A 107,628-nucleotide genomic window follows, 5' to 3' on the forward strand; every position below is an offset into this window, starting at 1 on the left:
TAAGCTGGAAATTAATTTAATACAATTTTTGTCGTGTACTTAAAAAAGATTTATAATATTCATACAGCCTGGGGGTATCATCCAGGACGTCAATCTTCTTATCCCCTGCTTTGTAGTCTTTTATAAATAAATCTATATGCGGTATGACATGGAGAAAGCCGGGATTGCCCGGTTCTATCTTTACAGCTTTGGCATTTTTGAGCGCCCACCGGTATATGTATTTACCTTTTTTTTCGGTTTTTGTAAACTCTATGGTATTGCCCGCATCATTAAAAACCTTGTAGCCTATGCTTATATCTTTATCTGCACGTACTTCAAGTACAGAATTCAGCATGGGGAAGCTGTTGCCAAAAACGTGGGTTTGCAGGAGAAAGGGGTCAAGAAATTCTGTTTGTACGCTGTAAACCTTTCGTGCGCCGGCTTCAAGATTGGTAAAAATAAGCTGCTTTTCCCTTACATCATCATAAAATATACCCCTTCTATTCATTTGCCGGTCATTAACCTGGGTTACCTTAATTTTTTTTTCCTTTCCTTTATCATTTACTATAGAAAAAGCCTCGTACTCATTTAGTTTAACAAGGCCTGAATAGGAGAAGTTTTCTTCATTGTTATGAATACCGTTTTCAGACATAATCATGGACTCATAGTAATTATGCTGTAGCACCCTGATTTTCTTGTTATCCAAAAAAATATCATAGGTAATATTGTTGCTGATACCAGTTCGTTCACATCGCCATATAAGTTTTTATAATCCCGGTATGACGCTGCTTTCTCTTGTGCCGCCGAGTACATACCCAACAGGGGGATTAATACCGCAAACAGCTTTTTATTTAATCTCGATAAGCACATTTGAATCATATCGTTTAGTTTGTGACACAACACCGGCTTTATAAATATTGCAGATTCCATGTAATTCATCATTTTTATATTCTGCGTTTATGAGAGGCTTGCCGTCTTCGCCAAAATATTCCTGCAGGCCTTCGTAAGATGAATCTTTAAAGTTTTCTTTTTTAAATACTTTGCCATTAGAATGGTATTCTTTCCGCACCCCCTGTAAAAGCCCCATATCATAATTAGCTTCATACTCAGGTTTGCCTTCGGCGCTGTATATGGCAAACTTACCGTTTAAATTACCTTTCACAAAGTTCATTTCGATAGCTGTCCTGCCGCCTGGGTATATTGACTTTATTTCGGCTGTTTGTGCTTTTACCGGAACCTTATCTGTAAGTTTGCCGGTTTTATCCATTATCCTATAATAGATAAGCTCGTCCCGCTCATATCCTAATGTGAGAATGTGCTGGCCTTCTTTATTGTAGTAATTCATGTCGCCTTCTTTGTTTTCATTAAACTGTTTGACCTCACTCATCTTTGATTTCTGGGCATAATAACGCACTGTTGTACCAGTATTTTCACCAAAAAGATATGTGTCGGTCATCCTGAGGTTACCGGCAAGGTCATAAAACTTACTCTCACCGTTGAGTTGGCCGGCATAATAATCATGCTCTATCAAAGGGCCACCCGCAGGATTAGCTTTAAGGTACTTGCCATGCCTTTTACCGTTGATATAGTACGCTTCAACACTTATTTTACCTGTTTTTTCTTTGACAATATATTTGCCGTTATATACCCCGTTTTTAAGTTCGAACTCGTGGATTTCTGCACCTCCGTTATAATGGTTAGTTATTTTCCCGGTCTTGTTTGTAAAATCAAGTTCATTAGATTTTGTGCCATCAGTGTTAAAAGTCTGGAGTTTTGTCATAATGTTTTGAACATAATCGGCAATCTGGCTGACAGTACCATTTTGCCGGTAATTTACCTGCTTTGAGTATAAATCATCATTTATATAAAAACTCTCTGCATAAAGTTTACCATCTTCATGATAAGACCTTGAGGGGCCGTTTGCCTGACCCCCGCGATAGTGGAAAACACTAGTAAGGTGTCCGCTGCTATAGTTTTCATATATGCCCTGCAAAGTATCATTTACATAGTGTGCCACAACATTTATGCGGCCATCCCGGCCATAATTATATGATTTGCCATTTTGCAAGCCTTTTTCAAAATTTTCTTTGCTTCTGGGTACGCCGCTACGGTAAAAGTAGTTCCACTCACCCATTTTTTGGCCTTTATTAAACTTGCCCGATGTAATTATATCGCCTTCCAGGGTTTTGACGGTATATGTGCCTTTATTTACAGGAACTTCTACAGGCTGAGGATTATTAGCCGTAAACTGCTCTCCAGCTTTTATTTCGCCTTTTTTGTAATTTTCTATAAAATACTTGTTCCCTTTAGCATCATAATAAATGTATGAAACAGGAGCGCCTTCTTTATCAAGCACAACCTCGTATGATTTTTTGCCTCCATAATAATACACTACATGTTGTAAAACCCTGTTGGCATAGTTACTTTCTTCTTTGAGGGAGCCATCGGGGTAAAAAGCCCTGTACACATTTTTAATAACGCCTTTATCATATTCGGCTTCACTTTTTACGATTTTGCCATCATAGTATTCCACGAGTTTACCCTGGCGTTCATCATTGACAAAATTTTGCTCGTTGGATACATTCCCGGTAATATCGTAATATACATATTTACCGTTTAACTTGCCTTTGAGGTAATTGGCTTCTGTTTTTTTGGAGCCGTTTTCATAATATTCTGTATGCAGGCCTTCACGCAAATCAGCGGAAAAATTTCCCTCTGCACTTTTACCCCCGTTAATATAGTAACCTGTACACAGCCCATCAAGCTTATCGTCTTTGTAAAATTCTATCAGCCTGAAGTTGCCGTTTTCGAAGTAAACGATACGCTTCCCATTAAGCTTACCTTTAGAAAATGTTTTCTCTTCAAGAAGCTTACCCTTCAAACCATAATATTTCTGTACGCCTTCAAGTTCATTATCAGCAAAATTAAGCTCAGCTGCTATGTTGCCATACTTATTCAGCACCTTATACCTGCCCATTTTTTTGCCATTAACTTCTTTGCCAAAATAATCGGGCCTGCCATCCTGCAGGTAAATAACAACTTCTTCCTGGCTGCCATAAAGGTCTACCCTCCGTTTTGCAAATACATCCCAAAAGCCTTTCTGCAAATAATTTTCGGTATAGTCTTTAATCTTGCTATTGTGTGCAGTAAGCTTTTTACCAAGTCTTTCCCTGACACCCAATAGTATGTGATAAGAAAAGCCTTCAAACTGTTTTTTACTTGCAATATCTGCCAGCCACGGCACATATATTCTTTCAAAAAATCCTTGCCTTTCTTTGTGTTCTGCTGAGTACTCAACCACGGCCTGAACCTGGCGGATTATAGGGTCATCAAAAGCTGATTTAACTTTATAGGCACTTTTTAAGGGGAGGCCATTTTTTAAAATCTCTTCGATTTCGGCGAAATCATCTCCTTTGGGCGAGAAAACGAGTTTACCTTTTTCAAGATAATTTTCGGAATATTTGAGATTCAGCTTTTGTATCACGTTTTCATTAGCGGTGCCATCAGGCATTAGTGTTAGGTACGCCAGCAGGGCCATAGTACCTTCCGTTATATTACCGTTTTCAAGGGCAATGAAACCTAACAGGTAATGTGAGCCAACGTGATTTGGGTTGTTTTGTATAGCCCTTTCCAAAAGCTCAACACTTTTCTGCCGTTTGTCCATACGGACATATAATAATGCCATGTTATAAAGCAATACACTATATTCAGGGAAATAATTTCCGGCCTCTTTAAATAAAGTTTCAGCTTTTTCATATTGTTTCTGGTCGCTTAGAAATGAGCCGTATGCTATATAAAAATCCGGTAATTCTGCCATCATGCCTGTACTGTAAGCATTCTCAAAAAACTTTGCGGCAGCATCTTTATCATCACCTGCCGCAAGTACCAGCGCCTTTTCATACTGCGCATTATAATATTTTGGGTCATTCTTATCAACTTTATCAAATTCTTTTATCGCTGCACTATAGTTTTTTTCCTGATAGAGTTGTATTCCTTTAGCTATAAAGGCATTACTGTCATAAACATAGCTGTAGTCTGTTTGAGAGTAACCTGCTATACAAATACAAAATAATAAGATTGATAAGAAATTTTTCATCAGAAGTAATATTTTATCAAATATACTTTTTTTAAAATTGTTGCCAATTAAATTTTAAAATTTTGTTAAAGTTATAAGTTTTGATTTATATCGGTAGTTAAAGTCATGATATTTAAATTATTATTCAATATTACCTCCTGCTATCGATAATAATTATTTTTAGCGGACACAGTATGAGCCGCAAGCTAAATGAACAAATATACAAACCATGCGACAGGGCAAATAGTATCTGCCTACAGTTAACTAATTGCATTATAAGTTTGTATTTTTTACATAGCATACTAAAATTATTCACTACAAGACATGATACATTAAATTAAATTGTATATTTGCAACCTCTAAATTATACGGGGTGTAGCGTAGCCCGGTTATCGCGCCTGGTTTGGGACCAGGAGGTCGCAGGTTCGAATCCTGCCACNTGTTTAAATTACAGTTTTTTAACATAAAAAATAAGAGAAAAACTTTAAATTTTTATTGAAATCATACAAAAAAAATTATACATTTGTCAATAAAAATTTAACTATTAATTGTGACTAATATCTAACTATTAATTCCTATAATTTTTTTTCTGACTTAACTAATATGGATTAGTATTACAATTGTGTTATTAACCCCATAATAAATCCACTACAAAATAAACATTCAACAAAAAATTAGTACCCATGAAAAAAACTTTACTTTTAACCTTGTTTTTACTTTTCCTGAATAATGCAGTGAATGCTACTATCAGGACAGTTAGTAACGTGCCCGGAGGTGTGGCGCAGTTTAATAATCTTAATGCTGCCGTCAACGCTTCCGCTGCAAACGACACGCTGTTATTGGCTCCCAGCGCCACACCGTACACTTTGGGCTATAATGAGTCAGCAAAGAAGCTTTATTTTTTCGGGGCCGGATTCGCGCCGGTGCAATCTCCAAATGGGACTAGTATTTCTACAAATTATGTGCGGGCAGCATCTACTTTTGAAGGCATTTGGTTCCGAAACATAACTAATATCTATATGGAGTCATCCGGTATAAGTTTCATTAGGTGTTATTTTAGTGATATTTTACATGTAAACGCAAGTATTTCAAATCTGCTAATATCAGGATGTTTTTTTGCGAGGCCTTTAAACGGGGCTGGCCAGAGATTAACCAATTCGATAATCAGGAATACGATTTTTTATGGTACTTCCGAAAATTGCCTTACAAATTTTAATAATGGTAGTAGTAATAACATATTGTTTGACCAAAATTTATTCTACGGTACTAATGGAAGCTTAAATGCTTTTTTTAGTTGTAATAACCTTCTGTTTACAAATAATGTTTTCCTGAAGATGAATTTTAGTAATTCTATTACTAACTCTAACTTCACCAGGAACTTAACTTTCAATACCGCGGGTGGCACCCCACCTGTATGGACAACCAATGGCAATAGTAGTAATAATAATCTATTTGATGCCAGCCCAATGTATGCTGCCATGACAGATATTAATAACGGAGCGACAAGTTGGAGCGTGGATTATTACAGGTTAGGGGCATCCAGCTCAGGAAAGAACTACAGTATTGGCGGAAGGGATGTAGGGTTATTATTTGAAAATGGTTCTGATAATTATAATTTCGTACGAAACAGTAGATTACCCTATATATCTTCAATGTTAATTGATTCGTCCAGTTTACCTCTCGGATCAAATTTAGGTGTTACCGTGCAGGCTGTAAAAGCTAATTAATGTTATCACAACAATAGTTAAGTTATGCTTTTGGAAATTGTATTTCTGTAAAGCATATTATTCCAAATCTTTTGTTGGAATTGTATTTATAATGATGAAGTGGTTTAAACTTTTATTTTATTAAATTTCTTTAGTGCGATGATTGTAAAAGCCAGGTAATTAAAGCCTAACCAGCTTGCGGTTGTTGTGTCAAATCGATTTAACAACGACCTAAAGCTATCCATCCAGGCGTTTGCCCTTTCGATTTTATACCGTTCCTTATAAAGTAATGGGTCAAAATATTCATCCCTGTTAGCTTTTGCGTTTCGTTTATTAAAACAAACATTGGCATTAATTTCTTTTTTCTTACAACACAACCTAAATTCTNTTTTAATTATGAATTTTTAAATGTTGAATGACCTTCGGGCTAATTTAAAATTTCTCCATTTAAAATTTAAAATGAAGGATAAGTTGCCGGTGTAGCTCAGGGGTAGAGTGCTTCCTTGGTAAGGAAGAGGTCACGGGTTCAAATCCCGTCATTGGCTCAAAGTATAAATTTTGAACACTAATTATATAACTAAGATTAAATTATTAAATCATGGCAAAGGAAACTTTTGATCGTTCCAAACCCCACCTTAATATAGGTACTATTGGACACGTTGACCACGGTAAAACAACTTTGACTGCTGCTATTACTAAAGTATTGGCTGATGCAGGTCTTTCTGAAGCTAAATCATTTGACCAAATTGATAACGCTCCTGAAGAAAAAGAAAGGGGTATTACAATTAATACATCTCACGTAGAGTATGCTACTGCTAACCGTCACTACGCTCACGTTGACTGTCCTGGTCACGCTGACTACGTTAAAAACATGGTTACAGGTGCTGCCCAGATGGACGGTGCTATCCTTGTAGTTGCTGCTACTGACGGACCGATGCCACAAACACGTGAGCACATCCTTCTTGGCCGCCAGGTAGGTGTGCCTAGAATGGTTGTTTTTATGAACAAAGTGGACATGGTGGACGATGCTGAGCTTCTTGAGCTTGTTGAAATGGAAATCCGTGACCTTCTTAACTTCTACCAGTATGATGGCGATAACGGGCCTGTAATTAAAGGTTCTGCTCTTGGTGCACTTAACGGTGAGCCAAAATGGGTTGCTACTGTAATGGAACTTATGGATGCGGTTGACAACTGGATTGAACTTCCTGTTCGTGACGTTGAAAAACCTTTCCTTATGCCTGTTGAAGACGTATTCACTATCACTGGTCGTGGTACTGTTGCTACCGGCCGTATTGAAACAGGTGTTGCTAACACTGGTGACGCTGTTGAGATTATCGGTATGGGTGCTGACAAACTTACTTCAACAATCACTGGTGTTGAGATGTTCCGTAAGATCCTTGACAGGGGTGAAGCTGGTGACAACGTAGGTCTTCTTCTTCGTGGTATTGATAAAGCTGATATCCGTCGTGGTATGGTAATCATCAAGCCAGGATCTGTTAAGCCACACGCTAAATTTAAGGCTGAGGTTTATATCCTTAAGAAAGAAGAAGGTGGACGCCACACTCCATTCCACAACAACTACCGCCCTCAGTTCTACGTTCGTACAACTGACGTAACAGGAACAATTTCTCTTCCTGCAGGTGTTGAGATGGTAATGCCTGGTGATAACCTTACTATCGAGGTGCAGCTGCTTAGCCCAATCGCTCTAAGCGTAGGTCTTCGTTTCGCTATCCGCGAAGGTGGCCGTACGGTAGGTGCAGGTCAGGTAACTGAAATCCTTGACTAATTTTTAATTAGGTAAATATACAAAGCCAGCACGGCGCCTGTGCGCCGGCTGGCTTTTAACAAACGGGTGTAGTTCAAGGGTAGAATAGCGGTCTCCAAAACCGTTGATGGGAGTTCGAATCTCTCCACCCGTGCAAAAACAAAATACAATGTCAAAGGTTACAAATTATATATCAGAAGCATTTGCTGAGCTTAAAACAAATGTTACCTGGCCAGAGTGGGCAGAGATACAACGCCTTACTATTATTGTTGCTGTTTTTTCGGTAATATTTGCTTTGCTTACTTTCGGTATAGACCGTGGTTTTGAAGTGCTTGTGGCAAATATATATAGTTTCTTAAAAAATTAATTTACTTGCAATGACTGATAACAATGTCAAAAAATGGTATGTGGTTAGGGCGGTAAGCGGTCAGGAAAACAAAGTAAAGAACTACATCGAAACTGAAATAAACAGGCTTGGCATGAGTGATTATATTTCGCAGGTGCTTGTTCCTACTGAAAAGGTTGTGCAGGTGCGTGACGGGAAAAAGATCAGCAAAGACAGGGTGTACTTCCCCGGATATGTAATGATTGAGGCCAACCTTACAGGTGAGATTCCGCATATTATCAAATCCATTACCGGTGTTATCGGGTTTTTGGGTGAAACCAAAGGTGGTGATGCGGTACCGCTTCGTATGTCTGAAGTAAACAGGATGCTTGGCAAGGTTGATGAGCTTTCGGTTAAGACTGATAATGTTTCGATACCTTTTACAGTGGGTGAAACCATTAAGGTTATTGATGGTCCTTTCAACGGGTTTAACGGCACTGTTGAAAAGGTGAATGAAGAAAAGCGTAAGCTGGAGGTGATGGTGAAGATCTTCGGAAGGAAGACCCCGCTGGAACTCAGCTTTATGCAGGTTGAAAAAGTATAATTTTTGTTACACTTATTATAAAAATCACATCCTCGCTTCCAATTGAAGATGTGCTAATCTTTAAAAGAAATGGCTAAAGAAATTAGTAAAGTAGTTAAACTACAAGTTAAGGGAGGTGCTGCGAATCCGTCGCCACCGGTTGGACCTGCTTTGGGAGCTGCGGGCGTTAACATCATGGAGTTCTGTAAGCAATTTAATGCCAGGACCCAGGATAAGCCCGGTAAAGTTTTACCAGTACAAATTACTGTGTACAAAGACAAATCTTTCGATTTTGTTGTTAAAACGCCACCGGCTGCTATACAGCTGCTGGAAGCTGCCAAGCTTAAAGGCGGTTCAGGTGAGCCTAACCGTAAAAAAGTAGCAAGTGTTACCTGGGATCAGATCAGGACTATTGCAGAAGACAAAATGCCGGACCTTAATGCTTTCACTATCGAGAAAGCTATGAGCATGGTTGCAGGTACAGCAAGGTCTATGGGTATAACAGTAACAGGAGCAGCTCCTTTTTAATCTTAAAAAGAAAAAGAAGACATGGCAAAATTGACAAAAAAACAGAAAGAGGCTGCTGCAAAGATTGAGAAGAACAAACTGTATTCGCTGAAAGATGCTTCTGCATTGATCAAAACAGTTGCTTCAGCAAAATTTGACGAGTCAGTTGACATCGCAGTACGTTTGGGCGTAGATCCAAGGAAAGCGAACCAGATGGTAAGGGGCGTGGTAACACTTCCACACGGTACAGGTAAAGATGTAAGGGTGCTTGCGCTTGTTACTCCTGATAAAGAAGCTGAAGCTAAAGCTGCAGGCGCTGACCACGTAGGTTTAGATGATTACCTTCAGAAAATAAAAGACGGCTGGACTGATGTTGATGTTATCATCACTATGCCTGCCGTAATGGGTAAACTTGGTCCTCTTGGTAGGATTCTTGGTCCACGCGGACTTATGCCAAACCCTAAAACGGGTACTGTAACCATGGAGGTTGGCAAAGCCGTTCAGGAAGTAAAATCAGGTAAAATCGACTTTAAAGTTGATAAGACGGGTATCGTTCATGCAGGTATCGGGAAAGTATCTTTTGATGCTGACAAGATATCGGAGAACGCTCACGAAATTATACAAACATTAATAAAATTAAAACCAACTGCAGCAAAAGGTACATATATCAAGAGTATCCACATCTCTTCTACTATGAGCCCTGCTATTGCTTTAGACCCTAAAGCGGTATAATTGGTAGTTAAAAATATTTATTATGACCAGAGAAGAAAAATCAAGAGTTATTGAAGATTTAACTGCACAGTTATCCGGTTCAAACGTGGTTTATGTTGCAGATATTTCAGGACTTGATGCTGAAACTACTTCAAACCTTAGGAGGGCTTGCTTTAAAGCGGGCATAAAGCTTGAGGTAGTTAAAAACACCCTGCTTGAAAAAGCAATGGAAAGTGTTGAAAATAATTACGGCGAACTTCCGTCAGTACTTAAAGGCAACACTGCCATCATGATTGCAGAGAATGGCAACGCTCCTGCTAAAGTTATCAAGGAATTTCGCAAAAAAGCTGATAAGCCTATCCTTAAGGGTGCTTATATACACGAAGCTGTATTTACAGGCGACAACCAGCTTGATGCCCTTGTAGCACTTAAATCTAAAGACGAAGTTATCGGTGAAATCATCGGCCTTCTTCAGTCTCCTGCTAAAAATGTTGTTTCTGCCCTTAAATCAGGCGGCAGCACTATTGCAGGCCTTGTTAAAACGTTATCAGAAAGATAACAAATCCGCGAGTACGCACTTAATAAATTATATATTACAAACTATTTAAAACGATAGAAAAATGGCAGATTTGAAACAATTCGCAGAACAATTAGTTAACCTTACAGTTAAAGAAGTTAACGAACTTGCTACAATACTAAAAGAGGAGTATGGCATTGAGCCTGCAGCTGCTGCTGTAGCTGTAGCCGGCCCTGTTGCAGGTGGTGGTGACACTGCTGCTGCTGCTGAGCAAACTGAGTTTACTGTAGTTCTTAAAGATGCTGGCGCTTCTAAGCTTGCTGTAGTTAAAGCTGTAAAAGAGCTTACAGGCCTAGGTCTTAAAGAAGCTAAAGACCTTGTAGACGGTGCTCCTGCAAACGTAAAAGAAGGCGTTTCTAAAGATGAGGCCGAAGGCCTTAAAAAGTCTCTGGAAGAAGCCGGAGCTGTTGTTGAGCTTAAATAAGCTTACTACGGTTAAAAACCCAGGTTTAGGCCTTGAGAAGCACTCTCAAAGGCCTAAACCATTTTTCGTATAATAACATTTTATACGTTCTTTTCTCAATTATTTTAATCAAAATTTTGTCCATTGATGATAACAAATCAGACTGAAAGATTAAATTTTGCCTCGACCAAGAACATTCCTGCTTACCCGGATTTCCTGGATATTCAGGTAAAATCGTTTAAAGATTTTTTTCAGCTTGAAACTAAATCTGATGAGCGAGGCAACGAAGGTCTATATAACACCTTCATGGAAAACTTTCCGATTACTGATACAAGAAATCAGTTTGTGTTGGAGTTCCTTGATTACTTTGTTGATCCGCCAAGATATACAATTGAAGAGTGTATTGACAGAGGGCTTACCTATAGCGTTCCCCTTAAAGCAAGGTTAAAGCTGTATTGTACTGACCCTGAGCATGAAGATTTTGAAACTATTGTACAGGACGTTTACCTGGGTACCATCCCTTACATGACGCCAAGCGGTACTTTTGTTATCAACGGTGCTGAGCGTGTTGTAGTATCGCAGCTGCACAGGTCTCCGGGAGTTTTCTTCGGTCAGTCATTCCATGCAAACGGTACAAAATTATATTCGGCAAGGGTAATTCCTTTTAAAGGTTCGTGGATTGAATTTGCTACTGACATCAACAATGTGATGTATGCGTATATCGACAGGAAGAAAAAACTTCCTGTAACCACGCTTTTCCGCGCCATAGGCTTTGAAAGGGATAAAGATATCCTTGAAATTTTTGACCTTGCTGAAGAGATCAAGGTTTCAAAAACAGGCCTTAAAAAATATGTAGGCAGAAGGCTTGCCGCGCGTGTATTGAATACATGGCATGAGGATTTTGTGGATGAGGATACAGGCGAGGTGGTTTCTATTGAGCGTAACGAGATCATATTAGACCGTGATACTATTATCGATAAAGATAATGTTGAGGAGATCATAGAGTCTAACGTGAAATCAATCCTGCTACACAAGGAGGATAATAACCAGGCTGATTATGCCATTATCCATAACACGCTTCAAAAAGACCCTACCAACTCAGAAAAAGAGGCCGTAGAGCACATTTACCGTCAGCTGCGTAACGCAGAACCACCTGATGAGGAAACGGCTCGTGGCATTATAGATAAACTGTTCTTCTCTGACCAGCGTTACAACCTGGGTGAAGTAGGCCGCTACAGGATGAACAAAAAGCTTGGCCTTGATATCCCGATGGAAAAGCAGGTGCTTACCAAAGAAGATATCATTACCATAGTTAAATACCTTATCGAGCTTATCAACTCTAAAGCAGAGATTGACGATATCGACCACTTGTCAAACCGCCGCGTAAGGACGGTTGGCGAGCAGCTGTCAGCACAGTTCGGTGTAGGCCTTGCCCGTATGGCAAGGACTATAAGGGAGCGTATGAACGTGAGGGATAACGAGGTGTTTACACCAATCGACCTTATCAATGCCAAAACATTGTCGTCGGTTATAAACTCTTTCTTTGGTACCAACCAGCTGTCGCAGTTCATGGACCAGACAAACCCGTTGGCAGAGATAACCCACAAGCGCAGGCTTTCTGCACTTGGTCCGGGTGGTCTTTCGCGTGAAAGGGCAGGTTTCGAGGTACGTGACGTTCACTATACACACTATGGACGTTTATGTCCTATTGAAACGCCTGAAGGTCCGAACATCGGTCTGATATCTTCGCTTGGTGTTTATGCCAAGGTGAACGGAATGGGCTTTATTGAAACCCCGTACCGCAAGGTTGAGAACGGAAAGGTGGATTTAGAGTCTGAACCTATCTACTTAAGCGCTGAAGAGGAAGAAGGCAAACTTATAGCCCAGGCTAATACTGAAATGGGTAATGATGGTACTATTACTGCCGAAAGGGTAATTGCCCGTGAGGAAGGCGACTTCCCGGTAGTGGAGCCAACAGCAGTACATTATACTGATGTGGCACCTAACCAGATTGCTTCCATATCAGCATCGCTTATCCCGTTCCTTGAGCATGATGACGCTAACCGTGCGCTGATGGGCTCGAACATGATGCGCCAGGCCGTACCATTGCTGCGTCCTGAGTCGCCAATTGTAGGAACAGGCCTTGAACGTCAGGTAGCTTCAGATTCAAGGGTACTTATAAATGCTGAAGGGCATGGTACTGTTGAGTATGTAGATGCTAACCAAATTACTATTAAATATGACAGGACTGACCGTGAAAGGATGGTTAGTTTTGACCCGGATGAGAAAACGTACCAGCTTATAAAATTCAGGAAGACCAACCAGAGCACGAGCATAAACCTTAAGCCTATTGTACGCAAAGGTGACAGGGTAGTGCCGGGCCAGGTGCTTTGCGAAGGCTATGCCACGCAAAATGGTGAGCTTGCCCTTGGGCGTAACCTGCAGGTGGCATTTATGCCATGGAAAGGCTACAACTTTGAGGATGCTATCGTGATTTCTGAAAAAGTGGTTCGCGATGATATCTTTACCTCAATACACGTAGATGATTATTCACTGGAGGTAAGGGATACCAAGCTGGGTAACGAGGAGCTTACCAATGATATACCTAACGTATCGGAAGAGGCTACTAAAGACCTTGATGAGAACGGTATGATAAGGATTGGTGCCGAAGTTAAGCCAGGCGACATCCTTATAGGTAAGATTACCCCTAAAGGAGAATCAGACCCAACTCCGGAAGAGAAGCTGCTACGCGCCATATTTGGTGACAAGGCAGGTGACGTAAAAGATGCTTCACTAAAAGCCTCTCCGTCTCTTCATGGCGTGGTTCTTGATAAAAAACTTTTTGCACGCGCCGTTAAAGATAAGCGTAAGCGTACAAAAGATAAAGATGATTTAGGAAAGCTTGAAATGGAGTTTGAGGTTAAGTTCAACGAGCTTAAAGACAGGCTGATTGACAAGCTGTTTAATATAGTTAACGGTAAAACTTCGCAGGGAGTTATGAACGACCTGGGTGAGGAAGTACTGCCAAAAGGCAAGAAATTTACCCAGAAGATGCTTTACGCGGTTGAGGATTTTGCACACCTTACCAAAGGCCAGTGGACTACGGATGATGAAACCAATGCAATGGTTAACGACCTTATCCACAACTACAAGATAAAGCTTAACGACCTTCAGGGTGCGCTCAGGAGGGAGAAATTTACCATTACTGTGGGAGATGAGCTTCCGTCAGGAATTTTGAAACTTGCCAAGGTTTACATTGCTAAAAAACGTAAGCTGAAAGTGGGTGATAAGATGGCGGGCCGCCACGGTAACAAAGGTATTGTAGCCAAAATTGTACGTGAGGAAGACATGCCGTTCCTTGAAGATGGAACGCCGGTTGACATTGTGCTTAACCCGCTTGGGGTACCTTCGCGTATGAACATCGGGCAGATATATGAAACTGTTTTAGGATGGGCCGGTTTAAAATTAGGCAAAAAGTTCGCTACTCCTATTTTTGATGGTGCTACCCTTGATGAAATCAATAAACTGACTGATGAGGCAGGTATACCGCGCTTTGGCCATACATATCTTTATGATGGGGGTACAGGTGAGCGTTTCCACCAGCCGGCAACTGTAGGTGTTATCTACATGCTTAAGCTGGGCCACATGGTTGATGATAAGATGCACGCACGTTCAATCGGTCCGTACTCGCTTATTACGCAGCAGCCTCTTGGAGGTAAGGCACAGTTTGGTGGCCAGCGTTTTGGTGAGATGGAGGTTTGGGCCCTTGAGGCATACGGTGCATCAAGCACACTTAGGGAAATCCTTACTGTTAAATCAGATGACGTTATCGGAAGGGCTAAAACTTACGAGGCTATCGTTAAGGGTGAAACCATGCCGGAACCTGGTCTGCCTGAATCTTTCAACGTGTTGATGCACGAACTGAAAGGCCTTGGGCTTGACATCAGGTTAGAAGAATAATTACACGGGAACGGGGCCCTGGCTCCGTTCCCATTCTATACGTTTTTAATATAATTGATATTTCGTTATCATGACAAGATTAAAAGATAAAAATACGGTTAAGAGATTTAACCAGATTTCGATAGGCCTTGCTTCACCGGAGTCAATCCTGGCAGAATCAAGGGGTGAGGTTTTAAAGCCGGAAACCATTAACTATCGTACACACAAGCCTGAAAGGGACGGTCTTTTCTGCGAGCGTATCTTCGGTCCGGTAAAGGATTTTGAATGTGCCTGCGGCAAGTACAAAAGGATACGTTATAAAGGTATCGTTTGTGACCGTTGCGGGGTAGAAGTTACCGAAAAGAAAGTACGTCGTGACAGGGTAGGGCATATCAATCTTATAGTGCCTATTGCACACATATGGTATTTCCGCTCACTGCCTAACAAAATAGGCTACCTTCTTGGCCTTCCGTCTAAAAAGCTTGACATGATCATATACTATGAAAGGTATGTGGTTATACAGCCCGGTATTGCCAAAGGCCCTGACGGGGAAACACTTAACACACTTGACTTTTTAACAGAGGAAGAGTACCTGAATATACTGGACTCTCTTCCTATGGAAAACCAATATTTAGACGACAGCGACCCTAACAAGTTTATTGCTAAAATGGGTGCGGAGTGTATTATGGACCTGCTGGCAAGGATTGACCTTGACGCACTTTCGTATGAGCTTCGCCACAGCGCTAACAACGAAACATCAAAGCAGCGTAAAACTGAAGCGCTTAAAAGGCTGCAGGTAGTTGAATCATTCCGCGAAAGCAACATGAACAGGGAAAACCGCCCTGAATGGATGATCCTTAAAGTTATACCTGTTATCCCGCCAGAGCTTCGACCGCTTGTACCGCTTGACGGCGGACGTTTCGCTACGTCTGACCTTAATGACCTTTACCGTAGGGTAATTATCCGTAACAACCGTCTGAAAAGGCTGATGGAAATAAAAGCCCCTGAAGTAATTCTTCGTAACGAAAAGCGTATGCTACAGGAATCTGTTGACTCGCTGTTCGACAATACAAGGAAAGCATCGGCGGTGAAAACAGAATCAAACAGGCCGCTAAAATCACTTTCAGATTCACTTAAAGGTAAGCAGGGACGTTTCCGTCAAAACCTGCTTGGTAAGCGTGTTGACTATTCAGCGCGTTCGGTAATTGTTGTTGGCCCTGAAATGAAACTGTTTGAGTGTGGCCTTCCAAAAGATATGGCTGCTGAGCTTTACAAGCCGTTTGTTATCAGGAAACTGATAGAGCGTGGTATTGTTAAGACAGTGAAGTCGGCTAAAAAGATCATTGATAAAAAAGAGCCGGTAGTATGGGATATCCTTGAAAACGTAATTAAAGGCCACCCGGTACTGCTAAACAGGGCTCCTACGCTTCACCGTTTAGGTATCCAGGCATTCCAGCCGAAACTTATTGAAGGTAAGGCTATCCAGCTGCACCCGTTAGTATGTACGGCGTTTAATGCTGACTTTGACGGTGACCAGATGGCGGTTCACCTGCCGCTTGGCCCTGAGGCTATACTTGAGGCACAGCTGTTAATGCTTGCTTCACACAATATCCTTAACCCGGCTAACGGTGCGCCTATCACTGTACCGTCTCAGGACATGGTACTTGGTCTTTATTACATGACCAAAGAGCGCCTTTCTACACCTGATTATGTTGTTAAGGGAGAAGGCCTTACATTCTACTCGGCTGAAGAGGTGAACATTGCCCTAAACGAAGGCAGGCTTGACCTTAACGCCCGTGTGAAAATACGTGCCAAGGACTTTAATGAGAATGGCGAGCTTGTATGGAAAATAATCCAGACAACAGCCGGAAGGGTACTGTTTAATGAAGTAGTGCCTGAAGCTGCAGGATATATTAATGAGGTATTGACCAAAAAATCATTAAGGGATATTATCGGTAAGATTTTAAGTGTTACCGATGTGCCTACTACTGCCGCGTTCCTTGATAACATGAAAGATATGGGTTACAAATTCGCTTTCAAAGGCGGTTTGTCATTCAGCTTAGGTGATATTATTATCCCGGACAGGAAAGAGGAGCTTATTGCTGATGCTAACGAGCAGGTTGAGGCTATCACCATGAACTATAACATGGGGCTTATTACTAACAACGAGCGTTACAACCAGGTTATTGACGTGTGGACTTCTACCAACGCATTGCTTACTGAGCTTGCCATGAAGAACATCCGCGAAGACCAGCAAGGATTTAACTCGGTGTACATGATGCTTGACTCTGGTGCGAGGGGTTCTAAAGAACAGATACGCCAGCTTACAGGTATGCGTGGTTTGATGGCCAAGCCTAAAAAATCAACTGCCGGTGGTGGTGAAATTATCGAGAACCCTATCCTTTCTAACTTTAAGGAAGGCCTTTCGATCCTTGAGTACTTTATCTCTACCCACGGTGCACGTAAAGGTCTTGCGGATACCGCTCTTAAAACGGCTGACGCGGGTTACCTTACCCGTAGGCTTCATGACGTATCGCAGGATGTTATTGTTAACTCGGTTGACTGCGGCACGCTAAGGGGTATTGAGGTTACTGCGCTTAAAAAGAACGAAGAGGTTGTTGAAACCCTTGGAGAAAGGATACTTGGCCGCGTGGCGCTGCATGATGTAGTGAACCCGCTTACCAGCGATATACTGGTACATGCCGGCGAGCAGATAACCGAAGCTGAAGTAAGGGCTATAACTGCTGCCCCTATTGAGGCTGTTGAGGTGCGTTCACCGCTTACCTGCGAGGCTACAAAAGGTATCTGTGCCAAGTGTTACGGCCGTAACCTTGCTACTGGTAAAATGACACAGAAAGGTGAGGCAGTAGGTGTTATTGCGGCACAGTCTATCGGTGAGCCGGGTACACAGCTTACGCTCCGTACCTTCCACGTGGGTGGTACTGCGGGTAACATTTCTGAGGAATCAAGCATTGTAACCAAGTTCCGCGGAAGGCTGGAGATTGAAGACCTTAAAACGGTTAAAGGCGAAGACAATGAGGGCAATGAAGTAGACATCGTGGTATCACGTTCTACCGAACTTAAGCTTGTTGACGAAAATACAGGAATTGTTTTAAATACACACAACATACCTTACGGTTCAAGCATTTACGTGAAAGACGGCGATGTGGTTGATAAAGGGACTGTAATATGTAAGTGGGATCCATATAACGGGGTTATTATCTCTGAATTTACCGGTAAGGTAGCTTATGAAGATATCGAGCAGGGACAATCGTTCATGGTTGAGATTGATGAGCAGACCGGATTCCAGGAGAAAGTAATCTCTGAAGCAAGGAATAAAAAGCTTATCCCTACGCTATTGATCTACGGAAAAGACAATGAGCTTATCCGTTCGTACAACCTTCCGGTGGGTGCCCACCTTATGGTTGACAATGGCGAGAAGATTAAGGCCGGTAAGATCCTTGTGAAGATACCAAGGCGTTCTTCTAAAGCGGGCGATATTACGGGTGGTTTACCAAGGATTACCGAGCTTCTTGAAGCGCGTAACCCAAGTAACCCGGCTGTGGTATCAGAAATTGACGGTGTGGTTTCATTCGGTAAGATCAAGAGGGGTAACCGCGAGATCATTATTGAATCTAAGTTTGGAGAGATCAAGAAATATCTTGTGAAGCTTTCGAACCAGATCCTTGTACAGGAGAATGACTACGTTAAAGCCGGTATGCCGCTATCTGACGGTGCCATTACACCGGATGATATCCTTCGTATTCAGGGGCCGTCTGCCGTACAGCAGTACCTTGTAAACGAGATACAGGAGGTTTACCGCCTTCAGGGTGTGAAGATCAACGACAAGCACTTTGAAGTGGTAATCCGCCAGATGATGCGTAAAGTACAGGTTCAGGATCCGGGAGATACATTGTTCCTTGAAGACCAGCTCATCCATACATCAGACTTTATCGAAGAAAATGATAAGCTATATGGCATGAAGGTGGTTGAGGACGCAGGTGACTCGGAGAACCTGAAACCGGGCCAGATCGTTTCTCCTCGTGAGCTAAGGGATGAGAACTCTATCCTTAAGCGTAACGACAAGAGGCAGGTTGTGGCGCGCGATGTAGTTCCGGCAACGGCTACACCGGTACTTCAGGGTATTACAAGGGCATCACTACAAACCAAGTCGTTCATCTCTGCGGCGTCGTTCCAGGAAACTACCAAAGTACTGAACGAAGCAGCCGTAGCAGGTAAAATAGATGCGCTTGAAGGCCTTAAAGAGAACGTTATTGTAGGGCACAGGATACCTGCAGGTACAGGTATGAGGGACTATGATAACACTATTGTAGGGTCTAAAGAAGAATACAATGAGCTTTTAACTCCGAAAGAGGAATATAACTATTAATTATGAGCGAACAGAAGCAACAGCCCGGACAAATAAACATTGAGCTGGACGAGAAAACGGCCGAAGGGACTTACAGTAACCTTGCCATCATCAACCATTCGGCATCAGAGTTTGTTGTGGATTTTGTGAGTATTATGCCCGGTACTCCAAAGGCGAAAGTAAAATCGCGCATAGTATTAACGCCCCAGCATGCCAAGCGCCTGCTGAAGGCTTTAGGCGAGAACATCCACCGCTTTGAGAGCGCCCACGGCGTAATCAGCGATACGGAACAGCCGCCGCTTCCTTTGAGTTTCGGTCCTGCGGGACAGGCTTAAATAAATAAAGAAACCCTTCAGCAATGGAGGGTTTTTTTATTTATCTAAAGCCTCAGCTACGCATACTTATAAGATTAGTTATGATTATCTATCCTGAACTTTTTTTGAAGTAATGGAAATATATTTCATTATCCTGTAGCATCGCCCTGCATAAATAAATTATGATTAATCGTAACGAAATATACGTTTATACAGAATATAATCATCCTGCCATCCCTGTAGGCATAGCAAAAAAAGCCGCGCAAGGCGGCTTCTCATAAGTATCAGGATTTTTAAAAACTATACCCTACACCCACACCCAGCAGCAGCGGGTTAATATCTACCTCGGCAGGTATTTTCAGCCCTGGTGCCAGGTTAGTGGCATCAACGGTTACGTCAGTATTCAGGAACAATTGCTTCACATCGGCATTAATATAAAATTTATCGCTCACCTTCACATCAAAGCCCAGTTGCAGGGCAAAGCCTACATTGTTGTCATAGTCAACATCTTTTACCGTATTTCCGGCTTTAACATCATAAAAAATAGTATAGTTTATCCCCGCGCCCACATAGGGTTTAAACACGCCGTCAAAGGTATAAAAGTGGTATTGCACCGTCAGGGTAGGTGGCAGCAGGCGTACACTGCCCAGGTCAATGTCTGCCCTGGCAGGCCCGCCTATGGCAGTGATGTTAGAGCCTTCGGTGTTAACATCATGCTTCGATGTGCCCAGTATAAGCTCAGCCGCAATATTTTTAGTAAAAAAGTAAGTAAAGTCAAGTTCCGGTATAAAAGTAGACGAAATAGCGGCATCACCTCCTATAATCCCTATGGTTGCGCTTTCGTTAGGTATAACCCCTACGCCGCGGGCGCGTATCATCCAGCGGTTAAAGCCATCATTTTTTTGTTCTTCCTGGGCAAACATTACAGATGTGCTTAAAAAGGCTAAGGCAGCATAAAAGAATAACTTTCTCATGGTATTTGTGTTTAGAATTACAGGTCAAAAGTAAGGCGGACAAATGCCGTAAAAGCTGACAATAATCATGGTTTACAATGTATTTTATCTTCATAATAAGGGTGGTGGGCATTAGCTTATTGGGCAGCTCCTCCCTCTCATTTTCACAGGGCCGGGGTGAGGAAAAAAATAAACCCTTTTATTCCGCCCATATAAATCATAATCCCTAAATTTGCCTTACAAAATCAAAACACACAAAAAAGATATAGCATGAGTTCATTTGACGTAGTCGTTATAGGTTCAGGCCCGGGCGGTTATGTGGCAGCCATCCGCTGTGCACAGCTGGGTTTCAATACAGCAATTATCGAAAAATACCCAACCCTTGGCGGCACCTGCCTCAACGTGGGCTGCATCCCGTCTAAAGCGCTGCTGGATTCATCGCACCATTACCATGATGCCATCACGCACTTTAAAGAGCACGGTATCGACATCCCGGGTGAGATAAAAGTGAACTTTCAGCAGATGATAGCGCGCAAGCAGGGCGTGGTAGACCAGAATGTAAGTGGCGTAAAATACCTCATGGACAAGAACAAGATAACCGTTTTTGAAGGCCTTGGGTCATTTGAAGACGCCACGCATATAAAAGTAACAAAGAACAATGGCTCATCAGAAACTATCGAAGCTAAAAATACCATTATCGCTACAGGCTCCAAGCCTTCAACGCTTCCGTTCATAAAGATTGACAAAGAGCGTATCATAACATCAACCGAAGCCCTTAAGCTGAAGGAAGTGCCTAAGCACCTTATAATTATCGGCGGGGGCGTTATAGGCCTTGAGCTGGGCCAGGTGTACCTGCGCCTGGGCGCTGAAGTATCAGTGGTGGAGTACCTCGACAGGATTATTCCGGGTATGGACAGTGCGCTTTCTAAAGAGCTTACCAAAGTGCTTAAAAAGCAGGGCATGAAGTTCTACACCAGCCACAAAGTGAAGTCGGTGGAGCGCAACGGCGAAGGTGTGCAGGTGCAGGCCGAGAATGCCAAAGGCGAAACGATTACGCTTGACGGTGATTATTCACTGGTATCAGTTGGCCGCCGTCCTTATACTGACGGGCTTAATGCTGAAGCTGCCGGAGTAAAAATTACAGAGCGCGGACAAATCGAGGTGAACGACCACCTGCAGACAAGCGTACCAAACATTTACGCTATAGGCGATGTGGTTAAAGGTGCCATGCTTGCCCACAAAGCAGAGGAAGAAGGTGTATTTGTTGCCGAAACCCTTGCAGGCCAGAAGCCGCATATCGACTATAATCTTATCCCTGGTGTGGTGTACACCTGGCCGGAAGTTGCCGCAGTTGGCAAAACCGAAGAGCAGCTGAAAGAGGCAGGGGTGGAGTACAAAGCAGGTACCTTCCCGTTCAAGGCATTGGGACGCAGCCGCGCCAGTATGGACACCGACGGTTTTGTTAAAATACTGGCCGATGCCAAGACCGATGAGGTTTTGGGCATACACATGATAGGCGCCCGTACTGCCGACCTTATTGCCGAGGCAGTAACGGCAATGGAGTTCAAGGCTTCGGCTGAAGATATCTCCCGCATGAGCCACGCGCACCCAACCTACGCCGAGGCTATGAAGGAAGCCGCGCTTGCCGCTACCGATAACAGGGCACTGCACATTTAAAAAATCATATAGTTATTATAATCAACCCACTTGAAAGAGTGGGTTTTTTATTGCTGAATAACAAACGTTGTTTGCAGCGTTTTTAGCTTAAATGGATTTTTATTACTTTTGTATAAATGTTTTTGCTATGAGTACCTTAGAGATAAAGAAAGAGCTTCATGAAATTATAGAGAAAGGGGATGCTGCTACTGTTAAGGGCTTTTACAATATGCTTAAAAGTTACCTGGCTAAGTCCGAAAATGACAAAATGATAGCCGAATCAGAGGCGGATATCAAGGCCGGAAGGGTTTTAACGCATCAGCAGGTTAAGGACATTGTGGCTTCCTGGAGAAAATAATGAAGCAATTATACTGGACTGAAAGGGCGCTAAAAGATTTACAGAAAATAGACCTATTCAATAGTGAATTACTTGGCGATAATAAAGCTTCTGAAATTACTTTAAAGATAATTGCTAAAGCTGATTTTCTTGAAAATCCGTCTTTTGATTTTACAGAAATTGGTGCTCCTGATGATGATTTTTCACATCTTAAAAGAAAGTATCGGAAACTAATTGAAGGACATTATAAAATTACATATAGATCCGGTAAATCAAAGATCTATATAAACAGGATTTTTGATACAAGGCAGAACCCGAAGAAAAATAAATAATCTTTTTTATTGTTGCAGTAACTCTTCAACTTCTGTTTTTAACAGGGGTAGGTCACGTATTACTATTGCCCAAATTATATCTTCTGAAACTGTATCGTAGCCATGTATGATCCTGTTGCGGGTGTCAACAATCTTCCTCGCATTGGCAATAGGGTAGGTTGGGTCAGTTTTTAAAATTCGGTTTATTGCTTCCCCAATAATTTCTACATTTCGCTCAATGGCACGCTTTGTTTTCAGATCATGCTGAAAATCAAGGAAATTTCTTTTTTCAGGAAGGAACGAATTAATCTCTTCAATAGCCTGAAGTACATCAGAAAGCCACGTTTTGATTTGGTTATCCATAAATCAAAACCTTTGTTTCATCAATTTGTTTTCTCAGATACGGGTTTTTAAGAGATTTGTTCTCAAGCAGGTCAATTCTCCGGTGAAGCAGTTTTTGGAGTTGTTCTTTAAGATTGAAGTATCTGTCAGAGTACTCCAGCGGATCTTCAGAATCAATATCAACAATCATGTCAATATCGCTTTCAGGATTAAATTTATCAGTAGTTACAGAACCAAAAGCAAATAAAGACCTTACTTTGTTATCAGCACAAAGCTTTTTAATTTGATTGATATGTGATGCCAGTTCTGATCTCATATTTCAAAAGTAGTAAAAATACTGTAATTTTGAAATAGAATTAGTAATCTTGAGAACCACCGCTACATTCGCCGTTCAGAAACCAGAACATTTCAAACAACAGTTGCTGCAATGGGCGCAGCAGTTCAGGGAAGTAGTATTCCTGGATAGTAACGATTATAAGCAGCAGTATTCGTCGTATGATGCCGTGCTGGCTGTTGATGCCTTTACTTCCGTTAAAACGGATTATGAAAATGCTTTTGATGAGCTGGACACCTACCGGCAAATTACAGGCGACTGGCTTTTTGGGTACCTTTCGTATGATCTTAAGAATGATGTTGAGGGCCTGGCCTCAGATAATTTTGACGGCCTACAGTTCCCAGACCTTTTTTTCTTCCAGCCGAAAAAACTTTTCCTGCTAAAAGGCCGGCAGCTTGAAGTGCACTACCTGAAGCTGTGTGATGATGAAATTGAAGCTGATTTTGAACAAATTACAAAGGCAGGGTTGCAGGTACCGGATTCACAGCCGCTGACCAATATCAGGCAGCGTATCTCTAAACAACAATATTTAGAGAAAGTGGGGCAAATGCTGGCGCACATACACAGGGGCGATATTTATGAAGCCAATTTTTGCATGGAGTTTTACGCTGAAGATGCCAGCATAGCGCCTGTTTCTGTTTATCAAAAACTAAATAAAATTTCAGGGCCGCCGTTTGCAGTGTTCTTAAAGCATCATAAGCAATACCTCCTGTCAGCTTCGCCGGAGCGTTACCTGCGGAAAGAAGGGAACAAGGTTATCTCTCAGCCAATTAAAGGTACTTCAAAAAGAACTTCAGATATGGCGGAAGATGATGCTATAAAACAGCAGCTTGCAATAAATGAAAAGGAACGCAGCGAGAACATAATGATTGTTGACCTGGTGCGGAACGACCTGTCAAGAACGGCAGCCAGGGGTACGGTAGCAGTGGAAGAACTGTGCGGTGCCTACACGTTCAAACAGGTGCACCACCTGATATCTACAGTTGTTTCACAGGTTGCTGAAGGCGTTACACCTGTTGAGGTTATCCGGCATTCTTTCCCGATGGGCAGCATGACGGGAGCGCCAAAAATTTCGGCAATGCAGATCATCGAAAAGCTGGAAGAAACCCGCCGCGGGCTGTATAGTGGTGCGGTTGGGTACTTTACGCCTGAGGGTGATTTTGATTTTAATGTAGTTATCCGCAGTATTTTATATAACGAGGAACGGCAGTATGTCTCCTTTTCTGTAGGCAGCGCCATTACGGCCAAAGCCGACCCGGCACAGGAATATGAGGAGTGCCTGCTGAAAGCGGGGGCGATGCGGCGTGTGCTGGAACGGGAATAAAATTGTAACTTTGTACATGCTTTCCAGGTTTGAAGATCATCTAAAAGTTAATCTCCCGTTTTTAAAGGACAAAAAACTCCTGCTGGCCTGTAGCGGCGGTATCGACAGTATGGTACTGGCGCATCTTTTAAAACAGCTTGATTATCCATTTTCTATTGCACATTGCAATTTCATGTTGCGGGGTGAAGAAAGCGACGCTGATGAAGATTTTGTGCGCAACTATGCATCTTGTAACAATATTCCCGTCTATATAACCCACTTTGATACGATGCTTTTTGCTACTGATAATAAACTATCGCTCCAGGTGGCGGCAAGGCAGTTGCGTTACGGCTGGTTTAATGAGCTATTACGGGAAAACGGGCTTGACTACCTGCTCACGGCACATCACCTGGATGATTCTGCTGAAACGTTTTTAATAAATTTTACCCGAGGGACCGGGCTGGAAGGCTTAACAGGCATCCCGCAGCAAAATGAAGCCATTGTGCGCCCGCTATTGCCTTTTACTCGGGAAGAGGTTGAGGCTTATGCCCGGGAAAATAGTATTATATGGCGCGAGGACAGCAGCAATGCTACCGATAAATACCTGCGCAACCGGGTGAGGCATGATGTAGTCCCGGTACTGAAGTCCTTAAACCCGTTGTTTGGACAATCGTTTCAGCAGACACTTAAGAACCTGCAACAGGCAAAATCACTTGCGGATGATGCTGCAATTTTGGTTTACAGGCAGGTTGTAACAGAACATAAAGGCAGGAAACACATTGATATACGGGAGCTGGCGCGGCTTACTAATTACCGGGCATACCTGTACCGGTGGCTTAGCCCATTTGGTTTTACGGCGTGGGAAGACATTTATGCACTGGCAGATGCGCAGCCGGGCAAATATGTCCTTGCCGGGCCCTACCGCTTGCTTAAAGACCGCAAAATCCTTATCCTGGAGCGTATTGTTGAAGATGAAGTCGCCGTACACGAGATATATGAGGGGATGAACACCATCAGTACTGCCTTCCGGTTATCTGTTTCAGATGTTACGGGTGTTTCTGAAGATTCGCTTAAAAATACCCTTTATGCCGATAAGGAAAAACTTAAATTCCCGTTATTTGTAAGAAAATGGCAGGCAGGCGATTATTTTTATCCTGTCGGTATGAACGGGCAGAAAAAGAAGGTTTCCAAGTATTTTAAAGATGAAAAAATGTCTTTAAGCGAAAAGGAGGGTGCCTGGCTCTTATGCTCCGGCAGCCAGGTTGTATGGATAATAAACAAACGCGCAGATGAGCGCTTTAAACCCGATAATAACACAACACAAATAATAAAAATAGAAGTTCTTTAAAATGAAGAAGATTATTTATTGTATAGCATTTTTGTTCGTATTTATAGGTGGCCATGCACAGGTGCTTGACCCGGTAAAGTGGACTTCAAAACTTGAGAAAACATCAGATACAGAATATGTTTTAGTGTTTGATGCTGTAATAGAGCCTAAGTGGCACATGTATTCTCAGTACACACCCGAAGGTGGGGTTAACCCTCTGGAAGTGCTTTTTAATAACAACAAAAATAACTATGAAGCGGTTGGTAAAGCCGAAGAAAGTAAAACACGCACAGCTTTTAATGATGTTTTTGGGGTAGATGAAACCTTTTGGGAAAATACCGCGCAGCTAAGGCAAAAAATAAAGGTTACCAATACTGCTAATACCTTAGTTCAGGTTGAACTGGCTTACCAGGTCTGTAAAGATGTATGCATTCAGCAGAACAAGCTCTTTGAGTTCGACCTTAAAGCGTTAACTGCCAAAGAAGTGATTTCTTTTGATGAGCCGGCCCCGGCGGCAGTTAAGGATACTGTGGCTGGTCAAGATGCAAAAGCTGGTGCAAATATTTCACTTACTTCTGGTAATGAAGCTGAAAAAGGGCTGCTTTCAATCTTTCTAATAGCCTTTATATCAGGTTTTGCGGCGTTACTCACACCGTGTGTTTTCCCTATGATACCGATGACGGTGAGCTTTTTCACTAAGCAAAGCAAATCAAGGGCCGCAGGCATCAGGAACGCTGTTTTCTATGGAATTTCCATAATCATCATTTATGTGGTGCTGGGTTCCATAGTAACGGCTATTTTTGGTGCTGACGCATTAAATGCTTTATCTACAAATGTTTGGTTCAACGTTATTTTCTTTGTTTTACTTATAGTTTTTGCATTTTCTTTCCTTGGGGCTTTCGAAATAATGCTCCCCAACTCATGGGCCAACAAAGTTGACAGGCAGGCCGACAGGGGTGGTTTTGTAGGTATATTGTTTATGGCCCTTGCCCTCGCTATTGTTTCATTTTCATGCACAGGCCCCATAGTGGGCACATTGCTTGTTGATGCTGCTTCAAAAGGCGGTATTGCCCCTGTAATTGGGATGCTGGGCTTTTCACTTGCGCTGGCACTTCCATTCATGTTGTTTGCCATGTTCCCCGGGTGGCTGAATAGTTTACCAAAATCAGGGGGATGGTTAAATACAGTAAAGGTTTTTCTTGGATTTCTTGAACTGGCGCTGGCATTTAAATTTTTATCTAATGCAGACTTGGTATTACAGCTTCATATTTTGGAAAGGGAAACTTTCCTTGCTATTTGGATAGCTATATTTGGGGCGCTGGCACTATATCTTTTTGGCAAAATTTCCCTTCCTCATGATACTCCCCTGAGCTATATTTCAGTAAGCAGGTTGTCTTTGGGCTTGCTTGTATTGGCGTTTACCGTCTACCTGATACCTGGTTTGTGGGGTGCGCCTCTCAAGCTTATCAGCGGCTTCCCGCCGCCATCAAATTACAGCGAATCGCCATTTGGTTTTGGTACGCCTGCAAGCGGCGCAACAGATGGAGCACTCCCGGAAGGGGCTAAAGCTTCGGTGCATGGCATCATAGCTTTTGAAGATTATGATAAAGGGTTGGCTTATGCAAAAAAAGTCAATAAGCCTGTCCTTCTTGATTTTACGGGTTACGCCTGTGTAAACTGCCGCAAAATGGAAGATTATGTATGGTCTGATGAGCGGGTTCTGTCTGTTTTGAACAAAGATGTCGTGCTTATTTCTTTGTATGTTGACTATAAGAAAGAATTACCTGAAAATGAACACTATATTTCCAAAACTACAGGTAAAAAAGTTAAGACTATTGGTAATAAATGGAGTGATTTCCAGATAACAAAATACAGCATCAATGCCCAGCCTTACTATGTACTCATGGGCCATGATGGGCAAAACCTTAACGAGCCTGTAGCTTACACACCCGATATAGCCACATACGAGGCCTGGCTGAAAGACGGAATTTCCAAGTTTAAAAATAATAATTGAATGATATAGAAATAGAAATGCTTACATAGGTAACTGTAAGATTTTTTAATTAATAAGTAATATTTTATTATACTGAATCCTTATGTTTGTATAGATTTTGCAGTCAGTTTCAATGGATACAGCTAGCCGGGTAATGTAATATAAGTTTTTTCTTAATCTGGTTCAATGCGCAGGATGTAAACATGGCAGAAATTTGTGATGTTATTAAACGAGTAATAGTAAAATAACTAAAAAATAACTAAATCACTTTTCTATGAAAAACACAGTTTTAACTATCGCTGCAGCATTGCTAACCACAGTGGCTTTCGCACAAAAGCCTTCTCCAAAATTATTAAGCCCGTCAAACCACACTCTTGTGCTTATTGACCACCAGCCCCAAATGGCCTTTGCAACCCAGTCACACAGTATTGAAAGTATAAGGAACAATGCTGCACTGGTTTCAAAAGCAGCCAAAACATTTAATGTTTCGGTTGTGCTTACCTCTGTGGCAGCCAAAACATTCAGTGGGCCATTATTCTCTGAAATTACGGATACTTTCCCTAATGAAAAGATAATTGACAGGACTACCATGAACACATGGGAAGACCCCGCAGCTTACAAAGCTATTACCGGCAAGGGCAAAAAGAAAATTGTTTTTGCGGGCCTTTGGACAGAAGTATGTATAGTAGGCCCGGTATTAAGTGCGCTTAATGAGGGATATGAAGTTTACTTTATTTCTGATGCCTGCGGAGGCGTATCAAAAGAAGCGCACGATATGGCAGTACAAAGGATGATACAGGCAGGCGCACAACCGATGACAAGCCTTCAGTACATGCTTGAGCTGCAGAGAGACTGGGCAAGGCAGGAAACCTACAATCCTGTAAATGATATTGCCAAAGAACACGGTGGCGGTTACGGCCTTGGTATTAAGTATGCCAAAGAGATGTTCAACGCGCAGGAGGGTAAGAAAAAGTAATGCTTAACCTGATACCCCTGCCGCAAGGCGGGGGTATTTTAATTATGGTACTATGAAAAAGTTATTTTTCTTCCTTATCGCTGCACTGCCTGTTATGGCACAAAAAGCAGCGCCTGACCTTATTGTGCATAATGCTTCGGTGCATACGCTTGATGATGCCCTCCCTGTGGCACAGGCAGTAGCGGTATCAGGCGGCAGGATTATTAAAGTGGGTACTACTGCAGAAGTATTTACATTAAAAAATAAGAAGACCAAAGTGATTGACGCACAGGGAAAAACACTGGTGCCCGGAATTTTTGACAGCCACCTCCATGTAATCAGGGGCGGGCGCTTTTATAATGCTGAACTGCGTTGGGATGGGGTTAGGTCGCTAAAAAGGGCGCTGCAAATGCTCCGCGAGCAGGCACAGCGCACTCCCGCGGGGCAGTGGGTACGTGTTGTTGGCGGCTGGAATGCCTACCAGTTTGAAGAAAAGCGGTTGCCAACCCTGCAGGAAATAAATGAAGCTACCGGGCAGGTGCCGGCTTTTGTACTGCACCTGTACGGACATGCCTACCTCAACAGGGCGGGGCTGAAAGCACTTAATATTACTGCTGATACTCCAAGCCCCAAAGGCGCACTGATACAAAAAGATGAAAATGGTGAGCCTACAGGGCTGCTGGTGGCAGAACCGAACGCTTTCCTGCTGTATTCAACGCTGGCAAAGCTGCCAGAACTTTCGCAGGAAGAAAAGCTGAATTCCACCAGATTATATATGGCAGAACTTAACCGACTGGGCATAACCTCAATAATGGATGCCGGCGGGGGGTTCCAGAACTACCCTGATGATTATGGCATAACCGATTTGCTCAATAAGCGTAATGAGCTTACCGTAAGGCTGCCTTTTTATCTTTTTGCACAAAAAGCAGGTACAGAACTGTCAGATTATACCAAATGGATAACCGAAGTGGAAATAGGAGGATATTGTGAGGCTTCAGCTGAAAGAAAGGCTGTGAAGAACTTTGGTAAATGGGGCAGTGTGGAATATTTTGTGCAGGGTGGAGGTGAAAACCTTGTTGCCACAGCTGCCGATTTTGAGAATTTTGACCAGCCCAGGCCCGACCTGCCGCCTGCAATGGAAGCACAGCTGAAAGCAGTTATAAGCACATTGGTTAAAAACCGCTGGCCTTTCAGGCTGCATGCCACTTATGATGAAAGCATAACCCGTTTCCTTAACGTTATTGAGGAGGTAAATGTCGAAACACCTTTAAACGGGCTGCTCTGGTTTTTCGACCATGCTGAAACAATTTCGGCAGCAAACCTGCAACGGGTAAAAAAGCTGGGCGGGAGCATTGCTATACAGCACAGGATGGCTTACCAGGGCGAAAGCTTTATAAAACGCTACGGAAAGAAAGCAGCAGAATTTACCCCGCCGGTAAAACAGATGATCGATATGGGAATTACGGTAGGTATGGGGTCAGACGGCACAAGGGTTAGCTCATACAACCCGTGGATAGGGTTGTACTGGCTTACTACGGGCAAAACGGTGGGAGGCCTTAAACACATGGCCGATGCCAACCTGCTTGACAGGGAAACCGCATTAGCCCTGTTTACGAAAGGCAGCGCCAAACTGGTAAACCTTCATCATGACAGGGGTATGATAAAGGAAGGCCACCTGGCGGATTTTATACTTCTTTCCGAAGATTATTTTACGGTTGATGCTGAAAAGATACCCGGTATTACCTCGTTACTTACGGTATTGGGAGGTAAAATAGTTTATGGCGACGGGGGCTTTAAGGCACATGCACCTGCGCTGCCACGCGCCCTGCCCGGGTGGAGCCCGGTTAATTTTTATGGTGGTTACCAAAACAGATAAGTTATGGCACGTTTATTTTTCAATATAAAGAAACTCAATTTTGATGTAGCTATGCTCCTGTTCCGCGTGGCAGTATCAGTGCAGCTTATTGTGGTACACGGACTCAAGAAAATCGGTGTCGGTACAGGTATAGCCGAAACAGTTCCTAATCCTTTCGGCTTGCCTGAAGCGCTTAATCAATATTTTGCCATTGCCTCAAACCTTGTGTTTCCGCTATTCGTTATTATCGGGCTATTCACAAGGCTGGCCTGCCTCCCTGTGCTTGCCGTAACATTGTCAGGCTACTTTGTAGTACACTGGAACGATCCGTTGCTGGTTAAAGATGTACCTTTTATGTACAGCCTATGCTTTTTGTTTATAGCAGCTGTTGGCGGCGGCAGGTATTCCGTTGATGCATATTTTGAGGGCAGGAGAAAGTAGTATTATGAAAGCGGCACTATTAACAGCCCTGCTTGCACTTTATTGCCCCTACCTGCGGGGGCAGGAAATCAGCTTCCGGCCATTGCGTTATGAAGAGGATCATGCCCTGTATGCTGATGATACTGTTAAAAGTTTTTACAAAAAACTGAAATACACACAGCTTAGTGCTGAGCCCGCCATTGCACTTTCGGTGGGAGGTGAGTTGCGGCTGCAATACCAGTTTTATGATAATGAGAACTGGGGCGATGCACCGGATGATCATGACGGTTACCTGCTCACACGCTCACTGCTTCATGCAGATGTAAGGTTTAGCAAAGCATTCAGGGTATTTACGCAGTTGCAGAGCAGCTTGGCATCGGGCCGTATAGACCCGAACCCGCTGGAGCACAACCCGCTGGAACTGCACCAGTTTTTTGCCGATGCTGTAGCAGGCAGGTTTACGCTAAGGGCCGGCAGGCAGGAATTCCTTTACGGGTCGCAACGCCTTATTGCGGTGCGGGAAGGCCCCAACAGCCGGCAGTCTTTTGATGCGGTAAAGGTTATATATAATACCAAGGATTGGCAGGCCGATGCGTTCTACAGCCAGTTTGTACGCAACTTTAAGGGCAATTTTAACGACAGGATGAACCCTGACACCAAACTATGGGGTTTTTATAATATTATCAGGCTACATCAGGGCTTTATTATCGACCTGTACTATCTGGGGCTTTATCGTAAACGTGGTATTTTTGATGATGCAGCAGGAACTGAAACAAGACATTCGGCAGGTATGAGGTTCTCGGGTAAGAAAGCTGGCTGGAAGCATGACGCTGAAGCACTGTACCAGTTCGGTTCTTCGGAAGATAAGGCAATCAGTGCCTGGACCGTATCACTTAACAGTTCCTACCAGTTTAATGATACGCCCCTGAAGCCTGTGCTGGGAATAAAGACTGAATATATATCCGGCGACAGGGAGTATGATGATAACAGCCTGAACACCTTTAACCCGCTGTTTCCGCGTGGTGCTTATTTTGGCCTGGCGGCGCTTATAGGGCCTGCCAACCTGTTTGATGTGCATCCGTTTGCCGAATTGCAGGTTACGGAGAAGATAGCTATAGGGCTGGATTATGACTTTTTCTGGAGGGCCAGCCTTAATGACGGTATCTACTCGCCCAATACAGCGCTGATTTATACGGGGCGTAACTCCCGTAGGAGCCATATTGGCAACCAGCTTGGTTTTGAGGCAGGTTATGCGGTAAACGGATTTATAGAGTTGAAGGCAGAGGGTACGTGGTTTGATGCCGGCAGGTATTTGAAAGAATCCGGTGCCGGTAAAGATGTGTTGTTCTTTGCGGCTACGGCCACCCTTAAGTTATAACAACATGCCGTATTGCCCAAAAAAATTAAAATGACGGCCGGAAAGCCTTTGTGTGTGTATTAGCCGCGATGGCAGCGGCATCCTCCCCGCCGCCCGCTTTTGCGGCGGGGATATATAGCGGACAGCGCGACCAAGCCTTTTAAAAAGTGCACTTTGCCTGCCTCTCCAGAAAAACATATTGCATAATTGAATCCAGATGCGATAGGTTTGACTACTTAAGTTTTATTGTTGATTCAGGGAGTGGCTTAAGGGAGCACCCCTTGTTTTCTATGTCCTTTAAGGCCTTTTACATATTTTTTGAGTGTCTTCTCAAATACGGGTTAAGCAATATTTTGCCTGCTTTTCGGGCAGCATCCGGGGGCATGGTATATAATGGAATGTCTATACATCTCCTGCAGCGCCTTCAAACAAGGCATAAGCGGGGCAGTAGCCGGTGACACCCCTGAACAGCATGGCTCCTGCCGTAATACCTTCAATAGCTTTTTTACCGGTGCTGTGGTCTTTGATAAATGCCCTGTATAACAGGTAGCTGCCTGCCGCAATCATAAATATGCGTTCCGGGGTACCCACGTTTATCCTGAGGCCGGGGATAATATTTTTTTTGTTCTCGTGCAGGTAAGGTTCGGCTTCTTTGATGTTTGATATTGATGCGTACCGGTTCGGGTCCGTACCGGACATGTCATACTTAGAGAAATTCCTTTTTGCTGATGACTGGTTTTTAGGAAGTGCCATAATTCTGTATTTTTAGTTATTGTATAAAAATACTTATTAAAACACGGATTATGTTGTAATTAAATTATAAAAAAACCTTAATTAAAGTTAATGAATTCTGTGACACAATATGTGCGGGCCTGATAAAAATTGAGGGCTGCCGCAGCAGCCCTGAATTAATTTATCCTTTCAATTTTTGCTCCGAGCGCCCTGAGCCGTTCGTCTATGCGTTCATATCCACGGTCAATCTGGTCACTGTTCTGGATGATGCTGGTACCTTTTGCGGAAAGTGCCGCGATAAGGAGTGATATGCCCGCACGTATATCGGGTGATGACATCATGATGCCTTTGAGTTGTGATTTAAAGTCGTGCCCGATTACGGTGGCCCTGTGCGGGTCGCAAAGGATGATTTTGGCGCCCATATCAATAAGCCTGTCCACAAAGAACAGGCGGCTTTCAAACATTTTCTGGTGAATCAGTACGCTTCCGCGTGCCTGTGTGGCGACTACCAGGACAATGCTCAGCAGGTCCGGCGTGAAGCCCGGCCATGGGGCATCGGCAATGGTGAGTATGGAGCCGTCAATATAGTTCTGTATTTCGTAACCTTCGGTATGTGCCGGTATGTGTATGTCATCGCCTATGCGTTCTATAGTAATGCCCAGTTTCCTGAACGTATTGGGGATAATGCCCAGGTTGTCCCAGCTTACGTTTTTAATGGTTATTTCGCTGCGCGTCATGGCGGCCAGCCCTATCCAGCTGCCTATTTCAATCATGTCGGGCAGTATCCTGTGTTCACACCCGCCAAGGCTTTCCACGCCTTCAATTTCAAGCAGGTTGGAGCCTATGCCAGTTATTTTTGCGCCCATGCTGTTGAGCATTTTGCAAAGCTGCTGGAGGTAAGGTTCGCAGGCGGCGTTATATATTGTTGTTTTGCCTTGGGCCAGTACTGCGGCCATCACTATGTTAGCCGTGCCTGTCACTGATGCTTCGTCGAGCAGCATGTAGGTGCCCCGGAGCCTGCCATCGGTTTCTACACCATAAAAGTAGTCTTCTTTATTATAACGGAACTTGGCCCCAAGATTTATAAATCCTTCAAAGTGGGTATCCAGCCTGCGGCGTCCAATCTTGTCGCCCCCAGGCTTAGGAATGTAGCCTTTGCCGAAACGTGCCAGCAGCGGGCCAACAATCATAATGGAGCCGCGCAGAGATTTTCCTTCTTCTTTGAAAGCTTCTGACTCGAGGTAGCTTAGGTTTACCTCATCTGCCTGGAAAGTATATGCGCCGTGGCCCAGTTTTTCGGTTTTCACGCCAAGGTTCTGCAACAGCTTTATGAGCTTGTTTACATCAATAATATCGGGTATATTGGTTATGGTTACTTTCTGTGGGGTGAGCAATACGGTGCACAGTACCTGTAGTGCTTCGTTTTTTGCGCCCTGGGGCGTAATTTCACCTTTTAATTGTGTTCCTCCTTCAATTTTAAATGTTCCCATGTAAGCGTAAAAGAATTAGTTTTTCCTGTTTTTGTTATTCTGGTTATTTTTCCCGTTACTGTTGCGCTGCATTTTCTGTTTGGGGTTGTTGAACTGCATTTTGTTCGACATTTTTTTGTTTACCCGCATCAGTTCGTTTGTGTTAGAAAGCTCCTCATTAGTCTTAAGCAGGTTTATGCTGCCTCCGGAGAGTTCCAGCAGGTGCTCAAATATTACCTCATCGGTTACGGTATCTTTATTCCAGCTTAGGTATGATTTTTTCATGTGGTTGGCAATCACGATGATGAGGGCGTTCTTCATTTCGCCATCTTCCCATTTATTGGCTACATCAATCATGTATTTAATATTGTTGCCATAAAAGCGGTACTTGGGGAAGTTTTGCGGGTAGCCGAGCCTGTCGGGCTTTTGTGCCAGCATTTCGCGTGACGGTATTGGGTAGGGCGAGTCAACATCCAGCCTGAAGTCAGACATTATGAATATCTGATCCCATAATTTATGCTGAAAATCGGGTACATCCCGCAAATGGGGATTAAGGCTTCCCATAACTGATATGATATATTTTGCGGCCTTATTTCGCTCTTCACGGTCTTCCAGTGCTACAGCCTGTTCTATAAGCTTTTGCAGGTGCCGCCCGTATTCGGGTATCCTAAGGCCTGGCCTTTCTGAATTATATTCAAGAAAAGTAACTGCTTCTTTTGTGTTTTGCATATTCCGTAATATTTAAAGGGAGATTATGCCTTCAATACCTGAAAGCTCTATGTATTTGTCAATAACACTTTGCGCACTTGCCATGCGTACATTTACAGATACGCTCGTGTACTTGCCGGTTTTAGACTGCGTAGTGTCTATTACGGCGCCCATCTGGTCAAAGGAGTTTTCTATTTTTAGTATTTTTTCCTCGTCTGAAGGTACTATAAATTTAAACAGGTATTCGGCAGGCCAGGTAGCTGAATCCATAAGTTCCTGCTTCAGCCTCTGGTAAAATTCTTCAGTTTTTTTGTCCATCATCATTAAAATAAACGCAAATATACAATTATCCTGTCGCAATACCCTATAATAAATTTTAACCCAAAATTTAAATTTGTTTTTTGCTTCACTAAAGCAACCTTTCACTGATATTTTCATCTACAAAGAACAATCAGTCAGTAAATCAAAAAATGGACAGTAACAGCTTTTACATACCAGGAGTATGAAATTGGGTTGTTTATTTGGTTGCCGCATTGGCCGTAAGGCTGATGCGGCTATTTATAATACATTTTTATTACGGTTAAAATAACCACAGTGGCAGCGCCCATAAAGCAATAAGAATAAAGGACGAGCCTGTTAAGCACCGTTTTGTTGCGGTAAAGCCTTATGACTATAAACAATATGCTGCCCATAAGCAGATTGAAGAAAACCCAGAGCATAAGCGCCCTGTTCAGGGAGGGGTTGCCATTGCCGGAAGCATTATGAAGCGTAATATATAATAAGATGCCATACACTACCAGCCATAGCATATACAGCGCTATCAGTATATGAAAAATGATATGACGGGTATCCAGATTCTTCATCGTATTACTATAAAAAACGTTTTCACGGGTTTCTTCATATCCAGCCATGACAATTTAACATTTAAAGTTTTAAATGCCGATGCATTACTGTAATTTTAAGCACTGAATACAAAGATATGGATCTATTTACCACTCCGGGAATTATGCCTAACCTTCTCCCTTATGATGGGGAAGCCATCTTTTGCGGGGCGGTACTTTCCCAACCGGAGGCGCAACAGTATTTTGACCTCCTGATGGCAACCATACCGTGGAAGAACGATGAAGTGGTTATTTATGGAAAAAAAATTATTACCAAAAGAAAAGTTGCCTGGTTTGGCGATTCTGATTTCTCTTATACTTATTCAAACGTGACCCGCACCGCATTGCCATGGACGGCAGGACTGCTGGAGCTGAAAATGCTTGCAGAGGCACATTCGGGCACTGTTTTTAATTCATGCCTGCTTAACCTGTATCATTCGGGAGAAGAAGGGATGTCATGGCATAGTGATGACGAAAAAGAACTTGGCGAGAATACCGTAATTACTTCATTAAGCCTCGGGGCTGCCCGAAGATTTGCATTCAGGCATAAAATAACTAAGGAAAAGGCTGAACTAGTTCTGGGTAATGGCGACCTGATGATAATGCAGGGAAGTACACAAAAACACTGGCAGCACAGCCTCCTTAAATCTGTAAAGGTAAAACATCCCCGCATAAACCTTACATTTAGGACATTTACATTTTAATTAAAACATAAACAAAGTATGTTTTGTAAAAAAACTGTCAAAATATATAATAGTTATTAGCATATATTTAATAATTTTAACACCATATTTTACGCTTTTAAAATGCGCTCCCCAAGGTATTTTAATTAAAACTATTATGCAGATGAAGTTACGTGATTTCAAAGACTGGATCAATAAACTTTCGGAAGATGAACTGGATAAAGACCTTATGTATAATTCCATTGATTACGGTATTTCGGGTAATGTTAATGAAATTATAAAGTCTGAGCATAACCTTTACTATGTAGGCGACGAGCCTGTCCTGCTGCACACCCGTGAAGAATTACTGAAAAGGGGGTTTACAGAGCCTGATATTGCACAGTTTGAAATAGAAATCCCCGAAGGCTGTTACTATATCGAGATCAGTAATGAGTACAGTATACTTGAAAGATTCCTCCAGTAGTTTAACAGTGTGTTAAGTGCTTTATGCCCCACTGTTTGGTAATTTTACAACCAGAAATAAGCCATGTCTAAAACTGTCCTTACCATTACCCTTAATCCGGCTATTGATAAAAGCACTATTGTTGAAGGCATCAAGCCTGAAAAGAAACTGCGCTGCTTGCAGCCGGTTTATGAGCCGGGAGGTGGCGGTATCAACGTTTCCCGTGGGCTCATAAGGCTGGGCATAACTTCCTCCGCCTTATTTACCTCCGGTGGAAGGGCAGGGGCATTGCTTGAATCACTTGTGGATAGTGAAGGTATCTGTGCCATACCATTCCGTATAGAGGGAGAAACCCGTGAAAATTTTACAGTAGTTGATTCGGCTACCAATGAACAGTACCGGTTTGGCATGCCGGGCGCAGGTATAACCGATGGTGAAGCCGGCCAGCTTTCCAGGAAAATACTGGCGCAAAAACCTACGCCCGATATCGCAGTTATCAGCGGCAGCCTGCCACCCGGTATCAGTAAAGGTTTTTTAAGTAATCTTATTAATAGCCTAAAGCAGCAGCACTCAAAAGTCATATTGGATACTTCGGGTGACGCGCTTAAAGAATCGCTTGATGCGGGAGTTTACCTGATAAAGCCAAACCTCGGTGAACTGAGCAGGCTGTCGGGTAGGGGAGAACTTGATAATGATTCTGCTGACGAAGCAGCAAAAGAGCTTATCGAAGCGGGAAAAGCTGAAGTAGTCGTGGTGTCAATGGGGCCACAGGGCGCCTATGTGGTTACAGCCGCACAAAGTATACATGTACCCGCGCCTTCAGTAAAAAAACGTAGTTCGGTAGGCGCAGGCGACAGTATGGTTGCGGGTATGGTATCCATAATGGCTCAAGGCGGCAGCCTGGCCGACATGGCGCGTATGGGTGTGGCCTGCGGTACAGCAGCTACCATGAACCCAGGCACCACATTGTTTAAAAAAGAAGATGCCGAAAGGCTGTATAACTGGCTTGTGAGGTATGTGAAATAATGCTTATTAAAAATATGGCTATGGATTACCAGGAAGCGAAAGATTTGTATGACGAGCTGAAAAACTTTGAAGGTAAAGCCAGTTTCAAAGGTGAGGACACAGTGATAGACCTTTTTGTGCTACTGCCCGAAGAAGATGCCGCAGCACTTGATATGGCACTTTTTCTCAGGCAACACCAGTCAACAGGTAGTTTTGAGATTAGCGGGCCACATAATGCCGCATATACGGTAATCGGTATCAATATTGCAAAGCAGGATTACAGTAATGATACCGATTATTTTGCGGCTATGATAGTATGGTAAATGATTCCCGGCCAGGCGTTTTTAAATTTAAATTTTTATTGGCTTTTTCTTACCAAAACTTTAAAGGTTTGTGCAGCATCTTTGTATTGCTATCAACCACAACATATTTTAGTATGAAAAAGAATATTGACCTTGCCACAATTAAAAATTTTATCCTTGCCAATGCACTTAACGGGAATGTAATGCTTATGCTCCACCCTAAAAATTTTGAAAGCCTTTTTGCTAAAGGAACTAAAAGAGTCAGATCGCTCTGTATTGCCGGTGTTAATGTTATCCCTGACAATAATAATGAAATTGCTGAGGATGAAATTGATATCCTTGAAATCAAGTTTGGTTAACAGGGGCCATTGCTATCAGTTACCGCACCATACAGGAGGATTTGCAGGAGAACGGCCCACCGGCGATAATATCATACTTTTAGGGGTGTTTGAAAAAAAAGTTATTAAAGATACCGCCGGCAGCTGAAAATAAATCATATCGGTATAGTACCGCTTGATGCTTCTTTAGCCTGTTCATTTTAAACTTTATTTTAGTTCAAAACCCTTAGGGTTTGGTATTTGGAACAATTTGTTTTCAAGGCCTGTCAGGGTTTCCTCCCTACTGTTATATTTGAGGCAATTATTATATTTACATGCAATTAAAAAACTGGATGTAAATGAAAGGTATCATCTCTATTGTGCTTCTTTTGTTAGGGCCTATAACCATGTATGCGCAGCAGGTTGCGGGATTGGTATATGATAATAAAAACCTGCCCCTTCCGGGTGCATTTGTATACCTCGACGGTACAACATTTTCTACTGATACTGATGCCAATGGCCACTTTGTCCTGAATACGGGCGACCGCAATGCGGGGATACTGGTGGTAAGTTTTATAGGGTATAAAACCGCACGTATTCAAAATCCATTTGGAGATAAAAGTCCTCTAAAAATCTATTTAGAAGAAGATATATTAGACATTAAGGAATTAGTAATCAACGCAAAGGCGACTTTTACCCGGAAGCAGATGCTAGCGGCTTTTCGTGAACTTTTTTTAGGAAAATCTTCTGTTGCATTGTCCTGTGATATTGAAAATGAAGATGATATCCTACTGTACTATGATAACAATACCTACACCCTTACCGCCGAAGCCAAAAAGCCACTGCGTATAAAGAATAAAAAACTGGAATATGATGTACAGTTTGATTTAGCCACTTTCGGGGTAAAATACCGAAAGAAAACCCTCGATAATGACGATGTGGAAAGAAGTGTTTTTGCGGGCACCACCTTTTTTAAAGACCTCTCCGAAAATGGTTCAGCAGACAAAAAAAGGAAAAAATCGTATCTGGGTTCTGCCACACACCTCATGAAGACAATTGCTTCGCAAGACTGGTATAACCAGGGTTTTGAACTTTATGTTGACGGCTTTAGGGCTAATCCTAAGGAGTATTTTCAAGTGAAAGATACACTCAATGTGAAAAAGATAACCGGCAAAGTCTATAAACCCTCAACTATTTTTGTAAGGGATACACTTAACTTAGCTGCAGAGCCAAAAAAGCAGACTCTAATGTCGACAGTACGTTATAACCTACTTTACAGGGGCAGCAAGCGATCAGTTTTTATACTCAGGGATGGTGTGTTTTATGTAGACAGGTTCGGGTTGTATTCACCAATAAGCGAAGTAATGTTTGGCGGTTATATTTCAGAACTAAAGGCGGGGGACATGCTGCCTGCGAATTATGAATACAAAGAGTAAATGTTAGCAATACACTAAAAATATAGCTTGTTATTTCTGCACTGGCTAACTTTATAAAAAAAATCCATTCGTATGGCTACACACAAAAAAACACTGGTAATGGGCGCCTCAACAGAGCCCTCAAGATATGCTTACAAGGCCATCAACATGCTGCGGAGGTACGGACACCCTGTAGTAGCTATAGGTAAAAAAGCTGATGAGCTTGACGGCATAAAAATAGAGAAAGGCCAGGTCCAGTATGACGGTGTTGATACTGTAACACTTTACCTTAATCCCATGAACCAGCGCCAGTATTATGATTATATTATTGGCTTGAAGCCCAGGAGGGTTATTTTCAACCCTGGCACTGAAAACCCTGAGTTTTATTCCCTGCTTAAGGAAAACGGCATAGCTGTTGAAACCGGCTGTACGCTGGTTATGCTTTCGATAAACCAGTATTAGCGTTATGCTTCCTGCTTATAAACAGCAAGAGTATAAAAGTGACCATGCCGTTTATAATGATTAGCTCATTGTCAAAAGTGTAACCACCCAGCAGTGTTGAAGAATAAGCGCTGATAAAGTAGGTTACAGCCGGAGATATGAGGCATACAAGCGGAACCAGCCTGTCGCGCACTTCAAAATTCTTCATGAAAAGCCCAAAACTATACAGGCCAAGTAACGGCCCGTAAGTATACCCGGCAATGCGGAAAATCATGCTCACTACAGAATCATCATTCACATAATTGAACAGGATGATTACCAGGAACATTGCCAGTGAAAATAATAAGTGTACCATGTGACGGGTCCTTATATTGTTTTCTTTTTTAAGGTTTTCTTCCTTATCCATTCCTAAAAAATCAACACAAAATGATGTGGTTAATGCCGTAAGTGCCGAATCAGTAGTGGCAAATGTGGCTGCGGTTAGCCCTAAAAGGAAAATAATTGATGGTATGAGTGCCAGGTGGTTAAATGCAATTTCCGGGAAAAGAAGGTCAGTGCGCGGTGTGCCATTCACCTCGGGAACAGCAATACCATTATTTTCGGCAAATATATACAGCAGCGCCCCTACACCCAGGAAAAAAAGATTAATTATTACAAAAATCCCTGTAAAGGTGAACATGTTTTTTTGTGCTTCACCAATATTTTTGCAGCTGAGGTTCTTCTGCATCAGGTCCTGGTCAAGCCCCACCATAGCGATAGTTACAAAAATTCCGCCCAGTACCTGTTTTATAAAGTGAAAGCGGTTGGTTATAAAATCTTCAAAGAAAAAAATTTTGGAATAGTTACTTTTCTTAACGGTTTCAAAAGCCTCGGGCAAACTAAGGTTAAGGCTGTCGCAGATAAAGTAAATAGTAAAAAATACCGATGAAACCAGGAAAAGTGTTTGCAGTGTGTCGGTAATTATAATAGTTTTTAGTCCCCCTTTGTAAGTATAGGCAAAAATAAGCAATAGCGATATAAGTACGGTAACGGCAAAGGGTACCCCAAAATCATCGAATACATATCGCTGGAGCACGAGTACCACCAGGTATAGCCTGAATGCTGAGCCAATAGTACGGCTGATAAGGAAAATGGTTGCCGAAGTTTTGTAGCTGAAATATCCCATCCTGCCCTCAATGTAGGTGTATATTGATGTGAGGTTCAGGCGATAATATAGCGGCAGCAGCACCTTTGCAATGATGATAAAACCAATGGCATTCCCAATTATAAACTGGAAATATTTGAACTGCGCGCCACTGGGTGCGCCAACCTCTCCCGGAACTGAAATGAACGTAACACCTGAAAGGGCGGTGCCTATCATCCCGAAGGCTACCAGGTACCATTTTGAATTTTTATTAGCCTTAAAAAAAGTGTCGTTACTGCTGTCTTTACGGCTTACCAGCCTTGAGATGAGGATTAGTATACCGAAATAAAGGATAATTATAGATAATATGGTTGCAGAATTCATGTAAAATATATTGTATGTTGCAAAACAACTAAAAAAAACTGAAACCACAGCATCTTAAACGTTTCCAAAAACCGCCAGTTAACTGCCAGTTTAGTACATTTGCATTATTATGGAGATGTCGTCAAAATTACTGGAAAAAGCGGTTGCTGAAATTTCACAGCTTCCGGGTATTGGGAAAAGGACTGCCCTAAGGCTTGCACTGCACCTGCTGAAGCAGCCCACAGAGCAGACGCAGATGCTGGCAAAAGCGCTGCAAAGCATGCGTGAAGATATAAAATTTTGTACCCAATGCCATAATATTGCGGACACCGATACCTGTGAAATATGCGCTAATCCGCTACGCGACAGGTCGGTGATATGTGTGGTGGAGGATATAAGGGATGTCATGGCTATAGAAAATACAAACTTGTTCAGGGGCATATATCATGTTTTGGGAGGCAAAATATCGCCTATTGACGGAGTAGGCCCGGGCCAGCTAACCATAGCATCACTTGTGGACAAGGTAAAAACCGGCACGGTAAAGGAGCTAATATTCGCCCTGAGCCCAACTATGGAAGGCGATACCACCAACTTTTATATTTACAGGCAAATAAAAGATACAGGTATAATAACATCGGCTATTGCGCGTGGTATTGCAGTTGGGGATGAGCTGGAATTTGCCGATGAGGTTACCCTTGGCAGGAGCATACTCCACCGTGTTCCATTTGAAAATTCGCTGGCAAAATAATTTCTTAACAAACGCAAAATAATATATTCGTAATTATCTTTACTTAAAAAGGTTAGTAAAATAACAATTCCAATTAATAAATTATAAAGCCGGTCTCAATTTCATAAGAATAAGACCTTATTATTGAATTAATAAGAAAAGTGTGGTGAAGCCTTTAAAAAGCACTGATTTATGAGATAAGTATTTATATTTGCAAAACTGACAAACAGAGGCTTAATTTAAAAATACTTCTTTATTGATGCAGGATAATTCCAATACAAAAATCCTTATTACGGGCGGCGCAGGATTTATTGGCTCAAATTTGTGCGATTATTTTTTAGGCAAAGGTTATAAAGTGACATGCCTTGATAATTTTGCCACGGGACACAGAAAGAATATTGAACATCATTTGTCTGACAGCAATTTCACGCTAATTGAGGGCGACATTCGCAGCCTTGCCGATTGTGAAAAAGCCGTGGAGGGCGCGCAGTATGTACTTCACCAGGCAGCCTTAGGCTCGGTGCCCCGCTCTATAAAAGACCCTGCAACCAGCAATGATGTTAATGTGGGCGGATTTCTTAACATGCTCATCGCCTCAAGAAATGCCGGCATAAAACGGTTTGTTTACGCGGCAAGCTCATCAACCTATGGTGACTCTGAATCGCTTCCAAAAGTAGAGGATACAATCGGCAGGCCCCTTTCTCCTTACGCCATTACCAAATATGTAAATGAACTTTATGCCGATGTCTTCAGCAAAACATACGGTATTGAAACTATAGGGCTCCGCTATTTCAACGTTTTTGGAAGGCGCCAGGATCCAAACGGCGCCTACGCTGCCGTTATACCAAAATTTGTAATGCAGTTCATGAAGTATGAGAGCCCGGTTATCAATGGTGACGGCAATTATTCACGTGATTTTACCTACATTGACAATGTGATACAAATGAATGAGCTTGCTATGGTTACTGATAACCCACAGGCAGTTAATACCGTGTACAATACGGCATTTGGCGACCGCACCACACTCAATGATTTAATAAAGTATCTAAAACAATATTTAACCCGTTTCGACCCTGCTATTGCAAAGGTTGAGGTTATGTATGGCCCTGTAAGAACTGGCGATATACCACATTCCCTTGCGAGTATTGATAAGGCCAAGAATCTATTAGGCTATAGTCCGCAATACTCACTCTCGGCAGGTCTTGAACAGGCTGTTAAGTGGTATTGGGAAAATTTAAAATAAAATTTTGAACACCTTATTATAGTATATGAAAATAGCATTAATAGGATTAGGATATGTAGGGCTGCCTTTAGCGAGGTTATTTGCTACCAAATATCCTGTTATAGGGTTTGATATCAACCAGGCAAGAGTTGATGAACTCAATGCCGGGAAAGACAGTACGCTTGAGGTTGAAGATAGCCTGCTAAAGTCTGTGCTTGTTGATGCCCCTTCAAAGGAAAAAGGCCTTTTCTGCTCTACTGATATTGATGATATTAGGGACTGCAATTACTATGTGGTGACGGTTCCAACACCTGTAGACAAAAATAACAGGCCCGACCTTACACCGCTTTACAAATCAAGTGAAACGGTGGGTAAAGTACTTAAGAAAGGTGATATTGTAATTTATGAATCTACCGTATATCCCGGTGTCACAGAGGAAGAGTGTGTACCGGTACTCGAGCGTGTGAGTGGCCTGAAATTTAATATAGATTTTTTTGCAGGGTATTCGCCTGAAAGGATTAACCCCGGCGATAAAGAACATACCGTGGAAAAGATACTTAAAGTTACTGCAGGATCTACACCGGAAATAGGGCAGAAAGTGGATGCCCTGTATAAATCGGTAATTACCGCGGGTACCCACCTGGCCCCAACCATAAAAGTAGCCGAGGCAGCAAAGGTTATTGAAAATTCACAGCGCGATATTAATATTGCTTTTGTAAATGAACTTTCAAAAATATTCAACTGTATGGGTATCGATACACATGCCGTCCTGGAAGCCGCAGGCACAAAATGGAATTTCCTTCCGTTTAGGCCGGGCCTTGTAGGAGGGCATTGCATAGGTGTAGATCCGTATTATCTGGCCCAGAAAGCACAGGAAGTGGGTTATCACCCGGAAATTATCCTTGCTGGCAGGCGGCTTAATGACAGTATGGGCGAATATGTCGCATCCCAGGTTGTCAAACTAATGATAAGGAAAGGGATTATTGTAAACGGGTCTAAAATATTGATGCTCGGCATTACATTCAAAGAAAATTGTCCTGATGTGCGCAATACTAAAATTGTTGATGTAATTAAATCGCTCAAAGAATACGGAATCACAGTATCCGTTTACGATCCTTGGGCAAACCCGGCTGAGGTCATGCATGAATATGCCCTTGAAACTTTTAATAATCTTCCTTTTGATACTTTTGATGCTATTGTACTTGGAGTGGCACATAAAGAATTTGCCACACTTGATTTTGCGGCCTTAAAAAAAGCCAACAGTGTTGTTTATGATGTCAAAGGAATACTGGGAGCTAAAGCGGATGGCAGGCTGTAAAACTGCCAAAAACATAATTATTTAAACATAGTAATTTTAAATGAAGATAAAAAATATATGCTGCATAGGTGCGGGGTATGTGGGAGGGCCTACCATGGCAGTCATTGCCCATAAATGCCCGGATGTTAAGGTTACAATTGTTGACCTGAACAAAGAACGTATTGCCGCGTGGAATGATAAGGATGTGGCTAATATACCGGTATATGAGCCGGGGCTTTCGGAAATTGTGGCATCGGCAAGGGGCAAAAACCTTTTCTTTTCTACTGATGTAGAAAAAGCCATAGACGAAGCAGAAATGATATTCATCTCTGTTAATACACCTACCAAAACCTATGGACTGGGCAAGGGTATGGCAGCTGACCTTAAAAATATTGAGCTTTGTGCCCGGCAGATTGCGGCCGTTGCCAAGACAGACAAAATAGTCGTAGAGAAATCAACCCTGCCGGTACGTACTGCAGAAGCCTTAAGAAGCATACTCGACAATACGGGTAATGGAGTAAAGTTCCAGATATTGTCAAACCCGGAATTTTTGGCTGAAGGGACAGCCGTAACCGACCTCCTGGATCCGGACCGGGTACTGATTGGTGGCGATACCGACACTGAGGGACAGGAAGCCATTGAAGCATTGGTGCAGATATATGCCAACTGGATACCCCGCGAGCGGATACTGACTACTAATGTATGGTCATCAGAACTTTCAAAGCTCACCGCAAACGCGTTTCTTGCCCAAAGGGTGTCATCCATCAATGCTATTTCAGAATTATGCGAAAAAACAGGCGCTGATGTAAATGAAGTAGCGCGCGCTATAGGGATGGACAGCCGCATAGGGCCAAAATTTCTCAAAGCATCGGTAGGCTTCGGCGGGTCATGCTTCCAGAAAGATATCCTTAACCTGGTTTACATTGCCAAAAATTATGGCTTACATGAAGTAGCGGATTACTGGGAGCAGGTCATCATCATGAACGACCACCAAAAAAGGCGTTTTGCAGCCAATATTGTAAGGACACTTTACAATACTGTTTCAGGTAAAAAAATAGCTTTTTTAGGGTGGGCATTTAAAAAAGATACCAATGACACCAGGGAATCAGCCGCAATATACGTAGCCGATGACTTGCTTAAAGAGCAGGCAAATATTGCTGTTTATGACCCTAAGGTCGAAGAGGGTGCTGTGCTTTATGACCTTAATTATTTGCACACGCGCAGTGCTGAAGACAACCGAAAAGGTGTTAAAGCCTATGCGGACCCTTATGAAGCCTGTCATGATGCCCATGCTATTGCAGTACTGACGGAATGGGACGAGTTCAGGGAATATGACTGGCAGAGGATATATAATAATATGAAAAAGCCGGCCTTTGTTTTTGACGGAAGGAACGTGCTTGATGCTGAACGGATGATGAAAATAGGATTTGTTTTTTGCGGGGTGGGCAAAGCCTACTAAGCGGCTATTTTCATACTGATAAATGGAATGACGTGGGTTAGTACATTGTAAAAAATGTGACTGACCGGGCGAAGCCATGAGTATAGCAGAAATAAAAAATAAAATAAGTATGCCCTGGTATGTGCTATATACAAACCCAAGAGCTGAAAAAAAAGTAGCAGCACAACTTACAGCATTAGGCATGGACGTTTATTGCCCGTTAGTCACTAAAGTCCAGCAATGGTCTGACAGGAAGAAGAAAATAAAAACACCCCTTTTTACCTCATATGTATTTATAAATATTGATGAGCAGCATCGGGATAAGGTTTTTTCTATAAAGGGCGTAGCCAGGTACCTTTACTGGCTGGGCAAGCCTGCGGTGGTACGCGATGAAGAAATTGCGGAGATTAAGAAATGGCTGGCAACGGATTATCTTGATGTTAAAATGGACAATTACAGCAAAGGAGATGAAGTGGAAATCAAGGAAGGGCCGTTTAAGAATTTTAAAGGTATAGTACAGGAAATTGGCAATACTACAATTCGGCTTGCATTGCCTTCTATTGGTATAATTTTAACGTTGAAGTATAGCAAATTACCCTCCTGAAGGGGTAAATCCTAAATTATCATGAGCAATATTTTGCATGTTATCCTGACTGGGGGGGTAGGAAGCAGGTTATGGCCACTGTCCCGGAAGAGTAAGCCAAAACAATATCTTAACCTCTTTCAGGGAAAATCACTTTTTGAAATGACCCTTGAGAGGAATTTCGGTATTGCTTCGGATGTGGTTGTGGTAGGGAATACAGATAACCGCATACTTTCAGAAGAGGCGCTGGAGAAAGCCGGTGTAAGCCATTACCATGAAATTGTAGAATCTACACCCCGAAATACAGCCGCAGCTATTGCGTTCGCTGCATTTGAAGCAGAAAGTAATGACATACTTGTGGTGACACCTTCTGACCATATTATAAACGGTATCGACGGGTACAGGAAAACAATACTGGAGGCTATAGGCCTTGCCAGCGAAGGCTATCTTGTTACTTTTGGTATCAACCCCTTACGGCCTGAAACAGGGTATGGCTATATTGAATATTCCGGTAACGATGTAGTGGCTTTTCATGAGAAGCCTGACCTTGACAGGGCGAAGCAGTTTTTAACTACAGGAAGGTTTTTATGGAACAGCGGTATGTTCTGCTTCAAGGCAGGAATATTCCTTGAAGAACTTAAGCAATTTGAGCCGGAGATATACGAAGCTTCAAAGAAAGCATGGGAAAATATGAATGATGGCGTTCTGGACCTTGAACTGTCTCTAAAAATACCATCACAAAGCGTGGATTATGCGGTAATGGAACGCAGCAAGCGTATTAAGGTCATTCCGGCATCATTTGACTGGAGCGACCTGGGCTCATTTGAAGCCATATACGATTACCTTAAGGATATGGGCCATACGGTTGATGAGCATGGCAATATGATTATTGGTACCGATAAATATACAGTGTTTCTGGGGCTTAAGAATACCATATTCATCAGCACGGACGATGCCAACCTCATCCTTAACAAAGAAAATGCCCAGGATGTAAAGAAAATATACGCACTGCTTGAGCAGGCAAATTCTCATCTTTTAAATTAAAAATAACTTTAATATTAAACTTTGGCATTAATCATTTTAACAAAATGAAAAATTTGCAGTTTATCATTATACTATGAATATGGAGCTACAAGGTAAAAAAGTATTGCTTACCGGTGCCGATGGTTTTATCGGAAGCCATCTTGCTGAAAGGCTTTTAGCAGAAGGATGCCAGGTGAGGGCTTTTGTATATTATAATTCTTTTAACTCATGGGGATGGTTGGACACCCTGCCAAAAGAAACCCGCGACAGATTTGAAATATTTGCAGGTGATATCCGTGACCCTAACGGTGTAAGGACAGCCATCAAGGATATTGATGTAGTTTTTCACCTGGCTGCGTTAATAGCTATCCCTTTTAGTTACCATTCGCCTGATTCTTATATTGATACAAATGTAAAAGGTACGCTAAATATTATACAGGCTGCAAAAGACCTTAACGTTTCACGTGTACTGGTTACATCTACATCAGAAGTATATGGTACGGCACAGTTTGTACCTATCACGGAGGAGCATCCCAAGCAGCCGCAATCTCCTTATTCAGCATCTAAAATCGGGGCCGACTGTATTGCAGACTCTTTCTACAGGAGCTTCGACCTGCCGCTTACCATTGTGAGGCCATTTAATACCTACGGGCCCAGGCAGTCGGCAAGGGCGGTAATACCTACAATAATTACCCAGCTTTTGAGCGGGATGGAAGAAATAAAGCTGGGCGATATAACTCCAACCCGCGATCTCCTGTTTGTAAAAGATACTGCCAATGGCTTTGTTGAAATTGCTAAATGCGGTGCACTTATTGGACATGAAGTAAACATTGCCACGCAAAGTGAAATTTCGGTGGGCGACCTTGCCCTGGAAATGATCAGCCAAATCAACCCAAATGCAAGGATAGTTTCAGATGAGCAAAGGCTAAGGCCGGCAAAAAGCGAAGTATTCAGGTTATTCGGATCAAACGAAAAGCTTAAGCAATTTACGCCATGGCAGCAAAACTATACTTTGCAGCAGGGTATAGCCGAAACCATTGAATGGTTTAAAAAAGAAGAAAACTTAAGTAGGTATAAAGCTGATATATACAATGTCTAAGTATCCTGAAGTAATACAATTTATACAGGAAGCCTATGGCACTAAAGAATTTATACCGCTTCATGCCCCACATTTCGGAGGCAACGAAAAAAAATACCTTAACGATACTATTGATACAACATTTGTATCATCAGTTGGGGCCTATGTAGACCGTTTTGAGGTTATGATGGCCGAAATAAGCCAGGCACGGAAAGCAGTTGCCTTGGTAAATGGTACTGCCGGTATACAGGTAGCTTTGAGGCTTGCGGGGGTAAAGCAGGGCGATGAGGTGCTTACACAGGCGCTCACTTTTGTTGCCACTGCAAATGCTATAGCATATAATGGCGCTACACCTGTTTTTATAGATGTTGACCACGATACTATGGGCCTGTCGCCCAAGGCTGTCGAAGAATTCCTGGAAGAATTTGGTGAGCTGAGGGAGGATGGCTGTTATAATAAAAGTACAGGTAAAAAAATAGCCGCCTGTGTACCCATGCACACCTTCGGTTTTCCTGTACATATGGATGGACTGCTTGCCGTGTGTAGCAAATGGCGCATACCGGTAGTGGAAGATGCCGCCGAATCTCTGGGCAGTGAATACAAAGGAAAGCCTACAGGCAGCCTGGGTAAACTTGGCGTGTTTTCCTTTAACGGTAATAAAATTGTTACCTGTGGCGGTGGCGGGGCAATAGTTACTAATGATGTAAAACTTGGAGAAAAGGCCAAATACCTTACCACCACAGCCAAAATCCCCCACCCGTATGAATACGTGCACGATGAGCTGGGCTATAATTTCAGGATGCCCAATCTGAATGCGGCGCTTGCCTGTGCACAGCTGGAGCAGCTGCGGCGGTTCCTCGACAACAAAAGGTCGCTCGCCAAGGAATATGCCTCTTATTTTAGTTCAAACGGGATCAAATTCAGGACAGAGACTGAAGATACAAAAGCTAATTACTGGCTTATGTGCGTGGAGCTGGAAAATAAGCAGGAACGCGACCTCTTCCTCAAGATGACAAATGAAGCTAAAGTAATGACCCGCCCTATATGGCAGCTGATGTTCAGGCTTCCCATGTATCAAAATTGCCGGAAAGACAGCCAGCAAAACGCTCTTTTTCTGGAGGAAAGGATTGTAAACATCCCCAGCAGTGTCAGATAAAGAAGTAATACTTGCAGGATATTCAGGTCATGGCTTTGTCGTTGCGGAAACAGCACTGGCTGCCGCAATGAATGTAAAATATTATGCCGAATTTAATGCCTTGCCTGTAAATCCTTTTGAACTTGCATACCTTGGTTTTGAAGGCGATGCACTTTTTTCGGGGTGGCAAATGGACTGTGATTATATACTTGGCATAGGCGACAATTGTATAAGATATAAAGTAGCCAGATTAATAGAAGATAAAGGCAAATTATTGGTAAATGTTATACATCCTTCTGCTTCCCTGGCCGCCAAAATTTCTTTGGGAAAAGGAAATTTTATTGCACGGAATGTTGCCATAAACCCACTCGCTTTGCTGGGTAACTATTGTATATTTAATACAGGGTGTATAATAGAGCACGAATGTATAGTGCAGGATGGTGCGCACATAGCTCCAGGCGCGGTCCTGGCAGGAAATGTATCAATAGGAGAACGCACTTTTATTGGAGCAAACGCAGTAGTAAAACAGGGGGTCAAAATAGGAAAAGACGTTATCGTAGGAGCCGGGTCGGTGGTAGTAAAAGATGTTCCGGACAACGTAACCCTCTTCGGTAATCCCGCCAAAATAAAGTAAGTAATGGAAAAAGTTTTAATAATTGCTGAAGCAGGAGTCAACCATAATGGTGATCTTGAGCTTGCAAAACAATTAGTAGACGCCGCGGCTGAGGCAAAAGCTGATTATGTGAAATTCCAGACATTTAAAGCTGATAAAATTGTTAGCAAGAATGCACAAAAGGCAGATTACCAAATTAAAAACATAAACGACAACGATAATTCGCAATATGCAATGCTCAAAAAATTGGAAATGCCCGATGATTGGCATTATCAGCTATTAGAGTATGCACAATCAAAAAATATAAAATTTCTTTCTACAGGCTTTGATCAAGAAAGCATTGACTTTCTTGACAAGCTTGGTGTTGATTTGTATAAAATACCTTCAGGGGAAATTACAAATAAGCGGTACCTGCAACATATTGCCCGCAAGAATAAAGAAATTATCATTTCTACCGGGATGGCTACGCTTGATGAAATAAAACAGGCTGTGAATATAATTGCTGAAGCCGGGACTCCTAAAGAAAAAATATCCGTTTTACACTGCAATACAGAGTACCCAACCCCTATGAAGGATGTTAACCTTAAAGCAATGAACCGGATAGGTAAAGAACTGGGGGTTACCATAGGATATTCTGACCATACACTTGGTATAGAAGTGCCCATAGCTGCTGTGGCATTGGGGGCAAAAATCATCGAGAAGCATTTTACTATTGACAGGAATCTTCCCGGGCCTGACCATCTGGCCTCACTGGAACCTGCTGAATTAAAGCAAATGGTAACCTCAATACGCAATATTGAGCAGGCCATATCCGGAAATGGCAGTAAGGAACCAAGTGAATCTGAAAAAAAGAACATAGCCATAGTAAGGAAAAGCCTTCACTTTAATAAAAATCTCGATGCCGGCCATGTATTGAGAGAGGAAGATCTTATAGCCATTCGTCCCGGTACAGGCGTGAGTCCTTTGAGTATTGACGATTTCATAGGGAAAAAATTAAATACCGCGGTTACAGCAAATACGCCTGTGTTTGAAAATTATTTTCTATGAGAAAAGTTTGTGTAGTAACGGGTACAAGGGCAGAGTACGGCCTGCTATACTGGACGATGAAGGCGCTTCAGGATGATCCTGAAGTACAATTAGATGTTTGTGTTACAGGAATGCATTTATCGCCGGAATTTGGATTGACATACAGGAAAATTATTGAAGACGGTTTTACTATAAATGAGAAAGTCGAAATTTTGCTGTCTTCTGACACATCAATAGGTGTTTCAAAAAGCATAGGTTTAGGCGTAATTAGTTTTGCTGAAGTTTTTGACAGGATTAAGCCGGATATAATACTTGTATTAGGCGACCGTTTTGAAATATTTGCAGCATGTACTGCTGCCATGATAGCTAAAATTCCCATAGCACACTGTCATGGAGGCGAAGCAACCGAAGGTTTGATAGATGAGGCTATAAGGCATTCGGTAACTAAAATGTCCCACATACACTTTACGAGTACACAAGAATACAGGAACAGGGTAATACAACTGGGTGAGCAGCCCGGTAATGTACATAATGTAGGTGCGCTAGGAATTGAAAACATTAACAGGCTCAAGCTTTTAAATAAGGAGGCTTTTGAAGAATCGATTAGTTTTAAGCTCAATAAAAAGAACTTTTTAATTACCTATCATCCTGTTACATTAGATCATTCATCTGCCGGACAACAATTTAATGAACTGCTCAAAGCATTGGATAAAATTGAAAATGCCACTTTAATATTCACTAAACCCAATGCAGATACCGATGGCCGGATAATCATTGAAATGATTGATGAATATGTTTCTAAAAACAGCGATAAAGCCGTGGCATTTACATCACTGGGGCAGTTACGTTACCTATCGGCAATACAGTACATGGATGCCGTTATAGGCAATTCATCAAGCGGCCTTATTGAGGTGCCATCCTTTAAAGTGCCTACCATCAACATTGGCGACAGGCAGCAGGGCAGGGTTAAGGCAGCATCAGTTATAGATTGTGATGCCGATGAGTCATCAATATCAGGGAGCATTAATAAAGCATTATCAAATGGCTTTAAAGAAGAAATTAAGGCATCGGAAAATCCATACGGGACAAGAAATTCTTCTGAAGATATAGTACAAGTGTTGAAAACCTGTAGTTTAGACAATATAGTTAAAAAGAAATTTTATAACATAGTTAAATGAGAATAATATTTATAGGGTCGGTGATTTTTTCAGCAAAGGCACTTGAAAAATTACTTTCTGTGAATGCCAATATCGTGGGTATAGTAACTAAGGAGGAATCCGCTTTTAACAGCGATTTCTTTGACCTTGCCACAATAGCAAAAAAGCATGGCATACCTTATAACTATGTAAACAATATAAACAGTGCAGAAAGTATTGAATGGATGGGTGCATTACAGCCCGATGTTATATTCTGCTTTGGCTGGTCTAACCTCATTAAAAAGCAGGTTTTGGAAATGTCGCGACTGGGGGTAATAGGTTTTCATCCGTCTCTTCTTCCTGATAATAAAGGCAGGCATCCGCTTATATGGGCAAAAGTACTGGGCTTGCCAAAAACGGGTTCTACTTTTTTCTTTATGGATGAGGGTGCTGATACAGGCGATATATTGTCCCAGCGTGAATTTGTAATTGACTTTAATGATGATGCGGGTTCACTTTATGATAAAATGACAGCTACCGCGCTTGAGCAAATAGTTGATTTTCATGAAACGCTTAAGAATAATACATACAAAAGGACAAAACAGGATCCTTTAGCCGGAAATAACTGGAGAAAGAGAGGCATGAAAGACGGCCTTATTGATTTCAGGATGACGACCGAGACTATCTGTAACCTTGTACGCGGTCTTACAAGGCCATATGCCGGTGCCCACGCTGATTATAAGACAGAAGCCATTAAGGTGTGGAAAGCAGAGCCGGGAAATTTTACAAACGATAATATAGAACCTGGCAAAGTCTTGCAAACACAAGAGGCCAGTATTGAAGTAAAAACAGGAAATGGCTCCATATGGCTTATAGAACATGAATTTACAGAACTGCCCGAAGCAGGCACATATATAATTTAAAGCACAGCTATACTGCATGAAAAATGTGATAGTAATTTCTGCTCATCCTGATGACGAAACACTTGGCGTGGGTGGTACAATGTTAAAGCATATTGCTAATGGTGATAAGGTTTACTGGCTTATTATAACAAATGTTTTTGAGGAGCAGGGCTTTACAAAAGAAAGGGTTGAAAGCAGGCAGGAGGAGATAAGAAAAGTGGAAAGAATGTTTGGCATTACAAAAACATTTATGCTGAACTATCCTACCATGACATTATCTTCATCGAGTGTAATAAAAATGGTGCCCCAAATTTCCAAAGTTTTTATGGAGGTGAAGCCTGAAATTATTTACAGCCTGAACAGGTCTGACGCCCACTCTGACCACCGGGTAATTTTTGATGCAACAATTGCGTGTACTAAATCATTCCGCTATCCTTTCATCAAACAAATTTTAATGTATGAATGCATTAGCGAAACTGAGTTTGCACCTGCCCTCCACGAAAAAGCATTTATACCAAATTACTACGTGGATATTACGGATTATCTGGACAAAAAGCTTGAGATAATGAAAGTATTTGAATCAGAAATTGCCCCCGCTCCTTTCCCCCGTTCGCTGGAAAACATAAGAGCCTTGGCGCATTTTAGGGGAGCAAGCGCAGGGGTACATTATGCCGAAGCATTTCAATTACTTAAATTTATAGATAAATAATATTAACACTATGAGAAATTACCGGGAGCATCTTCTCCAGTCCGGCAGTACTATTAAGCAAGCCTTGCACCAGCTCGATATTCTTGCTAAAGATGCTATTCTGTTCATAGTAGACGATGCTGATGTCCTGATAGGCTCCCTGACCGATGGCGATGTAAGGCGCGGACTTTTAAAAGGGATTACTATCGATCATACAGTTAATGAAATCATACAGCCGCACCCGAAATTTATCAGAAAAGGGGAACAAAATATTCAACAAATAATTGAGTACCGGGAAGGTAATTTCAGGATTTTACCCGTTTTAGACAAGGAGAACCGTGTGGTAAATGTTATTAACTTCAGGGAAATCCGCTCCTATCTGCCTGTAGATGCTGTTATTATGGCAGGAGGCAGGGGACAAAGGCTCCGGCCGCTTACCGATAGCGTGCCAAAACCATTATTGAAGGTTGGTCACAAAGCAATTATGGAACATAATGTAGACCGGCTTGCTTTATATGGGATTGATGATTTTTGGTTTTCCGTAAAATATCTTGGGGAGCAGATAGAAGCATATTTTGGCAACGGTAAAGAAAGAAACATTACCATCCAGTATATATGGGAAGATTCGCCTCTGGGAACAATTGGGGCAGTATCTAAAGTACAAAATTTCGAACATGATTATATCCTGGTTACCAACTCAGACCTTTTGACCAATCTGGATTATGAAAACTTTTTTGTTGATTTCATAAATAATGATGCTGATTTTGCAGTTGTAACCATCCCCTATCAGGTTAAGGTGCCTTATGCCGTACTTGAAACAGATTCGGGAAGTATAAAAAGCTTCAAGGAGAAACCTACTTATACCTATTACTCCAACGGTGGCATTTACCTGATGAAGAAGTCAGTACTTGATTACCTTCCTAAAAACAGTTTCTTTAATGCAACTGATCTCATGGAAAAATTGATTGCCGAACAGAAAAAAGTTATTTCCTACCCGCTTATAGGATACTGGCTGGATGTAGGCAAGCATGAAGACTTTGAAAAAGCACAGCAAGACATTAAGCAAATTAAATTTTAATTGTGGAAAAACTGGTTGTAATTCCTGCGCGGGGCGGTTCCAAGGGAGTACCCCAAAAAAATATTAAATTGCTGCATGGTATTCCCCTAATCCATTATACTGTAAATGAGGCCAGGAAGGTTTTTGATGACAGCCGGATTATTGTTTCTACAGATGACGAAGTAATAAAAGATACTACGGAAAGAACAGGCTTAAAAGTCCCTTTTCTGCGGCCTCAAGAACTTGCCACAGACACGGCAGGTACCTATGAAGTGTTGCTGCATGCCCTAAACTATTTTGAAAGTACCGGGAAACGCGCGGATGTGCTTATACTCCTTCAGCCCACTTCGCCTTTCAGGAAAGCCAGGCATATCGAAGAGGCCTTACAATTATATACTGCTGAAACAGATATGGTGGTTTCAGTTAAGGAAACAAAAGCAAATCCTTATTACCTGCTTTTTGAAGAAAATAAAGAGGGCTATCTGCAAAAGAGCAAGCCGGGGCATTATATACGCCGACAGGACTGCCCTCAGGTCTGGGAATATAATGGCGCTGTATATATTATCAATGTTGAAAGCCTTAAAAGTAAACCTATTGCAGATTTTACCCGTGTAAGAAAATATGTTATGGATGAATTTTCATCACATGATATTGATACACCGTATGATTGGCTTGTTGCAGAGTCTATAGCACAGTTACAGAATATTAATGGATAGTTTAAGGAAAAAAACAATATCCGGCCTTTTGTGGACATTTAGCCAGCAGTTTGGCGTTCAGTTTATTAATTTCTTTGTATCGGTTGTTCTTGCGCGGTTGTTACTGCCACAGGAGTTCGGGTTAATAGGCATGATAGCTATATTTGTTGCTATTGGTAATTCTTTGGTAGACAGTGGAATGACTTCAAGCCTTATACGTACTGAAAATCCTGATGATATTGATTATTCTACTGTGTTTTATACTAATTTCAGTATAAGCTTACTGTCTTACTTCATCGTTTATTCTCTTGCCCCTTATATTTCATCTTTTTTTTCACAAGATATACTCATAGGCATTATAAGGGTTTACTGCCTTACATTCATCATAAGGGCTTTTTCTACTGTCCAGAGCACGCGTCTAAACAAGGAAATGAATTTCAAAACACAAATGCTTATCAATATTCCTTCTTTGGTTCTTGGGGGTGTGTGTGGTATAATATTAGCATATAATGGCTATGGAGTATGGAGCCTTGTATATATGAATCTTATTCAAACATGTATAGGTACAATACAGCTCTGGATATATTCAAAATGGAAACCAAAATTGGTTTTCAGTCGGGAGCGGCTGAAATTTCACTTAGGTTTTGGTTATAAACTAACACTGGCAGGGCTTACAGATACTTTTGTAAAGAATTTTTATAATATAATCATTGGCAGGGTTTTTCCTGCGGCCCAGTTAGGTTTCTTTACTAGGGCAAAAACGCTTCAGGAGTTACCTATAACCAATATTTCTGCAGCGCTGAACAAAGTAACGTACCCGGTTTTTTCTTCAATTGTAAATGATAATACAAAACTTAATTCCGTTTATAAACGCCTTTCCCAGCAGGTTTTTTTTTGGGTTTGCCCTATACTTACGGCATCGGTTATTGTAGCAGAGCCCTTGATAAAATTTTTACTTACTGAAAAGTGGCTCCCGGCCGTCCCGTACTTCCAGCTGCTTTGTATTGCAGGCATTGTTACTCCGCTTAACTCCTATAATTTGAACATTCTCCTGATCAAAGGCCGCAGCGATATTTATCTCAGGCTTGGGATTGTACGGAACATTATAGCTGTAGCAGGGGCCCTGCTCATATTACCTTTTGGCATGTATGGGCTATTGTATGGTATTATTCTCTCTACGTACCTAACTTTTTTCATCAATGCCTATTTTTGCGGGAAGTATATTGATATGTCAGTAGTTAACCAGCTTAAAGATACTTTACCTGTTTTTCTTATAAGTATCCTTGCAGGCCTCACAGGCTATTTCATAGAGTTTTTGTTAATTTCCTGCTTTAATAGTGACTTACTTGTGCTTATCGCCTCTGTATCCTGTATTTTTCTTTTTTATTTTGGTATATCTTACGCGGTAAAACTACCTGCTGCCATCGAAATTAAAACCATGCTGCTCAAGCGATGACTCTTAGCAAAGAAAAAATTTTATTTTTAGTACATACTGAATACCATATGATGGTAGCATTAACCATCATTGCAGATAATTTTGCTGATGCTACAAAGTATGACATTATAATATATCAAACGGAAGATTATTCCAAAAGGAGGTTCCAGTTCCAAAAAGATATACACCTCTTGCCAAACCTTAATTATATTGTAATCCGGTACGATGAAAACAGTAATACGTTTAATGAAGAGCTGTTCAAAGCCGTACATACAATTTCGAGAACCGGTTTCAGCAGGTTTGTCATGTTTAACCATCATTCTTTCCTGGCAATATATCTTTCTAGAAAACTTGCCCTGAAGAATACTCGGATAGTATTAGCTCCGGATGGCCTTAAGCCTTATTCAAATACCAGAAGGATGACTCCCCGCTGGAGCTTAAAAACCGCAATTAAGTTTTATAAATTTATAAAAGGTAACAGGCTTTCTTATTTTTTTCATTATCCAAGCCTTGAATATGCTAACCTAAAAGAAATAAGCCTTATATATATACATTTTCCAAAGGCTTTTTTAAATTTTAGGAATATTGTTACTAAAGAAGTAAAAGTTCTTGAATCTGAAAATTCAAAACATTTGGTGAGCCGGTATTTTAAATTCTCAACAAGCAATGAGGAAATTTTTAATAATGTTATTTTTTTTATAAACCAGCCACTAAACAATCAGGATATTTATAACTTTGAAATTGATTTATTAGAACAAATCAAACTAAAATTTCCGCATTATAAACTGGTCATAAAACTACATCCGCTGACTGATTATGATCATGTGGAAAAATTTAAGGCATTAAATGCAACTATAATATCAGAAACCTATCCTGCAGAATTATATATTGCGCAGCTTAAACATTCTATCGTACTGAGTTTCTGGTCAACAGCATCATTAATAGACAATCCTTCATGCAGGTTTTACTGGCTATACCCCATGCTCCAGAATCGGGGAATTATGTTGAGCTATATTAATATACAGAACCCTACCGAACATATACTGGAGGTCTCTTCAATTGAACAACTACAATGAGGGTAAATTACAATTCCATAGAAAAACAAAATACTGCCTGGGCCTATATCCTGTTTTTTATATGGCCACTTCTTGCCTTGATTGTCTCATTTAAAAACTTGGGGTATAAATATTCCAGGGTAATAATTATCCTCTTCTTCGGATTATTTGGCTACACCTTTATATTTAACGAGATGTCAGACTCTTATCGGCATGCGGAGTCCTTTAAATTAACAGCGACCAAGCCGTTTGGCGATTTTTTTAATATTGTAAGCGGGCTTTATTCTGAAGAAGGTACTAAGCCCGATTTTGTAATGGACCTCATAAGTTTTATTGTAACAAGGTTTACAGATAATACCAAGATTTATTTCATGGTGCTTTCCCTGATTTTAGGGTGGATGCTCATGGTAAATATCAAACTGTTATTAAGCCTCTACGAGAAAAACAAAACAGCGGCAGGGATTATTTTTATTGCTTTCCTGATTATTATAATGCCTCCATCCCGCATACTGTCCTTCCGCCATTATTTGGGGCTTTTGGTTTTTGTTTATTCTTTATATAAATATTTTACCGAAAAAAAACTCATATATCTACTGTTATTAACTTTTTCGATTTTTATACATTTTGGGTTTTTAATGCTGGTTGGCCTCTTTTATATCTATAAATTGTGTGGGCGCCAAAACAGGGTTTATTATATTTTGATTATTCTGTCTTTTATTTTTTACGAACAGTCTGCTACATTGCTTAAAAGCTATGGTGTAGGCTTAGGCGGTCTGGATAAGACCGTGCGGGGCTATACACATGAAAAGTACCTCGAAAGGGTTGCAGGATATCAGAATAACAGGAATATCATTATTAATTCTTATGCAAGATGGACTACTTTGTTTATGATATTGTCACTTATTTATCACAAACTCAGGATAAAGAATTTCGATAAAGTATCTGAATACCTGTACTCCTTTCTTCTGCTTTTTTTTGCCTTCGTAAATTTTATGCAGGGCCTTGAGGCAATAGCCAACCGGTTTAGCGTGGTATTCCAGGTTCTAAGTTGTGTATTTTATGTGCATTTATATTCTCAGAACAATGTAAAAATCCCCACTGTTTTCAGGCAGGTATCGCTCATTTTCTTGTTACTTAACGCTGTAGTGCTTATAAGGGTTACATTTGAATATACCAACATGCTCGTGCTTGTTCCTTTCGTTCCTGTTTCCCTCCTTGTTGATTCAGACAGTACAATATTAAACCTTATCAAATAGTGGCAAAAACTATAGGTATAGCAGCAAGTTTATTTAATAAACTATATAACTTGGCCGGCTGGAAAACTAAACGCCAACTGGTTATTTTTACCTCAGATGACTGGGGCAGTGTAAGGGTACCCTCAGCAGAGGCAAGGGAGAATCTATCTAAAAACGGTATTTCTATGGACTCAAACCGTTTTAACAGGTTTGATACCCTGGAGTCGAATAAAGACATGGAATGCCTTTTTGAAATCCTCACAAAGCATAAAGACAGGAAGGGCTGCCATCCTGTATTCACAGCCCTTACCAATGTGGCAAACCCTGATTTTGAAACAATAGAAAAAAGCGCATTTACAGAATATGCGTATGAGCCTTTTACTACTACATTAAGTAAATATGAGGGGCGCGATAAAGTATATGAAATGTATAAGCAGGGTATTGCACAGCATATATTTGTGCCGGAATTTCATGGGCGTGAACACGTAAACATAAACAGGTGGATGAAAGCTTTACATGCGGGGCATGAAGTCAGTATTAAAGCATTCAGGGAACATTTTTATTTTATTGATGATGCAGATTTGCTTCCTGAAATAAAAAAAGGCTTTGACTGTGCTTTTGATATTGACAGCCCTACCGAAGTACAGGGCCATAAGGCTATCATTAAAGATGGATTAGATTTATTTGAAAACTTATTTAATTACAGGGCTTCTTTCTTTACGGCTCCTTCTATGATTTTTAGCCCCGCTATTGAGATAGAATTAAAAGATTCCGGTATTGAAGTGATAGATGTTCCCAGGCTGCAAAAAATCCCTTTGGGCAATAACAGATATAAAAAGAAATTAAATTTCATGGGCAGCAAGAACACACATAAGCAATTTTATGTAACACGTAATGCTGTTTTTGAGCCCAATATACAAGATGATTCTGATAGTATAGGCAGTTGTCTTAAAAATATAGCCGAAGCTTTTAAAAATAACAGCCCGGCCATAATAAGCAATCACCGTGCGGCTTTTACAGGAGGTCTTAATCCAGAAAATCGTGAAAAAGGTATTAAAGCACTGGATTGCCTGCTGGGAAAAATTGTTGATACATGGCCTAATGTAGAGTTTATAACTATGAAGCAGTTGCACTATATAATGAATAACAGTGATTAGAAATAGTATCGCTTCCGTAAGGAACCACTTATACAATATTTCCGGGAAACCGGTATCAAAAAAAGTCATTCTTTTTGAATCGGACGATTGGGGCAGCATCCGCATGCCTTCAAAGGCCGTTTATGAGAAGCTCGAAGCCAAAGGCGTTTTATTACACAAAAATCCTTATAACAGGTATGACTCTCTTGAAACTGCTGAAGATTTAGAGGCATTATATACAACACTAATTCAGTTTCAGGATAGCAGCGGGAATCATCCGGTTATAACTACTAATTTTGTTACGGCTAACCCCGATTTTATCAAAATTAAGGACTCCGGTTTTGCATCTTATTCATATGAGCCTTTTACTGAAACATATAAATCGTATCCGGGCACTGAAAGTTCCTGGAAAATGGTGCAGGAGGGAATGGCCAACAATTTTATAAAACCTCAATTCCATGGGCGTGAACACTTGAATGTAAAACATTGGCTTATGCTTCTTGAGGAACCCGATACGGATGTGCTAAACGCTTTTAATGAAAAGGTCTTTTGCATGGATATACAGGGTAAAGAAAATGACAGGAGCAATTTGATGGCTTCTTTTGATTTTAAGAATACAGAAGAGCAAAAGTATGTTGTGGAAAGCTTAAAAGACGGCCTGCAATTATTTGAGTCAATTTTTGGTTACAGGTCTTCTTCTATGATTGCGCCCTGCAATGTATGGGATGATTCGGCTGAAAAAGTAGCTAAAGATTATGAGGTAAAATATATACAGAGCCTCCGTGGCAGGTTTGTGCCACAAATGTCTGCCGGTTATAAACGGGAATATCCCGCTATGGGTGAAAAGAATCAATTTGGGCAGTATTATTTTATCAGGAATGCTTATTTTGAGCCCTCTACAAATAAAAGCTATGATTGGGTAGGAAATTGTATAAAGAAAATTGATGCGGCATTTTTCTGGAATAAACCGGCAATAATTTCGACACACCGCCTGAATTTTATCGGGGCAATAGAACCTGAAAACAGGAAGAGGAATTTAGAAATGTTTTCGGTACTATTACGTAAAATCCAAAAAAAATGGCCTGAAGCTGAGTTTATAAGTACGGATGCTTTAGGGGAGCTTTATGAAAAACAAAAGTAGTTTATGTGTGGGATTACAGGATTTATAGATTTTAAAGGAAGCAGTAGCGAGAAAGTGCTAAAAGATATGGTGGCAACACTCCATCATAGGGGGCCTGATGGTAATGGGGCTGAAGTTTACACAACAGGCAATAATGTACAGGTAGGTTTTGGGCACACCCGCCTCAGTATTATTGACCTTAGCAATAATGGCCACCAGCCAATGCATTTTGAAGATTATTCAATTTTGCTAAACGGAGAGGTCTACAACTACAAGGAAATAAAAGCCGCACTCCTAAAGGAAGGATTTTTATTTAATTCAGATTCTGACACAGAAGTTGTATTGAAGGCTTTTATCAAATGGGGGCGGGAGTGTGTGCACAGGTTCATAGGAATGTTCGTTTTCATTATCTACAGCAGGAAAGAACAAAAGCTATATTTTTGCAGGGACCGTGCAGGGATTAAACCCCTGTATATTTATGAAGAAGGCGGGCTGCTGCTTTTCGCATCGGAATTAAAATCATTCCACAAGCATCCCGGATTTAGAAAAATCCTCAATAAATATGCGGTCTATGATTTCGTACAATATGGTTATATCACAGGTAACCAGTCAATCTTTGAAAACTGCCGGAAATTAGCGCCATCAAGTTGGGAAGTCCATGATCTCAAAACAGGCACAAAGCAGGAACAACGCTATTGGGACCTTTTGGAACATTTTAAAAAACCACTTATAAAGGCGGATACACAGGAAATTACAACACTTACAGAATCCCTTATACAATCATCGTGTGATTATAGAATGGTAGCTGATGTGCCTGTAGGTGTCTTTTTGAGCGGCGGGTATGACAGTTCCCTTGTAACCGCTTTGCTGCAAAAAGATAAAACCGAAAAAATAAAAACATTTACTATAGGCTTCCCCGATGGTATAGATGAATCAAAATATGCCAGACAAGTGGCAGATCATTTAGGGACAGACCACACCAGTTATAACTCTACACATAAAGATGCACAGCATATTATCCCAAAACTTCCGTATTATTATGATGAACCTTTTGCAGATATTTCTGCAATACCCAGCATATTAGTTAGTGAACTGGCCCGGGAAAAAGTTACTGTAGCACTCTCAGCAGACGGAGGGGATGAGTTATTTGCCGGATATACCTGGTATAATAAATTCTACAAGAGGTTAGCTGAAATAAATGCAATGCCGGAGGTTATTAAGCCACTGTCATCAGCGATAGCCCGAAATATAAATGTGCTGATACCCCGGCAAAAGCATCACCTCAAGCACAGGCTCAAAGGCCTTAGCAAGGTGTGGGCGGCCACGCCCGAAAACCGTCTTTCGGAGCTTATGTATCAAAGCAGGAGGCTTCCCGACAATCTCAATAACCTGCTGTTTCAAGAGCGTTTTGCTTCAAAGCCTAAAATATTTTCTAAAGATTATAAAGGGCTTAATTCTGAATATGCATCTATGCTGGCCATTGACTACCAGATGAACCTTACAGACTGCCTTTTGGTAAAAGTTGACAGGGCTTCAATGTCTGCATCTCTTGAGGGCAGGGAACCACTAATGGATCACCGCCTTGCCGAATGGGCGGCACAGTTGCCTATGGAATATAAATTTGATGGCTTGACACACAAAAAACTATTGCGGGATATCACTCATAAATACATCCCAAAAGAAATAATGGAAAGGCCTAAAGTAGGTTTTGACCTGCCTGTTTTTGATTATTTAAAAAGGGAACTGGCTTACCTGATAGATGAAAATTTAAATGAGGCAGCAATTAAAGAGTCAGGAATTTTTAATCCGGGCTTTGTAACTTTGATAGTCAAACAGTTCAGGGAAGACAAGCTCCTTCACAAGCCACTTATATGGAGGTTGTTAATGTTCCAGTTGTGGTATAAAAAATGGATGAAGTAATCAGCTTTGTATATATATGAATATCAGGTACAATAAAGCATTAAAGATACCAAGAAAATTTGTCAAGCTGCTGCTTGCCTCTTCTTACCCGCTGGTAACAAAAATTTTTCCTTTGCCCCAGGTAAAATCCATAGAAGAAACACTGGATAAAATCAACGAAACAAAATGCTCCATCTCCCGTTTTGGCGATGGTGAATTCTTATATATAATTGACAGGCTTAATCTTCCGTTCCAAAAATATGAACCACGCCTGGCAGAGAAGATGAAAAAGATTTTAATTTCTGATGATTCAGCAATATTAGTGGGGCTGCCTATTGGCTATCATTCGCTCAATAATCTTAAAAAAGAAAGCAGGCTCACATGGAGAAGCCAGATTTCCTGGATATATCCAAGGCTTCGGAAATACCTTGATTTAAATAAAGTATATTATAATGCCAGTATGACCCGCGTATATTCCGGTTACGAAGACAAATCATGCAGCAAAGGCTATTTTGAAAAACTTATGAAAATATGGGAGGGAAGGGAAGTACTGCTTATAGAAGGCGAAAAAAGCCGCCTGGGAGCCGGTAACAATCTTTTCAGCAATGCCACAAAGGTAGAGAGGATCCTGGCCCCGATGCATCATGCTTTTTCAAAATATGATGAATTGTGTAATGAAGCCACCAAACATGATAAAACAAAGCTGATACTCATAGCCCTTGGCCCCACCGCTACGGCATTATCATATGATTTGGCCAAAGAAGGCTACCAGGCCATAGATATTGGTAATGTGGATATTGAATATGAATGGTATTTAAGGGGCGCAACATCAAAAACTAAAATCCAGGGCAAATATACAAGCGAAGCAAAAGGCGGCAGGGATGTGCAGGACATTAATGATCCTGAATACGATTCGCAGATAATTAAAAAAATTATTTAAGTGTACAAAAAGCGTATTGCGGTTGTAGGGCCCTGCATCAACATGGGCGGTATAGAAAGGGCATCGGCTACTATGGCTAACTTCATCAGTACACAGGGACATACTACATTGTACCTGGCTATATTCCGGCATCCCCGTTTTTTTAAACTAAATCCGGATATTGAATATGACGAACCACTCGACGGGAGTAATGTAACAAAACTTAGCCTCATAAAAACAATCATCAGGATTCGAAAAAAAATCATCGCCTTCAATCCTGATGCTGTATTGGCCTACAATAAGTTCTATGCTTCTTTAACCTTGATTGCCCTGGTGGGATTGCGCAAAAAAATTATAATTTCTGAACGTTCGAGCCCGCTCTTCCGCTGGAAAAAAAATGCGGCATTTATCAATAAACTGGCAACATTATTAAACCCGCCTGCAGGTGTTATTGCACAAACATCCGTTGCTTTTGAGCATCAATACAAATATTACGGCCCAAAGGTGAAATATAAAATTATACCCAACGCGTTGCGGGAAGTGACGCTTTACCCCCATGTAGGGCGAAATAAATGGATTTTGGCAGTTGGCCGTTTTGCAGATCCTCTTAAAGGTTTTGACTTGCTTATTGAAGCTTTCGCAAAAATCAAAGCACAGGACTGGAAGCTTGTTTTTGCCGGAGGCGACGAAGACGGGGAATATCTAAAAGAACTATCCCGGGAACTTGGGGTACACGAAAAGATTATCTATCTTGGAAAAGTAAAAGAGATTGACAAAGTGTATGCGCAGGCAGGTATATTTGTCATTCCGTCACGCAGTGAAGGTTTTCCTAATGCCTTATGTGAAGCCATGGCTGCAGGATTACCATGCATAAGTTTTGATTTTGTAGCCGGCCCAAGGGATATTATTACCGACGGTGTAGACGGGATAATTGTAGAAAATGGTAATACGGATAAATTAGCGGCAGCTATTGACGACATCATAACAGATGAACCAAAACGATTGCTGTTGATGAAAAACGCACCTCAAATTTCAGACAGGTTAAAGACGGAAAATACCGCTCGTGAAGTGCTTGACTTCATACTCTCATAAATGATTAATTCTAATACAGATACCTTGTGAAAATATTAGTAACAGGCGCCGCAGGCTTTATTGGCTACCACCTCTCCAGGCGGCTTTTAGAAGAAAATAATACCGTTGTAGGCATTGATTCTATTAACGGTTATTATGATATAAGCCTTAAATACGGACGGCTGCAGGAACTCGGTATAGTACCCGGCCAGGATACCAGTATAAAATACCCTGGCTTTAGTTTTTATAAAATAGATATAAGCCATCTCAGCCAGCTAAGTAATGTCTTCAAAGAACATAATTTTGATTATATAATACATTTGGCCGCCCAGGCAGGTGTGCGGTATTCGCTTGATAATCCGCAGGCTTATATTGAGAGCAATATCCAGGGATTCATAAATATACTTGAGCTAACCAGGGTACATAAGCCTAAACACCTTATATATGCATCTTCCAGTTCTGTTTATGGCCTGAATCGCGAAATGCCCTTTTCTACGTCACATCATACAGATCATCCGGTGAGTCTGTATGCCGCCACAAAAAAATCCAATGAGATGATGGCGCATTCTTATGCCCATCTTTTTAACATACCCACTACAGGCCTAAGGTTTTTTACCGTTTACGGTCCCTGGGGCAGGCCGGATATGGCATATTTCAGTTTTACAAAAAAGATTTTTGAAGGTCAGCCTATAGATGTTTTTAATAATGGTGATTTAATGCGTGATTTCACATATATAGACGATATTGTTGACGGAATAGTAAAACTTTTAGATGTTATCCCCCAGCCGGTAAACAATCATAACAGCACAGAACCTGATCCTGCTTTTTCAGTAGCGGCCCCCTACAGGCTTTACAATATTGGCAATAATAAACCTGTGAGGCTGATAAATTTCATCGAAGCACTTGAAGAAGCCATAGGTAAAAAAGCTGTAAAGAATTTTAAGCCAATGCAGCCAGGTGATGTATATGCCACCTTTGCTGATATATCAGACCTCACCACCGCATGTGGATTTATGCCTGCTACGGATATCCGTTCTGGCCTTGCTAAATTTGTAGCCTGGTACAAACAATTTTACAAGCTATAGCCCTTTCTTAGTTATACACCGCTTTTCGTTTATGATTAATTCATTAGATAAAAAACAATTAAAAGTAGCCGTACTGCTTGATAAGGACATACCTACTGACCATTCTTTTGTTCAGGGAACGCTCGAAAATTCGTTAAGTAAAAGAAATTGTCATATTACCTTTATAGGCTATAAAAGCAATATAGAAAGTAGTAAAAAAGACAATGTATCTTTTATATATGTTCAAAAAGGCTCTGCCAATTTCTTTATAAATAAGTTTCATAAACTGATTACATTTACAAAAAAGGTAAAAGAATCCGGGCCGTATGATGTACTGTATACCCGGAACGATCCAGTTTACCTTATCCTGGCATGGTATCTGAAAACAAAAAATATTATACGGCTGCATTTTCATCAAATATCGCATCTTCATGCTTTTGCGAGTTCTAAAAAGAACATGATTTATAAGATAAAGACGGTGGGTGATTTGATTTTAAGGAAGAAGTTTCTCAAATATGCCGACAGGGCCTTGCTAATAAGTGACGAGATGAAAGTTTTTTTAGACCAGAAATGGCCTGCTTTTTCAGATAAATATATTGTTTTTCCAATGGGGATTGAAGTTTCTGAATTTGAAGATATTATCCCGTATAATCAGAAACAGCTTGATGTAACTTACATTGGGACACTGGCCAAAAGCCGCAGGGTTGATATTATTATTGATGCTGTAAAATTATATAATGATACCTACGGCCCACTGAAGCTCCACATTTGGGGGCAGTCCCATGATAAGCAGGATGATATTGACCTTAAAGCGCATACTAAAAAAATCGGGGCGGAGAACCTGGTTACCTTTTACGGTAAAGTCGCCAGGAAAGAAGTTATTGAAAATATAAAAAATACCAAAATAGGTATGGCTGCCATACCTAACACAGGGCTGCTGAAACAGATTTCGCCAACAAAACTCATGGAGTATCTTGCCGCAGGTTGCTGCGTGGTCGCTACAAAAGGAATAAGAGATCAGGAAGATATAGTAAACGAAGCTTACGGTAATGGGCACCTTATAGATTTTACAGCTGAAGATATAGCAAAAGCAGTGCATAGCATATTATCTGACCCGGCTAATGCTGATGCCCTTTCTCAAAAAGGCCGGGAATATATATTTAAGAAAAGGTCCTATACGGAAATGGCCTCAAGGATATGGTCAGAATTTGATGTACTCCTGAAGTAAAGACGCAATTACTTTTACTATGAAGAAAAAGCTTATAAGGATTACCACAGTACCTATTTCCATGAATATTTTACTGAAAGGGCAGCTTAAATTTATGAATGAGCATTTTGATGTAATTGGTGTAACAGGGCGTGATGAAAAACACTTTGATGAAGTTACCCTGCGCGAGGGTGTCCGTATGCATGCCATAGACATGAAACGTACAATAAGCCCTCTCAATGATTTGCTTACATTATTTAAACTATACAGATTTATAAAAAATGAGAAGCCTTACATTGTCCATACCCACACCCCAAAAGCCGGCCTTTTGGGTATGCTTGCGGCTAAATTTGCCGGTGTACCGGTAAAGATGCATACCGTAGCGGGAATGCCGCTGCTTGGTACAAAAGGCTTAAAAAGGATATTGCTAAACAATATTGAAAAAATCACGTATTTATGCGCCGATAAAATTTACCCCAACTCTAAAGGGTTAAAAGATATAATTATAAAACATAAATTTTGCCGCCCTGATAAACTGAAAATTATTGCAAATGGCAGTTCAAACGGGATAAATACCGAATTTTTTTCCACAGATTATACCGGCGATAAAATACAGCTAAAGCAAGATTTAAAACATGAATTAGGTATTAAACCTGCCGATATTGTTTATACCTTTGTGGGCAGGCTCTGCACGGAAAAAGGTATAAACGAATTAATTGGCGCTTTTACAAAACTCTTGTGTAGTTATAACAATGTAAAGCTTCTGCTAGTAGGGCCTTTTGAAAAAGAAAATGGTGTACTGGGTCAGGAAACAATTAAGCAGATACAAAATGTTCCCGGGATATTGGCTGTAGGGAGGCATGATGATATAAGGCCTTATCTGTTATGCAGCGATATATTTGTCTTTCCCAGCTACAGGGAAGGTTTTCCTAATGTAGTCCTGCAGGCAGGCGCCATGGGATTGCCATGTATAGTAACAGATATTAACGGATGTAATGAAATAATTACAGATGGGCATAATGGCCTTATTATTCCCGTTAAAGATTCTGGGGCGTTGTACATGGCGCTGGAAAAATTATATACAGATTCTGCCCTAAGGGAAAAACTTTCAGTAAACGCAAGGCAATCTGTTAAATCAAAATTCAGTCAGGAAAATGTATGGCAGGAACTCCTTAAAGAATACAAGGGTTATTAATAAAGATGTATAAAAATTTTATAAAAAGGCTTATCGATATTATTACCTCGTTTACAGGATTGGTGCTGTTGTCTCCGGTACTTATTATTACGGCTATATTAATTGCCTTTGCCAATAAAGGCACCCCGTTTTTTTACCAGACACGGCCCGGTAAGCATCAAAAAGCATTTAAGATTATAAAATTCAAGTCGATGACAGACGCCAAGGATGCCCGGGGAAATCTTTTGCCTGATAATGAAAGGATAACAAGAGTGGGTAAATTTATCAGGAAAACATCGGTTGATGAGTTGCCGCAGCTTATCAATGTCCTGAGTGGCGATATGAGCCTTGTAGGGCCAAGGCCGCTGCTGTTTAAATACATACCACTTTATAACGAACAGCAGCTGCGCAGGCACGAAATGAGGCCGGGCATTACCGGCTGGGCGCAGGTAAACGGCCGCAACAGCATAAGCTGGACCGATAAGTTTAAGCTTGATGTGTATTATGTAGACAACGTAAGCCTTTGGCTTGATATAAAAATATTGTGGATGACAGCCATAAAGGTTATCCAGCGAAAAGATATAAACCAGAGTGATAACAGGCCTATACAGCCATTTAACGGAACGAACTGATGATTAAAAGATTGTTGTACCTGGGATATTATTACAAAGAGCTTGATAAAGCCAAGTTCAGCAGGTTTGTAGATTATGTGCACAGGCAGCACGGTATATCAAAACCCAAAATATACGCTGACATGATAGCAGCCTCGCTAAAGTACAATGTATCATTTATAGATTATTTTCTTTTCCGTTTTTACCAGAATACCCCGCAGGTAAGGGATACCTATGCCGGGACTGGCTTTATGTATGAATACCAGCTGCAGATGAACCCTAAAAAATACAGGGACGTGCTGGAAGACAAACTTCGTTTTCTGGAAGTTTATAAAGAGTTTGTACTTCATGATTACGCTTCTCTCACGCAGATGCAGGCAGATAAAAATATTGCGGAAAGGCTGCTGGCAAACATGTCAGGCAAAGTGGTGCTCAAGGGCTCAACCGGCCAATGCGGCAGGGGGATTGAGGTACGTAGTGCAAAAGATTTTACACCTGATACCCTGATTGCAAGGCTTAAGGAGATGAATAATGATTATGTGGAAGAGTTTGTGATGCAGCATCCTGAGCTTAATAATTTATCACCTTCGGGGCTTAATACAGTGAGGATTTTTACCCAGCTTGATGGCGAAGATAACGTGGTTATACTTGGCTGCAGGCTTCGCATAACGATTAATTCTGCAGTTGATAACCTGGCAGCCGGTAATGTAGCAGCTCCTGTCAATACAGAAACAGGTATTGTGGAAGGGCCGGGAGTTTATAGTGATATTACTAAAGAAGATATAGATGTGCATCCCGTAACAGGTGTAAGCATAACCGGGTTTAAGGTCCCCTATTGGCAGGAAACCATAGCCATGGTTAAAAAAGCATCACTGCTTGATAAACGCAACAGGTCGGTAGGATGGGACGTTGCCATTACAGAAAAGGGCCCTGAGCTTATAGAAGGCAACCATAACTGGTGTAAGCTGCTGTATCAGTTGCCCGTAAAAAAGGGACTAAAGCTGGTACTCACTTCGTATCAGCATAAAAAGTAGGCTGCTTTTTCTGGGGAGAAAATATTCAGAAAAATTAACAGGTGCACTACAACAAATAGTATTTGCAGTAAATGAAAGATCTTATAATAATAGGCGCCGGCAATGTAGGCGGATATATTTCCTATAACATTGCTGATTTTCAAGGCTATAGGGTGCTCGGCTTCCTTGATGATAATATTGAAAAACAGGGGAAAATGATGTATGGCAGGACAGTGCTGGGGCCCTGCAGTAGTATTGATAATTATATTGGGGATACACCTTTGCACGTTGTTATTGGTATTGCCAATCCTGTTGCTAAAAAAAAGATTGCCCTTTTACTCAAAGATAAAAATGTCTTTTTCCCAAACCTTATTGCCAGGAACGTCTGGTTATCAGCCCAGGTACAGAAAGGAAAGGGTATCATAATATATCCTGGGGTTTCGGTAAATTATGAAACACAGCTCGGTGATTTTGTAATCATCAACATGAATTGTGCCATTGGCCATAACTGCAAAATTGCTTCCTATGCTACACTGGCTCCCGGCGTTAACTTAGCTGGCTTTACACAGATTGGAGAAACAGCCGAAATAGGCATAGGCGTGTCCACAAGGCAGGGTGTTATCATTGGCGAAAATGCTGTTGTAGGAGGACAGTCAATGATACTAAATGACGTTCCTCCCGGTACACGTGTTATGGGGGTACCGGCTAAAGCAGGATAAAAATATAATCTTACATAAGTATATGAATACAAAAATATGGCTTTCGTCACCGCATATGGGTGGCAATGAGCAGAAATACGTACGTGAAGCATTTGATACTAACTGGGTGGCGCCGCTTGGCCCAAATGTTACCGGTTTTGAGCAGGATATTGAAAACTATATTGGTGAGGGTGCTTTTGTAGGCGCGCTTAGCTCAGGTACCGCTGCCATACACTTAGGGCTGGTACTGCTGGGCATACAGCCCGGAGACGAAGTTATCTGCCAGAGCATGACGTTTTCCGCTTCGGCTAACCCTATTATGTACCTGGGCGCTACCCCTGTATTTATCGACAGTGAAAAAGACACCTGGAATATATGCCCGGCTGCCCTTGAAGAAGCCATAAAAGACAGGACTGCTAAAGGCAAAAAACCTAAAGCAATTATTGCCGTACATTTATACGGAATGCCTTTTAAAGCAGATGAAATAAAAAAAACAGCTGCAAAATATGGTATCCCGGTACTTGAAGACAGCGCCGAAGCATTAGGCAGCAGCTATAAAGGGCAAAAATGTGGCACATTTGGCGATATAGGCATATTATCATTCAATGGAAATAAGATTATTACTACTTCTGGTGGGGGTGCTATAGTAACTAAGACTAAAGAAACTAAAGATAAGGCAGTTTTCCTGGCAACCCAGGCCAGGGATAATGCGCCTCATTACCAGCACAGTGAAGTTGGGTATAACTACAGGATGAGTAATATATGCGCGGGGATAGGCAGGGGCCAGATGGAAGTGCTTGATGCGCATATCAGCCTGCGTAGGGAGATGCATGGTTTTTATAGCAGTATATTTGCATCTAATCCTGCTGTAACGCTACATAAAGAGCCGGATCCCAATTACTATTCCAATTACTGGCTTACATCGATTGTCATTGACCCTGAAAAAAGCAACGGCAAAACACGCGAAGGACTACGGCTTGCCATGGAAAGAGATAACATAGAATCACGGCCACTGTGGAAACCTATGCACCTGCAGCCTGTTTTTGAAAAATATCCTTACTATGGTGGTAAAGTATCGGAAACGTTGTTTGAAAACGGGCTCTGCCTGCCATCAGGTTCTAACCTTACCAATGATGACAGGCACCGTATAAAAAGGGTCTTAGAAAATTATTTTTTGTGATTTTTTTTCTTATACATACCTTAAATGTTAAATTTTGTATATTTACAAATAAGGTTTTGACGTAAAATTTAACAGTGAATAGAAAAGTAAAAGGCAATATAGTCAATGCTATTGAGCATACGCTTAATAATACCAAGTTGTGGCAAACCATACATAATCTTGGTTACCTGCCACGCTGGATTATTTTGCTGCTCGACCTCCTTGTAATTACTGTTACCGGTATACTTTCCTATGTAATTATATACCGCACCGGTATACTATATGTAAAACCAAAGCTTTATGTTGTAAGCATCCCGGTATACCTGTTTGTAAGCCTGTTTACCTTCAGGGTTTTCAGGACATATTCAGGCATAATCCGCCATTCATCTTATATAGACGCAGTAAAAATATTTTTCTCACAGTTTACCGCAGCGTTCCTTTTACTTACTTTCAATACGATTTACAAATATTTTACAGGCCACCTCGTATATTTGAGTATTGGCATCCTGATTAATGCTATTTTCTCCTTTAGCTGCCTCTTTCTCTACAGGGTGCTTGTAAAGCAATTTTTTGAAAATTACCTTTACAGTTCCCGCAACAACCAGCTTGTAAAAGCAATAATCTATGGTACTGATGCTAATGCCATTGCCGTCGCAAATGCACTGAAGTCAGAAATGCCGGGCAGGTTCAAGCTGGTAGGCTTTATAGATAAGTTTAGCCAGAACAAGTCAAAAATGATATTGGGGCTTCCCATTTTGCAGCATAAAAAAAGGACATCAACCCTAATGAGGGTTTTTGGGGCGCACGCACTGATCCTGGCGGATAAAAGCCTTACCAAAGAGGAAAAACTAAATATAGTTGATGAATGCCTCGAGTTCAGCTACAAAGTTTATACAGTCCCGCTTGTTTCGGACTGGGAAGACCAAAAAGAAATCTCAAAAAAAATTAAAAATTTCCAGATACAGGACCTTCTGGAACGGAAACCTATCGTACTTGATAACAATAGCATATCACACCAGTTAAAAGGCAAAAAAGTACTGATAACCGGGGCTGCCGGCTCTATAGGGAGTGAAATTGTTAGGCAGGTAATACAGTTCAATCCCAAAAAAGTGATTATGCTGGACCAGGCCGAAACGCCACTCCACCACCTTAGGCTTGAAGTAGAAAAAATCCGTACTGATGCACAATTGTTTTCGGTCATCTCTGATGTAAGAAACAAAGGTATGATGGAGAGCGTTTTTGAGAGGTTCAAGCCAGACGTGGTTTATCATGCGGCGGCTTATAAGCATGTACCACTTATGGAGGAAAACCCCTCACAAGCTATTTTTGTTAATGTTCTGGGGACCAAGACCATCGCTGACCTGGCGTGTAAGTATAATACAGGGAGTTTTGTTATGGTATCAACGGATAAAGCAGTAAATCCAAGCAATGTAATGGGGGCCAGCAAACGCATAGCCGAAAAATACGTGCAATCCCTTCAGAACCATCTTCGGGCTACCGGGAGCGAGTGCGGGACAAAATTTATTACAACCAGATTCGGTAATGTGCTGGGCTCTAATGGTTCTGTAGTGCCACTTTTTACAAAGCAGATAGAGGAGGGAGGCCCTATTACACTAACACATCCGGACATCATCAGGTATTTTATGACCATACCTGAGGCCTGCCAGCTTGTACTTGAAGCAGGATCTATGGGTAAAGGTGGTGAAATTTATATTTTTGATATGGGTAAGCCGGTAAAGATTATTGACCTTGCCAAAAAAATGATACGCCTGGCAGGTTTTGTGCCCGATAAAGATATTGAAATAAAAATTGTAGGTTTGCGCCCCGGCGAAAAACTATATGAAGAACTTCTTAATGATACATCCAAAACATTGCCCACACATAATGAGAAAATAATGATAGCCCGCGAAATTTATGAGGAATTCAATGAGTTGCAGGCAAATATTGATGAACTTATTGTGTTGGCCAATACTTATTCACCACATGAAATAGTACTACTCATGAAAAGAATAGTCCCTGAATTTATCAGTATGAACTCCATTTACAATGATTATAATTCAAATATAGCTGTTAAAGAATAAAGCCGGTTTGTATCAAAAAAAATATATATTTGTACACATGAGTTTACACACTAAAATTTATGCTTTTCTGCTGCTTCTGGCAGCACTTTTCTTTAATTCATGCGCATCTAACAAAGCTATACATTATCTTCAGAATACAAAGGGAATTGCTGCAGAGGGTACACTCTATGAAAATACGCTGCAGCCCGATGATAATTTACTTATTACAGTGACAGCTGAAGAACCTGAACTGGCAAAGGATTTTAATCTCATTTACCTTAACATGCAGAGTAGTGAAAACCGAAATATTGTAGATCCTACTCTTTACAGTTATATCCTTGACCAAAGGGGAGAAATAGATTTTCCTGTATTAGGTAAAATAAAACTGTCTGGTTTGACAAGGATACAGGCAGAAGAAAAAATAAAACAGCTCCTGAAAAACTATATTGTAAATCCCGGGGTTAATCTCAGGATACTAAATTTTAAAGTGTCTGTAGTAGGGGAGGTTTCACGTCCCGGGGCAGTACGGGTGACCGGTGACCGGATAACCATACTCGAGGCTTTGAGCGAATGTGGCGATATGACCATTTATGGTAAAAGAAAGGAAGTACTTGTAATCAGGGACAAAGATGGCGCTACAACCGTAGCAAGTGTCGATATTACAGATCCCAAACTAATTACTTCACCCTATTATTATCTTGCCCACAATGACGTTGTGTATGTTAAACAAAACAGGACAAGGGTAAACTCATCAGTTATAGGGCCCAACCTTACAGTAGGAATCTCAGCACTTTCATTAATAGTTACTATAATTGCTTTAAGTACCAGGTAGTATTATGCAGCAACAAAAGGATCTTGTAGGATTATCCCGTTATAATTTAAAAGAAAATATATATAAATATTTATCGCAATGGTATTGGTTTGCTTTAGGTACTATAGCTTGTTTTGTAATTGCCTATACCTACCTTAGATATTCTGTCCCCTTATATAGTGCTACAGCAACAATATTAGTTAAAGATGATAAAAAGGGGGGGGTAGTGTCAGACCTTGCCATGTTAGGGGATATGGATATGCTCGGGAAAATAAAAAATACCGTTGATAACGAGATAGAAATAATCAAATCCCGCACGATAGTTAACTCAGCAATCAAAGAACTTAATCTTCATATAAATTATATTAGCGAAGGCGTTGTTAAGAAATCTGATTTATATAAAGACAGCCCCATTGAAATTATCTTTGAAGACGAGAAGAATTTCCCCGAGTCTTTACTCCTGAAAGTAGAATATAATAGTGGAAACCAGTTTATCTTATATAATAACAATGAGCAACTGATTGGACAATATAATTTCGGGCAACAAATTAAATACCAAAAATATTCTTTTACAATTGTAAATAACCTGAAAAATGATAATCCGTTCAATATCATAATACACATAAAACCTTTAAGCAGGGTAACCAGTAACTTTATGGGCCGGCTTGGAGTAAAACTTGTTGAAGACCGCACCAGTGTGGTACAATTGTCTTTTATAGATGATAACCGAAAAAGAGCCGAAGATTTCCTCAATAGTGTGATTAATTGTTATAATAATGACGCTGTAAAAGACAAGAACTTAATTTTCAGGAATACCAAGAAATTTATTGATGGGAGGCTGGATTCTATTGGTATTGAACTTGACTCTGTTGAAAGGATTGCCGAAATATATAAAAAACGAAATGATCTTACCGATCTTGTTGCCCAGGGAGGCCTCTTCCTTCAGAATGCGGCTGATTTCGAAAAATCATTAATAGAAACCGAAACCCAGATAAGGATTGTAGATTCACTACGCCAATATGTAGTCAATAACAAAGAAGACCTTATACCTGCAAATGTACTCACAGTATCCTCTGAAGACGCCAACAATGCGCCACTACTCATAGAACAGTATAATGCACTCTTGGCAGAAAAGAAAAAATTGCAGTCAACTGCCGGGCCGGAAAACAAAAGAATCATAAAAATCAACTCGCAGTTAAGTGCACTTAAACAAAATATAATTTCCAGTATCGACAGGATAAGATCAGGGCTTGAAATTAAGAAAAAGGACCTGGCCGCCCAGCAAAACCGTATTGCAGGCCGTATCAGTGATTTGCCAAGGCAGGAAAGAGAGTCAAAAGGGATATCGCGCCAACAGGAAATAAAGGAAGCATTGTTTGTATTCCTGCTTACCAAGAGAGAGGAAACAGCTATATCACTGGCCTCGACATCGCCTAATGCTAAAATTATAGATTCCGCTATGGCTTCTGATACTCCGGTATCGCCCAGGCGCAATGTCATTTACCTGGTCGCCTTATTTATGGGGTGCTTAATCCCGTTTGGCATTATTTATATAATAGACCTTCTGGATACTAAAATTCATGCGGCATCTGACCTTTTAGCTTTAGATATACCTTATTTAGGTGATGTACCCCGTGCCGAAGAAAATAACCAGATCATTACCCTTAACAGCCGTTCCAGTACGGCAGAATCATTACGTATTATACGCACTAACCTGGAATTTATGCTCAACCAGGTGCCGGCAGGCGTGGCTAAAACTATTTTTGTAACATCTACAATTCCCAAAGAAGGCAAAACCTTTATTTCTGTTAACCTTGCCTCTACAATAGCATTATCGGGCAAGCGGGTATTGCTAATGGCAATGGATATCAGGAACCCAAAGCTTGATGAATATATCAATATTCCTTCAAAAGGTTTGAGTAATTATCTTTCATCTACTGATATCAACTATAAAGACCTGATCATAAAACAGGAGGGCTTTAAAAATATGTATGTAATGCCTCCGGGAATCATACCGCCCAATCCGGCAGAACTTCTCATGCATCCTAAAGTGGAAGCGCTTTTTGAAGAGCTTAAAACTCAATACGACTATATTGTTGTTGATACCGCACCCGTAAGCCTGGTGACCGACACTGTTATTATTGCAAAGTTTGCTCACTGCTTCCTTTATGTAGTGCGTGCCAACCACCTTGATAAACGTATGCTCGCAATTCCTGAAGGATTATATAAAGACAAAAAACTTCCAAATATGTCTGTCATATTAAATGACTGTGGCATGAAGAAGGGATATGGCTACGGCTACGGCTACGGTTACGGCTACGGCCCTGAAACCGACAAGAAGAAAACACTTTGGCAACGTATCCTAAAACGATAGACTTCATATAAAAAAAAAATCAACTAACAATTCCGTTTTTACCAGCTAAAAACGGAATTGTTGCTTATGGCCCTCTCAAGCGCATCTGTTTTTTTCAGTACTACTTTATTTTTAAAGGATGCTGCGTGCCTGTTGTGGTGCACATCTGAACCTGTAAAATCTATCATCCCCGCTTCAAGAAGCGCTGTGGCAGCCTCGGCCACCCCTTTGCCATAATACCCTGTGACAGAGAGCAGGTTAAGCTGTAACAGGCATCCGGCTTTTTTAAGCTTTTTATAATACTCCATATTCCCGTGGTAAAACACGTAACGTTCAGGATGGGCCAGCACAGGCACATAATCCCTCAGCCTCAATTCATACAGTATGTCATACAACGGCAATGGAGGGTTCAGGTAAGACATTTCAACCAGGACATAATTATCTTTTAGCGTCAAAAGCGGTTCCTCTTTAATAAGGTTAAAGAAAGTATCGTCCATAAAGTATTCCGCAGCAGCTTTAAAAGTAGCACCTGAAACTCCCTCCCCAAACGATAGCAAAATGTCCTGTTCCAGGGCAGTAATCCCTTCACGGGTATTGTTCCAGACGCCCGTTAGTATATGCGGTGTCGTGATAAACCGGCTGAAGCCGAGCTCCCTGAGGCTGCCTAACAGCGACCGGGTATCGTCAATATCCTTTGCCCCGTCATCAATACCTGGCAAAAGGTGCGAGTGGATATCGGTATAGTTATCCGGTATAAGGTCGGCCAGTACCGGCTTCGGCTTGCTGAAAAACAACACAGTATAATAATTATAGTTTGCACAAAGATAATTGTTATTCCAAGTAATTCAGGTTTGGAGCGGGGATTTAAGCGCATTTTTGTAGCCGTATTTCCTGCTGTCAGCTATATCTCCCCGCTGCCATAAACGCGGCAGCGGGGAGGATGCCGCTTCCATCAGGGCTAGGCCTATCAACCTGTATGTATCTGCATTCGCCCCTCCCTCTCTGTAAGAGTTGCTTCAATTTCTAGAAAAACGCTTATGTTTCAGTTGCCGAAGGAGCACAACCAGGCTCGTAATCATTACCGGCAGCATCATCACCAGGTGGGGCTTATCCAGCATAAAGCCGGTATAAACGCCAAGGCAGCAAAGGCAGGCATAAACCAGTAAACGTATCCCTTTTTGGTTGTTTTTTATCATAAAATACAACAACACCAGGAACAAGGGGTTAAACAGCAGGGCGTTATAGTTTAGCCGTACTTCTTCATGCAGGGAATAAAACCCAACAGTGCTCAAAAAAACGCCCAAAATACCTGTAACGGCAAGGTAGGCAATCGCGGCCTTTTTCCTGCGGGTCACAAGGAGTACCACCAGCATCACAAGGCTAAAAGTGTAGATGTTATTCCACCAGGGTGTTGTGTGCTTTGCTGTAGATGTATAAATCCGTAGCGCAGGCGCTGCAAGCGCACCCCGGGTTGTTACAGTATTATCAACTCCCTGTAACAGCTGCATAGGCAGGAAAAGGTTATATTGCTCTTTATCGGTCTTGTAACCAAACATGAGGTTAATACCAAGGCTTTCATAGAACTTACCCTGTAGTTTTTCCAGAATTATAGCCCTGTTGGTTTTGCCTTTGTCTTTATTTATATCAGATATACCTCCCGGGACATGGGCCCTGAGTATATCAGCGGCCTTAGTGGTACAGTTGCGGTCAATGAATTTATAAGTATAAAAGCGCTCCTTTAACGTAAGGCTTTGGTTAAGTGCAACAGCAATACTCTGCTTTTGCGCATAGGTAAGGTTAAGCACCTGCTCATATACATCCCGGTTATAGTAGCGGTATGTATCCAAAAAATCTTCATAATAATCAGCAGCAACAAAATATTGCAGGTCCCCTTTTACAAACTTTAGGTAAAAATTAGCAGTAGTAAAGTCAAACATGCCATAGTTGTAAACCACATCAGTACCGGTTACAGGGTCGGCCACACGTATAGCCGTATGCCCAAAAACTGAATACAATTCATTACCCGGGCCGCAGGTAAGCAGGCTTATCCGGGCTTTATCTGACAGCGCAGGTTGTGCGGATACAGTAAAATAAAAAAGTATAATCAGAAGAAAAGACAGGTTTTTCAGGCTGCGCATAGTACAAATTTTAGCGCCTAAAGATACCTAAATCTACTTTAAGGGAAAAGATGTTGGAATACAAAGCCGCACTCTGGTCGCCAAGGTCAGTAAGGGCATAATCCACCTGTATGCCTTTGTATTTAAAGCCGAGCCCTATGTTCGGCTGGAAACTTAATTTCTGTGTATTGTCAATTTGGGTGATATTCTGGAAATTACCTACCCCGGCGCGGACAAAAACAAGGTCAATGTAGCCGGCCTCAAACCCTAAGGCAGGGTCAATACTTACAATTTCACTCGAAATAATATCATTGGTCTGTGCGAACTGCATGTTCAGGTTCATGGCGGCTACAAGGCTGTAATCGTATCTTATGATAAACTTTTTTGAAATGCCAAATTGAGCCTTTGGTGCCGTAATTTCAGTAGTTTCTGGCAGTTCCTGGTTTTCGCCCGGCACGGCATCCTTTATGGTATTATACTCCTCCTCATCAATTGTCCAGGTATTGTACGTTGTGGTAATATCACGCAGCATAAGGCCAAACTTCCATTCATTTTTAGTTTCATACTGCAGGCCTACATCAAATCCGAAACCCCATGATGTCGCAAATTTCCCAATGATACGGCGTATTACTTTAGCATTGATTCCATAATTAAACCCATCCAGCGGTAACGAACGGGCATAAGACACTGTAAAAGCATAATCGGCAGCAGAGAACAGGCTGATGCGGTTATAGTCAATATTGCCTTCGCTGTCAATAAGTTGTGTGGTATTTAAAATATCGTCAACACCAAAGCGTATGGCCGATATGGCTATGGCGCTGCGTTCATCTATCGGCATGGCAAAAGCGGCATAGTCATATTGTGCAATATTGGCAAAGTAGCTTGCGTGCATCAGGGCTACCTGCTTATCTTTAACCTGTAGCAGGCCTGCCGGATTCCAGTAACCGGAATTTACATCCCCGGTTTGGGCTGTTACAGCATTGCTCATACCCAAAGCGGCAGCATCCACACCGATGTTCAGGAACTCATTGGAGTATTTCCGTACGGACTGGGCATGGGTGCAGAGTGCCAGCATAAACAGTAAAGCCGCATGTACTTTTTTCAAGGCAATTATTTTGTACAAATATGATATAAAATTCTCAATTACTAAACTCCAATTCTATTAACTTATTGTGTTAACTTTGCGGTAATAAACAAAAGTATATATGGCTCTAAAAAAACATATCCCTAACCTTATTACCCTGCTTAATCTGGCGTCTGGGCTTATCGCCCTTGTATATGCGTTTGAAACCAACCTCCAGATGGCATTTTTTTGGGTGTGTATGGGTATATTTTTTGATTTTTGGGACGGATTTTTTGCCCGTATTTTTAAAGCCCAAAGCCCCATTGGCCTTCAGCTTGATTCCCTTGCCGATATGGTTACCAGCGGTGTAGTGCCTGGTGTAGCCATGTTCCAGCTACTGGTCAATATCAACGATATGCACGAAGAATATAATCTTGCTGCCGAAAATAATTACATGGGCATCTTGCCGTATTTTGGTTTTATCATCACACTCGCATCATGCTACAGGCTTGCCAAGTTCAATGTTGATTCAAGGCAGACAGACTCATTCATCGGGTTGCCAACTCCTGCCAATGCCCTCTTCATAATGAGCCTGCCTATAATACTGCATCACACCGGAGGTGAAGGATGGATTTTTGAATCGCTTAGCAATCCATATGTACTGGTAGGTATAAGCCTCCTTAGCGCTTATATGCTCAATGCCGAAATACCGCTCTTTTCGCTAAAGGTAAAATACTTTAATTGGGAACATAACAAAACGCAGTTTATATTCCTCATTGTTTCGGTGTTGTTGCTGTTCTTTTTCCAGTACCTCGGAATACCGCTTATTATTCTTTTTTATGTGGTACTTTCGGCACTAACCAATAAATTCAGCAAGGCTCAGTAAATGAAGCGCGTGCCGCCAAAAACCGTAAAGCGGAAGGCGAAACCCCGTAGCACAAAAAAAACACTTACTCCCGGTAAAATACTGCGCTATTCGCTGGCTTTACTGGTTGTATCATTCCTTGTAGCCATGGCATACAACTACAGGCATGGCTTGCTATACTACCTCGGTTTTAAAAGTAATAAACGTATTGAGGCTTTAGGAAAAAAAGAAGAACGCAAAATTACTGACCTGCGCATATATGAAATTGTATCACGCCACAAGGATAAGGTATTTGGTATTGATGTATCACACTACCAGGGAGAGATTGACTGGGACAGTGTGCACAAGGGCAGTAATGATTTTCCGCTGAAGTTTATTTTCATTCGTGCCACTGCGGGAAAGAACAGCCTTGACAGACGGTTTAAAACAAACTGGCAGAAAGCGCGTGAGTATGGTTTTCTATGCGGCGCCTACCATTACTACCGGCCTAACGAAAACTCCGTCCAACAGGCTGATAACTTTATAAAAAATGTTACCCTCAAAAAAGGCGACCTCCCACCGGTGCTCGATATTGAGCAAATACCCAGTAAGCAAAGTATTGACAGCCTGAAAAGCGGCCTGAAGCGTTGGCTGGACAAGGTAGAAAGGCACTATGGCATGAAACCTGTAATTTATAGCGGGGAAAGTTTTTATACCGATTTTTTACGGGAAGAATTTAAAGGTTATGACCTATGGATTGCCAATTATAGCTTTTTTGATGATGAAATACGCCCTGAGTGGCTCTTCTGGCAGTTTACAGACCGCGCAGTTATAAAAGGGATAAAAGGAGATGTTGATGTGAATATCTTCAATGGAAGCCAGCATCAGCTCAAAAGCAGGTGTAAAAGGTAGCATATTTTGTATATTTGTAAGTGATTCGTAGGGCTTAGTCATAACACTATACAATTTTAATATTAATATATGAGAGGCATTAAAGTGCTATTGTCGGTTTGTGTTATTGTATTACAGGGGTGTGGTGGTACAGTAGCCGCGAAAAAAACTGACAGGGGGGCTACAATTTCAGCAGACTATGGTTATTCCGAGAAAAATCCTGTAAAAGTGGGAGGTGTAGCAAATGGCCCGGAAAATGAAAGAAAGTATCTGGACCGCCTCACCGGCCCTAATGGTGAAACAGTTACTTATATAAGGCTTGGCAGCTGTTGTGCTTTTGAAAGTAAAAACGGTATTATGGGTATGGGGATGCTGGACAGATATGAAATTACTATTGAAGGTAAAGGTGAAAAGAAGATTTTATACCTCAATATGTATGATAAAGATGAATTATTTGCACCTAAAGGTTTATTGCTAAAAAATTAAGCGCTGATACAGGCTTGATTGCACATGTTATTGTTTTAAGTATTAATTGTTATTCTCACTTTTATCTAAAATATAAAAGCCCTTTCGTTTGAGAGGGCTTTATGATATTATCAAAAATTTTCCTGTTCGGGTACTTCGCGTGATTCCGTGTGCTGGCTGAAGTCGAGCTTCTTTTTACGAAGTTCAAAGTTTTGCCCAAGGTAAACCTTACGCACCATTTCGTCGGCAGCAAGCTCTTCAGGTACGCCGGCCTTTAGGATACCGCCCTCAAACATAAGGTACGTTTTATCGGTAATAGCAAGTGTTTCCTGCACATTGTGGTCGGTTATAAGGATGCCTATGTTCTTGTTTTTAAGCTGGGCCACTATACGCTGGATGTCCTCTACCGCTACAGGGTCAACGCCGGCAAAAGGCTCATCCAGCAGGATGAATTTTGGGTCGGTGGCCAGTGCACGTGCAATCTCCGTACGCCTTCTTTCACCTCCTGACAGTAGATCGCCACGGTTAGTACGGATGTGCTGCAGGCTGAATTCATCTATCAGCGCTTCCATTTTAGCTTCCTGCTCCTGTTTGGAAAGTTTTGTCAGCTGAAGCACGCTGAGGATGTTATCTTCAATGCTCAGTTTACGGAATACCGATGCTTCCTGTGCCAGGTAGCCGATACCGTTTTGTGCTCGCTTATACATTGGGAAATCGGTTATTTCCATATTATCCAGGAATATCTTCCCTGAATTTGGCTTTACCAGGCCCACTATCATGTAAAAAGAGGTGGTCTTGCCGGCTCCGTTAGGGCCAAGCAAACCTACAATCTCGCCCTGTTTCACTTCAACGGATATCCCTTTTACAACTGTACGGCCTTTATATGTCTTTACAAGATTATCTGCCCTTAGTATCATAGTAATATTGTTATTGATTAGAGCTTCCTGCCTTTTCTTCCAACGCTTCCCAAAACTCATAAGCCCTCCGGAGGTGCGGTATCACTATGGTTCCGCCCACCAGTGTGGCTATGCCAAGTGCTTCCATAACCTGTTCTTTTGAAAGGCCTTCTTTATGGCAGGTTTCCAGGTGATATTTGATGCAATCATCGCACCTTAGCACAGCCGAAGCCACAAGCCCCAGCAGTTCTTTAGTTTTAACGTCAAGAGCGCCCTCCATGTAGGCGTTGGTGTCCAGGTTAAAAATGCGTTTTATTATCTTGTTGTTATCCGCCAGCAGCTTGTCGTTCATCTTTTGGCGGTAGTCATTAAATTCCTGTACCAAATCAGCCATTTGCTTCTTCTTTTAATCGTTTTTTATTCATTCGTGCCGCAATGAGTATACTTACCTCATACAGTATAACCAGCGGTATGGTTACAATGAGCTGGCTTACTACATCAGGAGGCGTTACTATGGCAGCAATTATAAGGATTATCACGTAAGCATACCGCCTGTAGTTCCTTAAGAAGCCCGCGCTTACCAGCCCTATTTTTGCCAGGAAATACATAATTACCGGCATTTCAAAAACCAGGCCACACGATACGGCTGTAGTCTTTACCAAGCTAAGGTAGGAATCAAGGTCTATATCGTTCTTTACCACATCGCTGATTTTATAATTCCCTAAAAAATTGAGGGAGAGCGGTGTTATAAGGTAGTGCCCAAAGAGTACACCGATAAAGAAAAGTATTGAAGTAGTAATAATGAATACCACGGCATATTTTTTTTCCCGGTCATACAGCGCCGGGCTTATAAACTTCCAGAATTCCCATAAAATAAAAGGGAATGCCAGTATAAAGCCTGCTGTTATTGAGGTCCAGATATCAGTTGAAAACTGGCCGTCCATGGTGCGGCTCTGTATTTCAAAAGGCAGTTGCTTTATACAAAAGCTTTTGTCAAGGTCATATTTATTGGCAAGGTCGCAAAAAAAGCGGTAGGTAATAAAATCACCATCCTTAGGCGCAAAAATAATCTCATCAAAGATAAAATCACTGAATGTAAAGGCTATACAGCCACAAATAACAATAGCAATAGAACTGCGTACCAGCAGCCAGCGCAGTTCTTCCAGGTGGTCTAAAAAGGACATTTCGCCCGATTTATTTTTTGCCATTATACAATGCCTTCTTTTAAAATGTCGTGTAAATGCAATATACCTTTATACTCACCCTCATCAGCTACTACAAGCTGTGTAATGGAGAAATTCTCAAGGGTATGGAGGGCATCTATTGCCATGTCAGACGATTTTATCATTTTTGGGTTGTGTGTCATAATATCCCTGGCAGTTAAGCCGGCAATGTTGTCATGATTGTTTAGCATTCGCCTTATGTCACCGTCAGTAATTATCCCTACTACTTTTTCATTTTCAATGACTGCCGTAACTCCCAGCCTTTTTTCTGAAATTTCCACAATAGCCTTTTTAATGCTGCAGTCGGGGCTAACTACCGGCTTGTGTGTGCCGTCGAGCATATCGCCAACGCGCAGCAGCAGTTTTTTGCCCAGCGCGCCGCCCGGATGGTATTTAGCAAAATCTTCGCTCCTGAATCCCCGCATTTCTATAAGGCATACAGCAAGTGCGTCGCCAAGTACAAGTTGTGCTGTGGTACTGTTGGTAGGGGCCAGGTTGTTAGGGTCCGCCTCATGGTCTACATACGCATGGAGTACAAAATCGGATTGTTTTGCCAGGAAAGATGTTTTGCTGGCCGTCATCCCTATCAGCAGGTTGCCAACACGCTTGAGTAACGGAGCCAGTACTTTAATTTCGGGGCTGTTGCCGCTTTTTGAAATGCACATTACCACATCTCCGGGCTGCACCATGCCCAGGTCGCCGTGAATGGCTTCAGCGGCATGAAGGAACAGGGAAGGGGTTCCGGTAGAATTAAGTGAGGCTACAATTTTTTGTGCGATTAGTGCACTCTTACCTATACCGGTTACTACAAAACGGCCTCTGCAGTTATATATCGACTGCACAGCTTCTGCAAATCCATCATCAAGGAACTGTGCCAGCTTGCCAATGCTCTCACTTTCAGAATATATCGTCTTTTTGGCAGAAGCCAGTATTGCGTCTTTGTTTATCACGCTTTGTGAATGTTTAAATATTTGCGGGTAATAAAGATTTTTGTATCTTTAGGTTCTGCAAATTTATGTAAATTACTATTAATAAATAATGAAACCGACCGAAATTGACTTACATAAAGAGTTAAAAAAGTATTTTGGTTTTAACACGTTTAAAGGCCTGCAGGAAGATGTCGTGAGGAGTATTATTACAGGGCACAATACCTTTGTAATTATGCCTACAGGAGGTGGCAAATCGCTCTGCTACCAGCTTCCAGCCCTTGTGCTTGAAGGTACCGCAATTGTAGTTTCACCCTTAATAGCCCTGATGAAGAACCAGGTAGATGCTATCAGGAGTTTATCAAGCGAAACCGGCATAGCCCACGTCCTTAATTCATCACTTACCAAAACGGAGGTAAACCAGGTTAAGAAAGATATAACCTCAGGCATAACCAAACTTTTATATGTTGCCCCTGAATCGCTTACTAAAGAAGAATACATTACTTTTCTCAGGAGCGTAAAACTTTCCTTTGTGGCTATTGACGAGGCACACTGCATATCCGAATGGGGACATGACTTCCGACCCGAATACCGCAACCTGCGCAGTATAATAAGGCAGCTCGGCGATGTGCCTGTTATCGGGCTTACTGCAACAGCCACGCCAAAGGTACAGGAAGATATCCTGAAAAACCTTGACATGCCCGATGCTAACACTTTCAAGGCGTCCTTTAACAGGCCTAACCTGTACTATGAAGTACGTCCGAAGACCAAAAATGTAGAATCGGATATCATCCGCTTTATCCGGCAGCATAAAGGAAAGTCGGGTGTTATATACTGCCTCAGCCGTAAAAAAGTAGAAGAAATAGCACAGGTGCTGCAGGTCAACGGCATAAGCGCAGTACCGTACCACGCAGGGCTTGATGCCAAAACACGTGCCAAGCACCAGGACATGTTCCTTATGGAAGATGTTGACGTCGTAGTAGCAACCATAGCGTTTGGAATGGGTATTGATAAGCCCGATGTCCGTTTCGTTATACACCATGATATCCCAAAATCACTGGAAAGCTACTATCAGGAAACAGGCCGGGCAGGCCGTGATGGCGGCGAAGGGCACTGTGTTGCTTATTACTCCTATAAAGATATTGAAAAACTGGAAAAATTTATGAGTGGCAAGCCTGTGGCCGAGCAGGAAATCGGCTTTGCCCTTTTACAGGAAGTAGTGGCCTACGCCGAAACCAGCATGAGCCGCCGTAAGTTCCTCCTCCATTATTTCGGTGAAGATTTTGACGAGGTTAACGGTGAGGGCGCTGATATGGATGATAATGTACGAAATCCGAAAAAGAAAACAGAAGCGCAGGAAGAACTGGCAGTTTTACTCAAGGTGGTGCGGGATACCCGGCAACTCTACAAAGCTAAAGAAGTTATTTTTACCCTTACGGGAAAAGTAAATGCTATCATCAAGGCACACAAAACAGACACGCAGGGATTTTTTGGTACAGGTAACAATCGTGATGACAAATACTGGATGGCGCTCATTAGGCAGGTGCTTGTTGAAGGTTACCTTTCAAAAGACATAGAGTCTTATGGCGTACTAAAACTTACGCATAAGGGGCAGGCTTTCCTGGCAAACCCGCATTCTTTCATGATGAGCGAGGATCACGATTTTAATGAAAATGAGGATGAAGCCGTGGTTACTGCATCCAAATCAACCGGTACGGCAGACGAAGCCCTTATGGCCATGCTGCGCGACTTGCGTAAAAAAGTGGCTAAAAAATTAGGGGTGCCGCCATTTGTGGTATTCCAGGATCCTTCTCTTGAGGATATGGCACTTAAATATCCTGTAACTCTTGAAGAACTGGGTAATGTGCATGGTGTGGGCGAGGGCAAAGCCAAAAAATACGGTAAAGATTTTGTGGAGCTTATTGCACGTTATGTAGAAGATAATGATATTGTTCGCCCTGATGACCTTGTGGTGAAATCTACCGGGGCCAATTCCGGCCTCAAACTCTATATCATACAAAACATTGACCGTAAGTTACCGCTTAATGATATTGCTAAAGCCAAAGGCCTGGATATGGATGCCCTGCTGAAAGAAATGGAACAGATAGTTTACAGTGGGACAAAACTGAACATAAAATACTGGATAGACGAGATATTGGACGAAGACCAGCAGGAAGAAATCCATGATTACTACATGGACTCAGAATCGGACAACATTAAAGATGCGCTTAAAGAATTTGACGGCGAATATGATACCGAAGAATTGAGGCTCATGCGGATAAAGTTCATCAGTGAAGTAGCCAATTAAGCTGTCGCAGTTTTCAGTTCCATTCTCAATTAATCAACAATAAAAAAGTCTCAGAACAGTACTGGGGCTTTTTTTATTTATAAAATAGTAGCGGAACACTGGCGACTACACGGCCTACTGATAAACTTCCCCACGGTGCGGTTTTAGTGCATCCCGTACGGGTATCATATAATCATCAGTTACTACCATCCAGGCTGTGGCATACATGTCATTAATAATGGTAAACCCTGTAATATTCAGAGGAAGCTTTTCAATGGCAATATATTCTTTGAGGTGTTTTTCATGGTGTTCAGCGGTTTTGGCTGCACCGGGGCCGCGGAAATCCCATATTAGCTTTATTTGTCTTGACATAGTTGCGGTTTACAAAGTAGCAAAGGTACAAACTTTAAGTAAGATTGAAGCTGTCCCCTCTGGATAGAGAGGGTGTGTCATTAAACTAATTTTTCTTTAAGTACACGACAAAAATTGTATTAAATTAATTTCCAGCTTATTGNAACCGTAACTGTGACTGATTTATCAAAATCGCCACATCCATTTGGGTCGCTGATGGTAGCCATATAAGTGGTTGTGCTGGTGGGAGAAACACTAAAAGTTGCCCCCGAACCTACCTGAATACCGGCTACTTTCCAGATAGTATTGTTACCACCTGTTGTTGATAGCACGGTTGCATCACCGCTACAAATAGTCACATCTCCTGAAATAGTAAGATTGCTGCCATCTGAAAGGAAACGGGTAATGGTGCTACTCTTGCTATTATTTGCCGCAACCTGGTCACCTGATACCGTTACCGAGGTAACCAAATCATACGGAGTATTAATTAAAGGCAATGATAACGGGGTTGAAAATACATGATCAATTTCAGCGCCTATGGCAATTGGCCCCGGAATAACTTCACTGATAACAGGGCCTCCATTAAGGGTATATGCAATTGTATAATCACTTAAAATCTGGTTTCCGTTGTTTTTAACTTTTATGGTTAAGGGCGGATTTCCCGCTAAGCCGCATCCGGCGGATGGCGATACTATTGAAGTCAGCTGAAGGTCCGTTACAGGAGCTGTAAACCAATAATTCCGCATATTAGAAACCAGAGATGCACGATTCACTTCCTGATCTGTCGGAAAAACCACTAACTCTTGTATAAAACCATCAGAGTTTGAATTACCGGCACTCCTGCCTATATAAAATCCATTATTAACCCCTGTTTCTATACCTGGCATTCCTGTTTCAGAAATCCTTGTATAAGGGTTGCTGTTATCTTCCCTGTAAACCAGGTTAGTAGCCCCTCCTGACCATGTTAAGGATGAAACTAACCGGTTCAGGTTAAAAACGTTGCTTACCCTGTAATCACTGGAACTGTTTGCACCATCGCTATATATGTAATATCCGGAGGCGGCTTTCCTCCTTTCAAAAAGGAAATAGGGGCTACTTGTTTTAAAGGAAAGAATCCCCAAATTGGAACTGCTTACCTGATTAACCGCAAAGATGCTCCTGGCTGACCCGGGGTTTAACATATTGCTATTGCCGGTAAGGTAACGAGAATTGCTAATACCAATTTTAGGCTTTCCGTTTTCATCCACGGTAACAGCGCCTGACAGAACTATTTGGGGCTGGGAGTTGATGTCAGACTGAGTGGCATTAAGGCTATTTCCGCTCTGGTCATACCAAACAGATATAAATCCATCTCCTGAACCTACAAAAGCAGTTAATTGCACAAGGTCCAAATCGCCTGCGGCAGTAAAATTAATATCCTGCTCCCCACCGGAACTTTTTCTTACCCTGATAGCAGGGCCGTTATAAGCAGGGCTTAATCTTCTTAAACTATAAGCGCCGGCAGTTGCATAATTAACATCAAGTATTTTATTAACTACCTTAATTACAATAGGGTAAACTACACTGTTACCACATCCGTTATTAACCACTAATGAACCGGCATAATCTGCTCCGGGGAGGTTTGATGGTAAACTGATTGTTAATATACCATTACCTGACCCATCGGGTGTCATGGCTGCCGCACTCACATTAGCAAAACCTGCGGCAATAGCGGAGGGACTCCAGGTTATTGAATAATTAGTTGGGTTGCCCGTTGCCGCCGTGTAAGGTAATGAAACATTGCCGGCGTCGCTTAGGACAACCGGAATGGTCCCTAAGGTGACATCAGTAACAACTATATTATAAAAATTGATTTGATTACACTCGATGGCGTTACGGTCCTGGGCTGAAAGCGAGGAAGGAAAAACTATAATATCGGCAATTCCCCCACTCCATGTTTTATCCGACATACCAATACGTGATGTATTGGCAGAATTGAAAACACCTGTAAATGCATTTGCGGTTGTAGCATTATTAAAAACATTATTCACATAAGCATCTGCCCTTACCCCAAATTGTTTCACAATAGAATATTGCCCGCTACTAAACCCGTTTATGTTCATGTTTTGCCCAAAAGTCTGGAGAAGGCTGCCTGTCAAGGGAGATGCATTGTAAAAATTAGCATTGCCCTCGGAGCCCCCCAAAGAAGAACGCTCAAAAACAAACCCGGAATAAGAGTTTGCGTAATCTCCGCCCAAAGCAAAAATACCTCTTCCTTCATTTGCTCCGACAGCATTACCATTTACCACTACACAAACAGACAGGGAAGCATTATCAAGGCCAAAACCAGGTCCTGTAAAATAATCATCAATGCCGTCAAATTGTATAGAAGGCTTTCCGTTCTGAGTTAAAATTTCACCATTTTCAATTATTTTTGACTGATTCGTCTGTATAGTCTGGCTGGCTACCCTGCCATTACCACTCTGGTCATACCAAATAGTTACAAAACCATTATTAGAGCCTATCCAGCTACCAAGAGTGCCTGCTGTAGCCACTCCCCCTCCGTTGGCGCTTACCGGTGAGGTAAGCGAAATTACACCTGTAGCATCAAAATATACATCAACTAACTGATTATCATTGCTTCGCCTAATACGGATAGCTGGCCCTGTATAGGTAGGCGAAAGTTTTCGGATACTATAGGCTGCCGCAGCAGGGATTGTTGTTGACAGGATATTGTTCAACGATACATTGGGTGTGGCTGAGGCAATATTTGACCCAGGGCTTGTTCCATCAGCATTCGTGGCAAAAACCTGGAAGTTATAAAGCAGGCCGTTAGTCAGGCCTGTTACTGTGAAGTTTATAGTTGTCGCATTAACCGGAACCTGTGCCCAGTTAGAAGCAGAATCAAGTTTGTACCTGATTATGTAGCCGGTTAATCCTCCAACACCTACATTGGCAGGCGGCTGCCAGCTCAGATTGACAACTGTATCCCCGGAAGTGGCTACAAGATTTAATGGCTGTGTCGGGGTACCGGTAACAACAAAACTACGCGATTCGACAATACTCCAAACACCAAATTCATTTTTCACCCTGACGCTGATTGTATGCGGCCCTATACTAAGTTGTGGGGAAACCATGGCTATAAGCATGGATAAATTGATAGGCACAACGCCGCCGGAAGAAAAATCCCCGGGTATATTTATCCCTGTGCCCACCCCTAAATCCGTATCGATGAAATATTCTGCCGCAACAATATTTCCTGTCTGATCCACTGTCTGGTTACTGTTCAGGTAAAAGGCCCTGCTTTCAGCGATGCTCCACACGCCTGCCTGGTTTTTTACCCGTACATTAATGGTATGAAATCCCGGCGACAGGTTGTTTGGCGCGCCNGGTTGTCGGTTGTCGGTTGATGGTTGTTGCGTGCCGGTTGCTGGTTGTTGACTTTTTTCGCTTTCCTTTTCTTTTGGCTGTTGGCTTGTGGCTCGTGGCTCCTCCTCTGCTTGTGGCTTGTGGCTTGTGGCTTGTGGCTCCTCTTCAGCTTTCGGTTTTTCACTTTTGGCTTTTGCCTTCTTCTCTTCTTCCTTTGCTTCCTGCTCGCTGGCCTGTACAGGCGCTGTCTCTTCAATACCGTAGATCTCCTCCAGTTTTTCCTCAGCCGATGCGTAGCCTATCGTAGGCTTTACGTCATTAAAATTGTCTTCCACAAACTTAAGCACCGATATTTTTTCATACAGTTTAAGGGTTTCCTGCTGCAGCTGGTCCAGTTCGGCCCTGTTCTTTAGTTTAAGGATGCGGTGTGCAATACTAATCAGTTCGGCTTCTAATTTTTTCTTCATAACTTTTGGAATTATACGGAGTGGCGCAATAGAATTTTAATAAATTTGTTTTACAAAGGTAACAGAAATCATTTCTGTTTTACTGCCTGAAAAATACAAAATGTTTCTCGAAAATACAGTAAACCATAAAGAACAGTTCGGGTGGATTGAGGTCATCTGCGGGTCAATGTTTTCGGGTAAGACGGAAGAACTTATCCGCAGGCTGAAAAGGGCACAGTTTGCCCGCCAGAAGGTAGAAATATTCAAACCCGCCATTGATATCCGCTACCACGATGAAATGGTAGTTTCGCATGATGCCAACGAAATCCGCTCCACACCTGTAGAGTCCGCCGCCATGATACGCATACTGGCACAGGGTTGCGATGTCGTAGGCATTGATGAAGGCCAGTTTTTTGACGATGAAATTGTAGCGGTATGCAACGACCTTGCCAACAGCGGCATACGTGTTATTGTAGCGGGGCTGGATATGGATTTTAAAGGCAACCCTTTCGGGCCAATGCCTGCACTTATGGCCACTGCCGAATATGTTACCAAAGTACACGCCGTATGCACCCGCACGGGCAACCTTGCCAATTACAGTTTCCGCAAGGCCAATAATGACAGCCTGGTTTTACTTGGGGAAACAGAGGAGTACGAGCCTCTGAGCAGGGCAGCATATTTCATGGCAATGCGGGAAAACCAGCCGGAAAAACAGAAAGACAGGGAAAACAATCAGGGGAGGGAAACATAATGCCCAATCAGCATACCTTCGGCAACAAAGGCTTCGGCTTCATAAGTAATTCCGGCAGCATTATCAATCCAGACCAGTTTGTATCTGTCCGAGCAGCTTTCGTTGCTGGCAATGGGCTCTATTACCAATTCGGCCGAGTGGGGTTCGCCTTTTTCTGACCAGCTTGAGAGGTAACGCCCTACAAAAGGATCTGCCCCCGTATCTTTAGGCACGGCATATTCGCCTGATAAGGTAAAAAGCGTGTTATTGGTAAACTCGCCTTTAAGGTTACCATCCTCTGTTTTTCTGAGATAAAATGAGCCAACTATCTTACTCACAAGAGTTTTGCTTATCTGCAAATATAATAAATAGTAATATAGCCCTGCATCTTACAGTAATAAAAAGATTTATATACTTTTACAATAAATAACAAAACCACAAAAAGTAGTTTGCCTTGAGCCTGCACATACAATCAGTTATACCGGCAATGCAAAGCCGTTTCGAAGGCCCACACCCGGACGCGGTTATTGACAATATTTCTATTGACAGCCGCTCGCTGCAAAATAATGCGGGAACGTTATTCTTCGCACTTCCGGGGCAAAACCGTGACGGGCACCGGTTTATTACCGAGCTGATTGAAAAAGGCGTGATCAATTTTGTGGTGGCCTACATTCCTGAAGGTGCGCAGGGCCGCGCTAATTTCTTCCTCGTAAATAATACGCTCAGGGCACTGCAGGACTTTGCTGCTTACTACCGGGGGCTTTTCAGTTTTCCTGTTATTGCCGTTACGGGAAGCAGCGGAAAAACTATCGTTAAAGAATGGCTAAACTACCTGCTCAGCCCTGATTACAACATCATCCGCAGCCCCAAGAGCTATAATTCGCAGGTTGGTGTGCCGCTTTCGGTCATCGGCATCAATGAAAAACACAATCTTGGCATTTTTGAGGCCGGTATATCCACCAGGAGTGAAATGGCAAACCTGGAGCACATCATTAAACCGGATATTGGCGTGCTTACCAACATCGGGCCCGCCCATGATGAGGGTTTTGCCGACAGGCAGGAAAAAGCGTTGGAAAAGCTAAAACTTTTCAGCAGGGTTAAAGTCCTTATCTGCCGTAAGGCGGAATATATTTCACAAATTATTAATCAGGTTCCAAAGCTTTATACCTGGTCTTATGAAGATGGCGCCGATGTGCAGGTAAAAAAAGAAGTACTGGCCACAGCCGGAAAGACTACCCTTACCATACTGGCGTCCGGAAAGCATTTTTCAGCTGAAATCCCTTTTACTGATGAACCTTCCACAGAAAATGCCATAAACTGCCTGATGGTAATGCTGTACCTCGGCTACGATGAAGCAACCGTGAAAGAGCGGCTGGCAGGGCTTTACCCGGTGGAGCTGCGGCTGCAGGTGAAAAACGGCATAAACGGCTGTACTATTATTGATGACAGCTACAGCAGTGATTACCAGTCGCTGAAAATAGCCCTGGATTTCCTGGAACAGCACAAAACACACCCTGTTAAAACGGTTATCCTTTCTGATATTTTCCAGAGCGGCTTTGAAACCGATGAGCTTTATGCCAGGGTGGCAAGGCTGCTTTCAGGCCACAATATCAGCAGGGTTATAGGCATTGGTGAAACCATAAGCCGGCAGCTGGCAGATTTTCCTAATTTCCAGCCTTATGCCACTACACAGGAGTTCCTGGCCCACAACCCGGCCGGATCCTTTGCCAATGAAACCATTCTGGTAAAAGGCGCCCGGAGCTTCCGTTTTGATGAGATTGTGGTGCTGCTTGAAGAGAAAACCCATGAAACAGTGCTGGAGATAAACCTGGATGCCATTATACATAACCTCAACTTTTACAAGAGCAGGCTAAAACCGGAAACAAAGGTTATGGTTATGGTAAAGGCGTTTGGCTATGGCAGCGGCAGCTATGAAATTGCCAAGGCGCTGTCGCACCAGAAGATTGATTACTTAGGGGTCGCCTTTGCCGATGAAGGCATAGCCCTGCGCAATGCAGGCATACAAACCCCAATCATAGTGATGAACCCCGAAAACAGTGCTTTTGCCGCTATGGCCGCTTACAGCCTTGAGCCTGAAATTTATTCTGTTCGTGAGTTGCGCGCGTTCATAGCCGTGGCACAGCAGAAAAACCTTTCGGACTACCCGATACATATAAAACTTGATACTGGCATGCACCGCCTTGGCTTTGAAGCCCACCAGCTGGACGAGCTTACAGGCCTGCTCAGGAACAACAACTTTGTAAAGGTACAAAGCATTTTTAGCCACCTCTCTTCCAGCGATGTGCCGGAGTTCAGGGAGTTTACACTGGGGCAGATAGTAAAATTTGAACAATGGTCGCAGCAATTGATGCAGGCGCTTGAAATATACCCCATGCGCCATATCCTGAACACATCAGGCATATACAACTATCCGGAAGCCCAATATGATATGGTACGCCTTGGGATAGGGCTGTATGGCATAGGCAATGACCGGGCTGAGCAGGCACAACTGCAAAATGTGGGGACTTTAAAAACCGTTATACTACAGATAAAAGATATTCCTGCGGGCGAAAGCATTGGCTACAGCCGCCGTTACAGGGTTACTGAGCCCGTACGTATAGCTACCCTGCCGGTGGGCTATGCTGACGGGATACCGAGGGGCTGGGGCAATGAAAAAGGCTATGTCCTTATAAATGGCCGCAAAGCAGTTATTACAGGTACTATATCAATGGATATGATGATGGTAAATATAACGGGCATTGACTGCCGGGAAGGCGATACTGCTATTATTTTTGGCACTGTGCCCTCTGTTACAGAAATTGCGTCCATTATGGACACTATACCCTATGAGATTTTAACAGGGATATCGCAGCGGGTTAAAAGGGTTTTTTATAAAGAATAAAAGATTTTTGTAAATTAGCTAAGCTAACCAACAAAGATGAATCTATGGCATTGATAAAAGAATTTAAGGAATTTGCACTTAAAGGCAATGTAATTGACCTTGCTGTGGGTGTTGTTATAGGCGCCGCTTTCAATAACATTGTAAAATCACTGGTTGATGACATTATAACACCGCTGATACTGACACCCGCACTAGAGGCAGCCAGCCTTAAAAACCTGGCAGAGCTCACTATACCGGGCACCGCTGTTAAATATGGCAGCTTCCTTAGCAATGTCATCTCATTTATTATAGTTGCCTTTGCCCTGTTTTTAATTGTTAAGGGCATTAATGCTGCCAGGAAAAAAGAAGAGGCCGAACCTGCCGCAACGCCAGCGACAACCAATGAGGAAAAACTGCTTATGGAAATACGCGATGCTATAAGGAATAACAATGCTTCAGGGCCGGGCCAATAAGGCCTCCACAGTGTTATGACTATTAAAATTAGTGACGTTTCCGTTACACTATATATTCTTAAAACGATGTTCCACCAAACCGCCCCACCACAGGCGGTTCTTTTTTTAAGCCCTGAATTACACTAATCATACCAATTTTCGGATTAACTAATGTGTGCTAATGTGTGTAATTCATGGCTGATAATACATTGTATAACGGTTTTGACTAATTTTGCACCAAATTAATTTGTATAACTATGAAAGTTGCTGTTGTTGGCGCTACCGGCATGGTAGGCGAAGTAATGCTTAAAGTACTGGCTGAACGTAATTTCCCTATAACGGAACTAATACCTGTGGCTTCAGAAAAGTCAGTAGGCAAAGAAGTTGATTTTAAAGGGAAGAAATACAAGGTGGTAAACCTTGATACAGCCGTAAGCATGAAGCCGCAAATAGCGCTTTTCTCAGCCGGTGGCGATACCTCAAAAGAGTGGGCGCCTAAGTTTGCCGAAGCAGGGACAACAGTAATAGATAACTCTTCTGCCTGGAGGATGGACCCGACGAAAAAGCTCGTGGTACCCGAAATAAATGCCTGCGGGCTGACGGCCGATGACAAGATCATAGCCAACCCTAACTGCTCCACTATACAAATGGTGCTGGTGCTGGCGCCGCTCCATAAAAAATACGGCATTAAGCGTGTGGTGGTTTCTACGTACCAGTCGGTTACCGGAACAGGAGTAAAAGCCGTAAAGCAGCTGGAAAATGAATATGCGGGCATTGAGGGCGAAATGGCTTACAAGTACCCTATCCACCGTAATGCCATCCCACAAATAGACGTATTTGAAGACAATGGCTACACCAAGGAAGAAATGAAAATGACGCGCGAAACCAAAAAGATCATTGGTGACGATTCTATAAAAGTAACCGCTACCACGGTCCGCATTCCTACTGTGGGCGGGCATAGCGAAGCAGTGAATGTGGAGTTCAGCCGTGATTTTGACCTGGCCGAAGTACGCAGGATCATTTCCGAAACCCCCGGGGTTGTAGTGCAGGACAATACGGCCGCTTTTGAATACCCTATGCCACTGTATGCCGAAGGAAAGGACGAGGTTTTTGTAGGCCGTATACGCCGTGACGAAAGCCAGCCGAACACGCTCAACATGTGGATAGTGGCCGATAACCTCCGTAAAGGCGCTGCTACGAATGCCGTACAGATAGCGGAGTATTTGGTTGAGAATAAGCTGGTGTAAGTTTCTTTGTTTTTACCGGGATTCCGAAATTTTTTATTAAATGCAACACAATTGCATTTTCATTACCTTTTTGTGCTAACCTTTGCAGCACATGAAGAGAAAGTTTGCGTATTGGTAAAAAAAAAGGCGGGGATTACCGCCTTTTGTACTATAAAGAACCAATGTTTCTCAGGTTAGCCAAATCAGATTGAATTTTGTCATATGTTACCTGGCTTATTCCGCCATCAATCCCTTGATTAAGCATATCCTGATGAAAAACGGCTTCTGTTGCATACATTTCAATTTGATCAGCCTTTTGGCTAACAAATTTAGAGTGACTACTGCTAACTTGTTGCAAAGCCTTTAAAGATTCGTATAGGACTGTAAAGCCAATATATTTTTCAGCTACAAGATCTGTAATATATTTTTTAAGTTTTTCTATATTTTTAGAAGTAGGATATTGCTTAACATAGCCTATAAAATCTTTTTTAACTAATATTAAATATAGAAGATTTTGTTTTACATCGCTGGCAAGTGAATTGCTATACAGGGCATCAAATGTTTCCCAAGTAACGGAAGGATCGTCTATTTTAGCCTGAATTGAATTTGCTTCCTCAAAATCTCCAAAAGCCTCAATGTCATTCACCGTAACAAATGGTATTTGTTCGGTATAATTGATGCTGGCTACCCTTTTAGTACTTGGCTTGATTGTGGATTCAGTATCCGTACCCACATGGGATGAATTATCGGCACATCCGAATGCAATCAAAAGTGAAGCGATAGAAAATGGTCTTAAAAAAATTTTCATAAGAATTAAATTTAGCACATTGATGTTACAGGTTCTGTTCCTCTATCAATTACAACAGTAACTTTATTTCTGTTGTTTGTTATAGTTTGTACATAATTAACCCTGCCTTCTGTCGGTTTAGGACAGCCTTGTGTCCTATTAGATACATTCCAGGTGTAGGTATAAGTCACTGTGTAGTTCCTATGCTCAGTTTCACACTTTTTCCTACACACTTTTGCATCTGCTATTAGTCCTGATAGCATTACACATAATAAAATTAATTTTTTTTCATACAAGTTCTTTTAAGTTCTACAGCGCAAAAAAAAAATTAAAATTTCAAAATTCCGGCTTGTTAATTTTTTATATTTTCTTACATCTTCAGGTTAAATAATCATCTTTATTTTTCAGCAGGCTATCGGCCTCAAGCCACAACCGAACTATGCCTGCATACTAAATCTTTTTAGAATGTAATAAAAAGGCACTACTTTTGCCCCTATTATTTGTACGAAAACATGCAAAAGGTATTTTCATACCCTATATCAGTAGTTTATTATATAGTTTTTTTACTGCTCCTGGTGCTATTTCACCCCATACAGTGGATTTGCCTGAATATATTTGGCTACCAGGCGCACAAAAAGAGTGTTGATATACTGAACCTGGGTATTGTGAGGGCTACCCACCTGTTGGGTACTGCTTATACGTTTACCGGCCGGGAGAAAGTGCCGCATGGGGTGCCGCTTATTATTGTAGCCAACCACCAGAGCATGTATGACATACCGGCTATCATCTGGTTCATGCGAAGGTTCCACCCGAAATTCATCAGTAAGAAGGAGCTGGGCAAAGGGATACCGAGCGTGTCCTACAACCTGAGGCATGGCGGCTCCGTACTTATAGACCGCAAAGACCCTAAACAGGCCCTGCCTGCCATAAAAAGCATGGCCGATTATATAGAAAAAAACAAACGATCTGCAGTGATTTTCCCTGAAGGTACACGAAGCAAAACGGGCGTACCCAAACGATTTTCAGAAAATGGCCTTAAAATCCTTTGTAAATATGCCCCTTCTGCGTATATTGTACCTGTAAGTATCAACAATTCCTGGAAACTTGTCCGTTTTGGGCAGTTCCCGCTGGGATTAGGATGCCATTTGACCTTTACGATACAGGATCCTTTTCCCATAAAGAATATTCCTTTTGACGAAGTGATGGTGCGGGCAGAAAACGCTGTAGTACAAGGAATAAACACTTAAATTATTACTATGTCTATTAAAAACATTCGGCTTGAAGTGATGCAGTTCTTGGAAAAGAACATTGATTCTTTTGTGGAGAACTACCTTATACCTGTCGAGAACATATGGCAGCCAAGTGATTTACTGCCTGATTCGCAAAATGAAAAATTCATGGAGGAAGTCAAAGAACTCCGTGAGATAGCCAAAGACCTGCCGTATGATTTCTGGGTAGTGCTTGTGGGTGATACTATTACCGAAGAAGCGCTGCCTACCTATGAATCCTGGCTGATGGATGTGGAAGGGGTAAACCAGGTGGATGAAGGCGGCAACGGCTGGAGCCAGTGGGTACGGCACTGGACCGGTGAAGAAAACCGCCATGGCGACCTGCTGAACAAGTACCTGTACCTGAGTGGCCGCGTAAACATGCGCGAAGTGGAAATGACCACGCACCACCTTATAAACGATGGTTTTGACATTGGCACCGACCGGGATCCGTACAAAAACTTTGTATACACTAGTTTCCAGGAACTCGCCACATACATTTCGCACAACCGCGTGTCGCAGATAGCCAGAAAGTTTGGTGACAACAAGCTCAGCAAAATGTGCAAGCTGATTGCTGGCGATGAAATGCGCCACCACATGGCCTACAGCGAGTTTGTGGACCGCATATTCAAGGTAGACCCCAGCGAGATGATGCTGGCATTCCAGTACATGATGAAGCAGAAGATTGTAATGCCTGCACACTTCCTCAGGGAATCGGGGCAAAGGCTGGGTGCGGCTTTTGAGCAATTTTCAGATTCGGCACAGCGTATAGGCGTTTACACCGCCACGGATTATGTGGATATCCTGAAAAAGCTGATAGACAAGTGGCAGATAGACAAGATTAACGGCCTTACGGCAGAAGCAGAGAAAGCACGCGACTTTTTAATGAAACTGCCCGAAAGGATGGCAAGGATAAGCGAAAGGCTTGTAATACCCGAAGAATCGCATATTTTTAAGTGGGTACAGCCTGCCCTGGTAAGATAAGATGAAGCCGTCTCCATATTAAAATTTGAGGCGGTTTTTTTAATCCGGCTTTGGCCAATAGTTTATTATTTTAAGATGAGGATAAAGTTGCCGCAGGCGGCCATTTTTTTCTTAAGTTACTTGCTAAAGCCATTATTTTTTGCTTATTATTCTTTTAAAATACTTTTGAAGCTTTTCTGAAATTAAACTTTTTGATAGTAAACCATGGTTAAATATAGTGTGCCGCTGGCAAAGCGCCCATGTTATTGCCAGGCCCGCTAAAAGAGGAGATCCCCATGCGTTTTTACTGTTTACTTCAAAATAAATCAAAACGTTAAACCGTTGTTAATTTTTTAAAATGTTCTTTTTTTGGAATAGCTTTTTTATCTAACATTGCTGAATGTTTAATTATTATTTTAATATCAATCCTGTCCTAAATAAAATTTAACACTATCAAACTTAACCATTTTGTTGGATAATTTTGGTTTTATATCCTTTTTTTCAAAACAAAACCCCCTGAATATTTTTTACTTCACTTTTTGGAGGTTCTTCAAAAGGATAATCTAGCCAATCTTGAAGACTAATTTTCACAAAAATATTNTAAAATAATTTTAATAAGTGTCACTCAAGACGCTAAAAAAAAGCATCTTGAAGAAAAAACTATCTATGAAGCCATGGATATACACCTAAAATGAAGCAAGAAGGTATGGAGGTTCGGTTGTGGAACCCCGATAAGAAAAAGGAAGAAACGTATATTTTAGCACCCATGGCCAAAACCGTTCTACGACAGATTGCATTTCCTAAAATGGCAAAAATAGTTTCCAATGAATAAGCTAATAAAACAAAAAACATCTAAATTGGTATATGAATGTTAACACTTTTAAATCTCATTTCTGACGATTCTTCTTTCAAAATTATAGGACGACAAATACTCAGTTCGCTTTCATAACCCTAGCTGCTATGTTCAATCGAAATTTACTAGAAGGCGTAATGCTCGAAAAGAAAGCCAAAATTTTGTTTTTAAAACCCGGAACTACATGTAGTTTGCCATTCATCATTCCATTAAAGCCAACAGCAGCAACATCAATGGCACTCATTACACCGCTATCGTATAATTTGGCATGTTTCATATCTGCCCTCTCAATAAAATCAGTTTTAGTAGCTCCTGGTGATAAAACGGTAGCGGTTACACCTGTATTTTCAAATTCTTTATGAAGGGCTTCGGTAAAACTTATCACATATGCTTTAGAGGCTCCATAAACGGCAAAAAAAGGATCAGGCTGAATGCCAGCTGTTGAAGCAACATTTAAAATTCTACCCTTTCCATTTTTTTTCATTTCTTTAGCGTAGTAATAAGTTAGCTCCGTCAAAGCGATGATGTTTAAATTCAACATTTCAGTATACTTTTCCATACTTCGTTCTATAAACAAGCCGTAATCACCAAAACCTGCATTATTAACGAGGTAGGTTACAGTGAGATGATTGTTTGTCACACAGTTGTAAATAGCTTCACGCCCATCGCTTAGGGATAAGTCTGTAGCGACACAAAACACATTGATGTTATACTTATCCAAAATGGTATTTTTGACAATTTCAAGTTTATGTTTATTTCTTCCAGCCAACAAAATATCAATATCCTTCTTGGCAAATAACAGGGCTAATTCAAAACCTATGCCCCCTGAAGCACCCGTAATTATTGCTACCTCTTTCATATTAGTCAATCAATTTTATGGAAATTGTACTATTCGCATGGTTAAATGTAAATTTGCAATCGGAGAAACTCGGACTCGAAAGCTTTGGCTTAAAATTATTGGAAAAGCCAAATGGTTCTTTAGGGTAGCCAAAAAGATTTTTATCCAGTTTTCCATTACCATTTAAGTCATGAGAAATAGCTACTGCATACTCTCCAACAGGCACTTCAAATTCAACTATTTCTGAAGAACCTGATGTGGGAACTTTAATGTTTCTCCAATATTTGTCAAAAGCGGGAAAATCATCACCAGCTCTGTATATACCTACATAAAGTATTTTATTGTTTTCTTTAATGTTGGTAATTTTTATGGTAAGCTTTTTTGTAGCTACAACTGTTTGTCCTTCAGCCCCAACCGTGACAAAAAAAACCAGTAGGAGGAATAAAAATTTGAAAATTTGCATATCAATTTCGTTTTAAAATTAAGATGCAAAGTTGAAATCCTTCTTCAATACTTTCATTCACATTTGTGAAGAAATGAATTTAGGGCTTACTTATCTCTTTTCTCAATCTGCTGAGGCTTTGTGGAGCCACCCCCAGGTAAGAGGCTATCAAGTAGTGTTGAAACTTGTTGAGCAAATAGGGCTCGTCTTTTAAAAGTTGTAGATACCTTTCTTTAGCATTTGAAGTAAGTAGTGTAAATGCTCGTTTATGAACATTTTCATAAGCTGTTGCCGACATAATACTTGCCACTTTTTCAAGATTGATTGATTTTGAAACTATCTTTTGAATGTTAGTGTAACTCAAAGTTATTGCTTCAATATCTTCAAGAGCTTCAATAGTAAGATGGGAGGGGGTTTGTCTCAAAAAGCTATAATAATCTACCAGGAAATAGTTTTCAAATTTTGAATCAGCATCATTAAAATGAAAATTCCAGGTAAACTCCTGCCCCTCATGATTAACAAAATAGGATCTTGATTTACCAGAAACCGTAAACAGTATAGAATTGCAAATACTACCTTCTTGCACTATTTTATCTCCCGCCTTATAGCTCTTATTTGATAGTACATTTTCTAAAGCAATAGTGTCCTCATTGGATAGCGAAATAAACTGGGATATGAATTTTACAAACTGGTTCATTTTTTAATAAGAAATTAAACTAAAACATCCTACAGTAATTGGAGGTTTCAAGTCATTGAATATAGTGTAAAATATTTTTCAACCCATTCGAAATAACTGTAAATTGTTACATTGCAATTAAAAAAATCCAAAAACAGCATTTCAACAATACGTTTAAGTTTCATTTTAATCCCTATTTAAACGCCTTTTTTTCAATGAAAAGGACAAAATTATAAGTAGAGAAGTAAAAAGCACCTGAAATGTTATATTGTGTTTAAAATCAGACGACCAAATAATATAACTAACTGTTCCTCCAGAAGAAATGCATATAAATGTGATGAACAAGAATACAAACTCAAAAAAACGTCTTCCCGAAAACAAAATGCCCAAAAAAAGGCTAAATAAAATAATCGAGATAGCAGATAAAATGACCTGTATAATTTCTAAAAACTGTTGCAAAAAACACAATCTTACTATAACAGGTAACGCAAAAATAAGCGCTAATATAGTGCCTGCTAAAAATTGAGATAACAATAATCTTTTAAGAGGCTTATAAGTACTGTAGATAAATGCAGTAGTTCTAAAATCTTGTTCTTTTGTAAATAAATCAGACCATCGATTCACTTGTAAATACCAAATTATGGGTAATCCGATAAATAAAGCGTCTTCAATTGGTATAAAAAACAAACCAATAAAACACCCTAAATTGAGTATCCAAAGACGAATTGAGCCCTTTCGAATCAAAAGTAAAAATTCAGCAAAAATTAAAGGGAATAATCGATAATCTGTATCGACTTTTTGCAAGTTTTCAAAATAAATTTTCCGTTTAGATGTCTCTTCTTTATATAAATGTTTTACATGTTGCAGCTTTGGTAATACTCTTTTAGTTTTGACATCAAATCGGTGAAAATAAACTGAACTTATCTTGATAGTTACCAATGAAAAAATTATCCAAAATAATCGAGACAAGTAAAATTCGAAACTAAAATGGGAGCCTTTAAAAAGAAAATAATTTAAATTTGAATCTGCATTGTAATTTATTCCTACAGAAATTTCTTGAGTGTTTGAGATTATACTTTTCGGAATTGCTATAGAAATTTCATTCAATAGAAACTGAATACCTAAAGGGTCAACATAGTAAATAAAACTACCGCTTATAAAATGGGTAACTCCCAACAAACCAATGAACAATAACATGAAAATCAAATTCATTATGTTCGTTTTTTGAACAAATACAACTTCAAAAAAAATAGTTAAAGCTGACAAAACAAAAACACTGGGAAATGTTACAAAAAAATAAGGGCTAGCAAATTGGAAAAAATCAAAAGGATAATTTTCCACTCTGTAAAATGTTAGCCCCAACGCCAATAAGAATACGACAACAACAATTGTAGAAAATAAAAAAAAATGGCTAACCGCTTTAGCAAGTAAATATTGGAAATTGGTAATAGCTGAACTAGCTATCAGCTGTCCAACCCCAGTCTGTAAATCATTTCTAATACTATTATTAACCACATAAAATCCAAATAACCATAAAAAAAAACAGGCCATAATTGCAGTAGAATGGCCTATCCATGCAGCATTGTTCAACCCCGTATAATCTCCAATGCGTATAGTGGTATAATGATCCTGAGGCAAGGGAACAAATTTATAAGCGGCAACTACACTGATAATTAGTAAAACAATAAAAGAATTACTCCTTACCCTTTGTAAAAAATCAGCATATAAGATACTAAAAAATTGATTCATAAGGTTTATTTTGAAAGATATAAAAATGCATCTTCAAGTGTAGGCTTACACAAAACAGCTTTAGATGGAGGTGAGTCGGAAACAAATCGAATAAGAGCTGTTTCTCTTTTTCGTAAGATACTTATCACTAAAAAATTCATCTTAAAAGAATAAATTTCCTCTTTTGAAATTTCAATTTCAAACACCTTATTGTCAACCACCTCTATAATATCCTCTTGACATCCTTTTCGTACCAATATCCCTTTTTTCATAATCATCACTTCATCTGCAATCAACTCTATATCTGAAATAATATGAGATGACAAAAGAATTATTCTATCATGAGAGAGTGCTGAAATAAGATTTCTAAACCGCACACGTTCTTCTGGATCAAGACCTACTGTAGGTTCATCAAAAATCAATATCTTAGGATCATTCAACAAAACTTGTGCAATGCCTAAGCGCTGTTTCATTCCTCCAGAATATGTATGAATAGAGCGATTAGACACTTCCAAAAGATGTACGCTTTCTAACAGTTGATTTATTCTTATATTTAAATTTCTACCACCAACTCCCTTTAAAGCAGCTATGTACTTTAAAAACTCAAATCCTGTCAAATTTGGATACACTCCAAAATCTTGAGGTAAATAACCCAATACCTTACGTATTCTATTTGGAGTATTTAAAATATCTTCCCCATCTAAAGTTATAGCTCCTGATGTCGGCTTTGAAACGGTAGCCAAAATGCGAAGAAGTGTCGATTTTCCTGCCCCATTGGACCCTAATAATCCGATAACACCATTCTTAATTGTTGTCGAAAAATCAACTAAACCTAATTTATCTTTAGTGTATTGCTTTGTTACATGACTAATCTTGAGTTGCATAAAAAAAAGTTGTTATTTTTAAATTAGTTCTAAGAAATATAGGGAATCAAAAATAAAAAGTCAACAAAGAACTGCATGACACCAATCCTGTCCTAAATAAAATTTAACACTATCAAACTTAACCAT

General features: G+C 41.4%; 99 protein-coding genes, 3 tRNA genes and 1 pseudogene. 75 read left to right on the forward strand and 28 right to left on the reverse strand.

The window, feature by feature from the left end; all coding sequences use genetic code 11:
- Positions 1 to 16 precede the first annotated feature (16 nt).
- Positions 17 to 685, reverse strand: coding sequence for a DUF3857 domain-containing protein (locus CHU92_RS14325; RefSeq protein WP_129583101.1), 669 nt, complete (start codon positions 683 to 685; stop codon positions 17 to 19).
- Positions 686 to 826: 141 nt separating this feature from the next.
- Positions 827 to 4,075, reverse strand: a complete 3,249-nt coding sequence (locus tag CHU92_RS14330; RefSeq protein ID WP_094416759.1) for a tetratricopeptide repeat protein — start codon at positions 4,073 to 4,075, stop codon at positions 827 to 829.
- Between the two features lie 347 nt (positions 4,076 to 4,422).
- Here CHU92_RS14330 and CHU92_RS14335 point away from each other — a divergent pair.
- Positions 4,423 to 4,498: transfer RNA gene (locus tag CHU92_RS14335), tRNA-Pro, on the forward strand.
- 239 nt (positions 4,499 to 4,737) lie between these two features.
- The gene (locus CHU92_RS14340; RefSeq protein ID WP_094416761.1) at positions 4,738 to 5,781 is read left to right on the forward strand and encodes a hypothetical protein; all 1,044 of its coding nucleotides are present in this window, start codon (positions 4,738 to 4,740) and stop codon (positions 5,779 to 5,781) included.
- Between the two features lie 104 nt (positions 5,782 to 5,885).
- On the opposite strand, the pseudogene CHU92_RS14345 reads toward CHU92_RS14340, so the two are convergent.
- A pseudogene (locus tag CHU92_RS14345) lies at positions 5,886 to 6,146 on the reverse strand (transposase); the annotation flags it as partial.
- 87 nt (positions 6,147 to 6,233) lie between these two features.
- Between CHU92_RS14345 and CHU92_RS14350 the strand changes: the two are divergent.
- The 12 genes from CHU92_RS14350 (at position 6,234) to CHU92_RS14405 (ending at position 19,274) form a co-directional block, all read left to right on the forward strand.
- Positions 6,234 to 6,305: transfer RNA gene (locus tag CHU92_RS14350), tRNA-Thr, on the forward strand.
- A 53-nt stretch (positions 6,306 to 6,358) separates the two neighbouring features.
- On the forward strand, positions 6,359 to 7,546 hold the full coding sequence (gene tuf, locus CHU92_RS14355; protein WP_094416765.1) for an elongation factor Tu: 1,188 nt from the start codon (positions 6,359 to 6,361) through the stop codon (positions 7,544 to 7,546).
- 62 nt (positions 7,547 to 7,608) lie between these two features.
- Positions 7,609 to 7,679: transfer RNA gene (locus tag CHU92_RS14360), tRNA-Trp, on the forward strand.
- A 15-nt stretch (positions 7,680 to 7,694) separates the two neighbouring features.
- Positions 7,695 to 7,892 carry a preprotein translocase subunit SecE gene (gene secE / locus CHU92_RS14365; protein ID WP_094416767.1) on the forward strand — a complete coding sequence of 66 codons (198 nt, stop codon included), beginning with the start codon at positions 7,695 to 7,697 and terminating at the stop codon, positions 7,890 to 7,892.
- 10 nt (positions 7,893 to 7,902) lie between these two features.
- Positions 7,903 to 8,454, forward strand: a complete 552-nt coding sequence (nusG, locus tag CHU92_RS14370) for a transcription termination/antitermination protein NusG (RefSeq protein WP_094416769.1) — start codon at positions 7,903 to 7,905, stop codon at positions 8,452 to 8,454.
- A 69-nt stretch (positions 8,455 to 8,523) separates the two neighbouring features.
- Entirely contained in the window at positions 8,524 to 8,961 is a 438-nt protein-coding gene (gene rplK, locus CHU92_RS14375) for a 50S ribosomal protein L11 (protein WP_094416771.1), read from the forward strand.
- 21 nt (positions 8,962 to 8,982) lie between these two features.
- Complete coding sequence (gene rplA, locus CHU92_RS14380; RefSeq protein ID WP_094416773.1) at positions 8,983 to 9,672, forward strand: 50S ribosomal protein L1; 690 nt, start codon at positions 8,983 to 8,985, stop codon at positions 9,670 to 9,672.
- Positions 9,673 to 9,694: 22 nt separating this feature from the next.
- Positions 9,695 to 10,210: a 50S ribosomal protein L10 gene (gene rplJ, locus CHU92_RS14385; RefSeq protein ID WP_094416775.1), complete on the forward strand. Its 516-nt coding sequence runs from the start codon at positions 9,695 to 9,697 to the stop codon at positions 10,208 to 10,210.
- Between the two features lie 61 nt (positions 10,211 to 10,271).
- Complete coding sequence (gene rplL / locus CHU92_RS14390) at positions 10,272 to 10,652, forward strand: 50S ribosomal protein L7/L12 (RefSeq protein ID WP_094416777.1); 381 nt, start codon at positions 10,272 to 10,274, stop codon at positions 10,650 to 10,652.
- 126 nt (positions 10,653 to 10,778) lie between these two features.
- The gene (rpoB, locus tag CHU92_RS14395) at positions 10,779 to 14,591 is read left to right on the forward strand and encodes a DNA-directed RNA polymerase subunit beta (RefSeq protein WP_094416778.1); all 3,813 of its coding nucleotides are present in this window, start codon (positions 10,779 to 10,781) and stop codon (positions 14,589 to 14,591) included.
- 70 nt (positions 14,592 to 14,661) lie between these two features.
- The gene (rpoC, locus tag CHU92_RS14400; protein ID WP_094416780.1) at positions 14,662 to 18,960 is read left to right on the forward strand and encodes a DNA-directed RNA polymerase subunit beta'; all 4,299 of its coding nucleotides are present in this window, start codon (positions 14,662 to 14,664) and stop codon (positions 18,958 to 18,960) included.
- A 2-nt stretch (positions 18,961 to 18,962) separates the two neighbouring features.
- A complete protein-coding gene (locus CHU92_RS14405; protein WP_094416782.1) occupies positions 18,963 to 19,274 on the forward strand; it encodes a DUF3467 domain-containing protein in 312 nt (103 codons plus the stop codon).
- 272 nt (positions 19,275 to 19,546) lie between these two features.
- On the opposite strand, the gene CHU92_RS14410 is transcribed toward CHU92_RS14405, so the two are convergent.
- On the reverse strand, positions 19,547 to 20,227 hold the full coding sequence (locus CHU92_RS14410) for an OmpW/AlkL family protein (protein WP_094416784.1): 681 nt from the start codon (positions 20,225 to 20,227) through the stop codon (positions 19,547 to 19,549).
- Between the two features lie 249 nt (positions 20,228 to 20,476).
- Here CHU92_RS14410 and lpdA point away from each other — a divergent pair, with 249 nt between their 5' ends.
- The 3 genes from lpdA to CHU92_RS14425 all read left to right on the forward strand — a co-directional run bounded on the left by lpdA (position 20,477) and on the right by CHU92_RS14425 (position 22,531).
- Positions 20,477 to 21,883: a dihydrolipoyl dehydrogenase gene (gene lpdA / locus CHU92_RS14415; RefSeq protein ID WP_094416786.1), complete on the forward strand. Its 1,407-nt coding sequence runs from the start codon at positions 20,477 to 20,479 to the stop codon at positions 21,881 to 21,883.
- A gap of 127 nt (positions 21,884 to 22,010) precedes the next feature.
- Entirely contained in the window at positions 22,011 to 22,220 is a 210-nt protein-coding gene (locus CHU92_RS14420) for a hypothetical protein (protein ID WP_094416934.1), read from the forward strand.
- Positions 22,220 to 22,531, forward strand: a complete 312-nt coding sequence (locus CHU92_RS14425) for a type II toxin-antitoxin system RelE/ParE family toxin (RefSeq protein ID WP_243389615.1) — start codon at positions 22,220 to 22,222, stop codon at positions 22,529 to 22,531. Before CHU92_RS14420 ends, CHU92_RS14425 begins: the two co-directional genes overlap by 1 nt.
- Positions 22,532 to 22,537: 6 nt before the next feature.
- Here CHU92_RS14425 and CHU92_RS14430 read toward each other — a convergent pair whose 3' ends face one another.
- Both CHU92_RS14430 and CHU92_RS14435 read right to left on the reverse strand, forming a co-directional pair.
- On the reverse strand, positions 22,538 to 22,873 hold the full coding sequence (locus tag CHU92_RS14430) for a HepT-like ribonuclease domain-containing protein (protein WP_094416790.1): 336 nt from the start codon (positions 22,871 to 22,873) through the stop codon (positions 22,538 to 22,540).
- Positions 22,866 to 23,168 (reverse strand): nucleotidyltransferase family protein, encoded by a 303-nt coding sequence (locus CHU92_RS14435; RefSeq protein ID WP_094416791.1) that lies wholly within the window; start codon positions 23,166 to 23,168, stop codon positions 22,866 to 22,868. The genes CHU92_RS14430 and CHU92_RS14435 overlap by 8 nt, the downstream gene beginning before the upstream one ends.
- A 49-nt stretch (positions 23,169 to 23,217) precedes the next feature.
- On the opposite strand from CHU92_RS14435, the gene CHU92_RS14440 reads away from it, so the two are divergent.
- The 7 genes from CHU92_RS14440 (at position 23,218) to CHU92_RS14470 (ending at position 32,417) form a co-directional block, all read left to right on the forward strand.
- Entirely contained in the window at positions 23,218 to 24,510 is a 1,293-nt protein-coding gene (locus CHU92_RS14440) for an anthranilate synthase component I family protein (RefSeq protein ID WP_094416793.1), read from the forward strand.
- Between the two features lie 16 nt (positions 24,511 to 24,526).
- On the forward strand, positions 24,527 to 25,837 hold the full coding sequence (gene tilS, locus CHU92_RS14445) for a tRNA lysidine(34) synthetase TilS (protein WP_094416795.1): 1,311 nt from the start codon (positions 24,527 to 24,529) through the stop codon (positions 25,835 to 25,837).
- Between the two features lies 1 nt (position 25,838).
- Complete coding sequence (locus CHU92_RS14450; protein WP_094416797.1) at positions 25,839 to 27,830, forward strand: protein-disulfide reductase DsbD family protein; 1,992 nt, start codon at positions 25,839 to 25,841, stop codon at positions 27,828 to 27,830.
- A 253-nt stretch (positions 27,831 to 28,083) separates the two neighbouring features.
- A complete protein-coding gene (locus tag CHU92_RS14455) occupies positions 28,084 to 28,785 on the forward strand; it encodes a hydrolase (RefSeq protein ID WP_094416799.1) in 702 nt (233 codons plus the stop codon).
- Positions 28,786 to 28,837: 52 nt separating this feature from the next.
- Positions 28,838 to 30,640, forward strand: a complete 1,803-nt coding sequence (locus CHU92_RS14460) for an amidohydrolase (RefSeq protein ID WP_094416801.1) — start codon at positions 28,838 to 28,840, stop codon at positions 30,638 to 30,640.
- 3 nt (positions 30,641 to 30,643) lie between these two features.
- The gene (locus tag CHU92_RS14465) at positions 30,644 to 31,060 is read left to right on the forward strand and encodes a DoxX family protein (RefSeq protein WP_094416803.1); all 417 of its coding nucleotides are present in this window, start codon (positions 30,644 to 30,646) and stop codon (positions 31,058 to 31,060) included.
- A 4-nt stretch (positions 31,061 to 31,064) separates the two neighbouring features.
- Positions 31,065 to 32,417, forward strand: coding sequence for an alginate export family protein (locus CHU92_RS14470; RefSeq protein WP_094416805.1), 1,353 nt, complete (start codon positions 31,065 to 31,067; stop codon positions 32,415 to 32,417).
- A gap of 381 nt (positions 32,418 to 32,798) precedes the next feature.
- Here the strand turns inward: CHU92_RS14470 and CHU92_RS14480 are convergent, their stop codons facing one another.
- The 5 genes from CHU92_RS14480 to CHU92_RS14500 form a co-directional block, all read right to left on the reverse strand.
- Positions 32,799 to 33,149, reverse strand: a complete 351-nt coding sequence (locus tag CHU92_RS14480) for a YgaP family membrane protein (RefSeq protein WP_243389616.1) — start codon at positions 33,147 to 33,149, stop codon at positions 32,799 to 32,801.
- A gap of 155 nt (positions 33,150 to 33,304) precedes the next feature.
- Positions 33,305 to 34,618 (reverse strand): UDP-N-acetylglucosamine 1-carboxyvinyltransferase, encoded by a 1,314-nt coding sequence (gene murA / locus CHU92_RS14485; RefSeq protein ID WP_094416809.1) that lies wholly within the window; start codon positions 34,616 to 34,618, stop codon positions 33,305 to 33,307.
- A gap of 15 nt (positions 34,619 to 34,633) precedes the next feature.
- On the reverse strand, positions 34,634 to 35,326 hold the full coding sequence (locus CHU92_RS14490; RefSeq protein WP_094416811.1) for a DUF4290 domain-containing protein: 693 nt from the start codon (positions 35,324 to 35,326) through the stop codon (positions 34,634 to 34,636).
- 12 nt (positions 35,327 to 35,338) lie between these two features.
- Positions 35,339 to 35,623: a DUF493 family protein gene (locus CHU92_RS14495; RefSeq protein ID WP_094416937.1), complete on the reverse strand. Its 285-nt coding sequence runs from the start codon at positions 35,621 to 35,623 to the stop codon at positions 35,339 to 35,341.
- Between the two features lie 236 nt (positions 35,624 to 35,859).
- Positions 35,860 to 36,216 (reverse strand): hypothetical protein, encoded by a 357-nt coding sequence (locus CHU92_RS14500; RefSeq protein WP_094416813.1) that lies wholly within the window; start codon positions 36,214 to 36,216, stop codon positions 35,860 to 35,862.
- 68 nt (positions 36,217 to 36,284) lie between these two features.
- Between CHU92_RS14500 and CHU92_RS14505 the strand changes: the two genes are divergently transcribed.
- The 7 genes from CHU92_RS14505 (at position 36,285) to CHU92_RS14535 (ending at position 40,812) form a co-directional block, all read left to right on the forward strand.
- Positions 36,285 to 36,890 carry an alpha-ketoglutarate-dependent dioxygenase AlkB family protein gene (locus tag CHU92_RS14505; RefSeq protein WP_094416815.1) on the forward strand — a complete coding sequence of 202 codons (606 nt, stop codon included), beginning with the start codon at positions 36,285 to 36,287 and terminating at the stop codon, positions 36,888 to 36,890.
- Between the two features lie 136 nt (positions 36,891 to 37,026).
- Positions 37,027 to 37,332 carry a hypothetical protein gene (locus CHU92_RS14510; protein ID WP_129583102.1) on the forward strand — a complete coding sequence of 102 codons (306 nt, stop codon included), beginning with the start codon at positions 37,027 to 37,029 and terminating at the stop codon, positions 37,330 to 37,332.
- Positions 37,333 to 37,395: 63 nt separating this feature from the next.
- Positions 37,396 to 38,337: a 1-phosphofructokinase family hexose kinase gene (locus tag CHU92_RS14515; protein ID WP_094416819.1), complete on the forward strand. Its 942-nt coding sequence runs from the start codon at positions 37,396 to 37,398 to the stop codon at positions 38,335 to 38,337.
- Positions 38,338 to 38,357: 20 nt separating this feature from the next.
- Complete coding sequence (locus CHU92_RS14520) at positions 38,358 to 38,639, forward strand: hypothetical protein (protein WP_165764676.1); 282 nt, start codon at positions 38,358 to 38,360, stop codon at positions 38,637 to 38,639.
- A gap of 113 nt (positions 38,640 to 38,752) precedes the next feature.
- Positions 38,753 to 38,977, forward strand: coding sequence for a hypothetical protein (locus CHU92_RS14525; RefSeq protein WP_129583103.1), 225 nt, complete (start codon positions 38,753 to 38,755; stop codon positions 38,975 to 38,977).
- A 317-nt stretch (positions 38,978 to 39,294) separates the two neighbouring features.
- Positions 39,295 to 40,371 carry a carboxypeptidase-like regulatory domain-containing protein gene (locus CHU92_RS14530; RefSeq protein ID WP_094416824.1) on the forward strand — a complete coding sequence of 359 codons (1,077 nt, stop codon included), beginning with the start codon at positions 39,295 to 39,297 and terminating at the stop codon, positions 40,369 to 40,371.
- A gap of 72 nt (positions 40,372 to 40,443) precedes the next feature.
- Positions 40,444 to 40,812: a CoA-binding protein gene (locus tag CHU92_RS14535; RefSeq protein WP_094416826.1), complete on the forward strand. Its 369-nt coding sequence runs from the start codon at positions 40,444 to 40,446 to the stop codon at positions 40,810 to 40,812.
- Here CHU92_RS14535 and CHU92_RS14540 read toward each other — a convergent pair.
- Positions 40,787 to 42,298: a sodium:solute symporter gene (locus tag CHU92_RS14540; protein ID WP_094416828.1), complete on the reverse strand. Its 1,512-nt coding sequence runs from the start codon at positions 42,296 to 42,298 to the stop codon at positions 40,787 to 40,789. The two genes, CHU92_RS14535 and CHU92_RS14540, sit on opposite strands and share 26 nt — an antisense overlap.
- A gap of 109 nt (positions 42,299 to 42,407) precedes the next feature.
- Between CHU92_RS14540 and recR the strand changes: the two genes are divergently transcribed.
- The 33 genes from recR (at position 42,408) to CHU92_RS14705 (ending at position 78,938) form a co-directional block, all read left to right on the forward strand.
- Positions 42,408 to 43,025 carry a recombination mediator RecR gene (gene recR / locus CHU92_RS14545; RefSeq protein WP_094416830.1) on the forward strand — a complete coding sequence of 206 codons (618 nt, stop codon included), beginning with the start codon at positions 42,408 to 42,410 and terminating at the stop codon, positions 43,023 to 43,025.
- A 238-nt stretch (positions 43,026 to 43,263) separates the two neighbouring features.
- A complete protein-coding gene (locus tag CHU92_RS14550) occupies positions 43,264 to 44,247 on the forward strand; it encodes an SDR family oxidoreductase (RefSeq protein WP_094416832.1) in 984 nt (327 codons plus the stop codon).
- Positions 44,248 to 44,272: 25 nt separating this feature from the next.
- Positions 44,273 to 45,544 carry a nucleotide sugar dehydrogenase gene (locus tag CHU92_RS14555; protein WP_094416834.1) on the forward strand — a complete coding sequence of 424 codons (1,272 nt, stop codon included), beginning with the start codon at positions 44,273 to 44,275 and terminating at the stop codon, positions 45,542 to 45,544.
- A 40-nt stretch (positions 45,545 to 45,584) separates the two neighbouring features.
- Entirely contained in the window at positions 45,585 to 46,982 is a 1,398-nt protein-coding gene (locus CHU92_RS14560) for a UDP-glucose 6-dehydrogenase (RefSeq protein ID WP_094416836.1), read from the forward strand.
- A gap of 76 nt (positions 46,983 to 47,058) precedes the next feature.
- Positions 47,059 to 47,565, forward strand: a complete 507-nt coding sequence (locus CHU92_RS14565) for a UpxY family transcription antiterminator (RefSeq protein WP_243389617.1) — start codon at positions 47,059 to 47,061, stop codon at positions 47,563 to 47,565.
- Between the two features lie 21 nt (positions 47,566 to 47,586).
- Complete coding sequence (locus CHU92_RS14570) at positions 47,587 to 48,588, forward strand: mannose-1-phosphate guanylyltransferase (RefSeq protein ID WP_094416837.1); 1,002 nt, start codon at positions 47,587 to 47,589, stop codon at positions 48,586 to 48,588.
- Between the two features lie 79 nt (positions 48,589 to 48,667).
- Positions 48,668 to 49,666 (forward strand): NAD-dependent 4,6-dehydratase LegB, encoded by a 999-nt coding sequence (locus tag CHU92_RS14575; protein ID WP_094416941.1) that lies wholly within the window; start codon positions 48,668 to 48,670, stop codon positions 49,664 to 49,666.
- Positions 49,659 to 50,801, forward strand: coding sequence for a LegC family aminotransferase (locus CHU92_RS14580; RefSeq protein WP_094416839.1), 1,143 nt, complete (start codon positions 49,659 to 49,661; stop codon positions 50,799 to 50,801). The genes CHU92_RS14575 and CHU92_RS14580 overlap by 8 nt, the downstream gene beginning before the upstream one ends.
- On the forward strand, positions 50,791 to 51,414 hold the full coding sequence (locus CHU92_RS14585; protein ID WP_094416841.1) for an acetyltransferase: 624 nt from the start codon (positions 50,791 to 50,793) through the stop codon (positions 51,412 to 51,414). The genes CHU92_RS14580 and CHU92_RS14585 overlap by 11 nt, the downstream gene beginning before the upstream one ends.
- Positions 51,415 to 51,417: 3 nt before the next feature.
- Positions 51,418 to 52,440 carry an N-acetylneuraminate synthase gene (gene neuB / locus CHU92_RS14590; RefSeq protein WP_094416843.1) on the forward strand — a complete coding sequence of 341 codons (1,023 nt, stop codon included), beginning with the start codon at positions 51,418 to 51,420 and terminating at the stop codon, positions 52,438 to 52,440.
- Positions 52,437 to 53,597, forward strand: a complete 1,161-nt coding sequence (gene neuC / locus CHU92_RS14595; RefSeq protein WP_094416845.1) for a UDP-N-acetylglucosamine 2-epimerase — start codon at positions 52,437 to 52,439, stop codon at positions 53,595 to 53,597. The genes neuB and neuC overlap by 4 nt, the downstream gene beginning before the upstream one ends.
- Positions 53,594 to 54,478 (forward strand): formyltransferase family protein, encoded by an 885-nt coding sequence (locus CHU92_RS14600; RefSeq protein WP_094416847.1) that lies wholly within the window; start codon positions 53,594 to 53,596, stop codon positions 54,476 to 54,478. The genes neuC and CHU92_RS14600 overlap by 4 nt, the downstream gene beginning before the upstream one ends.
- A 16-nt stretch (positions 54,479 to 54,494) precedes the next feature.
- On the forward strand, positions 54,495 to 55,166 hold the full coding sequence (locus tag CHU92_RS14605; protein ID WP_094416849.1) for a PIG-L deacetylase family protein: 672 nt from the start codon (positions 54,495 to 54,497) through the stop codon (positions 55,164 to 55,166).
- Positions 55,167 to 55,176: 10 nt separating this feature from the next.
- Positions 55,177 to 56,223: a nucleotidyltransferase family protein gene (locus tag CHU92_RS14610; protein ID WP_094416851.1), complete on the forward strand. Its 1,047-nt coding sequence runs from the start codon at positions 55,177 to 55,179 to the stop codon at positions 56,221 to 56,223.
- A gap of 2 nt (positions 56,224 to 56,225) precedes the next feature.
- Positions 56,226 to 56,918, forward strand: coding sequence for an acylneuraminate cytidylyltransferase family protein (locus tag CHU92_RS14615; protein WP_094416853.1), 693 nt, complete (start codon positions 56,226 to 56,228; stop codon positions 56,916 to 56,918).
- Positions 56,911 to 58,353 (forward strand): lipopolysaccharide biosynthesis protein, encoded by a 1,443-nt coding sequence (locus tag CHU92_RS14620; protein WP_094416855.1) that lies wholly within the window; start codon positions 56,911 to 56,913, stop codon positions 58,351 to 58,353. Before CHU92_RS14615 ends, CHU92_RS14620 begins: the two co-directional genes overlap by 8 nt.
- A gap of 47 nt (positions 58,354 to 58,400) precedes the next feature.
- A complete protein-coding gene (locus CHU92_RS14625; RefSeq protein WP_094416857.1) occupies positions 58,401 to 59,408 on the forward strand; it encodes a hypothetical protein in 1,008 nt (335 codons plus the stop codon).
- The gene (locus CHU92_RS14630; RefSeq protein ID WP_094416859.1) at positions 59,405 to 60,643 is read left to right on the forward strand and encodes an EpsG family protein; all 1,239 of its coding nucleotides are present in this window, start codon (positions 59,405 to 59,407) and stop codon (positions 60,641 to 60,643) included. The genes CHU92_RS14625 and CHU92_RS14630 overlap by 4 nt, the downstream gene beginning before the upstream one ends.
- The gene (locus CHU92_RS14635) at positions 60,643 to 61,779 is read left to right on the forward strand and encodes a hypothetical protein (RefSeq protein ID WP_129583104.1); all 1,137 of its coding nucleotides are present in this window, start codon (positions 60,643 to 60,645) and stop codon (positions 61,777 to 61,779) included. The genes CHU92_RS14630 and CHU92_RS14635 overlap by 1 nt, the downstream gene beginning before the upstream one ends.
- Positions 61,772 to 62,899, forward strand: a complete 1,128-nt coding sequence (locus tag CHU92_RS14640) for a hypothetical protein (protein WP_094416863.1) — start codon at positions 61,772 to 61,774, stop codon at positions 62,897 to 62,899. Before CHU92_RS14635 ends, CHU92_RS14640 begins: the two co-directional genes overlap by 8 nt.
- A gap of 3 nt (positions 62,900 to 62,902) precedes the next feature.
- Positions 62,903 to 64,798 (forward strand): asparagine synthase (glutamine-hydrolyzing), encoded by a 1,896-nt coding sequence (gene asnB / locus CHU92_RS14645; RefSeq protein WP_094416865.1) that lies wholly within the window; start codon positions 62,903 to 62,905, stop codon positions 64,796 to 64,798.
- 16 nt (positions 64,799 to 64,814) lie between these two features.
- Entirely contained in the window at positions 64,815 to 65,717 is a 903-nt protein-coding gene (locus tag CHU92_RS14650; RefSeq protein ID WP_094416867.1) for an SP_1767 family glycosyltransferase, read from the forward strand.
- Complete coding sequence (locus CHU92_RS14655) at positions 65,718 to 66,788, forward strand: glycosyltransferase (RefSeq protein WP_094416869.1); 1,071 nt, start codon at positions 65,718 to 65,720, stop codon at positions 66,786 to 66,788.
- Between the two features lie 26 nt (positions 66,789 to 66,814).
- A complete protein-coding gene (locus tag CHU92_RS14660; RefSeq protein ID WP_094416871.1) occupies positions 66,815 to 67,852 on the forward strand; it encodes an NAD-dependent epimerase in 1,038 nt (345 codons plus the stop codon).
- A 31-nt stretch (positions 67,853 to 67,883) separates the two neighbouring features.
- The gene (locus CHU92_RS14665; RefSeq protein WP_094416873.1) at positions 67,884 to 69,059 is read left to right on the forward strand and encodes a glycosyltransferase family 4 protein; all 1,176 of its coding nucleotides are present in this window, start codon (positions 67,884 to 67,886) and stop codon (positions 69,057 to 69,059) included.
- Between the two features lie 19 nt (positions 69,060 to 69,078).
- Positions 69,079 to 70,233, forward strand: coding sequence for a glycosyltransferase family 4 protein (locus CHU92_RS14670; RefSeq protein ID WP_094416875.1), 1,155 nt, complete (start codon positions 69,079 to 69,081; stop codon positions 70,231 to 70,233).
- A gap of 5 nt (positions 70,234 to 70,238) precedes the next feature.
- Positions 70,239 to 70,844: a sugar transferase gene (locus CHU92_RS14675; RefSeq protein WP_094416877.1), complete on the forward strand. Its 606-nt coding sequence runs from the start codon at positions 70,239 to 70,241 to the stop codon at positions 70,842 to 70,844.
- On the forward strand, positions 70,844 to 71,857 hold the full coding sequence (locus CHU92_RS14680) for a sugar-transfer associated ATP-grasp domain-containing protein (RefSeq protein ID WP_094416879.1): 1,014 nt from the start codon (positions 70,844 to 70,846) through the stop codon (positions 71,855 to 71,857). The genes CHU92_RS14675 and CHU92_RS14680 overlap by 1 nt, the downstream gene beginning before the upstream one ends.
- A 71-nt stretch (positions 71,858 to 71,928) precedes the next feature.
- The gene (locus CHU92_RS14685; protein ID WP_094416881.1) at positions 71,929 to 72,555 is read left to right on the forward strand and encodes a NeuD/PglB/VioB family sugar acetyltransferase; all 627 of its coding nucleotides are present in this window, start codon (positions 71,929 to 71,931) and stop codon (positions 72,553 to 72,555) included.
- A 22-nt stretch (positions 72,556 to 72,577) separates the two neighbouring features.
- Positions 72,578 to 73,714, forward strand: a complete 1,137-nt coding sequence (locus CHU92_RS14690) for a DegT/DnrJ/EryC1/StrS family aminotransferase (protein ID WP_094416883.1) — start codon at positions 72,578 to 72,580, stop codon at positions 73,712 to 73,714.
- Between the two features lie 74 nt (positions 73,715 to 73,788).
- Entirely contained in the window at positions 73,789 to 75,774 is a 1,986-nt protein-coding gene (locus tag CHU92_RS14695) for a polysaccharide biosynthesis protein (protein WP_243389618.1), read from the forward strand.
- A 37-nt stretch (positions 75,775 to 75,811) separates the two neighbouring features.
- Positions 75,812 to 76,585 carry a polysaccharide biosynthesis/export family protein gene (locus CHU92_RS14700; protein ID WP_094416885.1) on the forward strand — a complete coding sequence of 258 codons (774 nt, stop codon included), beginning with the start codon at positions 75,812 to 75,814 and terminating at the stop codon, positions 76,583 to 76,585.
- 4 nt (positions 76,586 to 76,589) lie between these two features.
- Positions 76,590 to 78,938, forward strand: a complete 2,349-nt coding sequence (locus CHU92_RS14705; protein WP_094416887.1) for a GumC family protein — start codon at positions 76,590 to 76,592, stop codon at positions 78,936 to 78,938.
- Positions 78,939 to 78,976: 38 nt separating this feature from the next.
- Here the strand turns inward: CHU92_RS14705 and CHU92_RS14710 are convergent, their stop codons facing one another.
- The 3 genes from CHU92_RS14710 to CHU92_RS14720 form a co-directional block, all read right to left on the reverse strand.
- Positions 78,977 to 79,714 (reverse strand): tyrosine-protein phosphatase, encoded by a 738-nt coding sequence (locus CHU92_RS14710; protein ID WP_094416889.1) that lies wholly within the window; start codon positions 79,712 to 79,714, stop codon positions 78,977 to 78,979.
- 219 nt (positions 79,715 to 79,933) lie between these two features.
- Positions 79,934 to 81,055 (reverse strand): Lnb N-terminal periplasmic domain-containing protein, encoded by a 1,122-nt coding sequence (locus CHU92_RS14715; protein WP_094416891.1) that lies wholly within the window; start codon positions 81,053 to 81,055, stop codon positions 79,934 to 79,936.
- A gap of 10 nt (positions 81,056 to 81,065) precedes the next feature.
- Positions 81,066 to 82,109 carry a putative type IX sorting system protein PorV2 gene (locus CHU92_RS14720; protein ID WP_449403978.1) on the reverse strand — a complete coding sequence of 348 codons (1,044 nt, stop codon included), beginning with the start codon at positions 82,107 to 82,109 and terminating at the stop codon, positions 81,066 to 81,068.
- Positions 82,110 to 82,239: 130 nt separating this feature from the next.
- Between CHU92_RS14720 and CHU92_RS14725 the strand changes: the two genes are divergently transcribed.
- From CHU92_RS14725 to CHU92_RS14735, 3 genes are all read left to right on the forward strand, one after another.
- On the forward strand, positions 82,240 to 82,983 hold the full coding sequence (locus CHU92_RS14725; RefSeq protein WP_094416893.1) for a CDP-alcohol phosphatidyltransferase family protein: 744 nt from the start codon (positions 82,240 to 82,242) through the stop codon (positions 82,981 to 82,983).
- Positions 82,984 to 83,853, forward strand: coding sequence for a glycoside hydrolase family 25 protein (locus CHU92_RS14730; RefSeq protein WP_094416895.1), 870 nt, complete (start codon positions 82,984 to 82,986; stop codon positions 83,851 to 83,853). It abuts the gene before it with no gap.
- Between the two features lie 69 nt (positions 83,854 to 83,922).
- Positions 83,923 to 84,318, forward strand: a complete 396-nt coding sequence (locus CHU92_RS14735) for a 2-dehydro-3-deoxyphosphooctonate aldolase (protein WP_243389619.1) — start codon at positions 83,923 to 83,925, stop codon at positions 84,316 to 84,318.
- Between the two features lie 110 nt (positions 84,319 to 84,428).
- On the opposite strand, the gene lptB is transcribed toward CHU92_RS14735, so the two are convergent.
- The 4 genes from lptB to CHU92_RS14755 are packed head-to-tail and all read right to left on the reverse strand — an operon-like array spanning position 84,429 to position 87,366.
- Complete coding sequence (lptB, locus tag CHU92_RS14740; RefSeq protein WP_094416897.1) at positions 84,429 to 85,214, reverse strand: LPS export ABC transporter ATP-binding protein; 786 nt, start codon at positions 85,212 to 85,214, stop codon at positions 84,429 to 84,431.
- Positions 85,215 to 85,224: 10 nt separating this feature from the next.
- A complete protein-coding gene (locus tag CHU92_RS14745; protein ID WP_094416899.1) occupies positions 85,225 to 85,587 on the reverse strand; it encodes a carboxymuconolactone decarboxylase family protein in 363 nt (120 codons plus the stop codon).
- Entirely contained in the window at positions 85,580 to 86,401 is an 822-nt protein-coding gene (gene tatC / locus CHU92_RS14750; protein WP_207759855.1) for a twin-arginine translocase subunit TatC, read from the reverse strand. The genes CHU92_RS14745 and tatC overlap by 8 nt, the downstream gene beginning before the upstream one ends.
- Entirely contained in the window at positions 86,401 to 87,366 is a 966-nt protein-coding gene (locus CHU92_RS14755) for a KpsF/GutQ family sugar-phosphate isomerase (protein ID WP_094416901.1), read from the reverse strand. The genes tatC and CHU92_RS14755 overlap by 1 nt, the downstream gene beginning before the upstream one ends.
- 88 nt (positions 87,367 to 87,454) lie before the next feature.
- Here CHU92_RS14755 and recQ point away from each other — a divergent pair, with 88 nt between their 5' ends.
- Positions 87,455 to 89,650, forward strand: a complete 2,196-nt coding sequence (gene recQ / locus CHU92_RS14760) for a DNA helicase RecQ (RefSeq protein WP_094416903.1) — start codon at positions 87,455 to 87,457, stop codon at positions 89,648 to 89,650.
- Between the two features lie 114 nt (positions 89,651 to 89,764).
- On the opposite strand, the gene CHU92_RS14765 is transcribed toward recQ, so the two are convergent.
- Together CHU92_RS14765 and CHU92_RS14770 are read right to left on the reverse strand one after the other, a co-directional pair.
- Positions 89,765 to 90,001 carry a hypothetical protein gene (locus tag CHU92_RS14765; RefSeq protein ID WP_094416905.1) on the reverse strand — a complete coding sequence of 79 codons (237 nt, stop codon included), beginning with the start codon at positions 89,999 to 90,001 and terminating at the stop codon, positions 89,765 to 89,767.
- A gap of 119 nt (positions 90,002 to 90,120) precedes the next feature.
- Positions 90,121 to 93,795, reverse strand: a complete 3,675-nt coding sequence (locus CHU92_RS14770) for a fibronectin type III domain-containing protein (protein ID WP_094416907.1) — start codon at positions 93,793 to 93,795, stop codon at positions 90,121 to 90,123.
- 100 nt (positions 93,796 to 93,895) lie between these two features.
- On the opposite strand from CHU92_RS14770, the gene CHU92_RS14775 reads away from it, so the two are divergent.
- A complete protein-coding gene (locus CHU92_RS14775; RefSeq protein WP_094416909.1) occupies positions 93,896 to 94,525 on the forward strand; it encodes a thymidine kinase in 630 nt (209 codons plus the stop codon).
- Here CHU92_RS14775 and CHU92_RS14780 read toward each other — a convergent pair.
- Positions 94,507 to 94,842: a hypothetical protein gene (locus CHU92_RS14780; protein ID WP_094416911.1), complete on the reverse strand. Its 336-nt coding sequence runs from the start codon at positions 94,840 to 94,842 to the stop codon at positions 94,507 to 94,509. The genes CHU92_RS14775 and CHU92_RS14780 overlap by 19 nt on opposite strands.
- 116 nt (positions 94,843 to 94,958) lie before the next feature.
- Between CHU92_RS14780 and CHU92_RS14785 the strand changes: the two genes are divergently transcribed.
- The 3 genes from CHU92_RS14785 (at position 94,959) to CHU92_RS14795 (ending at position 99,084) form a co-directional block, all read left to right on the forward strand.
- On the forward strand, positions 94,959 to 97,406 hold the full coding sequence (locus CHU92_RS14785) for a bifunctional UDP-N-acetylmuramoyl-tripeptide:D-alanyl-D-alanine ligase/alanine racemase (RefSeq protein ID WP_094416913.1): 2,448 nt from the start codon (positions 94,959 to 94,961) through the stop codon (positions 97,404 to 97,406).
- A 44-nt stretch (positions 97,407 to 97,450) separates the two neighbouring features.
- On the forward strand, positions 97,451 to 97,858 hold the full coding sequence (mscL, locus tag CHU92_RS14790; RefSeq protein WP_094416915.1) for a large-conductance mechanosensitive channel protein MscL: 408 nt from the start codon (positions 97,451 to 97,453) through the stop codon (positions 97,856 to 97,858).
- Positions 97,859 to 98,094: 236 nt separating this feature from the next.
- Complete coding sequence (locus CHU92_RS14795) at positions 98,095 to 99,084, forward strand: aspartate-semialdehyde dehydrogenase (protein ID WP_094416917.1); 990 nt, start codon at positions 98,095 to 98,097, stop codon at positions 99,082 to 99,084.
- A gap of 148 nt (positions 99,085 to 99,232) precedes the next feature.
- On the opposite strand, the gene CHU92_RS14800 is transcribed toward CHU92_RS14795, so the two are convergent.
- On the reverse strand, positions 99,233 to 99,871 hold the full coding sequence (locus CHU92_RS14800; RefSeq protein ID WP_129583106.1) for a hypothetical protein: 639 nt from the start codon (positions 99,869 to 99,871) through the stop codon (positions 99,233 to 99,235).
- 491 nt (positions 99,872 to 100,362) lie between these two features.
- Here CHU92_RS14800 and CHU92_RS14805 point away from each other — a divergent pair, with 491 nt between their 5' ends.
- The 3 genes from CHU92_RS14805 to CHU92_RS15925 all read left to right on the forward strand — a co-directional run bounded on the left by CHU92_RS14805 (position 100,363) and on the right by CHU92_RS15925 (position 102,913).
- A complete protein-coding gene (locus tag CHU92_RS14805; RefSeq protein ID WP_094416921.1) occupies positions 100,363 to 101,097 on the forward strand; it encodes a lysophospholipid acyltransferase family protein in 735 nt (244 codons plus the stop codon).
- Positions 101,098 to 101,106: 9 nt separating this feature from the next.
- A complete protein-coding gene (locus tag CHU92_RS14810; protein WP_094416922.1) occupies positions 101,107 to 102,102 on the forward strand; it encodes an acyl-ACP desaturase in 996 nt (331 codons plus the stop codon).
- A gap of 670 nt (positions 102,103 to 102,772) precedes the next feature.
- Positions 102,773 to 102,913, forward strand: coding sequence for a hypothetical protein (locus tag CHU92_RS15925; RefSeq protein WP_165764509.1), 141 nt, complete (start codon positions 102,773 to 102,775; stop codon positions 102,911 to 102,913).
- 100 nt (positions 102,914 to 103,013) lie between these two features.
- Here CHU92_RS15925 and CHU92_RS14815 read toward each other — a convergent pair whose 3' ends face one another.
- The 5 genes from CHU92_RS14815 to CHU92_RS14835 all read right to left on the reverse strand — a co-directional run bounded on the left by CHU92_RS14815 (position 103,014) and on the right by CHU92_RS14835 (position 107,502).
- Entirely contained in the window at positions 103,014 to 103,793 is a 780-nt protein-coding gene (locus CHU92_RS14815) for an SDR family NAD(P)-dependent oxidoreductase (protein ID WP_094416924.1), read from the reverse strand.
- Position 103,794: 1 nt separating this feature from the next.
- On the reverse strand, positions 103,795 to 104,235 hold the full coding sequence (locus CHU92_RS14820) for a DUF2141 domain-containing protein (RefSeq protein ID WP_094416926.1): 441 nt from the start codon (positions 104,233 to 104,235) through the stop codon (positions 103,795 to 103,797).
- Positions 104,236 to 104,314: 79 nt separating this feature from the next.
- Positions 104,315 to 104,911, reverse strand: a complete 597-nt coding sequence (locus CHU92_RS14825; protein WP_094416928.1) for a Crp/Fnr family transcriptional regulator — start codon at positions 104,909 to 104,911, stop codon at positions 104,315 to 104,317.
- A gap of 165 nt (positions 104,912 to 105,076) precedes the next feature.
- Positions 105,077 to 106,639 (reverse strand): hypothetical protein, encoded by a 1,563-nt coding sequence (locus CHU92_RS14830; protein ID WP_094416930.1) that lies wholly within the window; start codon positions 106,637 to 106,639, stop codon positions 105,077 to 105,079.
- A 5-nt stretch (positions 106,640 to 106,644) separates the two neighbouring features.
- Positions 106,645 to 107,502, reverse strand: a complete 858-nt coding sequence (locus tag CHU92_RS14835) for an ABC transporter ATP-binding protein (protein WP_094416932.1) — start codon at positions 107,500 to 107,502, stop codon at positions 106,645 to 106,647.
- Between the last annotated feature and the right edge of the window lie 126 nt (positions 107,503 to 107,628).

Source organism: Flavobacterium cyanobacteriorum, from assembly GCF_002251835.1.
Classification (GTDB): Bacteria; Bacteroidota; Bacteroidia; order Flavobacteriales; family Flavobacteriaceae; genus Flavobacterium; species Flavobacterium cyanobacteriorum.

Coding starts and splice junctions, on each gene's coding strand:
- CHU92_RS14330 (WP_094416759.1), bottom strand. CDS start 4,075: ATGAAAAATTTCTTATCAATCTTATTATTTTGTATTTGTATAGCAGGT.
- CHU92_RS14340 (WP_094416761.1), top strand. CDS start 4,738: ATGAAAAAAACTTTACTTTTAACCTTGTTTTTACTTTTCCTGAATAAT.
- tuf (WP_094416765.1), top strand. CDS start 6,359: ATGGCAAAGGAAACTTTTGATCGTTCCAAACCCCACCTTAATATAGGT.
- secE (WP_094416767.1), top strand. CDS start 7,695: ATGTCAAAGGTTACAAATTATATATCAGAAGCATTTGCTGAGCTTAAA.
- nusG (WP_094416769.1), top strand. CDS start 7,903: ATGACTGATAACAATGTCAAAAAATGGTATGTGGTTAGGGCGGTAAGC.
- rplK (WP_094416771.1), top strand. CDS start 8,524: ATGGCTAAAGAAATTAGTAAAGTAGTTAAACTACAAGTTAAGGGAGGT.
- rplA (WP_094416773.1), top strand. CDS start 8,983: ATGGCAAAATTGACAAAAAAACAGAAAGAGGCTGCTGCAAAGATTGAG.
- rplJ (WP_094416775.1), top strand. CDS start 9,695: ATGACCAGAGAAGAAAAATCAAGAGTTATTGAAGATTTAACTGCACAG.
- rplL (WP_094416777.1), top strand. CDS start 10,272: ATGGCAGATTTGAAACAATTCGCAGAACAATTAGTTAACCTTACAGTT.
- rpoB (WP_094416778.1), top strand. CDS start 10,779: ATGATAACAAATCAGACTGAAAGATTAAATTTTGCCTCGACCAAGAAC.
- rpoC (WP_094416780.1), top strand. CDS start 14,662: ATGACAAGATTAAAAGATAAAAATACGGTTAAGAGATTTAACCAGATT.
- CHU92_RS14405 (WP_094416782.1), top strand. CDS start 18,963: ATGAGCGAACAGAAGCAACAGCCCGGACAAATAAACATTGAGCTGGAC.
- CHU92_RS14410 (WP_094416784.1), bottom strand. CDS start 20,227: ATGAGAAAGTTATTCTTTTATGCTGCCTTAGCCTTTTTAAGCACATCT.
- lpdA (WP_094416786.1), top strand. CDS start 20,477: ATGAGTTCATTTGACGTAGTCGTTATAGGTTCAGGCCCGGGCGGTTAT.
- CHU92_RS14420 (WP_094416934.1), top strand. CDS start 22,011: ATGAGTACCTTAGAGATAAAGAAAGAGCTTCATGAAATTATAGAGAAA.
- CHU92_RS14425 (WP_243389615.1), top strand. CDS start 22,220: ATGAAGCAATTATACTGGACTGAAAGGGCGCTAAAAGATTTACAGAAA.
- CHU92_RS14430 (WP_094416790.1), bottom strand. CDS start 22,873: ATGGATAACCAAATCAAAACGTGGCTTTCTGATGTACTTCAGGCTATT.
- CHU92_RS14435 (WP_094416791.1), bottom strand. CDS start 23,168: ATGAGATCAGAACTGGCATCACATATCAATCAAATTAAAAAGCTTTGT.
- tilS (WP_094416795.1), top strand. CDS start 24,527: ATGCTTTCCAGGTTTGAAGATCATCTAAAAGTTAATCTCCCGTTTTTA.
- CHU92_RS14450 (WP_094416797.1), top strand. CDS start 25,839: ATGAAGAAGATTATTTATTGTATAGCATTTTTGTTCGTATTTATAGGT.
- CHU92_RS14455 (WP_094416799.1), top strand. CDS start 28,084: ATGAAAAACACAGTTTTAACTATCGCTGCAGCATTGCTAACCACAGTG.
- CHU92_RS14460 (WP_094416801.1), top strand. CDS start 28,838: ATGAAAAAGTTATTTTTCTTCCTTATCGCTGCACTGCCTGTTATGGCA.
- CHU92_RS14465 (WP_094416803.1), top strand. CDS start 30,644: ATGGCACGTTTATTTTTCAATATAAAGAAACTCAATTTTGATGTAGCT.
- CHU92_RS14470 (WP_094416805.1), top strand. CDS start 31,065: ATGAAAGCGGCACTATTAACAGCCCTGCTTGCACTTTATTGCCCCTAC.
- CHU92_RS14480 (WP_243389616.1), bottom strand. CDS start 33,149: ATGGCACTTCCTAAAAACCAGTCATCAGCAAAAAGGAATTTCTCTAAG.
- murA (WP_094416809.1), bottom strand. CDS start 34,618: ATGGGAACATTTAAAATTGAAGGAGGAACACAATTAAAAGGTGAAATT.
- CHU92_RS14490 (WP_094416811.1), bottom strand. CDS start 35,326: ATGCAAAACACAAAAGAAGCAGTTACTTTTCTTGAATATAATTCAGAA.
- CHU92_RS14495 (WP_094416937.1), bottom strand. CDS start 35,623: ATGGACAAAAAAACTGAAGAATTTTACCAGAGGCTGAAGCAGGAACTT.
- CHU92_RS14500 (WP_094416813.1), bottom strand. CDS start 36,216: ATGGCTGGATATGAAGAAACCCGTGAAAACGTTTTTTATAGTAATACG.
- CHU92_RS14505 (WP_094416815.1), top strand. CDS start 36,285: ATGGATCTATTTACCACTCCGGGAATTATGCCTAACCTTCTCCCTTAT.
- CHU92_RS14510 (WP_129583102.1), top strand. CDS start 37,027: ATGCAGATGAAGTTACGTGATTTCAAAGACTGGATCAATAAACTTTCG.
- CHU92_RS14515 (WP_094416819.1), top strand. CDS start 37,396: ATGTCTAAAACTGTCCTTACCATTACCCTTAATCCGGCTATTGATAAA.
- CHU92_RS14520 (WP_165764676.1), top strand. CDS start 38,358: ATGGATTACCAGGAAGCGAAAGATTTGTATGACGAGCTGAAAAACTTT.
- CHU92_RS14525 (WP_129583103.1), top strand. CDS start 38,753: ATGAAAAAGAATATTGACCTTGCCACAATTAAAAATTTTATCCTTGCC.
- CHU92_RS14530 (WP_094416824.1), top strand. CDS start 39,295: ATGAAAGGTATCATCTCTATTGTGCTTCTTTTGTTAGGGCCTATAACC.
- CHU92_RS14535 (WP_094416826.1), top strand. CDS start 40,444: ATGGCTACACACAAAAAAACACTGGTAATGGGCGCCTCAACAGAGCCC.
- CHU92_RS14540 (WP_094416828.1), bottom strand. CDS start 42,298: ATGAATTCTGCAACCATATTATCTATAATTATCCTTTATTTCGGTATA.
- recR (WP_094416830.1), top strand. CDS start 42,408: ATGGAGATGTCGTCAAAATTACTGGAAAAAGCGGTTGCTGAAATTTCA.
- CHU92_RS14550 (WP_094416832.1), top strand. CDS start 43,264: ATGCAGGATAATTCCAATACAAAAATCCTTATTACGGGCGGCGCAGGA.
- CHU92_RS14555 (WP_094416834.1), top strand. CDS start 44,273: ATGAAAATAGCATTAATAGGATTAGGATATGTAGGGCTGCCTTTAGCG.
- CHU92_RS14560 (WP_094416836.1), top strand. CDS start 45,585: ATGAAGATAAAAAATATATGCTGCATAGGTGCGGGGTATGTGGGAGGG.
- CHU92_RS14565 (WP_243389617.1), top strand. CDS start 47,059: ATGAGTATAGCAGAAATAAAAAATAAAATAAGTATGCCCTGGTATGTG.
- CHU92_RS14570 (WP_094416837.1), top strand. CDS start 47,587: ATGAGCAATATTTTGCATGTTATCCTGACTGGGGGGGTAGGAAGCAGG.
- CHU92_RS14575 (WP_094416941.1), top strand. CDS start 48,668: ATGGAGCTACAAGGTAAAAAAGTATTGCTTACCGGTGCCGATGGTTTT.
- CHU92_RS14580 (WP_094416839.1), top strand. CDS start 49,659: ATGTCTAAGTATCCTGAAGTAATACAATTTATACAGGAAGCCTATGGC.
- neuB (WP_094416843.1), top strand. CDS start 51,418: ATGGAAAAAGTTTTAATAATTGCTGAAGCAGGAGTCAACCATAATGGT.
- neuC (WP_094416845.1), top strand. CDS start 52,437: ATGAGAAAAGTTTGTGTAGTAACGGGTACAAGGGCAGAGTACGGCCTG.
- CHU92_RS14600 (WP_094416847.1), top strand. CDS start 53,594: ATGAGAATAATATTTATAGGGTCGGTGATTTTTTCAGCAAAGGCACTT.
- CHU92_RS14605 (WP_094416849.1), top strand. CDS start 54,495: ATGAAAAATGTGATAGTAATTTCTGCTCATCCTGATGACGAAACACTT.
- CHU92_RS14610 (WP_094416851.1), top strand. CDS start 55,177: ATGAGAAATTACCGGGAGCATCTTCTCCAGTCCGGCAGTACTATTAAG.
- CHU92_RS14620 (WP_094416855.1), top strand. CDS start 56,911: ATGGATAGTTTAAGGAAAAAAACAATATCCGGCCTTTTGTGGACATTT.
- CHU92_RS14625 (WP_094416857.1), top strand. CDS start 58,401: ATGATGGTAGCATTAACCATCATTGCAGATAATTTTGCTGATGCTACA.
- CHU92_RS14630 (WP_094416859.1), top strand. CDS start 59,405: ATGAGGGTAAATTACAATTCCATAGAAAAACAAAATACTGCCTGGGCC.
- asnB (WP_094416865.1), top strand. CDS start 62,903: ATGTGTGGGATTACAGGATTTATAGATTTTAAAGGAAGCAGTAGCGAG.
- CHU92_RS14650 (WP_094416867.1), top strand. CDS start 64,815: ATGAATATCAGGTACAATAAAGCATTAAAGATACCAAGAAAATTTGTC.
- CHU92_RS14665 (WP_094416873.1), top strand. CDS start 67,884: ATGATTAATTCATTAGATAAAAAACAATTAAAAGTAGCCGTACTGCTT.
- CHU92_RS14670 (WP_094416875.1), top strand. CDS start 69,079: ATGAAGAAAAAGCTTATAAGGATTACCACAGTACCTATTTCCATGAAT.
- CHU92_RS14675 (WP_094416877.1), top strand. CDS start 70,239: ATGTATAAAAATTTTATAAAAAGGCTTATCGATATTATTACCTCGTTT.
- CHU92_RS14680 (WP_094416879.1), top strand. CDS start 70,844: ATGATTAAAAGATTGTTGTACCTGGGATATTATTACAAAGAGCTTGAT.
- CHU92_RS14685 (WP_094416881.1), top strand. CDS start 71,929: ATGAAAGATCTTATAATAATAGGCGCCGGCAATGTAGGCGGATATATT.
- CHU92_RS14690 (WP_094416883.1), top strand. CDS start 72,578: ATGAATACAAAAATATGGCTTTCGTCACCGCATATGGGTGGCAATGAG.
- CHU92_RS14700 (WP_094416885.1), top strand. CDS start 75,812: ATGAGTTTACACACTAAAATTTATGCTTTTCTGCTGCTTCTGGCAGCA.
- CHU92_RS14705 (WP_094416887.1), top strand. CDS start 76,590: ATGCAGCAACAAAAGGATCTTGTAGGATTATCCCGTTATAATTTAAAA.
- CHU92_RS14715 (WP_094416891.1), bottom strand. CDS start 81,055: ATGCGCAGCCTGAAAAACCTGTCTTTTCTTCTGATTATACTTTTTTAT.
- CHU92_RS14720 (WP_449403978.1), bottom strand. CDS start 82,109: ATGCTGGCACTCTGCACCCATGCCCAGTCCGTACGGAAATACTCCAAT.
- CHU92_RS14725 (WP_094416893.1), top strand. CDS start 82,240: ATGGCTCTAAAAAAACATATCCCTAACCTTATTACCCTGCTTAATCTG.
- CHU92_RS14730 (WP_094416895.1), top strand. CDS start 82,984: ATGAAGCGCGTGCCGCCAAAAACCGTAAAGCGGAAGGCGAAACCCCGT.
- CHU92_RS14735 (WP_243389619.1), top strand. CDS start 83,923: ATGAGAGGCATTAAAGTGCTATTGTCGGTTTGTGTTATTGTATTACAG.
- lptB (WP_094416897.1), bottom strand. CDS start 85,214: ATGATACTAAGGGCAGATAATCTTGTAAAGACATATAAAGGCCGTACA.
- CHU92_RS14745 (WP_094416899.1), bottom strand. CDS start 85,587: ATGGCTGATTTGGTACAGGAATTTAATGACTACCGCCAAAAGATGAAC.
- tatC (WP_207759855.1), bottom strand. CDS start 86,401: ATGGCAAAAAATAAATCGGGCGAAATGTCCTTTTTAGACCACCTGGAA.
- recQ (WP_094416903.1), top strand. CDS start 87,455: ATGAAACCGACCGAAATTGACTTACATAAAGAGTTAAAAAAGTATTTT.
- CHU92_RS14765 (WP_094416905.1), bottom strand. CDS start 90,001: ATGTCAAGACAAATAAAGCTAATATGGGATTTCCGCGGCCCCGGTGCA.
- CHU92_RS14775 (WP_094416909.1), top strand. CDS start 93,896: ATGTTTCTCGAAAATACAGTAAACCATAAAGAACAGTTCGGGTGGATT.
- mscL (WP_094416915.1), top strand. CDS start 97,451: ATGGCATTGATAAAAGAATTTAAGGAATTTGCACTTAAAGGCAATGTA.
- CHU92_RS14795 (WP_094416917.1), top strand. CDS start 98,095: ATGAAAGTTGCTGTTGTTGGCGCTACCGGCATGGTAGGCGAAGTAATG.
- CHU92_RS14800 (WP_129583106.1), bottom strand. CDS start 99,871: ATGAAAATTTTTTTAAGACCATTTTCTATCGCTTCACTTTTGATTGCA.
- CHU92_RS14805 (WP_094416921.1), top strand. CDS start 100,363: ATGCAAAAGGTATTTTCATACCCTATATCAGTAGTTTATTATATAGTT.
- CHU92_RS14810 (WP_094416922.1), top strand. CDS start 101,107: ATGTCTATTAAAAACATTCGGCTTGAAGTGATGCAGTTCTTGGAAAAG.
- CHU92_RS15925 (WP_165764509.1), top strand. CDS start 102,773: ATGAAGCAAGAAGGTATGGAGGTTCGGTTGTGGAACCCCGATAAGAAA.
- CHU92_RS14815 (WP_094416924.1), bottom strand. CDS start 103,793: ATGAAAGAGGTAGCAATAATTACGGGTGCTTCAGGGGGCATAGGTTTT.
- CHU92_RS14820 (WP_094416926.1), bottom strand. CDS start 104,235: ATGCAAATTTTCAAATTTTTATTCCTCCTACTGGTTTTTTTTGTCACG.
- CHU92_RS14825 (WP_094416928.1), bottom strand. CDS start 104,911: ATGAACCAGTTTGTAAAATTCATATCCCAGTTTATTTCGCTATCCAAT.
- CHU92_RS14830 (WP_094416930.1), bottom strand. CDS start 106,639: ATGAATCAATTTTTTAGTATCTTATATGCTGATTTTTTACAAAGGGTA.
- CHU92_RS14835 (WP_094416932.1), bottom strand. CDS start 107,502: ATGCAACTCAAGATTAGTCATGTAACAAAGCAATACACTAAAGATAAA.